This is a genomic window from Blautia sp. MSJ-36 (assembly GCF_018917985.1).
GTDB lineage: Bacteria > Bacillota > Clostridia > Lachnospirales > Lachnospiraceae > Blautia_A.
The window spans coordinates 1-115343 of the sequence record NZ_JAHLPQ010000002.1; the positions used below are offsets into that span (position 1 = coordinate 1).

Here is a 115343-nt window from a genome sequence, read left to right on the forward strand (position 1 = left end):
AACGAATCAATATCTTTCAAAAGAACGATATTTTCACCAAGGGGGACGTCTACCCTTTTTTAGCCAGAAAATAAGAGCAATTTTTTTCATTTAACTATTGACATTTATTAGCTGGACTTTGTTGCCTGGGAAAATTTTTCACCTGATCCGGTTAAAGTTCTACCCTTCCCTCCAGGGCGCGTAGAAGTGTCACTTCATCAATATACTCCAGGTCACCGCCAACCGGAACTCCGCTGGCAATACGGCTTACTTTGATTCCGGTGGGCTTGATCAGTTTGCTGATGTACATGGCTGTAGTTTCACCCTCAAGGCTGGAATTGGTCGCCACAATAACTTCTTTTACATCTCCCTGAAGGCGCTTCATCAGTTCCTTCAGCTTGATATCATCCGGTCCGATTCCAAGCATTGGAGAGATCGCGCCGTGAAGTACATGGTAAACCCCGTCAAACTTGCCTGTTTTCTCATATGCTGCCAGATCCCTGGTATTCTCAACGACCATGATGGTGCTGTGATCTCGTTTTGGATTGGCACAGATCGGGCAGAGTTCCTGGTCTGTCAGTGTATAACAGCATTTGCAGTACTGAACGTTCTGCCTTGCATCGGTAATGGAAGCTGTCAGCTGCTCAACCTGGTCTTTTGGCATATTCATGATATGAAACGCAAGACGCTGGGCAGATTTTGCTCCAATTCCCGGAAGATGGGAAAGCTGCTCAATGAGTTTATTGATATGGCTGCTGTAATATTCCATCAGAAAGGAAGGCCTCCGCCAAGACCGCCAAGACCTCCTGTCAGTTTGGACATCACTGCTGCTGACTCAGACTCAACCTGACGGAGTGCCTCATTTGTTGCTGCCGCGATCATATCCTCAAGCATCTCAATATCATCCGGATCTACTGCTTCCTCGGAAAGTGTGACTTTTGTTATTTCACGTTTGCCGGAAACGGTAACGGAAACAGCTCCGCCGCCTACGGTTGCTGTGAACTCTTTTTCCTCAAGAGCCTTCTGATTCTCTTCCATCTGACGCTGCATTTTCTGCGCCTGTTTCATAAGATTGTTCATGTTTCCCGGCATACCCATGCCTGGGAATCCACCTCTTTTTGCCATAATAATGATCCTCCTGTTTTTATTTTACAGATTTATGACTCATCGTCCGGGTCTTCTTCCACTACGATATCCATGTGGATATTCTCCCGGAGTGCATCGTCTACTGTGATCTGCGCGAGATTGGTGTGCTGATGCTTGTTGGCTACCAGCATATGTATCTCCACGCTTTTTCCTGTCCGGGCCGCGATAATGTCCTGAAGTTCTTTCTGCGCCTCCGGATTGTCTACATAATTCATTCCCAGGAAATCCTGAAATTCCACGTAAAGGATAGGATCCCCTGTTTCCCCGTTATACTTGGGGACTGCCCGCTGCAGGGACTGTTTAAAAAGTCCTGTCGTCTGCCCCACAATGGCTCGCCATCCTGCTACGATCTTCTGAAGATCTTCTGGAGCTGCTTTCTGTGGTTTGGGCTGCTGTGACTGCACCGCACCTGGCACTGCATTCCCCGGTTCCCCGGATGTGCCGACATCGCCTTCCCGGACGATCACCTGCTGCACCGGCCGTTCTTCCATCTGTTTTTCCAGAACACGGAGCCGGTCAAGAACTGAGTCCAGATTGGTCTCCATAGCCGGTCTGCACAACTTGATCAGCGCAATTTCCACCAACACACGTTTCTGGCTTGCAAAACGGATCTGATTGGACAGATCGGAAAAAATACGAATATACCGCATCAGGGTTTCCACATCTGTCATCTCGCTCTCTTCCTTCAGAAGCTTCAGATTTTCGGAAGAAACATCAATTGCCTCCTCCGGATTCTCGGAAGTCTTCACAAGGAGAAGATTTCGCATATACCAGGTAAAATCGGATACAAACTGCCCCAGTTCCCGACCTCCTGTAATCAGGTCTTCCAGCACATGGATGGAACCGGTCACATCACCGGAAAGCACTTTCCGAAGGAGCTTACTGAATACCTCTGTATCCACAGCTCCCAGAACATCCAGGACTTTATCATAGGTAAGCACCTGTCCCAGATAAAAAGAAATGCACTGATCCAGAAGACTTAAGGCATCTCGCATGGATCCGTCACCTTTTTTTGCCACATAGCGCACGGCTTTTTCCTCCGCTTCCACGCCTTCTGCTGCCAGAAGCTCGGAAAGCCTGGCTGCTATGGTATCAATGGAAATCCGGTGGAAGTCATAACGCTGGCATCTGGACAGGATGGTGATCGGTATCTTATGGGCTTCTGTGGTCGCCAGGATAAAAATAACGTAGGAAGGCGGCTCTTCCAGTGTTTTCAGAAGAGCATTGAATGCTCCTGTTGAGAGCATATGCACCTCATCGATGATGTAAACCTTGTATTTACCCTCTGTCGGGCGGTAGGCAACTTCCTCACGGATCTCACGGATGTTGTCAACACCGTTGTTGGATGCCGCATCGATCTCGATCACATTCATGGCGGTTCCTGCCTGAATAGCCTTACACATGGCACATTCGTTGCAGGGACTGCCGTTTACAGGATGTTCGCAGTTTACTGCCTTCGCCAGGATCTTTGCAACCGTAGTCTTTCCGGTACCTCTCGTTCCGCAGAACAGGTATGCGTGTCCGATACGGTTCGCCTTGATCTGGTTGGTCAGTGTTGTCACAATATGATCCTGTCCTTTTACGTCGTCAAAATTATCGGGACGAAATTTACGGTAAAGAGCAGTATAACTCATAAAACTCTCCTTCTCTTCGCCACAGTCGCCGCGGAAAGACTTCCGCGGCGGCCAGATGACTTATGATTCATTAATCGCCAAAACTGATTCCAATCTGTTTGGCTGCTTTTACAAGCTGATCTTTCGGGGATACCATCTTCAGCTTGCCTGCACATTCAGCAAGAGGAACACGTTTGATCTTGCCATTGATAACGCCGATCATAACACCATATTCCTCATCCATGATCGCCTGTGCTGCGCCTGCACCGATCCTTGTGGAAAGAACGCGGTCATATGCACATGGCTCTCCGCCTCGCTGCATATGTCCCGGAACTGTGATACGTACTTCACTTCCGGTTACCTGCTGGATCTGGTCTGCGATCTCATAGGATACAGACGGATATTTCTTTGCTCTTTCCGCAAGTTTCTCTTTGTATTTTTTCTTCGGAAGCTCTGCGTCTTCTTTTGAGATGGCTCCCTCAGCTACTGCAAGAATGGTAAAACGCTTGCCTGCCTTGTTTCGTTTCTGGATGGCTTCCGCTACCTTGTTGATGTCATACGGGATCTCCGGGATCAGGATTACATCCGCTCCGCCCGCAACACCAGCATTCAGCGTCAGGCTTCCAACCTTATGTCCCATGATCTCAACAATAAATACACGTCCGTGGGATGCAGCTGTTGTATGGATACAGTCAATAGCATTGGTTGCGATCTCCAGAGCACTCTGGAAACCAAAGGTCATATCTGTGCCCCAGATATCATTATCAATGGTCTTCGGAAGATGGATGATATTCAGGCCTTCCTCACGGAGAAGATTGGCTGTTTTCTGTGTTCCGTTTCCGCCGAGGATCACAAGACAGTCAAGACAGAGTTTATAGTAAGTCTGCTTCATTGCCTCAACCTTGTCCAGTCCCTTCTCATCCGGAACCCGCATCAGTTTAAACGGCTGTCTGGATGTTCCGAGAATGGTTCCGCCCTGAGTCAGGATTCCGGAAAAATCCTTGGCTGTGAGCATACGGTATTTCCCGTAGATCAGTCCCTTATATCCATCATCAAAGCCATAAACCTCAAGGTTCTCAACGCTGTTGCTCAGTCCCTTTACAACGCCTCTCATGGTCGCGTTCAATGCCTGACAGTCACCACCGCTTGTCAGCAGGCCGATTCTTTTAATCATAGCGTCCTCCATTCTGTGCCCTCTTATGTGCACATTTTATTTGTTGCTGTCCATTACAGAAATCCGGCATTCTGGCGGATCTTTTCCTGCAAAACAGCTCCATTGTTTTCTCTTTTCACAGAGTTTTACACATTATAATATTATAAAGCATTTTCAGGCTGTATACAACATGAAATGCTCCTTTTTCATCCGGCAGAAATTTTTTTGTGCTTCTTGACAAATCCGCCATAAGAGTCTATAATTAAATTCCGCGCAGCCGGGGAGATAGCGGTGCCCTGTACCTGCAATCCGCTACAGCAGGGGTGATGCCAATCTGAGGCTTGTATCTTGTGGAGCAGCCCTTTATAAGTGGCGTTGACGTCTGGGTCTTACGCAACAGGAATCTGTGAACCGTGTCAGGGCAGGAATGCAGCAGCACTAAGCAGAAGCTCTTGTGTGCCGTGAGGGTGCCTGGGCTGAGTTAACTGTAAAGGTAACGTCTGTGAGACCATTCCGAGGTGCGGCGCGCGTAAAAAAGGTTATAATATATGATCTCTATATAAACAGCATTTCCGCCGGGTTCGTCATTTATGACTGATCCGGCGGGATTTTTTATTCAAAAAAAACACCGGAAGTCCTTAACCGGCTTCCGGTGTTTTCCTGTATTTCTGTATTATTTACAATATCCGGCAACTACCTGATTGATCAGCTTGCCGTCAGCTTTTCCTTTCAGGTCTCCCATGACTGCTTTCATGATCTGGCCCTTGTTTCCGGTTGCAAGAACATCTGCAAATTTCTCCTCGATATAAGCCTTGATCTCTGCTTCATCCATCTGCTTTGGAGCATATTTTGCAATAATGTCATATCTTGCCTGATACTCTTCTTTCAGGTCTGTACGGTCTGCCGGGCAGGTATCAATCTGCTCTTTTGCTGTTTTCAGCTCTTTCAGAATAACCCTGTCTACCAGATCTCCTTTAATATCATCACGGCATCCTTCATCAATGGCAACTTTCTTTACTGCTGCGATCAGTGAGGAAACTGCTTCCTTGGTTACCTTATCCTTGGCTTTCATTGCTGCTACCATATCTTTTCTTAAAACTTCAAGTTCCATTATGTGGTCCTCCATTTTCTGTCGTCCTCTGCCGGAACGGCTTTCATTTTTATCTGGTTTTATTTTGATATTTCTCTGTAATTCTGTCAAGAGAAAATCTCAGAGAACTTTTTGTTCCATATTTATCCCGTTCTGTTTTATTCTGTGCCATCCGTCTGTGTCTGCTGCCCGGCAAGGCGTTCTGCTTCCTGTTTCTTCAGAATTTTTGCCTGCTTCTTTTTTTCGCGGAGCTCACGAAAAAATGCAGAAAGCATTTCCGAACATTCTTCTTCCAGTACTCCTTCGGTAATCTTTACCTGGTGGTTAAACCCTTCGATCTGAAGAAGATTCATGACAGAACCTGCACAACCTGCTTTCGGATTCATACAGCCGATGACCACCTCATCAATTCTGGACTGTACAAGAGCTCCTGAACACATCTGGCAGGGTTCCAGCGTCACATACATGGTACATCCTTCCAGTCGCCAATCGCCCAGTTTTTTGCTGGCTTTCCGGATTGCATTCAGCTCTGCGTGGGATAACGTATTTTTATCTGTATTGCGGCGGTTGTAGCCTCTGGCTATAATTTTCCCTTCGTGTACAATTACACAGCCAATCGGAACTTCCTCCAGCGCACGGGCCTTTTTTGCCTGGCGGATCGCCTCTTTCATAAAACGTTCCTGGTCTGTCACGTTTTTTTCCTCCTGTGGTTTTAATCAAACATCTGCTTTCTGTTAGAATTATATCTGCCGTCCCTTCCCCTGTCAATCCGGGCCGGAACTTCAGTCTGAGCCGCTGCTTTTCTTCGCAGCACACAAAAAAAGCGCTGCAGGAACAAAAAAAAGTTCCTGCGGCGCTTTCTCATATTTTGAGTAATTATTTATGAAGTGCTTCTCCGTTGGTAGCAATCACATCTTTATACCAGTAGAAAGATTTTTTCTTATAACGGTTCAGAGTTCCTGTTCCGTCATCGTTGCGGTCTACGTAGATGTAACCATAGCGTTTTTTCAGCTCTGCTGTGGACGCGCTGACAAGGTCGATGCAGCCCCAGGATGTGTAACCCATAACGTCTACACCATCTTCGAGCGCCTCCTCTACCTGGAGAAGATGTTTCTGGAGGTAATCGATACGGTAATCGTCCTCAACGGTCATAACGCCATCTTTCTCAACCAGTTTATCTACTGCTCCCAGTCCGTTCTCAACAATGAACAGCGGCTTCTGATAGCGATCCCAGTAGTAGTTCAGCACATAACGGAGACCTTTCGGATCGATCTGCCATCCCCAGTCAGAAGCTTCCAGATACGGGTTCGGAACACCGCCCATAAGATTGCCTTTTCCTTTGATCTGCTTTGCAGGATCTGCTGTCTCACAGATGCTCATGTAATAGCTGAAGGAAACAAAATCTACGGTATTTTTGAGGATTTCCTCATCGCCTGGCTCAAATTTGATCTCAATATTGTTCTCACGGAAATAGCGTTTCATGTATCCTGGATAGTATCCACGAACATGTACATCGCCAAAGAAATCGTTCTTGTGAACGCTCTCCATAGTCTTGATCACATCATCCGGGCACGGTGTCAGCGGATACATCGGCATGCTTAAGATCATGCAGCCGATCTTGGCATCCGGCATCATCTCATGGCCGATCTTTGTAGCAAGGGCACTTGCAACCAGTTCATGATGAACAGCCTGATAAAGATCCTGCTGGGAAAGCTTGTCCTTTTCTGTGTAAATACCGCCGCTTAAGAATGGCTCATGAAGAACGGAGTTGATTTCGTTGAATGTCAGCCAGTATTTAACTTTTTTTCCGTATCTTGCAAAAATAGTTCTTACATATCTCTCATAGAAGCCGATCATCTTTCTGTTTACCCAGCCATCGTAGGTCTTTGCAAGATGAAGGGGTGTCTCATAATGGGAAATTGTTACCAACGGCTCAATTCCGTATTTATGGCACTCGTCAAAAAGATCATCATAGAACTGAAGGCCTTTTTCGTTTGGTGTCTCCTCATCTCCGTTGGGAAAAATACGGCTCCACGCAATAGAGGTACGGAATACTTTAAATCCCATCTCTGCAAATAATTTCACGTCTTCTTTGTAACGGTGATAAAAATCAATTCCGATAAGTTTCATGTTGTCTTCTGTAGGCTCTTCTGTTCTTGGTCCTACGATTCCGTGTGGTGTTACGTCCTGTGTACATAAACCTTTTCCATCCTCGTTGTATGCACCTTCACACTGATTGGCAGCAACTGCGCCGCCCCATAAAAAATTCTTTGGAAATGACATTTTTTCTCCTCCCGCTTATTTATTCATGAAGTGATATAAAGCACCAATCAAATTTGCATCATTGTAAAATCTGCAGTTTGTAATCTTCGGCTCCGGCACATAGGGAGAAATTTTTCTCAGCGGAATATTTTCCAGTACCTCATCCAGGCTCCTCTGCAGATATTTATGCAGAATCGGCTGCTGGCTGATGCCGCCGCCGATGGCGATAATATCCAGATCCAGATAAATATTCAGATTGTAGATCTGTACAGCCAGACTGTCCGTATATTCTTTAAGTCCTGCGAGAACTTTTTCATCACCGTCATTTGCCAGGCTGAATATCTTCAGTCCGTCGTAAGTCTGCCAGTCCTCACCCGTATGCTTTGCAACAATCTTTGCAAGACCTTCCGCACCGCTGCTCATTCCCCAGTAGCTGTCCATCTCTTCCGGCTTCTTCGCATCTGTGCACACATAGCTGTACTCGCCCGCTGTGAAATGATTTCCGCGGAAAAGTTTTCCGTTGAGGATAATTCCGCCAGCAACGCCGGAACCAAGAACAACAACTGCTCCGTTTGTACAGCCCTTAAGGCTTCCTCTCCAAAACTCGGCAAGCGCCGCACATTTTCCATCGTTTTCTACAGAAACCGGGATTCCGTAACGTTTGGAAAGTTCTGTTCCAACTGTGCTTCCTGCAAGATATGCAAGATATCCCGCTGTTACACAGTAACCGTCTTTGTTATCCAGCATACCAGGCATGCTGATGGCAATCCCTTCGATGCGGTTTCTGTATTTCTCCACAACACCATCCAGAACTTTATAATAGTCCTCTTTTGTCTTTGTACGATAGTCCGGTGTAGGAACTTTATCTTTTTCAAGAATTTCTGCATTTTCGTCCATTAACGCATATTTCGTAAATGTTCCGCCTGCATCAAAAACCAGATAATTTTTCATTTTCATTTTACCTCAGAATTTATTTCTCGTCACCGAAATTCAGTGCAAGTTTTGCAAAGAAATCTTCCAGTGTCAGTCTTGCGTCCAGATATTTGTAAACACGGATCTCACGGTTGTTCTGTCCGTGAATGTAAGTCATATCCTCAGCGATTCTCGGAGCAGGTACCATATCATAGCTTACTTTTTCCAGCTCTTCCATCAGAACTGCGATGGTTCCCTGATCGCCAAGTCCCCAGATCTCACCCTGCGGCCAGTCCATTTCGTACTTGGCTGCTACATGGTTGAAATCTACCAGCTGCTCGAAAAGATATTTTCCGATCTTTCCGCATGGGCGGACCTTCAGCTGAAGTTCAGCAAGAGAAACGGCCATCACTTTGTAAAGGCTCATCGGCACCTGCCATACCGGCACTTTGGAGGAAAATACTACGTTTGCAGCGTTGATATCCATCATCAGATTGAACTCGAATCCTCCCTTTGGATAATCCGCTCCGCCGATCCAGATTACTGTCATGCGCTCTGCGATTTCCGGTTTCATCAGAAGTGCGGATGCAACATCTGTGATAGCACCCTGGCATGCGATGTATAACGGTCTCTTATCCTCTTTCATCGCTTCCTCAATGATGAATCTTGCACCCTCGGAATCGATTGGTGTGTGTTCATCCTCCAGGGCACGCGGTGCACCAAGTTTTACCGGGTACTGGTCCTTAAGGCCCATAAGATCCATAACTTTGATGATCTCATCGTAGCTTGCCTGTGCAGTACCAAGTTCGCCGTACTGCTGCGGATTTTTCCAGAAATGACCTGCAACAAGACCTTTTACATCGAATCTTGGTGTCATGAGATGATGTGCTACTGCGTACTGGTCATCTGCCTCGTTTTTGCAGTCTGTATGCACAATCACTCTTACTTTTTTGTTTTCCGGTACTGTATAGGCATAATTCCACATATTATTTTTCCTCCTGAAAATTTCTTTTTCTGTAATTGAAAGGAGCACCTTTCGATGCTCCTTATTTTGATTTCTGTATTGTTTTATGCGTTCTCTTTATGACGTTTGTCAAGATCTGCACGGATCTGCGGATATTTCTTATCCAGATCGTACGGAAGAAGTACAACAACTGCCATTACTGTAGATACCAGTGCAAGACCACCGAATGCGAAGTTGATCGCTGTGTGTGTCTGCGGATATTTTGTTGCGATATCTACGCCATCTGCGATTGCCTTGTCAAGTTTGGACGCATCGTAGTTGCCCCATACAAGAAGAGCAGATACGATCGCAGATGCTGCTGCTGATGAAACTTTGTTTACAAATCCCTGAATTGCGTTCTGTGTTCCACCAAGGTTTCTTCCTACCTGCCACTCTGTGTAGTCGAAGATGTCAGGCATCATGGAGAAGAACATACTGGAACGGAAACCGAATCCAAGTCCGATCAGTCCAAGTGCTGCTGTTGCAATTGTTCCGTCAGATGTGAAGAACAGGATCGCATATCCAACGATATCCACAATCGCACCAAACTGGATCAGTTTGATCTTCGCGATTCCCTTACCATTGAGGTAAGCTGCAAGGATCATAGTCGGGATAGCAAGTAAGGTAAGTAAAGTAAGTGCAAGTGACATTCCGCTTACATCGCCAACAATGTAAGTGTAATAATACTGCATTGCTCCGTACATGGAAAGGTATCCAAGGAAGAGGAAAAATACCTCGCCAAGGAACATGATGTAGTATTTGTTTTTTACAAGACTGCCGATATCTTTGATCAGAGAGCTTTTTCCTGCGGACTTTGTCGGTGGGTTAATCTCCACGATAGAGAATACGCAGACTGCCATGATAATGATAACGATGATTCCAAGTACAATGTTTGTGTTACGGTATCCGGTAGCCAGTGCTGTACCAGTTGCATCTTTGGAACCGGAGAAAAAGTATACCATCGGAAGCACGAACAGGGAAGATGTCAGTGATCCAAGGTTTGAAAATACGGTACGTGTTGTTGAAATTTTTGTACGCTCTGTTGCGGACGGTGACAGAGAAGATACGATCGGTGCCATCGGAATGTTTACCAGAGTGTAGCCAAATGAGAAGATGACGTAAGTAACGTATGCCCATGCAAGTTTAGCACCTGCGCTCCATCCTGTTGGAACGGAAAACAGAAGAACCATACCAACTGCAAGGACCGGTGCTCCATAGAGCATCCACGGACGGTAACGTCCCATTTTTGTATCTGTACGGTCGATCATTGCACCTACCATGTAGTCTGTGAAAGCATCGATGAATTTTGTTACAACGAACATAAATCCAACTGCTCCAGCTGCAAGTCCCGCGCAGTTTGTGTAATAGAAGAGAAGGTATGTATTGGCAAGAAGGTATGCAAGATTACAAGCATAATCACTGATACCAAAACCGATACGCTGTCTCCATTTGAACTTTGTCGTTTCATAATATGCCGGTTCGTGTTTTAACTTTTGCATTTCTTTCCTCCACCTTTTTTATGTTGATTTAACGATCCGTTTTGGAACATGTAAATTTTTCTGCGCGCCCTGTTCCTGGCGAATCAATTAGGTATGTCTCAACGACAAGCATATTATAAGCAAAGATTTTCGATTTTCGTTATCATATTTTTGATGTTTTTGTCATTTTTCCAACATAATTCTAATATTTTTATAAACTTATTCAGGAATAAAATTCCTTACGCTTATATTTTTCCCGATATTGCCTGGGAGTCATCTTCATATATTCTTTAAATACACTGCCAAAATGACTCTGGGAATTAAAGCAGACATAATCGCTGATCTCCGACAGAGTTGCATCCGAATATTTCAGGAGATTGGCAGCTCTTTTCACACGGAATTTCAGGATATAATCCCGAATCTTTTCCCCTGTATCCTGACGGAAAATCCTGGAAAGATGCCCCTGGCTGATTCCAATGGCTTCTGCAATATCCTCCAGATAGATTTTATGGTGATAATTCTGGGAGATATAATCCTTGCACTGCTCTGTGTAGCTGGAAAAATTTCTCGTTTTTCTGGTGTCTGCCACCAATTTTGTAAATTTATAAAGACATCTTCGGTTCAGCTCGATCATCTCTTCCATTGTCTGACACTGATCAATCTGGTTAATCAGATAGTCACTGAGGCGGTAGGCATCTGCCGGCGCTACGCCTCCCGCTATGGCCTCTCGCGTTGCCATGGTTGTTGTTACAATGGCCAGATTTCGCTGATTATTAAAATGTTTCTTGGAAAGAATTCCCGCTTTTTCAAAAAGTCCGGATGCACGCTCATTAATTTCCTCCACGTTTCCTTCTCGGATACAGTCCATTACATAGCGTTCTTCCATGTATGTATGGTGATAGGCTGCCCCGTCTGGTTTATCCAGCTCGATACGGACCGTATCGTTCTCCTCCCGGATCTCTTTTTCCTCAATGAGATTGTTTTTCTCCATAAGATCGTCCGGCTGAATATCCTTTCCTTCCAGAAGCTCATACAGAAAACTTACGAAATTCAGTATCCGGTTCAGGGTCATTCTGTCCGGATGACGTTCCTCTTTCACAGACATATGATATTTTTTGTAAAACTGATGAATTTCCACGTAGCTTAGCTGTTCCACGCAAACAGGACCTGACAGGTAATATTCTTCTCCACTCTGTACGCAGAAAAAATAGATTTTCCCGGATATTTTACAAATAGCCGGTACATTCTGTTCTTTTGCCTGGCAGATCAGGGATCGGCGCAATTCTTCAGATACAGTCAGCGGATTCTGTTTTTCTGAAAAAACTCCAAGTCTTTGGATATTTTTCCCTGTTTCATCTGCATAAAAAATGGGAACTCCCCACAGGCTTTCCAGTTTTCTCAACAATGTGTGTTCTACCATATCAATATCCTTTCCTTTACAATATAAGGCTATTATTGGAGTAAATTATACGTTTTTTTCCTTTCCTGTGCAATCACGCTCTTGCGGCTTTCTCGGAGGGAGAGTATGCTTGTAGTATCATAAATACGATAAATAAGGGGATTTTCCTATGAAAATATGTGGATTTAATAAAACAACTTTACTGGATTACCCGGGCCGCGTTGCCTGCACCATTTTTCTTGGTGGCTGCAACTTCCGCTGCCCGTTCTGCCAGAACGGCGCGCTTGTTGTGGAACCGGATACACAACCGGAATATTCCCGGGAAGAAATTCTCTCTTTTCTGAAAAAAAGGAAGGGGATCCTGGACGGGGTGTGCGTGTCCGGTGGAGAACCGACACTCTCCGCTGAGCTTCCGGATTTTCTTCATGAAATCAAAAATCTTGGCTATGATATAAAACTTGATACCAACGGTTCCCGTCCTTCTGTGGTAAAAAATCTTGCAGCCGATGGCCTCATTGACAAAGTCGCCATGGATATCAAGGCCTGTCCTTCCAATTATCATGTGCTTACCGGTGTGGCTGCCGACCTGGATGCCATCCGTGAAACTGCCATGTGGCTGTTGAAGGGTGATCTGGACTATGAATTTCGTACTACGGTTGTACGGGAACTTCATACAGAAAAAGATTTCCTGGAAATCAGTCAGTGGCTGCATGGTGCGAAGGCTTATTATCTTCAGGCTTACCGGGATTCCGATGGAGTTCTGATGCCTGGATTTTCTTCCTGCTCAGAGGATGAAATGAAAAACTACCGGGATATCCTTTCTCGGACAATCCCGGTAGTTGAAATTCGTGGTATGGATCTGTAATTCAGGAGAATTATTCTGTTCAGACATTGATAAAACAATACCAGTATCCGCCTTTTCCTCCCGGAATGTGAATTTCAGGGCTTTCTCTGAAATAGGGAAAACCGAACATATTTGCCATAAAGCGTTCCTGCTGACTGTAACTGCCGGGAACTCCCAGTATGTACTGTCCCCGGTGGTTCCGGCACAACAGAAGATGCCCGAAATTCTGATATCCGTACATGACAAAACGGTTGTTGCAGAAACAGCCGTTTTTTCTGCACAGGGTACTGCAGTCGGATGGTTTGATCTTGCGGCAGTCTGTAAACTGACCATCGTTAAATGGATCGTAGGGGATACCTAGCGCCGGGTGTGGTGGTCTGGGCGGCCTCGGGCCTGGATGTGGATGGCCTGGGCGCGGTGGTTCCGGCGGTCTTGGGCCTGGGTGCAGCTGACCAGGGCATGGTGGTTCCGGCGGTCTTGGGACCGGGCCTGGATGTGGATGGCCCAAATGCGGGTGTCCTGCTTCTGACACTTCCAACTCATTCTCTTCCGGAACAACTCTGTCCTCTTGCGGCACTTTCTTTGCCTCCTGATTTATCATTCTCGCAGAAATCCCTTCCTCTTCTTCCGGAACTTCCTCCACCGTCATGATCTTGTCTGCTTCCTTCTGATTTTTCTGATCTTCCGCTCCTGCCTTTTCTATGCCTGTTTTCTCTGATTTTTTCTGCAGCTCCGTTTTCTCCTTCTTCCACTCCCGGAAATTCTCCGGCCGGATGGACTGGTCATCCCACTCCGTCCCCCAGAATCCTCCTGCGTCTGAAATCAGCAACATTCCCCCAAGATCCCGGAGATTTTTTCCCATATTCCCGATATTCTCCGTCTCCGTTTCCAGCACACACTCAATCTGTTCCCGCCCGGTCACACAGCTTCCGATCAGGATTCCATCCATCAGGCCTTCCCGCCGCACAAATCCGTACACCCGGCACCGGCTCCCCGGCTCCAGCCCAACACAGCGAAGATGAACTTCAATCAGACACCGCCGATCTCTTGCTTCCACTCTCACATAGCCGCTGCTGCTGTCTTTTTTTCCTTTGCGATACTCATATACATATGCAACAAAACGCTGATATCCAGCCAACGCACGTCCCTCCGATATTTCGGTTTCGTTAATATATATGAAAATTGCAGAGAATCATTCCAGGAAACATACATTCCCATTCCCGCTTTCCTGTCGTGGTAACACAAGGTAACACAAACTTACGTTCTTTCATTTTTTACAAACAAAAAAAAGAATCCCTCAACCAAGGGATTCTTAAGCTTTAGTCGAAGCGACAGGATTTGAACCTGCGACCTCTGCGTCCCGAACGCAGCGCTCTACCAAACTGAGCCACGCTTCGTTATTTTGTTTTCAGTTGTTTGTGTGTTGCTCAACTGCAAGAGCTATTATATTAGAGTTTCTGTCCTTTGTCAATAGAAAAAATCAAAAAATTTCAAAAAATCGAATTTTTTATTTTTTACCACTTCAGGACTGTATTTTCGCAGACCTGAAGTGGTTTCTGGAAAGGTTTTTTATATTTCGGTTATAATATTTCAGATGGAATATCAGCGGATATTACTTTACTGTAACTGTCACTTTCTTTGTAACTCCGTTACTACTTACATAGATAACAGCTTTTCCTTTTTTCACACCTTTGACAACACCCTTGCTGCTTACCGTTGCAATTTTTGTATTGCTGCTTCTGTAAGTAATCTTTGCTTTTGAAGTAGCTGTCGCCTTGATAGTTGTTGTTTTCTTTGTCTTTACAGTTACCGCAGTTTTAGACGTGATCTTCAGGCTGCCTTTTTTAACAGTGATCTTGCAGGTTGCTTTGTAACTTCTACATTTTACTGTGATCGTAGCTGTTCCGGCTTTTTTCGCTGTTATCTTTCCGCTTGTACTTACTGTGGCAACGGATTTACTGCTACTTCCATAAGTTACTTTTCCGGTAAGCCCTGTTCTGTCCACCTTAACCTGACTTGTCCCGCCTACAAACAAAGTGCTTACGGATACCGTAGCTTTTACAGTTGGTTTTTTAACGGTAATTTTGCAGGTTGCTTTATAATTACCACATTTTGCCGTAATCACGGCTGTTCCCGCTGCCTTTGCAGTTACTTTTCCTTTTGCGTCCACAGATGCAACTTTTTCATTGTTGGAAGAATATGTTACATCTTTACAGTTCTCACCTGTAGCTTCAAGCTGTCTGGAACTTCCAATGTAAAGAGTTCCCGACTTTTCTTTAAAGGCAATTGTTCCATACACCAGCTGAACAGAAACATCCGCATAATCATCACTGGAAACTTTTACCGTATAAGTTTCATTCTCCGGTCTCGCTACAGTGGAATCCAATGTAACCACTCCATTTGCGGCAGCCACATCCTGTGCAAGATATGTTGTCTTTGAAGCATGTCCCACACCTGTTGTATAGAAAACAGATACTTTCGGATTGTTATATTTATCAAGATTTGCAAGTTTTATGTGAATACTGTCTGCAAATTCCGGAGAAACAACCATTGTTTCTGTCGCCTGCGGTTTGATATAAATACCATTTGCAAACTCATATACATACGCACCATCTGCCATGATATATGTGATCTTGTTTACGATTTTTCCTGCAAGACCTGCATCTTTTGCAAACGCAACCTCATATACCTGCAGCCACATCTCGCTCATATGGCGCATACCATATTTTCCGCCATCTGTTGTTTCCAGGATCATGCCCTGGATTTCGGAATTAACTGCAAAATCAGCATCATTTCTTGTGTTACGAAGATATTTTGTACTGTTTTCTTTCACATCGATCTCATAGTCTCCCCAATGTGAAGAAGTATTAAGTGTCGCCTCTGCATCTGTCACAGTTGCCTGTACATTAAATTTTGTTGCGCTGTATGTTCCATCTACCTTCAGCGTTTTGTACTGTCCTGGTTCTGTTGTTGGAATACGCCCAAGTGTAATACCTGCTGCTTCCGCATATACTTCTTTTTCCGGAAGTTCTGACGCAGCAGAAAGAATCTGTGCCTCTACAAATATTTTCGCATCTGTGGCAACATTAACTTTCTTCACTCCGGCAATTTCATAACCATTTTCTGTCTGGTTCTGAACATCTGCATTTCCAAAAGCTGTACCTTTTCTGGTTGTGGCAGATGTAACGGTATCATATTTACGGTTCTCTGCATCTCTTGCATAAAATTCCTCATATGTCAGAGTCGCTGTACCATAAAGATTTCCTGTCAGCGCTTCATGACCGTTTGCCACTTTATAATAAATATCACTTCCCGGAATCTGTATATATCCTTCTGTTGCACCTTTTGTCCAGTAATAAGAAACATTGGCAACTGTGATCGGCTCTCCTGTCAGTGTGATATTTTTTGACATATCCACGTAATTGTCGCTGGAGATCATAACTGTGTAGATCTCATCTTCTGCTCTGGCAACACTGCTGTCAAAAGTTACGACTCCGTTTTCTGCCGCTGCATGGTCTACGACATAGGTTGTTTTCTTTCCATGTCCGCTTCCTGTTGTATAGTAGACAGCATGCAATATGTGTTACTTTCTGCAGAAGTGCTCTATCAAGCACGTGTCAGTTCGTTTAAACTAACATGTCGTTATTTTACCAAGAGTGAATTTATTTGTCCATACCAGTTTAACAAAAATCCCCTCCCATAATTATTGTTTTTTTCTCATTAAGAAATTATTTTCGCAATATTTTATATCATTATTTGATATTTCAAAAAAAGTATATAATCTAAGGAAGCAAATTTCAGTGAAATGAGCGTTCCCATTCCAGCCATTCTCCTCAGATCATATACTTTCTATATCTGCGTTTCTTTATTCCCACCGGCTCTTCTGTTCCTCACAAATACTGTTCCACTGGCAATTTCTACAGATTTCTTTACGCTTATCTGCCTCAAGGATCTTTTCCTGGACTGTTTTTGTAAACGTAGTAAACTCCAACTCCTGTCCGGCCTCCAGTCCACATCTCTCCAGTACCTCATTGTCATACTCTGCCACTTTGTCCCTGGCTTCGCAAATTCCATCCTGATTGTTGGGACAGGCAGAACAGATCTCATCGGTATCCACATGAAGCCTTATTCTCTTTCCTGAGAGAAAAATCTTCAGCATTTCTGCCATATGCACCGTAAAACCGTTGCTGTATCCCTCTCCCTTAAAATATGCCAGGCACATACCATGATGAGGGCGCAGAGGAATAATCTTTCCCTCTGTGCCCTCATCAGAAGCATATGCCACAGCAATGCTTTTATCTTGCATATTTACGTACCTTTCCTGATAAAACATAAGCCAGCGCAATTTTAATGAGATCCGGAATGATAAACGGGAATACGCACCAGCCAAGAACTGCCATCAGGCCTACCGGGCCTGTGCTTCTTGTATAGGCAAACATAAACCATGCTGTTCCGAATGCATAGCATACAATCAGCCCAACAATCATGGAGATAATCTGAACAACCGGCTTTCTGCCAAAAACGCTCTCAATGGCCCACATAACAAGTGCAGAAAAGATAAATCCGATAATATATCCGCCAGCATTTCCAAGAAGAGATCCGATTCCTCCGGAAAATCCCGCAAATACCGGAACGCCTACAGCTCCAAGAAGAACGTAAACCAGAACTGCCAGAGTTCCCCTTTTTCCTCCAAGTACACCTACTGCCATAAATACACCAAATGTCTGCAAAGTAAATGGTACCTGTGCCGGAATGGAAATCCATGAGCAAACTGCCATCACTACTGCAAAAACCGCGATATAAACAAGATCGTAAGTCTTGCTTCTGGTTGCTGCCACTGTTGTCATAATAACCTAAGTCCTCTCTTTCCTTTTCTGCTTTCCCTGACGGAAAATCGTCTCATATCTTTTTCACAATGATTTCCGCCTTTTGCTGTTAACAATTTAACACAGCGCCTTTAGATTGTCAACCGATTTTCTCTCTTGCAGTTTACGTTTTTTTGCTTTCAAAATTTCTTCTCCAATGTTATACTGAAAGCAATGATTTTTCAGCCTAAAAAGGGGGATTTTTCCACATGGATATACATGATATACACAACATCAGCACAACCTGCACCCGGACGGAATTCGTGGGAACTGCAGTCCTTGACACCATCGGACTTGTGATTTCCGGAGTTGACGATTCCCTTCTTCAACAGATGAATGTCGGCACCAAATACCACTGTCTCGGACTTTTCAGTTCCCGTACAGGTGCTGCCGGCCAGATCACAGCCATTGATGATGCGGTAAAAGCAACCAACACGGAAGTTCTTTCTATTGAACTTCCACGAGACACAAAAGGCTGGGGCGGGCACGGAAACTATATCGTACTTGGCGGAAATGACGTATCCGATGTACGCCACGCCATTTCACTGGCTCTGGAACTGACCAACAAAAATGCCGGTGAAGTTTACATCAGTGAATCCGGACATCTGGAATTTGCTTTTTCTGCCAACGCAGGCCCTGCAATCCATAAAGCTTTCGGCACACCACTTGGTGAAGCATTCGGATTCATGGCAGGTTCCCCCGCCGCGATCGGACTTGTTATGGCTGACAATGCCGTAAAAGCCGCCGCTGTATCCATCACGAAATACATGACCCCGGATATCGGCACCAGCCACTCCAATGAAGTCATCATTGCCATCTCCGGTGACGCCAGTGCAGTAAAAGCCGCCGTACTGGAAGGCCGTCAGACAGGACTTGAACTTCTTATCGGTATGGGAACCTATCCGGAAATTCCAGGTACCCCATATTTATAGAATTTTTTTGTAACCTTGTTACCGCAAAAACAGCGCCACAGAAAATCGTAACACGATTCTGTGGCGCTGTTTTCATCTTATATATTTTCTCCCTTGTCAGAATCAGCCTACCTGATATACATCTGCAGACTGAAGTCCGAAGCTTAATGCCTCCTCATGGCTTCCACAGTAAATATCTACATGTCCATAAGGAGTTCCAAGATCCTCTACTGTATACACATTACCATTAATCAGAAGCTTGGTTCCAAAAGGTACCCCTGCCATTGCAACTGTACGTCCCGCTGTCGGAACTGTACCGCTGGCTGTAAGATTACCTGCTGTACCACAACACTGTGCACAGTTACAGTATGCAGTCAGTGTAAAGTTTCCAAGGTAAGTTCCCTGACTGGAAGAACCGGAATCTGAAGATGTATCGGCTGTATCTGAAGATGTATCTTCGGATGATGTGTCCTCAGAACTCTCATCTGAATAATCCGAAGAGTTTCCGGACTGTACATCGTCTTCCTCATCTTCTTCCTCTACAACAACCTCAGAACTTGTAGAACTGCTGGAAGATTCTGTAGTATCCTCATCCGGGTCATATCCGTAATCGTAATCATCCGCTGCTGTATCCTCAGAACTGGAGCTGCTGTCTGCATCGCTCTCTTCTGTATCCTGTGCGGCCTCCGACTCAGCTGCTGCTTCTGCCTCTGCCTGTCTCTTCTCCTCTGCTGCAGCTTCTGCCTGTCTTTTCTCTTCGGCTGCTTTCTCAGCTTCTGCCTGCTGTACCAGAGCAGTAATACTGCTGTCCGCATTGCTGATATCCGCCATCAGCTGCTGGGCTTCTTCCTGACTGGCACTGATCTGACTCACATAAGAGTTGATATCGCTGCTTGTACTTGCGGCCATGGACTGCACTTCCTGCTGTTTGGACGCACGCTCTGTCATCAGATTATCGATCTCTGCGGATTCTGTCTCTACCTTCTGTTCATTTTCCTGAATATTTTTCTGAAGGCTTATGTATTTATCCAGCATGTTTCTGTCGTATGTGGAAATCTGGATCGCATTCTCTGCGCGGTTCAGAAATTCTGCCAGACTCTGGGAAGAAAGCAGTGTTTCCAGTGCGGAAGTTCCGGCATTCTCATACATATATGCAATTCGAAGCTTCATGGATTCGTACTGATTTGCAGAAGCTTTTTTTGCTTTTGTAAGTTCGGTTTTTACTTTATTTAATTCTTCTTCCTTCTCGGCAGCCTGAATGCTCAGTTCTGCAATACTGTTGGTAAGATCCTCATACTGTGCGTTTAAATCGGCCAGATAGCTCTCCAGCTCCTGCTTCTTGCTCTCCAGGCTTCCGATGCTGCTCTGTACCTGCGCCAGACCCTCTTGGGCGGCCTGTTTCTGCGCCTGTGCATCTGCAATAGCAGCTTCTGTGCTGGATGCGTATACAGTGCTTCCCATGGAAAGGGTGAGCATACCTGTCAGCAGTAATGTGAAAACTTTTCTATTCTTCATATAAACACCTTTCGTCCTTTCATGGGTTATAGTATAACACATTTTTCATAAAAAGCAATAATTTTATTTTATTTCTGTAACAAATACGTAATAATTGCAATTTCTACGCAACAAAAGCCCACCAAAAAAGCTGCTGCTTTACAGATTTTCCATGTAAAACAACAGCTTTTTATTTACCTTATCCTATGCAGTCTCAATTCCCAAGTCGTCAGCTATGCGGATCTTTCTCCGCTGTCATTGCCATACACCCTTTGGCTGTATTTACTCTGCAGCCTCCATAAGAACCTCATTTTCAGCTTCCTCAGCCATTACTTCCTGATACTTGTCCAGAATAATGGTCTGAATTCGCTCTCTTGTTGCAGAATTAATGGGATGTGCGATATCACGATATTCTCCATCACTTGCCTTGCGGCTCGGCATTGCGATAAACAGACCTTTCTCTCCTTCGATTACCTTAATGTCATGTACCACAAACTCGTCATCTATAGTGACAGACACAACGGCCTTCATTTTCCCTTCTTTTGCTACCTTTCTCACACGTACATCTGTAATATTCATTGTTACTTGCCCCTTTCATTTCGCTAAACGTATCTGCGGGAATTTCTGCATTTACAATACGTAGCGCTCGTTTTTCTCCACGACGATTTTCACTTCTCCTTCTTCGCCGCAGTAATATGAATTCGCCCGGATGGTATCCCGGCTCTCAACAATGCAATTCTCAATATGTGTATTATCTCCAAGGTATACATCATTGAGAATTACAGAGTTTTTGATTACACAGTTATTGCCTACAAATACATCACGGAACAAAACAGAATTCTCTACGGTTCCGTTGATAATACATCCACTGGATATCAGGCTGTTCTTTACAGCTGCACCAGGATTATATTTTGCCGGTGGCACGTCTGCAATTTTGGTCTTGATTGCAGGTTCCTGTTTAAAGAAATAATTACGGATCTCTGGTTTCAGGAAATCCATATTTGTCTGATAATAAGCCTCTGCAGTAGAGATGTTATTCCAGTAGGTATCGATCTTATATCCATAAATTCTCTTCAGATTCTTATATCGGATGAGAATATCATTTACAAAATCATGTCTTCCCTCCTGGGCCGCACGCTCGATCAGCTCAATCAGCTGTCTTCTGCGGATGACATAGATACCTGTAGACACAGTGTTATAAGAAGAAACAATCGGTTTCTCCTCAAATTCCTCAATCCGGCAGTCTTCATTCATACGAAGAACACCAAATCTCTCAACCTGGCTCTGATCCTGGCATGTGGTACATACAACGGTAACGTCTGCACGTTTCGCAATATGATACTCCAGAACTTTATTGTAATCCAGCTTGTAGATTCCATCGCCGGAAGCAATTACAACATACGGTTCATGGCTGTTCTTAAGGAAAGTCAGATTCTGATAAATCGCATCAGCAGTTCCCTGATACCATAAACTGTTGTCTCTGGTAATGGTTGGCGTAAAAACATAAAGCCCTCCCTGCTTTCTTCCGAAATCCCACCATTTGGATGAGCTTAAATGCTCATTGAGGGAACGGGCATTATACTGTGTCAGCACAGCAACCTTCTGGATATGTGAATTCGCCATGTTACTGAGGGCAAAATCGATTGCACGGTAGCTTCCTGCAATAGGCATCGCCGCAATCGCTCTTTTGTTTGATAATTCTCTCATACGGTTATTGTTACCGCCTGCCAAAATAATACCTATCGCTCTCATTCTTTCCCACCGTCCTTTGCTGCAATTACCTGGCCAGCTGCCAGCTCTCCGTCAGGGTAGTCTTCTTTCGTTGTAACGCCTGAGATGGCGGTATTCTTACCGATCTTAACATTGTCCGGAATCACGCTGTTTTCTCCGATTGCCGCAAGGCCGAAGGAATATACGGCAGGTTTCAGAACATTCGGTGCTTCCTCACCACATCCGATTACAACGTTATTTCCCACAACAACATCCTCTGCCACAATGGCTTTATCCATAACAACATTCTCACCAACAGATGTGTTCTTCATGATGATAGAATCACGGATCACACTGCCCTTGCCAATAACAACATTCGGACCGATTACTGAATTATGTACTTCACCGTAGATTTCGGTTCCCTCACCAATGATACATTTGTCCACAACCGCATCTTCGGAAATATACTGCGGAGGAATCACATCACCCTTGGTGTAAATTCTCCAGAATTCTTCATAGAGATTAAACTCCGGAATGATATCGATCAGCTCCATATTTGCTTCCCAGTAAGAACCCAGTGTTCCGACATCTTTCCAGTAACCATTGTACTCATAGGCAAAAAGGCGCTGTCCCTTCTCCTTGCAGTACGGAAGAATATGTTTACCGAAATCACATCCGTTCTGATCTTTCAGCGCAATCAACGCTTCCTTCAGAACCGGCCATGAGAAAATATAAATACCCATAGAAGCAAGATTGCTGCTTGGATGTTCCGGTTTCTCCTCAAATTCAGTGATACGGTTACTCTCATCAGTGACCATAATACCAAAACGGCTGGCTTCCTCGATCGGAACAGGCATACATGCAATGGTAATATCTGCCTTGTTCGCCTTGTGGAAATCCAGCATCACTTCGTAATCCATCTTATAAATATGGTCACCGGAAAGAATCAGTACATAATCCGGGTTATACTGTTCCATATAAGCCAGGTTCTGATAAATCGCATTTGCAGTTCCTGTGTACCATTCGCTGCTTGTGCTCTTCTCATATGGCGGAAGAACTGTAACACCGCCTTCATTACGGTCCAGATCCCACGGAATACCAATCCCAATATGTGTATTCAGGCGAAGCGGCTGATACTGTGTCAGCACACCCACCGTATCAATTCCCGAGTTAATACAATTGCTCAGTGGAAAATCGATGATACGATATTTACCACCAAAAGCGACTGCCGGCTTTGCAACCTTTTCTGTCAAAACTCCTAACCTGCTGCCTTGCCCACCGGCCAAGAGCATGGCAATCATCTCTTTCTTAATCATGCGATCACCTCTTGTATGTTATGATTATTTAATTATAACATACTTTACTGTATTAGTGAACATTTTTTACAATTATTTTGATTGCGTTTTACTTTTTTTATCGCTATTGTATACTATAAATTGGTAAGACTTGTCATTCTTTTCATTCTTCTGGTAAATTTCAACATTTTTTGCTAATATTTTCTAGTTACTTTTACACTCCGTAGAAAACCATTTTTTATCCAAAAGTACCACTTTTCAATTGTTTCTGTTGGCGTTATAATAAAACAGACTAAAGAACCCCGAAAATAACATATATAAGGAGATTATTATGTATCAGATAGACTTTCATAAACCACTCCATATTCATTTTATCGGCATCGGCGGCATCAGTATGAGCGGCCTCGCAGAGATCCTTCTGGAAGAGGATTTTAAGATTTCCGGTTCCGATGCCAAGGCCAGTCCGCTGACCCGTACCCTGGAAGAGCGCGGTGCCGTAATTTACTACGGACAGCGTGCAGCCAACATCAAAGATGATGTGGACGTGGTTGTTTATACAGCAGCAATCCATCCGGACAACCCGGAATTCGCCTGTGCAAAAGAAAAAGGGCTTCCAATGCTCACACGTGCGGAACTTCTCGGTCAGATCATGCGTAACTACGATACACCGATCGCAATTTCCGGTACCCACGGAAAAACCACCACAACTTCCATGGTTTCCCACATCCTTCTTGAAGGCGAATGTGATCCTACCATCAGTGTAGGAGGAATCCTTCCTGCTATCCACGGAAATATCCGCGTCGGAAATTCTGAAACTTTTGTTACAGAGGCATGCGAGTATACCAACAGCTTCTTAAGCTTCTTCCCGAAAATCAGTGTCATCCTGAACATGGATGCGGACCATCTGGATTTCTTCAAGGATATTGACGATATCCGCCATTCCTTCCGGAAGTTTGCAGAACTTCTTCCTGCTGACGGCACCCTGATCATCAATGCTGACACACCGGAATATGAAACTATTACCCGTGATCTTTCATGTCATGTTCTTACTTACGGTCTTGAGCATGACGCAGATTATACAGCTGCAGATATCACCTGGGATAAATACGGACATCCTTCCTTCTCTGTTCTTTTCCAGGGCAAAAAAATCGGCAGCTATTACCTTCGTGTACCGGGCATCCACAATGTCTCCAACGCATTGGCCGCCATTGCCGTAGGACGCCTTCTGGATCTTCCGGATGATGTGATTGTCAAAGGCCTCGGAAGCTTTACAGGCACAGACCGCCGTTTCCAGTACAAGGGAGAAATCGGCGGCGTTACCATCATTGATGATTACGCACATCATCCAACAGAAATCGAAGCTACCCTTCACGCGGCGAAGAATTATCCGCATCAGAAAGTATGGTGTGTATTCCAGCCTCATACCTACACACGTACCAAGGCTCTTCTTCCTGAATTTGCAAAAGCCCTGACTCTGGCTGACCATGTTGTGCTGGCTGATATTTATGCCGCACGTGAAACAGACGATCTTGGTATTTCTTCCCAGGATCTCCAGAAACAGATCCAGGAACTTGGAACCCCCTGCGAATATTTCCCGACTTTTGATGAAATCGAGAGCTTCCTCTTAAAAAGTTGTGCACATGGTGATCTGTTGATAACTATGGGCGCCGGAGACGTTGTAAACATTGGAGAACACCTCCTCGGAAAATAGTTATCCACATTATCCACATGCTTATGCACATTCCAGACGTGCCTGGCATGTGGATTTTTTTGTGTATAACCCACTTGACATAATTCAACAGCCAATTTCAACAAATACCGCATTTTTCTTATAAAATCGAGGTTTTTGCAAGTTGCTGATAATGTTACCCTCAAAGTTTTCCACATTATCCACATTTTCCACATGTGGATTGATGCACACCCCCTGTGAAAATAAACTATTCTCAACTAAAAGTGGTTGTGCTATAATCCTGTTTAGCAAAAGCGGGCTTTTGCACCACTTAAAGAAAAAGATAAAGAAAGGGAGCTGCTGATCATGAGTCTGGTTTCGCTTCAGAATTCCTCCGAACAAGAGGTGACGATTCTTTCCAATCGTTTTATTGACAATTTTATGCCGCGTGCCAACGGAGAGTTCGTGAAGGTATATATCTATCTTCTGCGGATGGTATCTGCCGCTCCTTCTTCTTTCAGTCTGGAGCGTATGGCTGACTGCCTCTTCTGCACTGAAAGAGATATCTCCCGTGCACTGAAATACTGGGAATCTGAGAAACTGGTTTCACTGACCTATACAGCCAACCAGCAGCTTTCCGGAATTACTCTTCTGGAACCATTTGCGGACGCCGGTCATATGGAGAGCAGCGCTTCCATGGAAGCAGGTACAACTGCTGCTCAGACAACACCTGCTGCCGTTTCCGGTAATACAGATACCACCATTCCGGAATCTTCTGATTATATCCGCAGCCTTACTCCGGACCGGATTAAGGAGCTGAAACAGAAAGAAGAGATCAGCCAGCTTCTCTACATCGCCGAGCAGTACCTTGCCAAGACACTGACTCCTACGGAAATGCAGAAGATTCTTTTCTTCTATGATGAACTGCACATGTCCGCGGATCTGATTGAATATCTTGTGGAATACTGTGTTTCCAGAGGCCGCAAGAGTATGCGTTATATTGAAACTGTTGCCCTCGCCTGGGCGAAAGACGGCGTCACCACCGTTGAAATGGCCCGCGATGCCAGCTCCCGTTTTTCAAAAGATTATTATACCATTCTGAAAGCAATGGGAATCAGCGGCCGTAATCCGGTTGATAACGAAATCACTTATATTGATACCTGGCGCAAGACTTACGGTTTTGACCTGGACCTGATCCAGGAAGCCTGCAGCCGGACAGTTCTCGCTACCGGACAGCCAAGTTTCCAGTATGCAGATAAAATACTCTCGGGCTGGAAAAAGAAAAATGTACATACGTTGGAGGATATCCGTATTCTGGACGCCGAACACAAGAAGCGTCAGCTTGAGAAATCTGTTGCCCCCAAAAAGCAGCAGGCCACACAGCCCCAGAATAATAACCGTTTCAACAATTTCCACCAGCGTGATTATGATTTTGCAGAATACGAAAAACGTCTTTTAAACAACCAGTAACAGAAACTGGAAGGAGCTTTTTATGCCTTTACAGAATTTTCAGTATGATACTATAATGAGAGAATACAGCCGCCGTCAGGCACAGAACCACCGGATTCTGGAAGAACATACTGCCGAGGCTTACGGAAAAATCCCCCGTCTGAAAGAAATTGACGATGAGGTGGCAACCTTAAGCGCAGCCAAAGTACGGCGTCTCCTAAACAAGGAAGAGAAGGGCACTGCTGATCTGAGAGCTGCCATTCAGGAACTTTCCGATGAGCGTATCACTCTTCTTGTTGCCAACGGCTTCCCCGGAGATTATCTGGAAATGCCTTATACCTGTCCTGCCTGTCAGGACACCGGCTACATTGGCAGCAAAAAATGCACCTGTTTTAAAAAAGCTGAGATCGAACTGCTCTATGCACAGTCCAATCTGAACGAAATTCTGGAAAAAGAAAATTTTGACAGCTTTTCATTTGACTATTATTCTGCTACAATAAAAAACGAAGCCACGGGACTGTCTGCACTGGAAACAGCCAGACGGGCCTACGATACTGCACAGCGCTTTGTGCATGACTTCGACCATAAATTTGAAAACCTGTTTTTGTATGGCGATACCGGTGTGGGAAAAACATTTCTTTCACACTGCATCGCACGGGAGCTTCTCAGATCCACCCACTGTGTCCTGTACTTTTCAGCCTACGATCTTTTTGATATGATGGCTGCGAATTCTTTTTCCAGAAAAGATACCGGCACTGATGAGGAACTGATCTATGACTGTGATCTTCTGATCATTGATGACCTGGGAACGGAACTTACCAACAGTTTCGTATCCTCACAGCTTTTTCTCTGTCTCAATGAACGGATCATGCGTAGAAAATCTACGATCATTTCCACGAATCTGACGCTCAAGAATTTCTCGGATACCTATTCCGAGAGAACCTTTTCCCGAATTGCCAGCAACTATCAGATGATATCGCTGATCGGGAAAGACATCCGTATACAGAAAATATTTTTAGGAGGAAATTAAAATGGCACAGGTAACTACAAAAGATTTTTCCACACTCCCGGTAGGAAGACTTGGACTGATTCCCCTTCAGAGCTGCAGCTCATTAGGTGCGAAGGTGAACGATTGGCTGGTTAAATGGCGTGCCGAAAGACAGTATCCTGGAATGGATTCCTTCGCATTCGAAGGATACAAACGTGATTCTTACATCATCGATGCCAAGACTCCACGTTTCGGCTCCGGCGAGGGTAAATGTACCATCAATGAATCTGTCCGTGGCGATGATATTTACGTCATGGTAGACGTAACTAACTACAGCTTATCCTATCCGATCGGACCTTACACAAATCTTATGTCCCCGGATGATCACTTCCAGGATATGAAGCGTGTTATCGCTGCTGTAGGCGGAAAGGCCCGCAGAGTCAACGTAATCATGCCATATCTCTATGAGAGCCGCCAGGACAAACGTGTCGGAAGAGAGTCTCTTGACTGTGCCAATGCACTTCATGAGCTGATCGACATGGGTGTTGAGAATATCATCACCTTTGACGCACATGATTCCCGTGTACAGAACGCAACTCCTCTTCACGGCTTTGAGACTGTACAGCCATCTTACCAGTTTATCAAGGCTCTTCTTAAAAATGAAGAAGGACTCCACATTGACAAAGATCATTTCATGACCATCAGCCCGGACGAGGGAAGCATGAGCCGTGCAATCTATCTCGCCAACGTTCTTGGTGTTGATATGGGTATGTACTACAAACGTCTGGATTACTCAAGATATGTAAATGGCCGTCATCCGATTGCTGCATATGAGTTCCTCGGACCGAAGATTGAAGGCAAGGATATGATCCTGATCGATGATATGATTTCTTCCGGTGATACAATCCTGAAAATCGCTTCTCTCCTGAAAGAGAAAGGAGCAGGCAAGGTTTATATCTGCTCTACATTCGGTTTCTTCACAGACGGGCTTGAGAAATTTGACGATGCTTACAAGAAAGGCTACTTCGACAAACTCCTTACTACCAACCTGGTTTATCAGGCACCGGAGCTTCTTGAGAAGCCATACTACATCAGCTGTGATATGAGCAAGTACATCGCACTGATTATTGATACTCTGAATCATGATACTTCTGTCAGCCACCTTCTGAATCCGGTAGACAGAATCAAACGCTGTGTAACAAACTACATGAGCCAGTATGAGAAATAAATAATCCCAAAAAAGAAACAGCGGTTACGCTTTCTGTAATCAGTATCCTGATTGTCAGAAAGTGTAACCGCTGTTTTTTATTCATCCTCACAGAAAAAGTTTCTGATACGGAATTCCTTCTTTATCCAGAATTTCCATTTCTCTCTTGTGGCAGGTGCTTATAATCACCTGTCTGTTTTCTTTATGAAGCCACCGGAGAGCTGCCGCAAGCCGGTCTTCGTCATACATTCCAAATACATCATCCAGGATTACAGGAAACGGCTCTTCCTTGCAAAAAAGCTCTCCTGCCGCCATACGGAGTGCAAAATAAATCTGCTCCAGAGTCCCCCGGCTCAGCCGTTCAATGGAAACGGTTCTGTCACCGGTATTCACAGACATGTGAAGTTCCTCATCCATCAGAACTTCCCGGTATTTTCCACCTGTAATCTCACTTAAAATTTCTGAGGTACGGCATTTCAGGCGGCTTCCTACCTGATCGGTGATATTTCCTGAAAGTGCTTCAATCGTATCCATAGCCATATTCAGTGCCTGGATTTCCATTTCTTCCGGAGTTAATACCTCTGTATTTTCCTCACATTCCTGAAGTTCTGACTGAAGATTGGAAAGTGCCGTATATTTTTCTTCATAGTCACTGTCCAGGCTGTTGCGGTTCCAGGTCAGTTCATCATGTCTGGAAAGCCAGCGTTCTCTCTGACGTTCTCTTTTATTCAGTTCCCGGCTCAGCCGTACATGGAAAAACAAAGCTGCCACTGTAACTCCCGCTGTTGCCACACCGGCAAGGAGACTTAAAATAATCTGTCCGGAAAAAGCTGCCAGGCAGCCGGTTCCGGCAATACCGCACAGAAGAACAACCGCCAGGAATGCCCCGTTAAGCTCCCGTCTTCTTTTCACACGGTCAATTCGAAGTTCCAGAAGATCTTCCGTGCTTTTATCCCGGGTTCCCATATTCATGCCATTCTGCTGCTGTGTAATTCTGTCCCGCTTTTCATCCAGTTCTCTGATTTCCCGACGGATATATTCCATATTTGCGGAAATTTTTTCCTTTTCTTTTTCCAGGTCTTTTTTTCTGCGTGCAGATTCTGTCAGATATCCTTTTCTGGACATTTTCAGCATCTGCATGGCACGTCCCATATCCACGGAACTGTCGCCGGTTCCCTGATAGCTTGCCATGTAGTTCTGCAGTTCGCGGACGAGATCTTTTCCGGTAACGCTTTTCAGCTGCGCCACGGAAACCGTGTTATCATAAACTGCCTCACTCACATTTCCGAGAATCGTACCTAGAGCTCCCTGTTCCGCATCCACAAGACTTCCATCATCCTCGCAGAGAAGCTCCCCCAGTTTTTTTTCTTTGTAAAAATTTCTGGTAAGACGATAATTCTTTCCCTTACTTGTAAACCAAAGAATTCCGCCATATTCCGCCGGATTTTCCCAGGGTTCATATTTCGTATATGTATCATTCTGAGAGGCTTTTCCACGAAGTCTGCGAACCCCGTAAAACATGGAACGGATAAAGGTATGTGTTGTTGTTTTCCCGCTCTCATTCTCTCCGTAAAGTACATTGATCCCCGGAGAAAGTTCCATATCCTTATCCCGTATTTTACCGAAATTTTTTATTTTCAAACGTCTGATAACCATCTTCCACTATCCTCCTGCGCTTTCTGGTTATCGCCTGCTGCTTGTCTCAAGCAGTGCCTGAAGTCCATAATACAGTGCCTTTTTTTCCACAGTATCCATCCTTCCCTTGGCAAGAAAATAACCGATATAATCGCCAATCAGCGTACCGCTGTACCGTTTATAAAGATCTTCCAGATCATAGGCAGGCCAGGATTCATCTACCACCTCTGTGATATTTCCCAGACTTTTCAGTTTTTCCGGAATCAGAAGAATATCCGGCGACCGCATTCCCTGAAGGATAATCCGGTAGATATTCCTGCCGCCTCTGCGGAAAATCTGAGATTTCACAGCTTCTTCCAAGGAAATCTGCGTTGTTTCTTCATGAAGAGGCATCACCAGTTGCTGATAGGAACGGCAGGCAAACGGAACAAATTCCGTGCGGATTCTTCCGTCCACCAGACGTCCTTCCATATAGCCATGTTCTCCGGTATCATTCCTGTCTATGGGTTCCAGCGCACCTGAAAAAGCGGCCTGGTCACGAATCAGAATCTGTGGTTTATGGATATGTCCCAATGCCACATAATCGAATCCTGCCGCAGCCAGGGAAGCCGCACTTAACGGAATGTGTTTCTCATCTCCACCATGGGCAAGAAGAATATGAATTCCCTCTTCCTGAATCGGCACAGCTTTATCGTAAAGTCCCTCTTTGATTTCTCTGTCATAATAACTGAGTCCGTACACATAAACATCCAGCCTTGGATCTTTGACACAGGTCAGTTCTCTGCTTTTGAAAAAAGTCACATTGGGATTCCACTCAAATGTATTGTAAAAAGAATCCCTGCTGATAAAATCATGGTTTCCCGCCATCAGATACACTCTGGTGTCCGGAATGGTGGAAAACAGATAATTCACTTCCTTAAGCTCTCTCATAAGCGGCTGGCGGTGGAACAGATCTCCGGATATAAATAGCAAATCCACCGGATCTTCGCGGATGCCCGCAATAACCCGGCGGAAAGTGCTCCAGATTTCTTCCTCCCGCTCTTTGCTCCATGGGCAGCCCCTGTCAGGGACAGCGCCCAGATGCACGTCTGCAAGATGAATAAATCTCATAATAGTGTCTCCCTTGTGTATTCCTTACACGCAATCATTAAAGATCGCAGTTCTTTACAGTTCTCGGGAACGGAATCACATCACGGATGTTACCCATACCTGTGAGATACATAACGCATCTCTCAAATCCAAGGCCAAATCCGGAATGACGGGTAGAACCGTATTTACGAAGATCCAGATAGAAGTCATAATCTTCCGGTTTCAGTCCAAGCTCGTCCATACGTGCTTTCAGTTTACCGTAATCATCCTCTCTCTGGCTTCCTCCGATGATTTCTCCGATTCCCGGTACAAGGCAGTCCATAGCTGCAACTGTCTTGCCATCCTCATTCAGCTTCATATAGAATGCTTTGATTTCCTTTGGATAATCAGTAACAAATACCGGTCTCTTGTAAATCTGTTCTGTCAGATAGCGCTCATGCTCTGTCTGAAGATCGCATCCCCAGAATACCTTATAGTCAAATTTGTCATTGTTTTTCTCAAGAATCTCAACAGCCTCTGTGTAAGTTACATGTGCAAACTCAGAATTAAGCACATGGTTCAGTCTGTCAAGAAGTCCCTTATCTATGAAAGAATTGAAGAAATTCATCTCTTCCGGTGCGTTCTCAAGGACATAACGGATCACATATTTCAGCATAGCTTCCGCAAGCTCCATATCATCCTGAAGATCTGCAAATGCACACTCCGGCTCGATCATCCAGAACTCAGCTGCATGACGGGTTGTGTTGGAATTCTCTGCACGGAAAGTCGGTCCGAATGTGTAGATGTTACGGAATGCCTGTGCATAAGTCTCACCATTCAGCTGACCGCTTACAGTAAGGTTGGTCTCTTTTCCAAAGAAATCCTGTGAATAATCTACCTTTCCATCTTCTGTCATCGGCATGTTCGCAGGATCAAGTGTTGTTACCTGGAACATCTCTCCGGCACCTTCACAGTCACTTCCTGTGATCAGCGGTGTATGCACATAAACAAAGCCTCTCTCCTGGAAAAATTTATGGATGGCATATGCACAGAGAGAACGTACACGGAATACAGCCTGGAAAGTATTGGTTCTCGGTCTTAAATGGGTCATAGTTCTTAAATATTCAAGGCTGTGACGCTTCTTCTGCAGCGGATAATCCGGTGCGGAAGTTCCCTCTACGGATACCTCTGTTGCCTGGATCTCGAATGGCTGCTTCGCCTGCGGGGTAGCTACCAGTGTACCTTTTACAATGATGGCTGCTCCAACATTCAGTTTGGAAACTTCTGCAAAATTCTCCATATTGTCATGGTATACAATCTGAAGAGTCTCAAAAAAACTTCCATCATGAAGTACGATAAAGCCAAAAGCCTTGGAATCACGAACGCTTCGTACCCAGCCGCCTACGGTGATCTCTTTATCGAGATACTGTTCACGGTTTCTGTAAATTTCTTTCACTGTTGTCAGTTTCATAATCTATACCTCATTCCTCATATTCAGGATTACACGTCCCTGCGGACTTCCAAATGTCCGTATCGAATTAAGTATAGACTATTCTTATGGTTCGTGCAAGGAGTAATTCTCACAGGGATAAAAAATCCCGCATACCGGACAGATTCCGGTATGCGGGATCAGCTTTGCTGTCAAACCGTTAATAATAGAATGAATCAATGCTTCCTGTATTCAGATAAATCACGCAGTAATAATAGATTCTCTTGAATGTTTTGGTTGTATAATGAAGTCCGTCGTCACTGACACTGTCTTCCCCATTATAAGAAGCGTTGGTTCCGTATCCGGTTTTCATCAGTACACTGTAGGTATCAATATACTTGTAATTTGCAGAAAGTCCCGAGCGGATCTTGCTGTTAAACTCTCTGACCTGTGCCTCTGTTCGGCTTCCTTTTCCTGCTTTCGTAATCATGGTACTGTTAAGCGGATTTACAGACATGTAAAACAGTTTACAGTTTTTACTTTTCAGTGTAGATGCAATATTGGTCATATAGCTTACATAATTGCCTGCATTCGCCATATCATTTACACCAAAATTAAAGACTACCGCCACCGGAAGAGATCCTTCGGCTTTCTCAACCTCTTTAAGCAGTTTTGCATAGCCTTCACTCTGGAACCAGCTCAGGCCCTGGCCTGCACTTGCCACAAAGGAAACTCCACTGGACGATGAACTGCCGATCTGCTTATTCAGTGTTGCATACATTCCAACTGTACGGGAATCTCCTACAAAAATCACTTTGCTGTATTTCATTCCGACAGCCGGGCGTGCCATCTCATCTGCTGTAATATTTCTCTCTTTAGAGCGGTTAAATACTGTAGCATACAGGCTGGTGTTTTTGCTGACTTTCAAAAGTTCGCCTGCTTCATAATACGGAGCTGCCGCTGAGCCGGAGCGTTTAGTCTTCGACCATCCCATAAACGTATATCCTGATGCATTGGATGCGGAAGGAAGCTTCAGGTATCCGCCTTTTCCAAGCGTTACCGTCTTCCATACGGTTCCGTTTGCCTTGCAGAGATTTACACTGACTGACTGCATCTGCACTGCATAGTATTTGATGTTGCCTGCTATCTTGATCTTTGTTCCTGCTTTTTTTGCGGTGGAAGACTTGCCATTCTTGGTTGTGGCCCATCCCAGGTTTACATAACCGGTTCTGGATGGTACGGAAGGCAATGTATAATAAGTGCCCTCTTCCACACTCTTGGTAAGTTTCTTGTAGGCAGCATTGGTGCTTCCGTTTCCGAGATAAAAACTTACTGTATAGTATTTGCTCTTTCTGCGAACCGCATACAGTGTCATATCTTTTTTGACTTTTACACTTGCGCCGGCCTTATATACAACTTTGGTGCTTCCTTTCTGTGTGGTCCAGCCAAGGTTCTGATAACCGACTGCTTTCGGAACAGACGGAAGCTTAATCGTTGTGTTCAGTGTGACATTCCGTGTCAATGATGTATAGGTTTTGCTTTTACTGGTACCGGAATTGTTATTAAACTTCACAGTATAAACAAGTTTACTTGCTGATACCTTCTGCGAAGCAGCTGGCATAAGAATCAGTGCCATCGCAGCAAGTGCCAGTACAAGCCATTTTATTCGAAAGGCTTTTCCGGTTCTCTGTGTTTTTTTCATATAAATAAACTCCTCCTGAAATACATACCCAGCACCGGTGCGCCTCCGTATATTACAGAGTGTTGATAAATCTCATAAATGCATCTCTGCCCTCTGGTGTGCATTTATAAACACCGGCATCCTCCAGCACGTGAACAAATACATTGCCCACTTCTTTGCGGAGAACTTCCTGAATATTATCTTTGTCAAGTTTCTCATATTTCGGCAGAAATTCTGCAACCCATGCGGCATGTTTCTCAATCTTCTCGTTGGAAGCAATATCTTTGCCGCTTAAAATATACTCTTCCAGAAGTTCCAGTTCCTCTTTCAGACGGGCCGGAAGAACTGCCAGTCCCATAACCTCAATGAGACCGATATTTTCTTTCTTGATGTGATGATACTGTGCATGAGGATGATAAACACCAAGGGGATTCTCGTCTGTTGTAATGTTGTTTCGAAGTGTCAGATCCAGTTCAAAAGTATCTCCCACTTTACGTGCAATTGGCGTAATCGTATTGTGAGGCTCCCCATCTGTCTCTGCAAAAACAAATGCCGCTTCATCTGTATAACCTCTCCAGTTCGCCAGCACATGTGTTGCCAGATCAATCAGTCGTTTCTCATCTTTACTGCGAATACGTAAAACAGAAAGCGGCCACTTAACAATACCGGCTTCCACATCTTCATATCCCGGAATCGTCACATGTTTCTCAATCTCAGCCTTCGCCATAGCAAACGTATAATGTCCGCCCTGGAAGTGATCATGGCTCAGGATAGAACCACCAACAATCGGAAGATCTGCATTGGAACCAAGGAAATAATGCGGGAACAGCTTCACAAAATCAAACAGCTTGATAAATGTATTTCTCTCAATCTTCATCGGAGTATGTTTGCTGTTAAATACGATGCAATGTTCATTGTAGTAAACATATGGGGAATACTGGAAGCCCCATGGACTGTCATTAATCGTAATTGGAATAATTCTGTGATTCTCTCTCGCCGGATGGTTCACCCTTCCTGCATATCCTTCATTCTCCGGACAAAGCAGGCATTTCGGATAACTGCTGGACTTCACCAGTTTGGCAGCTGCGATTGCCTTTGGATCTTTTTCCGGTTTGGACAGATTGATGGTGATATCGATCTTACCATATTTGCTGTCTACTGTCCACTTCTGATCTTTTTTCACACGGTAACGTCTGATGTAGTTGCTGTCCTGGCTCAGTTTATAAAAGAAATCCGTAGCTTTTTCCGGATCTTCTTTATAAGCATCCCAGAACTCTTTCTGCACCTGCGCCGGACGTGGCATCAGACAGTTCATAAGTTTTGTATCAAAGAGATCTCTGTATACGACACTGTCCTCAATAATGCCCCTCTTTACAGCTTCATCAAGAAGCTCATTCAGAGTTTCCTCAAGGTCAATTTTAGCATATTCTGTCTCCGGTTCTGTATATTCGCTTTCACCGAAGGCATCCAGAAGAAGATTTGTTGCATAGATTCTTTCACATTCCGGTGTAATACCACTCTCCACTCCATATTGCACCAGTTTTTTGATACTTTCACTTAACATTGCATTTTCCCCTTTCCTGTCGCGCTTTTTCCGGAAAACGGGTGTATGTTTCACCACGTTTTCCGATTTATGCCAAACGGGATTTCCCGTATGCCATTCTGCTGTAACCCCAGGGCCTCTGTCCGGCCATTTTTTATATTACTCGGTAATATTTTCTATATAAGTAAGAAATACATTTCCCGCACTTTCAAACAGTGCTGTACTGTCATTCAGTCCATATGGCGCTGTCTGTCCTGTAGACGGATCATAAAGATACGTATTGTATTCATCATACCCTACAATCACCACACTGGAATTTTCTCCTGTTTTGGCAATTACAGGCCTCTGGGCACTTACCTCATAAAGAACACTGTCAAGACTGCAGCCAGTCAGGTCAATCACGGTTCCGGCATCTCCCAGGCCATCCTGAAGCTCTTTCTTTTTCCAGTTGGCTGTACGTATGATTTCCGGTACATCCTCTATATTCAGCTGCATCTTTGTCTTCTTATTTCCACGTTCCCATACGTACTGCTGGGCACGGTTAAGAACAACTCCGGTCCGGTCATCTGCACGTTTTACAGCAGCCGCAGGATCTGTATAGATCCGGTCAAGCGCACCATATGCATAGACATAGTAGAGTTCTCCCTGTGGAACTGTAGTGTCCAGTGTTACCGGTGAATCCTCTGTACTTTCAATTTTTGAATAAACAAGCAGCGGATTATCGGTTTCCGGTTTCTGATTCATGGTCAGACGAATCATGGTTCCGGCACGGTTTGTAGTAATCAGAGCTACATCCACCTGACTTCCGGATGCTTTTTTGTTATTCATGATATTATCTTTTTTCTGAACAGCATAGGCATTTCCGGATTTGGCAGAAAGCTCAAACTCCATCATGGTACTGCCGACAGTTACATTTGTGATATAAAGTCCGTCCTGATGGTATTCTTTCTTTACCTTGCCTTTAAAACTTTCAATGCGGAAAGTACTGAGGCCTTCTGTCTCATGTCCGTTGGCATCGGTAAGGATGTCCGCATCCGAAAGAATTCCATATACAAGATCTTCATTCATAAATCCCAGAACCCGCAGTTTCTGCCCATTCTCCGGGCAAAGATCTCTTGTTTTCAGTGAATCAAATTCAATCTCCCTGATTTTCCCCTGGTCATCTCCGGAGGTAATCAGCCATGCGGCATGTGCCTTGGTATCGGAAACCACAAAATGATTCTGTTTGATACCTTCTTCCAGAACCTCTGAAGTTCCCGTCTCAATATCTACCTGATAAAGTTTCTGGGCAAAAAGCAGAAACAGCTGATTATTTTTGTTTACATAAGTAAGCGTACCAAGATCTTCTTTCAGAAACTCGTAAGATTCCGTGCTTGGTATGAAAACTTTTTCTTCTACCACATTCCGGTCGCTGTTGTAATGATAGACACAGACACCGCTGTATCCTTCATGAACACCGCGGTTCATATAACCATATAATACAAAATCCACATCTCCATTATCAGCCACACGAATGATCTTGATATCGTGCTCGTTTCGCACATATCGCGAATCATTCTCTTCATCCTTGCGGAAACTGAAGATTCTTGTAATCTTACCACTTGACGGTGCATAAGACCAGAGATCTCCATCCTGTTCAAAAACAGCAATTTTTCCATCGCCGTTTACTGCATAGGTGACATTTTTGTCCCGGATTCCAAGAAGAAGGCCTGCATCCGAAACAACTGTCTGAGATGGATCAAAAACTTTTGTTGCAGACCGTTTGAAATCAAGAAGCATGATTCTTGTTTCTGTGTAACGCATACGGTAAAATTCCGTAACATCATAAATTTCGGTTTTATCCTCATCATTCTGTGCGGAAATCTGATAATTCAGTGTAATACTTGCGGTCGTCTCATTGATATCATCAATCAGCGGAACGCCTTCCATATAGAGTTTCGGAGAAAGTGAACCCCAGCTGATGTTGGACAGTCCTGAGTTAATCGTAATATTATTAAAATTCGTTCCACTGGATGTATCTTCCGCTTCCAGGTAACCGGCCAGGGTATCTGCCTGTTCCTTATCAAGACATTTAACAGAAAAATCTTTTACAAACTGAAGATACTCCTCTGTGTTCAACTGCGTTCTAGAAACCACCCTGGTATAGTAATAAACTTCTCCCTCATTGGTATCCAGTGTAATCTGCATGGAATATTCCTGGTTCATGCGAAGATCGCTTCCTATTTCGATCTCCGTACTCAGATATCCATTTTCTTCTTTTGTAAGATTCTTGATCTTACGGTTCTCCATAACCTTGCTTCCATCTGAAGTCCGTACTTCATAAGCAAGTCCTGTTACTGTATCTGAATATGGATTGATTTCAAAAGTCACCTTTTTGGTTGTATCCAACGGTGTAATACTGCCACGCATAAAATCTGTCTGCATCTGCTGCTTATAGCCATACATTTTATTCGCCTGCGTGCTTCCAATTTTTACCATTACTTCCGGAAGCGTGGCATCATTCATATCAGAACGGTTATCCGTAGACTGACTGTTCATCAGAAGTGACGTACCTGCCACAACTGCCACAAAAATCACCAGCAGTATTGCTCCCTTGCGTAGGATTTTTTTCATGTCACTCTCCCTTCTGTGAGGCTGACTCATCCGGATAGAGGAGCCTGTCCAGTGTAGGATTCACGTGAAGAGCTTTCATGGAGTCCGCAAAACTGTCCCTGCTCTTTTTCTTTCCGGTTTTTACTGCACGGATCAGAATGTTCTTCGGTGTGTGTTCCATATCAATAAATTCAAGCAGCTGCGTATCATATCCCTTACTTTCCAGCAATTCGGCACGCAGACCGTCTGTAATCAGTGCCGCCATACGCTCTTTCAGAATCCCATATCGCATAATCGGCTGTAAAGTTTCATTTCTGATCTGACGGTTCAGTTCATGCTGGCAGCACGGAACCGAGAGAATTACCTGTGCCCCCCATTCCACCGCCTTCGCAAGGGCAAAATCTGTAGCTGTGTCGCAGGCATGAAGCGTCACCACCATATCTACAGAAGAAACGCCCTCATATCCGGCGATATCTCCCTGATAAAAATGCAGCTTGTCGTAACCGTAAGATCTGGCAAGTTCACTGCAGTGACGGATCACATCTTCTTTCAGATCCAGACCTATGATATTTACATCGAATCCCTCCAGCTCCCGCAGATAGTAGTACATCGCAAATGTCAGATAGGACTTTCCGCATCCAAAATCCAGAATCGTAATCTCTCTGTCTTTTGGAAGTTTCGGAAGAATATCCCGGATAAACTCCAGAAAACGGTTAATCTGTCTAAACTTATCATATCGGGAAGCAACAATTTTCCCGTCTTTTGTCATAACACCCAGATCTACCAGAAACGGAGCTGCCGTTCCTTCCTTGAGAATATACTGTTTTACCCGGTTGTGGGGCGCAATCTTTACCTTCTCATTCTGTGTGGTTTCATGATGTTTGGTTTTGATGGTTGCCTTTCCTTTTTTGCTGATAAGAACGCTTCCATCCTGACTGCGTCCGGTTACCTGAAGCTGTCGGAATTCCTCCATGGCATGTTCCAGATAAGTAATCATCTCTTCTCTTGAATAATTCTTATGATAAACCTTCGGCCCCTCAGTCATGGACGCCTGGTAAAAAATCTTTCCTTTCAGCTCCACAGGACGAAGCTTCACCTTGGAAGGTCCCTCGCCGGTCCTGCGGCCGCTGACAACAGCCTGAATCAGCTGTTCATTAATCTGTTCTTCTAAAAATTCCCTTATTGTTTTCATCATACTTCCATTATATTCATTTTTTGTTTTATTGTATATGGACAGATGTTGGACGAACCTGTCATTGATTCTGTCCTCATCCAGGGGTAAGCGTATTTTCAACGTGGAAAATACGACCTGCATCTCCGTCTTCTGCATCTTCTTCTGGAAATCTCCTGATATACCAGTACTTCAATCAGATCATCCAGAAAACCTCCCGGCATTTCCTGTGCACTGGTATCTGCTGCCATTTCCTCTTTTATCTGGCTGCATATATGATAAAGCATGAAACGATCCGGATATTCATCATAAAGACGGCTGCCTTCATAATCCAGAAGCTGACACTGTGCTTCCGCCTTCTCCTGAATCTTTCTGGCTGTATCCGGATAGTAGGATCTCATCAGATCAAATTCTCTCTCCTGCTCCCGCTCTTCATTATAAAAAACAGGATTCCCCTGTGCAGCATAAAACGGATAAAAATCTCGATAAAGCATAACAGTCCTTATGTCCTCTCTCTGCTATCTCTTCCAGTATATGCAGCAGAAATACGACGGTTCCCGTTCTGCCTGTAAAGCGGATATCCCTATTATGCCATCTGTTTCAGCATTCCCTGTGTCAGGCGGACACTATGCTCAATGGCAAGTTTCTCAAATGCAGGATAATCCATATTTGCACTGTTGTCTGCCTTATCGGAAATTGCACGGATAATCAGAAACGGTACCCCGTTAAGGGCTGCTGCCTGTCCAATTGCCGCACCCTCCATCTCAACTGCATATGCACCAAATTCTTTTACAATGGCATCCTTCACGCCCTGATCACATACAAACTGGTCTCCGGAAGCAATTCTTCCCTCAAAAACCTGAATTTCCGGATTTACTTCCTCACATACATTGTGAGCAATTTTACGCAGGCACTCATCTGCCTGGAAGGAAAATTCCTTCATCTGCGGAATCTGTCCCTTCGGATATCCAAATCCTGTTGCATCCATATCATGATGAAGAACATCTGTGGAAAGTACGATATCTCCGATATTGATATCATTATTCAGGCTGCCTGCAATACCGGTATTGATTACAGCCTCCACCTGAAAAAGATCCACCAGAATCTGGGTACACATTCCCGCGTTTACCTTACCGATTCCGGACTGTACTACTACTACTTTCTTTCCTTCCAGAATTCCTTCATAGAAATCCATGCCAGCTCTTGTTGTAATGGAAACATTCTTCATAACTTCTTTCAGTCTTGCAACTTCCTGCTCCATTGCACCTATAATTCCAACACATTTCATAATCTGTAAATCCTCTCTTTCAATATAGTATCCCTCTGAGTTTCTGTTTTTTCTGCCCAGAAGTGCTTTTTCTTTTTCTACAACGTTCATTATAACAAATTTTATTTTTTATGGAAACTTTTTTTGAGAGATGATATAATCGGAAGATACAGAAAGTCACTGCTCACTTTGTGAACAGCAAATAATTATAAGGAGGTACCATTCATGGTTTATAAGACAAAAGGTGTCTGTGCTCAGGGAATTGAGTTCGAGATCGACGATAATAAGAAAGTTCACAACATCAAATTCACAGGTGGATGTTCCGGAAATACTCAGGGCGTTGCCCATCTTGCAGAAGGAATGGACGCAGATGAAGTAATCAGCCGTCTGGAAGGAATCCGCTGTGGATTCAAACCTACTTCATGTCCGGATCAGCTGGCAAAAGCTATCCGTCAGGCACTGAACGAAGGCTGATCTGCCAATCAGAGATTCTGTTAAATCATCACCCTGCGAAGATTTTCCGCAGGGTGATTTTTTTCTGTCAGATATCCGTTCTGTCCCATTTATCACACAGTGACTGAATATCTCTTGCAAAACGATCCAGATCTTTGTTCGGGCAGCCTTCATTCTTCCGGATTATGGTCATCAGGCGGCGTCCCATGGCCAGAAGTTTCTCGTATGCACGTGCAGCTTTGGTTGTCTTCGGTGAAGCGGTTGCTTTTACAACCCGGACTCCCACTGCTTCATGGATACATTTATTCTCCAGAAGGTCATATTCCGTTCCGCTGAACGGTGCTGTGGCATCATATCCCAGTTCTTCTCTCAGTCTCTGTGCAAAAACCTCTGTTACCGTATCGTCTCCATGTGTGACAAACACGTGCTTCGGTTTCGTCTCAAATGCCTTCGCCCAGTCCAGAAGCCCGTTTACATCCGCATGGCCGCTGATTCCGGGCATCCTGCAGATTTCCGCTGCTACCTGCACAGTCTCACCAAACAGTTTCATCTCTGTGGCACCTTCCAGCAAAGCCCGGCCAGGTGTTCCAATTGCCTGGTATCCTACAAAAAGTACTGTATTTCTCGGATCCCACAGATTGTGTTTCAGATGATGCTTGATACGTCCTGCATCGCACATACCGCTGGCGGAAATAATCACCTTGCAGTCTTCATCAAAATTGATGGCTCTGGAATCATCCGTAGTAACCGATGTCTTCAGGCCCTGGAAAGACAGCGGATTAATCCCCTTCTTTAAAAGATCCATCGCTTCCTCATCGTAGCAGGTGTAGGCATTCTCACTGAAAATCGTAGTTGCCTCATTGGCAAGAGGACTGTCTACATATACGGTAAATCCGTCGTGTCCGTGGACCAGCCCCATCTCCTTGATCTGACGAATAAAATACAACATCTCCTGGGTACGGCCTACTGCAAAGGACGGAATTACCAGATTACCTCCTCTGTCAAAGGTTCTCTGGATAATCTCAGCCAGCATAGCCGGATAGTCCGGCCTCTCTCCGTGACTTCTGTCTCCATAGGTAGATTCCATAACAACATAATCTGCCTCTTTAATATATACCGGATCCTTAATCAGCGGCTGATTAAGATTACCGATATCACCGGAAAATACGATTTTTTCCTTTTTATCATCCTCGGTGAGCCAGATCTCAATGCTGCTGGAACCAAGAAGATGTCCTGCATCTACAAAACGTACCTCTATTCCTTCTGCAGGTTTAATAATCTTATCGTACGGACATCTGACAAAATTCCGAAGCACTCCCATGGCATCTTCCATAGTATAAGCAGGTACAAATTCCGGCTTGCCTTCTCTGCGGCCCTTACGGTTTCTCCATTCTGCCTCAAACATCTGGATGTGTGCACTGTCACGAAGCATAATATCACAGAGATTGCAGGTTGCCTCTGTTGCGTAGATCGGTCCCTGATAACCCTTGGCATACAAAGCGGGAAGATTTCCTGAATGATCCATATGTGCATGCGTCAGAAGCACAAAATCCAGATCACCTGGAGCTACTGGCAATTCCTTATTTTCGTAGTAGTCCGGTCCCTGTTCCATTCCATAATCTACCAGGAACTTCCGGCCCGCTGCTTCCAGATAATAACAGCTTCCGGTCACCTCATGCGTTGCGCCGATAAATGTTATCTTCATGCATAAGCCCCCTTTTCCGTCCGATGTTTCAAAAGTTTTAACAGAATTAACAGACATTCTGTTTAGAAACAGTTTGTTATTGTATTTATTATACACGAAATATTTTGGTTTTGACAGTCTTTTTGTGGAATATATTGAATTTTAAGAATTGATTTTTGAGATGATCTTTTGACTTTTCAGAATATTTTAGAATTTTTGAATTCTCCCCGGCGAAGGTAATGTAAGTTTACTGGATTTTTGTTTTTTTAAGGGGATGAACATCGCCGGGGAGAGAATTTTGGATTTTTCTTATTTGATGATTGTTATTTTACCAGAATACCTTTGGTTAAGGTTGATACAGATTCTTTGCTTCCGTCTTTTGCTGCGTGATAGCCACGTACACGATAGTAATAGCCACTTGGTACGATTACTGTTAAGTTTTTAGCAAGATTGGTGGCCTTGGATGCTGTAAATTCCCACTTTTTATAAGTAGAATAGGTTCCATCTACTTTTCGCTCCAGTGTTAATGTCAGATAAACTGTACTGCAAACATGATGGCACTGTGTAATTCCTGAAATAGCCACTTTATTGCTGGCTAATTTATTAATAGCTGTAGTTCCAAAATTCAGATTATTTCCACGTAACATGCTATACGTTGTATCTTCAGCAAAATCTTCATCTGTTTCCAGATCACTATCTGCTATTTCTGCCGCTGAAGCAGTAACTACACTTATACTCCCAAGACATAATGCTAAAAATAAGATTCCGAGCACTCTTTTCATTTTTCTTATCATACTTGCTCCCTCCACTCCCGTAACTTCCATTACATAAACTTATACGATATTAAAATAAAATGCTCTCTTAAAAACGTATATTTTCTATTAATTTAATAAATTCTTTCTCTTCCATATTTCCGCTGATTTGATAAAATGCCGTATCAGTTTTCCAGTATGCAATATAATTTTCTTTCTTATCATGTTTATCTTTTATTTTTCGTATTTCGATTTCAAATTTTTCATCTTTTATTTTTAATGAATTTATTATTCTCCCATCAAGAACGTAATCTGTTGTCTTACTGTTATTTCTATAATCGCTAATATAAACTGTTATAATAGATTTTCCATAACAATACTCCATTAACGCAACACCTGTGTTTGAATATATTAAATAATCCTTATACTTAAAGTTCTCAGGACGATACAAAAATCTAGGAATCTTATCAAATCCCATTTGATTCTCTATATCACTAATAGCACTCTGCTCATCTCTATCAGCTTCATCACTGGTTGTATCATTATCAATACTAATGCTCGTATCATTTCCCGTCCACATTTTCACAGAATCAATAAAATAACTCCGATTCGCCTGGCTGGTCATTCCTGCGGCGAATACGCCTGCTGCACATACAAGCACCACAGCTGCCACACGTGCCAGTTTATGATGCTTTTTTTCAGGAAGATAGACAATTTTTTTGTTCGTATCTGCTTTATGGTCATCTGCCTCTTTGCTGTCATTTTCTTCTTCATCTTCTTCATAAACCCCATCTGCTTTCAGCCTCGCTACAAGCCTCTGGTAAGCCTCTTTTGCCTCTTCTTCTGTTTCCCCGTCATCTGGAAGGATTCCATCCGGAAACAGCACTTTTTCCATTTCGTCGATTTCTCGTTCGTATTCTTCTGCCAACCATTTTTTCAGTTCATCATCCCTGAAATCTACCATTATTTTTCTCCTGCAATCGTATCTTTCCTTGACAATTCCTCCGTTAGAGTTCATATTTAATGATAGTATATATGACTATTCAGGAGGAATCCAAATGAAACACATCGTACTTACCGGCGGTGGTACTGCCGGCCATGTAACTCCAAATATTGCCCTGATTCCAAGGCTCAAGGAGCTTGGTTATCAAATTTCCTATATCGGTTCCTACAACGGAATCGAAAAAAAACTGATCGAAGAACTTGGAATTCCCTACTATGGAATCTCATCCGGAAAGCTGAGACGTTACTTCGATCTCAAAAACTTTTCTGACCCGTTCCGTGTCCTGAAGGGCTTCAGCCAGGCCAGAAAAATTCTCAAAGAGCTGAAACCGGACGTTGTTTTCTCCAAAGGTGGATTCGTTACCGTTCCGGTTGTAATTGCTGCAAAACGCTTAAAAATTCCGGCTCTTATCCATGAATCCGATATGACACCGGGCCTTGCCAATAAACTCTGTCTCTCCTCAGCATCTAAAATCTGTTGTAACTTTCCTGAGACAGTTGCAAATCTTCCTGCCGAAAAAGCAGTTCTCACAGGAACTCCCATCCGCCAGGAACTTCTTTCCGGAGATGCCAAGGCCGGACGTAAATTCTGTGGTTTCACAGCTGACAAACCGGTACTTATGGTCATCGGTGGCAGCCTCGGTGCAGCCTCTGTCAATGATAATGTACGCAAAATTCTCCCTGAACTTCTGAAAGAATTCCAGGTTGTCCATCTTTGCGGAAAAGGTAAAACAGATGAAAGCCTTAACGGTACTGCCGGATATGTTCAGTATGAATATATTCAGGATGAGCTTCCAGATCTGTTCGCCATGGCTGATATCGTAATTTCACGTGCAGGTGCCAACGCAATCTGCGAAATCCGCGAGCTTCATAAACCTAATCTTCTGATTCCACTCTCAGCGAAAGCCAGCCGTGGTGATCAGATTCTCAATGCCCGTTCTTTCGAACGCCAGGGCTTCAGCATGGTGCTGGAGGAAGAAGAAATCACAGAAGCCAAACTTCTGGATACAATCCGCCAGCTTTATACTGACCGCCAGAAATATACAGATGCCATGGCAGGAAACGGCCGTGTGGATTCTATCAGCAAGATTACCGATCTTATTGAAGAGTGTGCCCGTTCCTGACACACCGCTCTCATACAGAAAACTCTGCCATTTCTTTTTCAGATACGGCAGGGTTTTCTTTTTTTATTCGTATACTTTCCGAAATTCTTCTTTCAGCCAGCGCTTTGCCTTATATATCCTGTTATTAACGCCACTTTTGGTCAGTCCGTACTCTTCTGCAACTACTTCAACGGGAACATCCAGATATTTAACCTGAATCAGAATGTCATAATTAACAGGCTGCTCCTCACGAAATCTTTCCAGTACCATATACATAAATTTATTCTTCTCTTTACGCAGAAGTTCTTCTTCTGCATCAACCGTCTTATATACATTCAGAACTTCTGTAACGTCGGCTGTGCAGATAACTTCATGCCGGAAACTGGATTTCTTTTTGTAATCCATAGCCTTATTCACCGATGCCCTCCGTATCAGAGAATACATCATTTTTTCATTATCAATATTCAGATGTTTCCGCTTGGTATACATTTTGTAGATTACATCCTGACTGACATCATCGGATATGTTCCAGTCATGCAAAACTCCGTATGCATATGCTCTGGATATTTTTCGATACTTAAGGTAAAACTCTTCATATGTCTGATTTTTCATTTTTCCTCTTTAGTAGGTATTGATTAGTCTCTGACCTTTTTTAGAATTTCGTCTCTCACCTCATCATTGAGTTCTCCCGGAGTCCAGGTCAGTCCAACTCCGTCTCCTTTATATCTCGGAATCAGATGCATATGAAAATGAAATACAGTCTGTCCCGCAATTTCTCCATTGTTCTGCACAATATTAAAGCCATCGCAATTCAGTGCATCGCTAAGCTTTCCGGCCATTTTTTTTGCAAGAATCATAGCCTTTCCTGCAGTTTCATCCGGAAGCTCATAAATATTGGCTGCATGTTTCTTTGGAAGAATCAGTGAATGCCCCTTGCTGGCAGGACCCAGATCAAGAATTACCCGAAAATCTTCGTCCTCATAAAGTGTTGCTGCCGGAATTTCTCCATTTGCAATTTTACAAAATATACAATCTCCCATTTTATTGCCCTCCTGTTTCAGAAAATATTTTCACTTATTCTTATTGTGTCGTATTTTGTCGATTTTTTCAATACTGTTCTTGTTGATATTTGAAATTTCTGATGTTAATATTTCTCCGAGGTGATAATATGTGCAACGATGACACAGTCAGTAAATTAAAAAACGATTTTCATTACACACTTTCCAAATTTTCTCATGAGATCCGAAATCCCCTGACACTGATCAGCAGTGAACTCCAGATGATTGCTTCCGCTCATCCAGAAGTTGAAGATTACGACCACTGGAACGACGTCATGGATAATCTCGCTTATGTGACAGATCTTCTTGATGATCTATCTGTTTTTAATAATGCAGGACGTATCCGGCTGGAAGCCACAGATACCTGCGATTATCTGAAAACAGTAATTTCTTCCATCAAACCTACTCTTGATTATCTGGGTATTACTTTTGAATCCCATATCCCAGAATCTCTTCCAGTTTTAATGCTTGACAAAATTCGAATCCGGGAAATGCTGCTGAACCTTCTGAAAAATGCATGGGAAGCCGTTCCTGTTCCCGGCGGAAAAATTTCCGTATCTGCTTTTTCCAAAAAATCCGGTATCTGTATCAATATTGAAGATAATGGATGCGGGGTTTCAAAAGAACAGCTGAACAGTATTTTTCAGCCGTTTTTCACAACAAAAGAATCTGGCACCGGCCTCGGACTTGCCATTTCCAGACAGATTATTGAAGCTCATCACGGCAGTATCTCCATAGAGAGTACTCCTGGTCAGGGAACCGTTTTCCATATTTTTCTTGGATGATAAACGATTACAGCAGCAATAAAGCCACACAACAGACCGCCTGCATGGGCTGCATTATCTACTCCACCACTTGCAAAGCCGAAATAAAGAGAAAATGCAGCCATAAGCAGCATCTGCTTCATATTCAAATCTGCGACTCTTCCTCTGTGACGTATGATCACATAAATCATTCCACCCATCACTGCAAAAACAGCTCCGGAAGCTCCTGCTGACAGTGAATAGTCTCCTGTCCGCATATCCCAGATCAGAGAAATCAGATTCCCGCCCAGTCCTCCAAGAATATAAATCAGCAGAAATTTCATTTTTCCGGTAACTGGTTCCAGACGCTGTCCCAGAACAAACAGTACCAGCATGTTATTAATCAGATGTGGCGCACCGAAATGCAGAAACATACTGGTAATCATGCGATACCATTGTCCCTGCTCTATGATAAGTGGTGCATAAACAGCACCACATTCCAGCATATGCTGTCCATTCTCTGAACCACCGGTGAATTCCACAATAAGAAAAATAAGAGTATTCAACAAAATCAGTAGTGCAGTCACAGGTTCTCTCTTTATTTCTTCCACTTTAGTCCTCTTTTCTGCAGTTTTTCATGATAGTCTCAAAAACTGCGCCGTTATAATCTGAAAATTCAAATCTATTGGACTATTTTAACAGATTTCCATTATACAGACAACCTGTGGTCTATTATATAATACGACATAAACCTGATATTTTCGCTCTGTTATTTCAAAAAAATATAACGAGCCTGTGCAAAATCCACTTCATCTTCGTCTTCCAGAAGGCGGTCTTCTCCGTTTTTCAGGATCTGGCCATTAACAGATGTTCCATTTCTGGAATTCAGATCTGTCAGATAATACTCCCCATCTCTTTTTCGAATCTTTGCATGGATACGGCTTACGGTAGGCATATTGATCACTGCATCCGCTGCAGTCTCCAGCTTTCCGATTACTGTAATATCCCGGTCCAGATATATGGTTGCCAGCTCTCCTGGCTCATGGCTGACCAGAGTAGCCGGTCCCTTTGTTATTCCTACCGAAAGAACTACGGTCTCTCCAAAACACTCCGTATTTTCTTCTGATACTTCGTGCTCTTTTATTTCCGGCTGTTTTTCTTTTTCCTGCGGAATCTCATAAATATTCTTTTCCTGAAAATCTCTGATCCTGTCTGTTTCCTCATAAGGATTCTGTTTCTTCTCAGGAATCTTTTTCATCAGAATATAACTCAGCATTCCAAGGACCATCAACCCCAGAATCACAGACAGAAATACGCCGGTGCTTACTCTTGGAAGATATCCTGCCGCCATTCCCGCAGTAATTCCCAGAAGAATCAGAAGTGCCAAAAGAAACCCTGCCGTTTTCCACAGTCTGTCCCTGTTCTCTTTTTTCACCTCTCTGTTATTTGGCTTACTGTCCTTTTTCTTTTTTTCCACCCCGTCCAGGTCTTCTCTGTTCCAGTTTTCCATCTGCCAGAGTTCTTCCTGTTCTTTATGCTCTTCCTGGCTTTTCTCTGCCTGCTTAAATGGCTTCTTTTTTTCGTATGCGGCAAAATCTGATGCCTTTCCATTTTTCACTTTATAAAGTTCTTCTTTGATATACTCCAGGTGGAAACTGTCTTCCAGTGCACGTCTGTATACGCCATATCCCAGCATAACCGCTTTTCCGTCTTCATGATTCAGCTTTGGAAGAATATATTCAGCCAGATTCTGAAACTGTTTCTGTATCTCGCCGTGAAATCCTGGAAGATAACAGAACCGGACATTCTGTTTTTCCGCATCCAGATAAATATATTCCGGTTCCAGAATCAACTGGCAGGGATTCAGAAGATACTCGGACATTGCTTCCATAACCTGGACAAATCCTCCCAGAATTACCTGAAGTTCTTCCATCCCAATCTTTTTTTCTTCAAAAAGAGCAGTCATTGAATGCCTGGAAGTCACATCGTAATACACCATGAATTTTCCATCTATCCCCTGAATCCGGCACTGAAGAAGATCCGGTACCGCATTTGCCACAATCATTCGAACCTGATAGGAATTGGTATCAATTGCATCTTCCCCTGTCAGAATCAGATAATTGTGGTTCATGTCTCTCTTATATTCCGATTTCATTTTATTTTTTCACCTCTTCCAGAACATCCACCGTTCCCTTCACTTTACGTATCCAACCTGTCGGACGCAAAACAGATGCTTTTCCGCAAACTTCAATTTTCCATTTCTGTGACAGAAAACCAGCTGGTACATCCATCTGATAGGTTACCTGTACGGTTTTCCCTGCACTGGTCTGCATACTTAGGTTCTCACCACCCGGAAGTCCAGTACTCCCGAGCATTCTGCCCTGAATATCTGCTTTTTCATATATGTCTCCGTCTTTTTTATAACCTTCCATACTTCCACTGACTGCCGCCTCATATGCTGCTGACGTCAGCCATGCCCGGTTATGTACAAAAAAATCCAGATACAGAAGCCCCATCAACACCATGAGAATCAACGGCATCAATAATGCCGCTTCTATTGTAAAACTTCCTTTTTTCAGTTTTTTCATAAAAGTATTCCTCCCAGATATCCAACCAGCAGAAACGGTGCAAAAGGTATTTCCGTATCCCGTTTCTTTTTAAACACCAGAAGCTGCAGGCCCGAATAGATTCCACACAGCAAAAGTGCAGCGCAGAGAACCCCCAGTAATTCTCCACTTTTCAGTACAGATCCCATTGCCAGAATCAGAAGTCCGTCTCCAAATCCGATTTCTCCCCTGGTCAGCACCGATATCACCGCCGCAATTGTACCTGCTCCCATAGAAATCAGTCCATCTGCCCAAAACGTTCCTTCCCATATTCTCCACAGAATTCCCCCTGCAAGAAAAACACTTAATACCGGAACACAAATCTCTTTTTTCCGAATGTCTGTCCATGTATTAATTCCCAGGAATACAGTCATACAGATTTCCAGCCTGTCCATAGTCTTCCTCCTTTTAACCACAGCGCCCGCAGGCACTCATTTCACCGGATACTTCTGCTTCTTTTACCATTCTCACAGACCGTTTCAGTGCACTGCAGCTTTCCCTGTTATGAAAACGATTACTCTTTTTTGTAATATACACAGTTCCCGCCGGTTCCTGCCCGCGACTACAAAGTTCACATGCCTGATATTTTTCCCCATATGTATTTTTGAGATTTTTTACCGAAGATCCGGATACCTGCTGCACAGACAGATTCAGATAACTGCATCCAAGTGTTCTGTGATACACGGTTCCGGACTCAGTTACATAGACCATTGGCTGGCTTTCCACTGCATCATTTCCTTCTTCATAGAGCACACCTGTCCATGCATGAACCTTTACCGTGTTGTGGAACCATATTTTGGGAAGCGGAATCAGACCACCGATAGGCTGATAGGAATATACATCCGGCAATGTAACAGTTTCTGCTCCGGAACTGCCAGTTCCATAAGCATACATTCCTGCCTCTTTTGTTTTCTGGCATAAACCGGTCAGATGCTCTGTCTGGACTCTGTAAATATCCATAAATGAAATCAGTGCAATCACTCCAAAAAAGAACAGTGGCAAAACCAGTGCAGTCTCCAGTGTAAGACTTGCTCTCTTTAAAAAGGTGCACGGGGATACTTTTTCAGAAAGCGGTTTTCTGCTTATCGGGGAAAACAGAAATAACCTTCCTTGAGAGCGCCTTTCTCTTTTTTGATCCAGTCTGTTTATCTGATTTTTATCTTCTTTTTCTTTCTGAAAAAGCATCCCTGTGCACCTCCTTTTCTATTCATAGGCATACTGCCTTGTAACCGTAAATATTTTCTTTTTGTTTGCTTTTACATCTGCGGATGCTTCCAGTGCAACAACACAATGATCCATCTGAAATCCCGGTCTTTTTCCTTTTTCACGGATCGCACATTCAATCATATCCATTCCTCTCGTAACTTTTTCCTGTTTTCCTTTTGCCATAAGAAGAACCCGGAGATAATCCTCATAAGACATCCCTCCACTGGAATCTTTTCTGGAAGAATCCAGCCTGTCCAGAATATGCGCCAGATTTTCCAGAGATAGCTGCCAGTCTGCTGCTGTTTTTACAAGCGGAACATGCCCGCCTGCAAACAGTTCCCTCACATCCAGAATACTCTCCGCAAACGCCCAGCAGAATATCAGTGCAGCTTCAATTACTACTGCTGCCGGCGGAATCAAAAAACCCGATGCAATTGCCAGAGCCAGTGTTTCTACCTGGATACGTTTTCCTCCGTCAGAAATTAAATATGCCATATTCACGCCCTGACGGATCAGAAGCAGTTTTGTTGCTACAGATTTCAGATTCTCACGGTCACTGTTTTTTCCTCCCAGGATATACTCCACCTGGTAGTTCAGTCCCGAAGACGCAGGTTTTCGATAATTTCCCAGTTTTTTCAGCAGATACTGGCCAAACAGAATTCCTGAAGTATAGGAAGTATCTGACTGAATATCCGAATTCATTACCATTCCCGTCTGAAGTTTTCTTCCTGACGCCAACGTTCTCCTGTCTGTGGAAGCATCTGAAATTCCACGGTCTGCCGGAACTACCAGATCGAGAAGCCCCATTTTTCGGATTCTTCTGATAACCGGAATCGGATTTTCTACGGTTGTATCTGCTCCACCGGTAAAATCTTCTCCACTTCCTCCATCTCCGAAATCTCCCTGATCCTTCTGATTCTCCTGGTTATTCTTTGCTTCTTCACTTTTCTGCGCCGCATTTGAAATCTCAGAATCATAGGAATCCAGACTTCCACCGTTTTCAGACTGTTCTCCTTTTCTTTGCGCTTCGTCTGTTTTTTCTTCCTGGTCTTTCAGTTTTTCGAGAAGGATCTGTACCCCCTGGCTTCCAAGTGTTTCCCGCATATAACCGACAGCCTGCTGATAAAAAACTTCTCCGTCTCCGTCAGTCAGCAGACGGTATCCATTAAATCCTCCCTGCAAAAGTTCCAGTTTCTGACTGTTCTGTTTTAATACAGGTTTCATATAGGACTCAAAATTATCATACACAGAGGCCATATCTACCTCCTCTTTTCCACCTGCATAGAATGCGAACAGATCATAATTCTCAAGCAGTGTCCTGTCGTACTGCCCGAACAGGGAATAAAGTCCGATATCCATACTGTTCAGTATCTGCGTTCTGGCAGCTGACATACGTACAGATTCGATACTGGCACACACAAGTGACAGAACAACACTCAGAATCAGCGCCAGAAAAATCGTAATACTGCCTTTTTTCACTGTCTTTGCCAAAGGGTACCTCTCCTTTCCAAAACGGTAAATCATCGCTTACCGTTTTTTATCCTTCTCAGATTGAATTGCTTTGTTTGGTGATTTTTGAAAGGATATTTTTAACAAGCGAAGTGAGCTGTTGCTTAAAGATGACAACCAGACTGATCAGAACCACCAGAATCAGAATAATCTCCACAACTCCCACTGCATCTTCTTCCGCCACAAATTCTTTCATATATTTCCAGATATTTTTCATTTGTCACCTCTCATTTCTGTGTTTTCACACGGTTCTTCTATCCGCCGTAAAAGGAAAGACAGGCCGGCAGCATAATTACTGCCATCACAACCAGAAGCATCAGTACCATCGGAAGAAGCAGTTTCGTTGCTGCCGCCTCGCCCAGTACTCTTGCCTTTCTTTTTCTTTCCTCCCAGGCTTCCACAGATTCTTTTTCCAGTAAATCAGACAGATACCGGCTTCCTTTCTGAAGATTCTGAATCAGAAGTGTTGACAGCGTTTTATATTTTACCTGTCCACATCGCTCTCCAAATCTACGATAAGCCTCTGCTTCCGAAACGCCGCTGTCCATCTCATAACATGCTGTACGGATTTCCTCATATGCTGCGCGTTTATTTCCCTCTTCTCTTTTTCCATAATCCATGGCAATTTTCTGAAATGCCTTTCTCGCAGTTAAACCTGCCTGTACCAGAAGAGTGAATTTCATAACCAGCCCCGGATAATCCATCAGCATCTGTTCTCTTCTCTTTATCTGAACAGATTCTTCTTCTCTTCTTTTTGCGATTACCACTGCTGCCGCCGCAACCAGTCCCAATGCGGAAATCAGATTTCCGGTTGTATCCTTCGGCTGCTCCCATTCCAGGTGTTTTCCATTCCATTCTTCCGGAAGATAATAGTACCTGGGATCATTCTTTTTCTGGTTATACTGTACGATCATATCCTGCAGTTCTTTCTCGCGCTGCTGTTCTTCGCTCAGTTCTTTCTCAGTTTCCGGCTCTTCCCCGGACTTTTCCGTTTCCTTTTCCGGCACCTGCACATACAGGGAGCCGGCTTTTTTTCCGTCTACAGATACTATGAATTTCTCTTCGTAAGCACCTGTCTCCTCTTTTTCCATACGGTATCCGGATGAATACACCGTACCTCCGCCACTTTGAACGGTCAGAAGCATTCCGATGATATTTCCGGCAAGCGCTACCAGGATAAAAAGTTTCTGTCCTTCTGCATTCCCTGCCCACGGCGGCAGACGCCCCAGCTTTCCGGCAAGAAAAGCTCCAAGAATCACCATAAATATCACAATATGTATCCACATCACACACACCTACACTTCTATATCTACAATTTTCACTCCCAGCCAGTAAGACAATCCATAAATTACCATACAAACTGTCATGGCACAGATTCCAAAGGGATTTCCGTAAAGTACATCCAGAAATCCCGGAGAAGTCAGCTTCAGATAACAGATAATGCCGGCCGGCATAACGCTCATAACCATCTGTTCAGATTTTTTTGCAGCCAGCGTTGCCTCTATTTCTTTTTTTACTTCAATCTTATCTCCCAGCATCCTGGCAACCTTCTGAATCATCTGCGTCATATCTCCGCCAGTCCGTTTCGCTGTATAAAATACCGCCGCAAAATTCTCAATATCTTCCACGCCGCTTCGTTTTCCAAAATCCAGAAACAGTTCTTCCACAGGAACACTTAAACGCAGCTGACTCTCGATATAACGAAATTCTTCCAGAATATCACTTCCCTTTTCGTAGAGTCTTCCCAGATCCTTCACACTGGCCCGCACAGCATTTTCCGCAGAATACCCGGCCTGTACGGCTACATTCATGGATGTCAGCGCATCCCGGAACTGATAATTCAGATTCCGCTGTTGTCTTGCAATGCATTTTTTCTTCTGGATTTTCAAAAATATCACCGGTACCGGCAACATAAACAGCAGTACCGGAAGGCTCTGATAAAACAGATAATCGGCTGCAGCGCATACGGCAACTCCCTCCAGAAGATACTTTGCTGTCTCCTTCGCCGTAAAATGATATGTCCTGTAATCTTTCCTCGTAAATTCCCATTTCTTTCCTTTCCGTTCTTTCATAATTTAATTCCCGCCCGTTCCATTTTTTCACAGTGTAAAAGTGTATTTACTTTTACAAGTCCTTTTCCTTCTTCCCTGCGATACAGCGGCCGTGTCCGAATCTCTCCGTTCTCAAAACCACACACCTCCGTAATCTCAAGCAGTTTTCTGCTTTTGTCCCGCATTCGGCCAAGGTGTACCAGAACATCTACGCCAGAGGCAATCTGCCTGCGTATCGCTTCCAGGGGAAGGTCAATTCCCATAAGTGTCATAGTTTCTATTCTGGACAGCATATCTCTGCTGCTGTTTGCATGAAGAGTAGACAGACTCCCATCATGTCCTGTATTCAGGCTTTGCAACATATCTACCGCTTCTCCTCCTCGAACTTCACCTACAATTATTCTGTCCGGCCTCATTCTGAGTGCAGACCGTATCAGATCACGGATTGTCACAGAAGCCGCACCTGCCATATTCGCCATCTTTGCCTCAAGACATACCAGATTTTCAATGCCACGGATCTTCAGCTCGGCATTATCTTCAATCGTAATCAGACGTTCATCCTTCGGAATATACTCCGCAACAGCACCAAGAAATGTTGTTTTTCCGCTGCCCGTACCACCGCCAATTACCATCGAATACCTTGCCTGCACAAGTTTCTTCAGAAATTCAGCACATTCTTCCGTAATACTGTCCAGAGAAATCAGTTTCTCCATGGTAATCGGATCATCCGGAAATCGACGAATTGTCAAAATTGGCCCATTGAGGGCTACCGGATAAACTACTGCATTAACCCTCGCTCCGTTTTCCAGTCTCGCATCCACAATCGGCATAGATTCATTTACTACACGGTTGCATCGCCCTACAATCTGCTGAATCACATCTTCCAGTTTTTCTTTTGATGTAAAAGTTTTATTCCATCTGGTCAGTTTTCCCGCCCGCTCCACAAAAATAGCATCCGGTCCATTGACCATAATTTCTGTTACACTTTCATCTTCAATCAGTTCCTGTAGTACATCCAGCTTTCTCACCGAACAGAACAGCTCCTGACGAAGTTCCACTTTTTCTTTCAATGAAAAAACTGTCTTGCCCGACTGATTCAGTATCAGATCATCGATCACCTCCAGGATTTCTTCATCAGACAGCTCACGGGAAACATCCAGCTGTTCCATGAGAAGATCATGAATTTCCCGGAAACGTTCTCTGTTCATGTCCGCTCCTTTCTTAACAGTTTGCGTATATAGTCTCCCAGCTGGCTCCAGACCAGCTGTTCCACGTAAGATTCCGGAGATATGTTATCTGCATGAAAGGGTAAATGCAGTTTTTCTGTTTTTTCCAGAATTTTTTCTTTATTCCAGATACGCAGAAGATTTTCAAACTGTGTAATCTTACAGGCAGACATGGTATCATTCAAAACCGGCATATAAATTCTGTTACACAACTCCAAAAGCTGAAAATTTTCATCTGCACCTCCTCCGATATCCAGAATCAGAACTTCATAGGAACTTTGCAGAGTTATCGCCTGCAAAAGCCGTTCCCAGTCTTCCCAGCACACGGTCTGAATATCCGAAGGTGTCCGTACCGGCGGTACAAAATCCAGATTATTCACGGACTGAATCATTCCATTCATTCTGTGAACCAGATTCTCATTTCCCTGCCGTACATAATAAAAAAGATCACTTAAGTTTGCAGAAAACTTTTTTCCAAAAAGCTCCTCAAATCCGGAATATTCTTCAAGATTCAGATAAAGAACCGCCCGTTCTTTTGCCAGAATCTGCCCCAACGCAAGCGCAAAGGATGTTTTCAGGCATCTGCCAAGTGGTGAAAAAACACCGATAATGTCCATATTCTTTTTCATTGCCGGAAAATCCACAGGGTTTAATGACTTTTCCTCTCCATAGCAGGCCATTACTTCGCGTATTACATCGGATGAGGACTGGTATTTATACACACTTGAATACTGATCCAGTTCCGGCGGATGTACTCCTTCCGAAAGAATGATAATCTTTCCGATTCCAAGCTCACGTACCTCTCTCTGCATTGCCTTATCCGAAATCAGCAGCAACTCAATATGATTTTCTTTTCCATAGGCAACGAGACTTTCCGCCGTGGTAAATACCTGGATTTCAAAGGGAAGATTTCTTTTCTGGTTCAGATAGTCCATGAAATTAAAAGCATATTCCACTTCCAGATCACAGACTGCAAATATGTTTTTCTTCAATACACACCTCCTGCATAAAGCAACACACTTAAAAATACTGGCACTGTAAAATGAAAATTCTCCGGAAATTCCATTCCTTTTCGGTAATAAGGCCGTATCTCGCCTGTACAGTAAAATTCATTCATATACTGACATAAATAGAGGATTCGCTGGCGGATACCGCCTGTAGAAAGAAGAATTGCCAGAGAGATGAGCGCACCTGCAAGCAGAGAATAAACAATACATTCCACAATTGTCCGGGGTCCCATAATTCCACCCAGAGCACACAGAAGTTTAATGTCTCCGGCACCAAGCATCCGAAGTACAAAAAGAATTCCCAGAAGAATGACCGGAACTGCAGCCCCTGTCAGAAATATAATTCCTCCCTTCGGCCCTTTTTCCATAACCTGGATCACAAGTCCCATAATAAATGAAAACAAAATCCAGCCATTATCTACAGATGCATATTTCAGATCCATCCATACGGCCACTGCTGAAATCACTACAGATAAAAATATACCAAAAGACATACACACCCCTTTCGTATTACAAATATATGTTTATTCAATTAGATAAATGTGGAATTTCCCGCCTGACCTGGCGGTGATCGATACCAGAAGATCTCTGGTGAAACTTATTATAGGATCCTATAAAGCTTTTGTCCAGCATTTTCGTTCGACAAATTCTGACATTCAAGAAGCTATTCGCAATCTCATTGCTGCATTATCTGAATGTAACGAAAAAAACAGTTAGAATAAGATTTCTAACTGCTTCATCTGATAGCCAGTACGGGAATCGAACCCGTGTTTCCGCCGTGAGAGGGCGGCGTCTTAGCCCCTTGACCAACTGGCCATATTCATTTGTTTCTGTCGTTTAAGTTGTTTCCCTCAACCGACTTCGTTAGTATATAACACTTTTTCTCAAAATGCAAGTACTTTTTTTAATTTTTTTTAAAAAATTTCATGTTTTTCATGTTTATTCGTTTTTTACCCATTTTCCGGTATTTCATGCGCTTGACCACCGTGGGTGTAAGTGCTACTATCAAAGCACTAAATGTTACAGAAAGAAGGATTTTTTATGCCCCGTCTCCTGTGTCTTGGCGACAGCATCACAGACTGTGGCCGACTTTTTTCCGCAGATCCGTCTGGAAACGGATATGTGAAGATTCTCTCCGGCCTCCTTCATAATGCCGGCTATGATTTTTCCATGGAAAACAGAGGAATTGATGGTTTTACCCTGGAACGGCTTCTTCAGAACATGGATTCCTGGCTGGAAGCCTCTGATCCGGATATTGTTACTGTGCTGATCGGAATCAACGATATTGGAATCATGATGAACACCCGCCGTTCGTCCGCACAACAGCAGGATTTAATGGAAATATTCGCAGCCCGGTATGAACAGCTTGCCCGAAAGCTCTCCGGCACAGGCTCCCGGAAACGGAAGCTTTTTTTCCTGGAGCCATTTGTTTTCCCATGGCCACGCTGCTACGCTTCCTGGTTCCCCCTTCTTTCTCAGATGTCCGTCCATATCCGAACAATCAGTCAAAAATACGGCGCCGTTTTTGTCCCGCTGCAAGACGATCTGAATCAGAAAGCTTCTCTGCATGGAATGTCAGCCATAACGGAAGACGGCATTCATCTTACCCGGCAGGGACACCGGATTCTGGCTGAAAAACTTTATACATTGATCACATCAGAAAGGTAATATTATGGAAAAAGCAATCAAAAAAATTGAAGATATGTCACTGAACGCATGGCCATCCCATAAAATGGAACTTTATGACGGATGGATTCTCCGTTTTTCCTACTTTTACACTCACAGAACCAACAGTGTGGAACAGTTTGGAACTTCCACCCTCCCATGGCGGGAAAAAATCCCCTACTGCGAGCAGGTCTATAAGCGTCTGGGAACTCCTGCAATCTTCAAGATCAGTCCACTTGTATCCCAGGATTTTGACTACATGCTGGAAAACCGTGGCTATTCCATTCAGCATGTAACCAATGTCATGACTGTAGATCTGGATCAGGCTGTTCTGGATGCCCCTGTCACAGATGTTCTTTTTACCAATGAGATTCCTGATTTCTGGATCCACAGTCTTTTTGACCTGAAAAAAACGACCAATCCAATCCACAGAAGTGTGGTTCCTTCCATGTACCGGGCCATTCTTAAAGAGACGGTCTGCGCTTCCATCACAAAAAACGGTCAGATCATTGCCACTGGGCTTGGAATTCTGGACCGTGACTATATCGGTATCTATGCAATCCATGTACGTGAAGATTACCGCCGCAGAGGATATGCCCGTCAGATCTGCACCGGTCTTCTCAATGAAGGTAAAAAAAGAGGGGCAAGCCACGCCTATCTCCAGGTGGTAAAAAATAATGATTCCGCAGAAAAGCTTTACAGCTCTCTCGGTTTCCAGTATTTTTATACTTACTGGTTCCGCGTACAACCTGTTGGAACACGCTTTCAGTAAATACAGGGATTTTCACAAAATCCCTGTAGAAATCAAAAAATCTTTTTGCTATAATACTTTTAACATGTATAAAATCTTTCCTGCTTTCATATACTGATCCTTATCAATCAATAAGGAGACTGATCCCATGAACGATCCGCAGGAAAAAAACAAAAAAAATCCCTATCACATTAATTACAAAAATTATCTGGATACCAATGCCTGTACTGAATGCACGGGTCTGATCAACCATGGAATAGACAGCCGTGAGCAATGGGAATCCTTCCGCCAGATCTTTGATTTTATGCCGGTACCGGAATCCCAGGACCTTACAGATAAACAGGACTGACCGTTATCCCAGGTCGGAGGACACAAATGAAAAAACTGTCTGCTGCATGTATGATTCTGGGCCTTTCCCTGTTTATGGGCGGCTGCAGCAATGATCAGATCGATGATCACATTATTTCCCTTCAGGATAAAATTTCAAATGCCACATCTTCAGATTCTGCCTCCCAGGAAACATCGGATTCTTCCCAGGAAGAACGTGTTTATATGGATGAAATTACCGGCACACTGCAGAATTTTGACGGCAAAAATCTGACGATTTCCAGCGACGGAGAAACCTATGTCTTTGACGTTTCCAACACAAGGTTGGAATGTAAATACGGCGTTGTGTTCAGTGACCAGGTCAGCATCATTTATCAGGGACAGCTTTCCGGAACCGATATCAGCACTATTTCTCCGATCAAGGTAACTGACAAATATCATAACGAAACCCCACTGGAAAACCGCACCCTGAAGGGAAAAGTAAAAAAACTCACTTCCAACGCACTCGTTATTGTCACAGAAAAAGGAAATACCGTAACTTTTCCCGTCACCGGTGTCAGACAATACTATAAAAAAGGGATCAAAGCCGGCAGGTGGGTTTATGTCCATTTTCGTGGCAAATTCATCAACGAAACCATCGTTGGAGACAAACAGTACGATGGCAGTTTCACAAAAGTAATCAGTGTTTCTGACACCGATCCTCTGAAAGTACCTGCTGCAACCCCCACCCCATCCCCGGAACCGAAGAAAAAAGAACAGCATCTCCGGGCAAAAATTGTAAGTGTCAGCACCAGTACCATGACCATTATCCCTCAGGCCACAGGTTCGGAACTAACTGTTCCACTCACTTCTGTTCCTGTATACTTTAAAGGCGGCATGGCACCTGGTTCTTATGTAAATATTATCTATACCGGTAAATTCAATGGGGAATCCACCAGCGGCATGAAAATCCGCGGAATTACAGGCGAAGATCCGGATACACTTTCTGTCCGCAATATCTCATCCACTGTAACCGGTACAATCCTGGGCACAACCGCCAATACTGTACTGATCCAGACTTATGATGGTGTAAAAATTCTCTGCAGCCGTGAAAATGTACAGGATCTTTCCACCAGTGGAATGGAAAAAGGTGCGGATCTCCGGGTTACCTTTAACCCTGCGAAATCGCGCACCTCCAATATTTATACCTGTATTAAATTCGAAGACCCGTGACGGAAGAGCGTTCGGATTCTTTTTTCCCCCTCTTCCATCCAGGCACACACCTCCGGTGTCTCACCTAAGATGTCAAAAAAAGCTCTGCATTCATCTTCCACACCTTTTCCGTGAAGAACCTTAAATGCACCAGCATCACTGCCAACTGCCACATGCACTTTTTTTCGGAAAGCTTTTTTCAGATTTTCTTCTCCTGTCCGGATAATGGAGGACAGGATCTCATTTTCGAATCTCCCACAGTCCATCAGATTCCGAACTGTCACAAGAGTAGGTACCCACACACTTTTGCTGTCTGCCAGCATGGAGAGGGTTTCTTCATCCATGTAATTGGCATGCTCGATGCTGTCAACACCGGCCTCAACTGCCGCCTGCACCCCATAATTTCCATTGGTATGGCTCATCACTGCAAAACCTTCTTCATGTGCAATATGTACCATTTCTTTCACTTCGGCCGCAGAAAGCGGAGTTCCCGTGATCTTTCCGTGATCCTCAAAATCCAGAAGGCCGGTAGTCATGATCTTGATAAAATCAGCCCCTTCCTCAGCGGCTTCCAGAACTCTGCGGTGATATTCCTTCATATCCGAAAAACTTTTTCCGACAATTTTTCCATAATGCCCTTCTTTATAAATGGCAAAAACCGGCGTGCGGTAATCAATTCCATATTCTGTGGCAAGCTGCGCGGTTCTTCTGGAAACACCATAATGATCTCCTCCATCTCTTACAAAACGGATTCCTCTTTTCTGGTATTCCTCAAGATGGCTTCGGATCAGCACATCCTGTGGCCCGTTTTTCTGTGTCTCAACGGCTTTCCGGTAATCATAGCCATTGAGAAATATATGTGCATGACATTCTCCAAACATTTTCATCACTGCTCAAAAAATCTTCTGATCTCTTCCTCAGTTGCCTGTACAGATCCCTGCACAAAGAATGGCTTTCCGCCTCCCCGTCCGTTTAATTTTGCATTCATCTCTTTTGTAAACTGGCGGAGATCGCCATCTTTTTCACCCATTGCATATTTGTAACTTCCATCTGCATTTCTGGAAAATACCGCACAGCAGCCCTGGCAGGTCTGTGTCACGGCATCTGCAAGTTTTCGCACACTGTCTGCATCCATTTCATCCATAAAGATGAGAACGCTTCCACTTCCTGCATAGCGCTCTGCCTCTTTCTGACACATATCATCCACCATCTGGCCAACCTGACCTTTCAGGCGGAAATTCTCCTCCTGAAGGCGTTCTACTGCCTGCGCGGTCTTGTCCATCTTTGCGGAAAGTTTTACGGAAATCTGATGGTTCTGGTTATTGACCATATTCAGGTAATCCAGCACACGTTTTCCACAGATCATCTCAATACGGACACCCTCACGGAATTTTTCTACGGAAAGAAGCTTCACCATGCCGATTTCTCCGGTATGTGTCACATGAGTTCCACAACATGCACAGATATCCACCCCTGGAAATTCCACGATACGCACCTGGCCGGTAATTTCTTTTTTACTTCGGTAATCAATTTTTTCCAATTCTTCTGCTGTAGGATATAAAATCTTAACCTCCGTATCTTCCCAGATCTTTTCGTTTGTTTTCCGCTCGATCTCGGCAAGCTGTGCCTCATCCAGTGAACCATTCAGATCTACCGTAATAGTATCGCTTCCCATATGGAACCCTACATTATCGTATCCGTAAGCCTCATGGATCAGTCCGCTCACCATATGCTCACCGGAATGCTGCTGCATCAGATCAAATCTTCTTGCCCAGTTGATACGCCCCTGTACTTCGGTTCCGGCTTCCAGCGGTTTATCTGTATAATGAAGAAGTTCTCCGTCTTTTTCGTGAACTTCCTTTACTTTCACATCGCCCAGATATCCGGCATCACTTGGCTGGCCGCCGCCTTCCGGGTAAAAAGCACTCTCATCCAGAATAATATGAAAGCCTTTTTTCTCTTCTCTGCACTCCAGGACTTTGGCTGTGAATTCTTTTTTATATACATCTTCATAATATAAACGTTTGGTCTCTGTCATCTGTCTCATCCTTTCTGCATCTCTGCTTTAACGTTTTATAGTATAGACCAATTTGGGACTCCCTGCTATAAGAATTCCAATTTTTTCAAAAATTGCTTTTAAAAAATGAAGTTTTATCCCTGTCTTACGCGTTATAATAAGTGAACGGGATGAGAAAGGAGCTGATCACATTACACGGGAAGAATATCTGGAATATCTGATACATACATACCAAAATTTAATATTTTCCATTTGTCTGAAATCGGTGGGCAATCCGTTTGACGCCGAAGATCTGACACAGGATGTTTTTCTTTCCGCCTACAAAAATCTCTCCCGTTTTGACGGTACCTACGAAAAAGCCTGGCTCAGCAAGATTGCAATCCGAAAATGCCTGGATCACCTGAAGGCTGCCGGCAGACGTACCATTCCCACAGAGGATACTTATTTTGAGCAGCTCCATGATAAAGAATCCTCCCCTGAAGAGGCCTGCCTGGACAAAGATTTCCAGGATCGGATACGACAGCTTTGTTCTGATCTGAAAAGTCCCTACAGAGAAGTGGCCACCGCTCATTTCTGTGAAGAAAAAACTGCTGCCGAGATTGCAGCTTCACAGAATAAAAATACAAAAACAGTCCAGACGCAGATCTACCGTGCCAGATCCATGCTGAAGGCACTGCTGGAAAGGAGTGATTAGATGCATATACCATCGGATGAATTACAGAAATTCCGGGATGGAGCTATGAATACTGATGAAATGATCCATTTTCTGGAACATATGGAGCAATGCGATTTCTGTCTGGAACAGCTGATTCAGGATGAGGAAACATCTTCTGAACATGCTCCTGCCTATCTTCGGGATGAAATTCTGAAAAAAGCAGCTTCTCCTGAAATTCAAGCTTCCAGAAAAATACATGAAACTGCTTACTGGATGAAGCTTCTCTGCACAGGATTACGTACTGCAGTGGGTATGGGGGTTGCGCTGATCATGCTTTTTTCTGTATCACAGACAGATTTTACATCTCTTCATACTTCATCTGAAACAAAAGCCAGGATATCTTCATCCTTTGACATTGGTTTCAATCTGAGCCAGCTTTCCAGAAAGATAGGTTCCCAGCTCAGTGAAAATTCTCAGAATATCAGTGATAATCTGAGTGATCTTACGAATAAAATTATAAACGGAGGCAAGTAAATATATGAAAAAACAAAAACATGGTTTCTGGGTATTTATCTTTTCCCTGATCCCCGGTGCCGGAGAAATGTACATGGGATTCAAAAAACAGGGAATCAGTATTATGCTGCTGTTCTGGGGAGCAATTGCGCTGGCCTCCATTACCGGCCTTGGATGGCTGGCCATGTTTCTCCCTGTGATATGGTTCTACAGTTTTTTCAATGTCCATAATCTGAAGTCACTGTCAGAAGAAGAATTTTACTCTGTAGATGATAATTACATTCTTCACATGGATCAATTTTCCGGTGATATCGGAAAATTCTTACAAAAACATCGGAATACAACTGCCTGGATCCTGATCCTGTTTGGTATCTGTATCCTGTGGAGTCGTTTCACAAGTCTTCTGTACCTCATTGTACCGTATAATCTGGAAGACTATGTATACAATATCTGCAACAGTCTTCCTCAGATTGCCATTGCTATCGGTATCATTGCTGCAGGTATTTATCTGCTCACTCAACAAAAAAAGAAACTGGAGGAAGAAAAAAATAAAGATGAGCATTACTGGGAACCGTACCGTCCATATCAGCAAATAACTTCCCCGGATGATAATTCAGCAGCTGCAAAAAAAAATCCTGAGGCATTTTCTTCTCAGGACAATATTTCTTCTGAAAATAGTATTCCTTCTGAAAATACTGTCCTTTCCGAAAATAAGAAAGATACCTCTTCCTCTGAATAATCAGTAACTTCAAAAAAAGATCCGAAGTCTTCCGACAACGGATCTTTTTATTTTCATCAGCCTGTATACATAACCCTGGAAAACTGCGGTGACCCTGCATATCCCTGTGATTCCTTAAATGTTACGGCTTTGATCCAGCCTGTTTTGGAACCATTTTTTACACGGATATACATCTTATTCCCAGCGGTCCAGAAATTCAGAATTTTCACGCCAGTATTCTTGCGGATCACAAATGCTTTACTTCCGGAAGTGGGAGTTGTGTACGCCTGTATGTTCTTTGCTGCTACAAAAAGTCCTGTTCTCTTGTTAGCAGCATTAAGTTTTGTATATTTTCCGTAATTGGATGTACGAAGTAATGTTCCTTTCTGATATTTGTACGTAAATTCTGTTGTACAATATCCAAGAGAATATGACATAGCCTCCGTTCTTACACGAATTGTATTACCACTCAGGTAAATTTTCGCTTCATTTACCGGTCGTCCATATGTTTCATTAATGAAATTTACAACCTGAACGATTTTTCCGTTACGGTACTGATAAAGTCCGTGGAATACACTGATATCATTATCCGTACCACCTCTCAGACACAGGAAAGGGTTTCCATTAGATAATGTAATAATACGAATGGACATATCCATAAAAGTTTTATTTATTGCACAGACTTTTGTATTATTCACATAAATATCTGCACCGTTCCAGCACCCATCGTACTGACTTTTTTTCCGGACAACCTTAATCCTGTCTTTCTTTCCATCGCCGGTGATATCATATCTCGTCCAGGTTTTTCCCGGCTGAATTGTATACATCCTGGGTACTGCCGCCTGCACTGGCAGTACGGAAAAGATCATGAGACCCATAAGAAAAATACAGATGCCCAGTAACTTTTTCGCTCTTCCTTTCTTCATTTTTCTCCTCCTTTTTCTTTGCATACTCCGGCTTTTTTATATCAGTATAATAAAAAAGCACCTTTTGAATATTATCTGTACAAAGCAATTGTTCTCATTCCGCTCTGTCACATGATCATAAACGTAACCAACTTATGATCTACGTTCATTTTACTATTCAACAGGTGCTTTCTGTAATATATTTTTTACTGCTTATGTGTTACTTTAAGACGTGTCATCGCTCTCGCAAGAGCCATCTGGTTCATATGATACTCCTGGATGCTCTGCTTCTGACGAAGCTGCTCTTCTGCACGCTCCTTGGCTTCCTGGGCACGGCGGATATCAATCTCCTCCGGGCTCTCTACGCTGAGGCAGAACAGCTTGGCACGGTTATTGATCATCTCAACAAAACCGCTGCTCACTGCAAAAATATGCTCATTGCCCTCTGCATCCGCAAAACGCATTTCACCAGGAATGATAGCTTCTACGACATTTGCATGATGAGCAAGAAATCCACGCTCACCATCCACTGCCGGAATAATGAGCTTCTGAGCACGTCCTGCATAAGCCAGTTTATTGCTGGCATAAATCTCCAGGCCAAATGTCTCACTCATAGCCGCTCCTTACTGCCGGTTCTCCTCGGCTTTTGCTTTTGCAATTACGTCATCAATAGTTCCAACATTAAAGAATGCATTCTCAGGATAGTCATCCATCTCACCGTCGATGATTGCCTTAAATCCACGGATTGTCTCTTTCAGCGGTACATATTTACCTTTGATACCGGTGAAGTTCTCAGCTACATGGAATGGCTGGGAAAGGAATTTCTGGATCTTTCTTGCACGGAATACAGTCTGCTTATCTTCCTCTGAGAGCTCTTCCATACCAAGAATAGCAATGATGTCCTGCAGCTCTTTATATTTCTGAAGAATCTCCTGTACTCTACGTGCTACTTCGTAATGTTCCTCACCGACAATATCTGCCTCCAAGATACGGGAAGTAGACTCAAGTGGATCTACAGCCGGATAAATACCCTGCTCAACGATCTTACGGGAAAGAACGGTTGTTGCATCCAGATGGGCGAATGTTGTTGCCGGAGCCGGGTCAGTTAAGTCATCGGCCGGTACATATACAGCCTGTACAGATGTAACAGATCCTTCCTTGGTGGATGCGATTCGTTCCTGAAGCTCACCCATCTCAGTTGCCAGTGTAGGCTGATATCCTACTGCGGACGGCATACGTCCAAGCAGAGCGGAAACCTCAGATCCTGCCTGTACAAAACGGAAGATATTATCAATGAAAAGAAGTACGTCTCTGTGCTCCTGATCACGGAAATACTCTGCCATGGTAAGTCCTGTCTCAGCAACACGCATACGTGCTCCTGGCGGCTCGTTCATCTGTCCGAACACTAAGGCTGTCTTCTCGAGAACGCCTGATTCTTTCATTTCGCTCCAAAGGTCATTACCTTCACGGGAACGCTCTCCAACACCGGTGAAAATGGAATATCCACCATGCTCGGTAGCAATATTCTGGATCAGCTCCTGAATAAGGACTGTCTTACCAACACCAGCACCACCGAACAGACCGATCTTACCACCTTTGGCATATGGGGCAAGAAGGTCGATGACCTTGATACCTGTCTCCAGGATCTCTACAGCCGGTTTCTGCTCTTCAAATGAAGGCGGATCACGATGGATGACCCAATGCTCTTCACCGTCCAGGGAATCACCGCCATCTACGGTATCTCCAAGAACGTTGAACAGACGACCAAGTGTTTTATCTCCAACCGGAACCTTGATACCGCTTCCGGTAGCTGTTACTTCTCTGTCTCGCTGCAGGCCCTCGCTGGCTCCCAGCATAATGCAGCGTACGATATTATTTCCAAGGTGCTGGGACACCTCCATAACGCATCTTTTACCGTTGTTCTCGACTTCAAGGGCATCCTTGATATCCGGAAGCTGTCCGTCTTCAAAAACAACGTCTACAACAGGTCCCATAACCTGTACGATCTTACCTTTATTCATAGTCATCACTTCCTTTTTTGTGCTTTAGCACCGCTGATAACCTCTGTGATCTCCTGGGTGATCGCAGCCTGACGTGCACGATTATACTGAATGGAAAGATCCTTCAGCATCGCCTTCGCACTATCTGTAGAGGACTGCATTGCTGTCATTCTCGCACTGTTCTCACTGGCATATGCCTCTACAAGACATCCATAGATCACACCTGTAAGGTAGTTTGGGATCATAGTATCCAGAAGCACATCTGCAGACGGAGATAACACGATCTCCTCCTGATAAATATCTGCCGGGATCTGACCCACCTTAAAATCAGCCTTTTTCAGCGGTAAAAGCTGCATATTCACATTTTCCATTGCCATCGCATTCAGCATCTGTGTATAGACAATGTGAATTTCATCCAGCTCTCTTTCAAGAAATGCCCGTACGATTTCTTCCGTGATAAGGCGTGCTCTGTGCATAGTCGGCTTCTGCACGGTATAATGAAAACTGCCGTCCATATCCACATCTCTCTTGCCGAAATACTGACGCCCTACCATACCAAGGACATACAGCTTGTGATGTCCCGGTACCTCTTCCATGAAATCTTCTGTCATTTTCTGTACATTGTGATTGTATGCACCGGCCATACCTTTATCGCCTGTAATAACGATGGTTCCCACTTTTCTCTCATTCTTCGGAACAAGATGACGTTCACTGAAGAACGGATGCTGGATGTCCGGCATATGGCGGAGGATTCTGGCGATAGCAGCCTGCATATTATAGAAATATGGCTCTGTATCCTGCAGGATTTTTTTCGCCTTCTGCATCTTGGAAGAAGAAATCATGTACATCGCATTGGTGATCTTCATGGTGTCCTGAATGCTTTTCATACGAGTCTGTATTTCTTTTGCATTTGCCATATTAACACCTACCTGCTCTTATCTCTGAATTCTTCTGCCGCCTTTATGATTTTCTCTACAAGCTCATCGGAGAGCTGTTTTGTAGTTTCGATCTCTTTGCCGATCTCAGGATATACATTATCAAAGTACTCCAGAAGATCTTTCTGATATTTCTTGATTTCTTTCTTTTCTACGTCAACCATCAGCTTGTGAGTCGCAACACAAAGAGTAATTACCTGCTGATGAAGACTTAACGGACTGCAAAGTGGCTGTTTCAGAAGCTCCATCAGACAACTTCCGTATTTCAGCTGTGCGGTTGTAGCCTCATCCAGATCAGAACTGAACTGGGTGAACACTTCCATCTCTCTGTACTGTGCCAGGTCGATACGTACACTACCGGAAGCTTTCTTCATAGCCTTGGTCTGTGCCGCTCCACCAACACGGGATACGGAAAGACCAACGTTAACTGCCGGACGCATACCTGAGAAGAACAGATCACTCTCCAGGAAAATCTGACCATCTGTGATAGAAATTACGTTGGTAGGAATATATGCAGATACATCACCGGCCTGAGTCTCAATGATCGGAAGTGCTGTGATAGATCCGCCACCTGCTGCTTCACTCAGACGGCTGGAACGCTCCAGAAGTCTGGAATGAAGATAGAATACGTCACCAGGATAAGCCTCACGTCCCGGAGAACGCTCAAGCAGAAGTGACAGTGCACGGTATGCCACCGCATGTTTGGAAAGGTCATCATATACGATCAGTACATCTTTACCCTGATACATGAAGTACTCTGCAAGAGCTGTACCAGCGTAAGGAGCAATATACTGAAGTGGTGCACAGTCACTGGCTGTTGCGGAAAATACCGTTGTATATTCCATTGCACCATATTTTTCAAGATTGGAAACTACCTTTGCAACGGTAGAAGCTTTCTGTCCGATAGCAACGTAGATACAGATTACATCTTTACCTTTCTGGTTGATAATTGTATCTGTTGCGATGGAAGTTTTACCTGTCTGTCTGTCGCCGATGATCAACTCTCGCTGTCCACGGCCGATTGGGAACATGGAATCAATGGAAAGAATTCCTGTTTCCAGAGGTACAGTTACAGATTTACGGTCAATGATTCCAGGAGCCGGGTTCTCGATCGGGCGGTATTCCTCTGCCTTGATCTCTCCCTTTCCATCAATAGGCTCACCAAGTGCGTTCACGATTCTTCCGATAAATTTATCACCTACCGGAATACCTGCCTGTTTGCCAGTTCTGGCAACCTTGGTTCCTTCCTTGATACCTGTATCCTTTCCGAAAAGAATACATCCCATGCTGTTGGCACGGACATCCTGTACCATACCTTTCAGACCATTTTCGAAAGTTACAACCTCACCGTACATGGCATGATCAATGCCATAAACAGTTGCGATACCATCTCCCACGGAGATGACGGTGCCTACTTCCTGGTCCTTGCTGATTTCGTCATAGTTCTTTATTTCTTCCTTGAGAATCGAAATGATTTCATCTGGATTTATTGCACTCAATTCAATTTCACCTCCGGGTTAATTTCTGTTTCAATTTCTTATAACGTCCGATGAGGCTCCAGTCGTACTCACGATCTCCTGCCCGGAGAACAAATCCTCCTACAAGGCTCTTATCCTCTGTAAGGGTAAGTTCTACTTCTCTGGCAGAAAACTGGTTACGGAGAAACTCCTTCATCTTATCTTCCTGCACTTCGGTAGGACGTGTTACATAAAGAAGCTCTGCCTTCAGAATTCCTTTCTGTTCCCGGCTGTAAGCATCATAAGCTTCGATGATCTCTTGGATCCTGTCAACTTTCTGATACCTGCACGTTACTTTAAGAAAATTCTTCATTTCCTGCGGAAAAACCCGCTCTATTACCTGTTCTTTTTCTTTGAGGGAAACCAGGGGATTTTCAAGCATTTTTCCTATTTCAGGAGTATTCTTAAAAATCTTTCCTGTTTCGCAGATTGCCTCCTCCGGGACAGAAAGACCGTATAATGCTTTTGCATAATTAATGGACGTCTCTGTCATGAGGATCACCTGCTCCTTCTAAAAACTGGTCATATAGGGACATATCCTGTGCTTCGTCGTTCTTTTTTCCCATGATTCTGGATGCTGCATCCATAGCCAGCTCGGCAACCTTGCCTTCCATCGCTTTCATAGCAGCCTCCTGCTCAGTGCTGATATCTCTTCTTGCTTTCTCAAGAATCTGACCAGCCTGATCATTGGCTCTCTTCACGATGCTGTCTGCCTGTACTTTTGCCTCGTCCTTAGCCTGCTCTACAATACTGAAGGATTCTTCCTTCGCAGATTTCAGTGCATCCTCATACTGTCCTTTCAGCTGGTTTGCTTCAGCGGTTGTCTTCTCAGCTGAAGCAAACTGTTCGTCGATCATGGCTTTTCTCTTTTCCATGACAGCAATGATCGGTCCGAAAAGGAACTTCTTCATTAAAAGATAAAGAACGATCAGGTTTATAATAGTAAAGACAAGGTTGATATCAATTTTAATCACCTGGTCCACCTGCCTCTCTTAATCCTGAATTTATTGTCTCGTCTTTACCTATTAGCCAAGCATGATGATGATCAGAAGACCGATTACGAAACCGTAAATAGCTGTTGCCTCTGCAAGAGCACATCCAAGAAGAAGTGCTTTACTGATCTTGCTCTCTGCCTCCGGCTGTCTTGCGATAGCTTCTACTGCTTTGGATGTTGCGAGACCGATACCAATACCTGCTCCGATACCTGTAAGAACTGCGATAGCTGCACCAATTGCGATTAACATAGTTTTTTCCTCCTGTAAAATACAATTTTTTTCATTTTTGAATCAAGCGGATGTTCCGCTTCACTACTCAACTGCTTCCTTGATAAACAAGGATGTTAAGAATACAAATACATATGCCTGTATGAATCCGTCGAAGAAATCAAAATACAGACTGAATGGTATGGGAAGAATAGCCGGACAAACAAACTCCAGCAGTTTCATAACTACGAAACTTCCCAGAACATTACCAAACAACCGCATGCAGAGAGATGTAGGTCTGATCGCGATTTCCAGAATATTGATCGGAAGCATGATCGGAACCGGCTCCGCAAAGCTTTTCAGGAAACCTTTCAGTCCCTTTTTGTGAAAGCCTGCATATTCGATCAGAATAATGCTCATCAGCGCCAGCGCAATGGTCACGTTCATGTCCTTCGTTGGTGGTGTAAAACCAAATACGCCTGCGATATTGGCTATTCCGATGTAAATTACGGTTGACATCAAATAAGGCACATACTGTTTGCCTTCTTCTCCAAGGATACCCATGAAGAAATCCTGAAGAAAACTTACCCCGGTCTCCAGAAGCAGCTGCTTCTTACCCGGATTTTCCACACTGAGATTCCGAACTAAGATCAGAGACAGAATCACAAGAACCGCCATGATGACCCATGTGACTACCACACATTCTGCAATTGGTATTCCACCAAACACCGGAATGGTAAAGGCTGTCTTGCTGTTTAGCTCTTCTGCCAGTGTACTTGATAAATCTCCCGTTTTTCTCCCTCCTTTTCTCTTGGCGCTGATCGCATCTTTTTATAATTGGTATGACCACGCCTTGTAGTTGACTTTATTTTACTCCGCATTTCCAGAATGTCAATATTATTTTTGCCCGTTTTGCATAAAAATGTATCTGTTTTTTGTGCAAAATAGACAATTTATTTTGACTGATCCTCATCCGGCTTCCTGCGTACGGAAACTTCTCCATAGGAAAGCAGGGTTTCTGAACCATCCTGTTCTCTTACAACAAGCCTTCCATCCGGTGCTATAGCCTCGGCATAAGCCTCCCTTGTGCGCGCTCCGTCTGCGATCACGATCATATTTCCAGGAATGATATTATTTTCTGTATATTCTCTGGAAAGTCCCGGAGTTTCTACTTCCATAAGAAGCTGATTGGCAATCTCCGCCACAAGAATACTGCAGTTTACGTGTTCTGCAGCCTCCCTGCTTCCAAACAGTGCACCTGCCGTTTCCTGTATCTCTTCCGGAAATCCGTCTTCCGGTACATACAGATTCAATCCGATTCCAACAACCGCAAACTCGATGTTTCCACTTTCAAAGTCTGTAACAGCCTCAGTCAGTATTCCACACACTTTCCTGTCGTGAAGATACAGGTCATTGACCCACTTGATCCCAAGGTCAATCCTGCAGATTTTCTTCACAGCACGGCACACTGCAGTTGCTGCCGCTGTCGTGATCAGAAGGCCTTCCTTCAGAGTCCGGTCTGGTCTTAGAACGATACTCATATAAAGTCCTGCATTTTCAGGGGAATAAAAACTTCTGCCTCTGCGGCCTCTTCCGCTTTTCTGCCTGCGCGCCAGTATCAGTGCGCCATGGCCTGCTTCTCCTGAAAATGCAGCCTCCTTGGCTGCACGGTTTGTAGAATCCAGTTCTCTGTATATTTTTACAGGGACATCCGGATGATCGAGGTAAAGCCGTATTCCTTCTTCTGATAAACGGCTGCCGCCTCGAAGTACATAACCTTTGTTTGGTCCCGCTTCTATGGTATATCCCTCTTCCCGAAGGGATTTCACAGCTTTCCAGATGGCTGCTCTTGTGCAGTTCAGTTCTGCCGCTGCCGCTTCTCCGGATATCAGTTCATTCTCGTGCTGCTCCAGAAGCTTCAGCATTCTTGCTTTTACAGTCATATCTTCACCGTCCATAATCTGCCTGAAATGGCAAAATTTGTTCCCTTCCAAGAGACGAAAGCATTATAGCACTTAAACATCGCGATGTCTATTATCTTTTTTACATATGCTGTCTATATTATTTTTATATTTCAGATATGTTTATTATATAATTTTTCTCATTTTTGTCTGTTTTCATTAATTTTTTTGGGAATTATTTCTGCAGAAAACGTACAGATTCAGGAATAAATCTTCCTGAATCTGTAGTATACGCAGATTTTCTTTGGTATAGATTTATCATTTGTAATTAGAAAGACTTTTCTCAAGAAATTCCCGGTACCTGCCGCGTACATCATCTGGTGACGCGATTACCGCATCCGGGCCAAGACTGGCTATCCAGCCAAAAAACTGATCACTGACGTTTACACGGACCAGCGTTTTGAAATGTTCATGATCCTTCCTCTGGATCATAATGTCCCTGCCAAACCGGTCCAGTACAACTCCGACCAGACGGTTATGCGCTTCCAGACATATGGTTTCTTCTTTACCGCCAAACATCCCAAAGGTTCTGGATGTCAGCTCTCCCGCATCATAATTCTCAAAAAGCTCCCTGCCGCTGCGGGCTGCCTCCTCAAGGCGGATCTGCATGATCTTGTCTACCCGGTAGTGCTTCACTCTGCCACACTTCTCATCACAGGCGACCAGATAATAATTCTCATTCTGCCACACAAGTCCCCAGGGACTGACACGGTACCGTTCTCCATTCTTCTTCAGCCGCAGCTCCTTCTCCACTGTCCATTCGCAGTACTGAAACGAAATCTGCCGATCCTCGGTAAGTGCTCTCTGAATCTCATCAATACTGTAATACACACTCTCATTCATAGTCCGCACACGGTTCTGCACAAAAACCTGGCGACGCAGCTGTCTGGCCTCATGGACACTCGCAAGGCTCTCCAGCTTCCCGATCAGCTGGCGGGACTTCCCACTGGTAATAAATCTGGACGACTGTACCGCATCTACCAGAAGTTTCAGTTCCGGAAGCTCAAATTTCCGGCTGGCCAGATAAAAACCTGCCGGCTGTTCTCTGCGGTTGAGAATGTCCATTCCAAAATTCCGTAATGTTTCAATGTCATCGTATACGGTTTTGCGCTCTGCGCTGATTCCCAGGCTGTTCAGATAAATGATCAGTTCCTTCACAGACATCGGATGTTCTTCATCTGTCCGTTCCAGAAAAACACGCATCAGATATAAAATTTTTATTTTCTGGTTAAAAACCCTGGGCATTCCGACTCCTCCGTTCTATTTATCTGTCAGTGAGGCAACCACTGCAAAGTATAATACCATGAATGCGAGCACAACAGCAATGATATCCGCTCCCTTAAAATCAAAATTAAGGATCATCGCGCCACCGATCATGATCTCTATTGTCAGAAGTGCTCCCAGAATCATAGCCATTCCGGAAGAAAGCTTCTGCTTCCCGGTGTGTCTGTGCTCTGTCTCCACGTATCTTCCCTCTGCCAGTGCAACCTTCCTGCTGTTCTCTGTATTCCACATAAGATCCATCCTCCCTGTTATATGTTCATTCACGATTTATCGAACATATTTTCCAAACATATTTTCTGTATGTTGGTATTATAGCGCATTATAAGTCCGATAAAACGGTATAAACATGATTTTTCCGAACATTTGTTTATTTTGCACAAAAATATGTTCGATTTTACAGCAAGAAAAAAGTCTGCCAATAACAGCAGACCTTTCATACACATTTCTTTTCTATGGAAGCAGGATTACATCATTCCGGCAAATACCGATGCGCCTACAACAGTAAGCAAACCGGCCACTGCAATAGCAAGACTGCTCATAGCACCTTCCACAGGACCAAGCTCCATGGCTTTGGCTGTTCCGATGGCATGGGCGGAAGTCCCAAGTCCAAGTCCTCTTGCGATCGGCTCCTCGATCTTTGCAATCTTATACACAACCTCTGCGATCATATTTCCAAGAACTCCTGTGATAATGATCACGGCAACTGTGATCGTCACAATGCCGCCAAGTTCCTCGGAAACACCCATTCCGATAGCTGTTGTGATGGACTTCGGGAGCATAGTGACATATTCCTGATGGTTGAAACCAAACAGTTTGGACATAAGCAGAATACTGCAAAGTCCTGCCAGGGTTCCGGAAATAATTCCGGCTGCTACTGCCTTGAGATTCTTTTTCAGCAGATGGATCTGCTCATAAAGAGGTACTGCCAGGCATACGGTTGCCGGTGTCAGAAGATAACTGATGTATTTTCCACCTTCGTTATAATCATTGTAATCAATGTGGAATATCAGAAGAACACCAATGACACAGATGATTGAAATCAAAAGGGGATTGAAAATCGCCATTTTAAATTTCTTTTTCAGGATAAGACCAATCTCATAGGCAATCAGACTTATCATCGCTCCGAAAAATGCGGAGTTTTTTATGAATTCCATCATTTTTCAGTTCCTCTCTTTCCTTTTCGGATTACTCCCTGTGTCACTTTTCCTGTTACGACCATTACAACCACCGTGCTGATAAACGTCATGATGAGAACCGGTACACAGATCGGTTTCAGAGAACTCCAGGCTGTAATCAGCCCCGCACCTGCCGGCACAAACATCACCGGCATAATCTCAACCAGAAAATCTGCCGCACCTTTTACCTGATCCAGTTTCAGAATACCTGTGAGCAGTGCCACCAGCATAATCACCAGACCATAAACACTGGCCGGTACCGGAAGCGGGAGAAAAGTTTTCAGTAATTCTCCAATGACGGAAATCAGCAGGATGATGCTGAACTGCTGCACGTACTTCATGTTACATCCCTCCTGATTCATTTCAAACGGACATTGCAAAAGTGGTCTTACCACTTTTTGTTTTAAACGTTTTCTTATTATACGCTCCAAATCTTAAATTACAAGGATTGTTTCCCATAAAGTACAAAAAAGCTACAGTATAATCTTTTCTATCTGATACTGTCCGTCCTCCACGGTCATTACCGCCATAGTGACCTCTCCTCCAAAACGACTTCTTCCACAGCTTCCCGGATTCAGCCACAGACGGCCATCTACGTACTTTTCAAAGTACTTATGGGTGTGCCCGAAAATTACAACCTGCGTGTCTCCCAGATCCCATGCCACATCTTTTTTGTTATGAACCATAAAAAATTTCACTCCGGCGATGGTAAAGCTTAAACTGGTACGCAGGTTTTCTGCCCAGTCTTTGTCATTATTTCCACGAACCACATAAAGGTTTCCCATAGAACGCAGCACGTCCAGAATCTCATCCTTATTCACATCTCCCGCATGAAGAATGTATTTACAGTCTTTCAAAATTTCCAGCACCTCCGGGCGCAGAAGGCCATGGGTATCTGAGATAATCCCAATTTTTTCTTTCATATCTTCCTCCGTCAGAATAATTCTATCTTTCCATACTCTCCGTCAAATCCTGGTTTCCGTATAACTTCTCCGGCACGAAGGCGACGAATTCCCTCCGCCAGGGAAGCCCCGCCCACAGTCCGGATATCTTCACAGGGTACCTTACGCAGAATTTCAAATTCGGCACCCAGTTTTCCAAGAAGCATTTCATACTGTCCATGAACTTTTTTGCTTGCTGTGGAAAATCCCACACAGGCGGAAATCACCTCCGGTAAAGGCACAAGGCTTTCATAGGGTCGTCCACTTTCCGGCATGGCAGCCGCACCTTCATCTCTGTCCGAAAGCTGCAGAATTCTGTGATCCACTCCCATGGTCAGTTTCTTTCCACAGACCGGACAGATTCCATTATATTTTTCGGCTTCCCGTGGACTTAAACAGACACCACATTTTCTGTGTCCGTCGTAATGATACTTTCCTTCCTCCGGAAAAAACTCAATAGTTCCCTCAAGCCCTTCCCCCTTCTGGACAGCATTCCACAGACCTTCGTAAGAAAGTTCCATATCCAGAAGATCTGCCTCTCTTCCCAGTTTGGATGGTGAATGGGCATCTGAATGAGATACCAGCTGATAACCGTCCAGTGCCGAAATCTGCCAGTTCATCACCGGATCTGAAGATAATCCCGTCTCCAGCGCATGAATATACGGTGTCAGATCCCCGAAGCACTCTTCTATGGTATCAAAACCGGATTTTGCCCCGAACAGAGAAAAATGTGGCGTCCAGATATGCGCCGGAATATACATGCCTTCCTCACTGACTTCCAGCATGATTTCCAGAAGATCGTGGCAGGGCAGCCCCAGAATAGGCCGGCCATCGGAATGGATATTTCCGATTTTTTCAAGCCTTGCGGCAAAAGCATCTGCTTCATGGAATCCGGGAAGCAGGATCAGGCTGTGTACCTTTCTGGTTTTTCCGTCTTTTTTATAGATAGAACTGATTTCTCCTGACAACACAAATCTGGGGACGTTTCCCGGATACTGCAAGGCTTCGGGGAGAACATACTCCTCTTTCAGCCGAAAGAGGCCCTGCTCCGCCGGAATCAGCTTTTCTTTTAATTCCTGCCTCCAGAGCGGATGTGTCATATCTCCTGTTCCAATCAGTGTAATTCCCTTTTTTCTGGCCCAGAGATCCAACATCTCCATCGTCCCGTCTTTACTTGTTGCCATGGAAAATCTGGAATGAATGTGTAAATCTGCAATCTGCTTCAAAATTTTTCCTCCTGTAGTAAAGCATTCCTACCTGTATTATAATTTCCCACCGGCGGCATGTACATCCTGTTTTCCATTTTCCTGTTATGAAATAATTCCCATAAAAAAAGAATCCCCTCAAAAGGGATTCTCTTTTTCTTCAAAAACTGCCTTGATTTCCTCTGCCACTTCCTGAAGTTTCTGAGCACGGTGTCCCAGAATACGGACAGCCAGATCTCCGTGGACCAGCTGCGTCACGCCACCGTCACATTCTTTCTCAGCTTCCAGAATTTCCCAGATTTTCTCCTGCATATTGCCTGCCGGCCCACTTAAGAATATGTTTGCCATGTGCGTGCAGCCCTCATACATTCCCAGTCCTTTCATATCCATTTCATCCGGCACATAACGTGTGTTATCCCTGTAAATCAGCCGGTTTCCCCGTCGGATATTCACTCTGGACGAAAATTTCCGATATCGGAACTGCTCATCAGATGCTTTTCTTCCGCAGGAAATAATTTCCAGCAGAAACAACCTGGCACTTTCGTCTGCCAGATCAATTTCCATAGTACTGTCAAAAGCGGACTGGGCATAAGGAATCACAGGCTGTGGATAATAATAAAAAACCGCATTTTTCTCCACCTGAGCCTTTACGTGACGGACAGCCTCTCCTTCTTTCATCTTATGAACCTTATCAAAAGACTGGGACAAAAATTCCAGTTCTGTACCTTCCGCCACAGAAAAGTCAAACTCCTGTCTGTCTCCTTCCATAATCCCCGCAGAAGCACACAATGGCATTACCGAGATTCCTCCGTTTTTCTTTGGAAAGGGATTCATAATCTTATAAGGTGCAGTAAAAGCAACATCTTCTATTATCGTCTTTCCATTTCTTAATCCGGTACGCAGAGAAAGCCTGGAAAGTTTTCCAAATTTATTCTCAGACAAAAATTATCCCGCCTTTCTTACAGACCTTCCAGCAGTACATTCTTTTTGATCCATTCCACAGCCGTATCCACGTTCTCATCTCCGCGGATATTGGTAAACACAAAAGGTCTTTCCCCTCTCATTTTTCTGGAATCCCGTTCCATAACTTCAAGACTTGCACCAACATAAGGTGCAAGATCAATCTTGTTAATCACCAGAAGATCTGATCTGGTAATACCCGGTCCTCCTTTTCTCGGAATCTTATCTCCTTCTGCCACATCAATAACAAAAATCGTCGCATCGACAAGCTCCGGGCTGAACGTTGCAGAAAGATTGTCTCCACCACTCTCAATAAAGAGCAGCTGAATGTCAGGAAAGCGTTCCATCATTTCATCCACAGCCTCAAGATTCATGGATGCATCCTCACGGATGGCAGTATGAGGGCATCCTCCGGTTTCAACACCGATGATACGTTCTACCGGAAGTACACTGTTTTTTGCAAGAAACTGGGCATCCTCCTTGGTGTAGATATCGTTTGTAATAACACCAATGCTGTAGTCCTTTGCCATTTTTCTGGATAAGGCTTCAATCAACGCTGTTTTTCCGGAACCAACCGGTCCGGCAACACCGATTTTTACATATGACATAAAAAAATCTCCTCTCTGTTTACGACATATAAAGTCTGGAGTAAAGCTTCTCATGCTGAATTCCACGAATATCAAATCCAGGTGCGGACAGGCAGAGATCGTCCTCCGTACAGTCCATAATATAGGACAGTATTTCTTCGAATTCCTCATAGCACCCGCAGAGAAGTGTCTGTCCCGCACTCTGACTCAACGGGATAGTCTTTACACAGTTGGTCACCATTGCAGATGTCTGGGCATAAAGATAGTGATAAAGAGTCTCTTCCTCTTCAATACCAAGAGCGGCACAAAATACCCCATATGCACAGCAGTGGCTTACCGGTTTTCCCTTTCGGGTTTCCAGATATTTTTCAAAAACTTCTCTCTTTTCCATAGGAATTTTTTCCTGTGGAAGTTTGCAGACCGTCTTCGTAAAGCGGGAACCCATTTTTCTGGATGCTTCTCTCTGTTCCATGGGAATTCTGGATGCACCCAGAATTTCTTCCAGTGTATCCAGCGCATCCACATCTTCTTTCAGTGCATACTCATAGGCCAGTCTTACCCCCAGAAGATCTGTGCAGGCCAGATTCAGTTTCAGTTTTTTGCTGATATATTCTGCCGCCGTTTTTTCATCATGAACCCTTCCCTGCTGAATATACGTCTCCAGTCCCTGGGAATGGGAATAACCTCCGATTGGAAAAAGAGCATCATTTACCTGCAGAAGAAAAAAACGGCGGATTTCTTTCTTTTTATCCATACAGATTCCTCAATGATGATGATTGTGGACAGCTGCTGAGATTCTCCGGTCAAAGTCCAGTTTCACAGTCTTTTTCTCTGCTTTTACACCATGAATCTTTTCCAGCATAACCATCATCGGTTCATTATAGATTGTAATAAATGTGTTTTCCTGGTCTCCCCAGAAAAGCGGTGCATGGCGGTTTCCGATCTCATAGCAGACTTTTGCCACATATTTTTCATGTCCCGGTTCCAGAGATACTTCGATTACCTCACAGGGCGGTGTATTCACAGCAATTATCGCTCCATCCTCTTCACCGATCACATCATCCTGAAAAAGTCCTCTTGTAAGCACGGAATCATCCAGGCGAATCCCTATTTCACGGTCTTTGTCCGTAATCTTTCTGTGAATTTTCTTGAACGCTTCATGCCACTCAATATCCACATATTCCACCGTTTTTCCGGTCAGATCAAAATCCTTTAATTTTCCCAGAATTTTTTCACAAAGCATATATTTTCTCCTCTGTTTTTACCATACTCCAAGAAGCATCATTACGCCCGGTATCCAGGCTGTAACCACTCCTTCAAACACCTGAAGCCCCGGAACAAATTTTCCAAGTTTTTTGCCCATGATGTCCTCCACAAAGGCTGTTCCCCAGAGAATTGCCCAGAGATACCAGATTCCTGCCCACCGGAGATCCGGTGTAATTCCAAGAACCTCGCTGCCCAAAAATCCCTCAATGGTTCCAAATACAACTGCATTGACAGCTACAAATGTGGAAAACCAGGCAAAAGGAACCGGATTCAGTTTCAGAATTTTTGAAAAAGCGACAAACAGGTAGGTAAAGCAGAACAGAAGTCCTGTTCCCGCCGCATAGTAATTTCCCTGTACAAGGTTTACAAAGTTAATAAACAGAGACAGTCCGCCTGTAAAAATATTCATAACTGCGGCGGATTTTCCATCTACATTATATAAGGTACACATTCCATTATTGATCAGAACAATTCCTACAAATAAAAGGCATACTCCTAACATCTGTTTTCCTCCCTATGGTAAAGTCTGTCCGTCCGGAAACAGTCCCCGGAGCCCCTTAAGCGTCCCGGGAGACTGCGGTCCGAACGAATATTATCTGCTGTGTCTTTTAGAACAGATTGTAGAGCTGTGTAAGCGGAAGTTTCTCAGCAGGTTTGGATGTAATGGCCTCGCCGTCTACCGTTACTTCATAAGTTTCAGGATCTACGGTAATTTCCGGTGTACGGTTGTTGAATACCATATCCTTCTTGGCAATGTTTCTGCATCCTTTTACAGGCACAACCGTTTTTTCCAGGCCATAAGACTCCTTAATACCCGCCTCATATGCAGCCTGAGAAACAAAAGTAAGGCATGCCTCATTTTTTGCTTTTCCATGAGCAGCAAACATTGGCTGGTACATAACCGGCTGTGTAGTTGGAATGGACGCATTGGCATCGCCCATCTTGGAAGCGATGATCATTCCGCCTTTGATGATGATATCCGGTTTTACACCGAAAAATGCAGGATTCCACAGAACAAGATCTGCAAGTTTTCCTTCCTCAACAGATCCTACATAACTGGAAATTCCATGCGTAATGGCTGGATTGATGGTATATTTGGCAATATAGCGTTTTACACGGAAATTGTCATTTCCTTTTCCTTCGTCTTCCGGAAGGGCACCACGCTCATCTTTCATTTTGCTGGCTGTCTGCCAGGTACGTGTGATAACTTCTCCTACACGTCCCATAGCCTGGGAATCGGAACTCATCATACTGAAAATTCCCATGTCATGAAGAACATCCTCGGCAGCAATGGTTTCAGGACGGATACGGGAGTCTGCAAAAGCCACGTCCTCCGGAATTTTTTTGTCCAGATGATGGCATACCATCAACATATCCAGATGCTCGTCCAGTGTATTTACTGTATACGGCATAGTCGGGTTTGTAGAAGATGGCAAAACATTTCCTGCTGCTGCAGCACGGATGATATCCGGCGCATGTCCGCCACCGGCACCCTCTGTATGGTAAGTATGGATGGTTCTTCCACCGATGGCAGCAAGGGTATCCTCCACACATCCCCCCTCATTTAAGGTATCTGTATGAATGGCAACCTGCACGTCATACTCATCCGCAACATTCAGGCAGTGATCAATCACTGCCGGCGTTGCACCCCAGTCCTCATGGATCTTCATTCCCATGGCACCGGCTTTTACCTGTTCGATCAGCGGAGCCTCATCGGAGCAGTTTCCTTTTCCGAGGAAGCCAAGATTCATCGGATATTCCTCGGCAGCTTTCAGCATCATCTTAAGATTCCACGGTCCCGGAGTACAGGTTGTTGCGTTTGTTCCATCTGCAGGACCGGTTCCGCCTCCGATCATGGTAGTGACACCGCTGTACAGGGCACAGTCAATCTGCTGCGGGCTGATGAAATGAATGTGGGTGTCAATACCACCAGCTGTAACGATCATACCTTCTCCTGCCAGTGCCTCTGTAGAAGCCCCTACCGTCATTCCGGGAGTCACACCATCCATGACATCCGGGTTTCCCGCTTTTCCGACTCCGACAATTTTTCCGTCTTTGATTCCGATATCGGCCTTGACAATTCCTGTGGCATCCACAATCAGGGCATTGGTAATTACAAGATCCAGATCTCCGTCACGGCTGCATGTTTTTACTGACTGGCCCATTCCGTCACGAATGGTTTTTCCACCGCCGAATTTCACCTCGTCTCCATATGTGGTGTAATCTTTTTCGACCTCTATCACAAGACTGGTATCTGCAAGTCTTACCTTGTCACCAACTGTAGGGCCGTACATCATTGCATATTTTTCACCGGAAATTTTTACGCTCATTTGTGTTCCTCCTTATAAGAATCCCTTTAATGCTGCCTTTTCCATGGAGGCTTTCTTAGTGTCCTCTGCTGCCCTTGCTCTTGTCAGGTCATTCAGCCCAAATACGCGTTTTCTGCCGCCCATCTCTGTCAGCTGTACCTCTTTTTCTTCACCCGGTTCAAAACGTACCGATGTACCGGACGGAATATCCAGATGATATCCATAAGCGGCCTCACGGTCAAAAGAGAGGCATTTGTTTACTTCAAAAAAATGGAAATGAGAACCTACCTGTACAGGACGGTCACCTTTGTTGGCAACCAGAATTTTTGTGGTCTTTTTCCCTTCGTTTAGTGTAATTTCTCTGTCTGCGGGAATGATTTCACCAATTTTCATGTCAATTCCTCCTTACTGAATCGGATTGTGTACAGTCACAAGCTTTGTTCCGTCAGGAAATGTTGCTTCCACCTGCACTTCGCCAAGCATATCTGCCACGCCTTCCATCACCTCGTCCTTTGTGAGGATCTTAGTTCCAAGCTGCATCAGTTCCACGACTGTTTTGCCGTCACGTGCAAGCTCCAGAAGCTCTGAGCTTATATAAGCCAGCGCTTCCACATAATTCAGTTTCAGTCCGCGTTCCTTCCTCTCCTTTGCCAGATTTCCGGCCATATGGAGCATGAGTTTTTCCTGTTCCTTCGGGGTAAGTCTCATCGTTTCTTCCTCCTTTTTGCCTGTCATTGGTTAGTTCCGACTAATTTAGTCCAAATAAAAAACGCAGGCAAAGGAATTTATAGACTCCTTTGTCTGCGTTAATGAGTGGATTATATATGATTTTTTTGTGGAAGTCAAGCCGCCTGTGGCAAAATCATTCCCTTCATCTCTTCTGCTTCATCAGTTCACGCAAAGCTGCCAGAAAAATATCCAGCTCTTCATCTGTGCATTTGTTCATCAGCAGGTTGATTTCATTTACACGTTTTGCATGGCCGGTAGACTGCGTTTCCATAAGCATGGCATCCATGGAAAAATTCAGTACATCCGCAAGGGAAAACAGTACATCTACGGAAGGTTTCCTATGTTCACTTTCGATGTGTTTCATATGTGTGGGACTGATATTGATCGCTTCTGCCAGCTGCTCCTGCGTCATCTTATTGTCCATTCTCGCCTGTCGGATCGTGTCTCCTAATAATCCGTCCTTCATTTGTATTCCAACTCCTTTTTTGAAAAGGATACGTGGATAATTGAAGGTTGGAAATCGCCTTTAAGAGATTTATTATTCTCTCATAGAGATCTGTTTGCTATCTGTCATCTGCGATTTTCCGCTGTACGGATCTGTACCAGAATAATAATTTCAAGTATTGGCATTGCAACTGCTGCAATGAGAATAAGCGGATTTGTGGATAATCCAAGCGTTTTCTGAATCCAGTCTGCCAGCGGCCGGATCATTGACTGCGTCAGTGATGAGGAAGCCCGGTAACCATAGCTGTACCCCAGGCCAGCCTCGTCAAACAGCTGTCCTATGTAAGACGAAAAATCATTTCCATATCCATACATACCATTGGTAATTCCACGGGCTGTTGCCGCAAGCGCCAGCGACCAGATAAGGGTCAGCAGTTTCCGGAACGCAAGGAATCCCAGTCCAACCATGGAATAGATATAAGTTGAAACACCGTTTCTTCCTCCTTTGGCTGCTTTTGCCAGATCTTCTACCGTTTTTCCCAGTGTTCCATAATAAGCCAGTGTAATCAGAACTACCACTAGCCAGCCAATGGCCCAGCCGATTGCAATTCCCGTATCATAAGCCGACCACGCAATTGCACCTCCCACTGTAACCGCCAGGCCAAGAAGTGTAGTTCCTACAATTTTTATTATCATAATAACGAACACCATTGTAAATCCGGCAGAACTGGGGCTGTTGGTTTTTACGGAGTTGTACGCCATCCAGATTCCGGCGCAGGTCAGAATACTGAAGATGCTGAAAAATATCTTAAATATGGAAAATCCGGAAAAAATATCATATGCCAGAAGCAGCGAATACAAAATCGCAAATGCCAGAAACAGATTTCCGCCAATCACGGCCAAACCGTTTCCATTGCCCTGTACAACAACTGAACCACTGTTTCTGTACGTCCTTATCTGGCGCTGTCGCATCCAGCCCGGCTGTTCTGTCTTTCCCCAGAAAATACTGTAAAACGTATCACTTTCCTCAAGAAACATCAGAACAACGCCCAATATTATTAATATATCGAGGGAAGGGGAAAAGCTTGTAATTCCTATGGAATATCTGTAAAAAAACAGCATTCTGAATATGGAAATCCACTGTGTCAGCAGTGAAAGAACTATGGAAGATCCTGTCATAATAAAAATTTTGGAAGAATTTTCCTGAAGATACTCTTCCTCCAGAAACAGGGCACCGGCAACCGCAGCTCCCGCAACCAGATCTATAATATTCCATCCAGAAAAGTAATATCCCATGCTCAGCTGCACCAGACAGAGCAGAATTCTTCCAACTGTGCTGGAAACGCCGTAAATAATTACATACATCCACTCTCTGTGATATGCGTAAACAATAACCATTCCTGTTGCAAATGCCTCCAGAAGCTGCAAAAGCCAGGAAAGCGGAAAATAAATTCCTGCTGCATAAGTAATCCAGGTAAGCTGAAATGGAAGAATTGCAATAAGAAGTGCAATAATATTCAGGCTGGTCAGATTCTTTGCTCTTTGTTTTTCATTTGTTGTATCCATACAATCTCTTCTTTCTTTTTCATACATTCTGTCTTCATCAGGAAGATAAAAAAATTTTCTCTCTGGCCCTTAATCAGATATCCTTATAATAGGATGGCGAAATTACATCATACTCTCTGCAGGAACAGCCATTTTCGTAGCTGTCACAACAGTCACAGTTAGAACAATACATGTGAGCATCACTGATATAGAATAATCCGCCATACTGCATGGAAGTCCGCTGATTTTTGGATTTCTTTTTGCTGTTGTCGTAGTACGCTCCGTTGGGGATCATCATGTTCTCCGGGGAAAAGCCGCTGAAATCAAAGAAATGGGATTCTGTTCCATGATGAGGTACCTTGATGCACCAGTAATGCTCATGAAGCGGGATCTTTCCATCGTAGTTCTCTGCAATCATCTTCATGTACTGTGGCTGTACGTCACCGGTGAACAGAAGGTTCAGTTCACCATCGCTGGTATTCTGGAATGCCAGACTGATCTTATGGCGGAACTGCCGCAGGGAATGCCCCTGTTTTTCCGCACTTTCCAGAAGTGCCTGAAATTCTTCTGTCGCCTGTAATTCGCGGAATTTCTTTTCCAGTTTTTCCGGCCTGAAGCGGCGTATTTTTTCTTTTTCAGAGTCTTCCAGGGCTTCTTTTTCTTCGCTGTCAAATTCCAGTTTTATCTGTGTGTGCTCCGCAGAAGATTCTCCGTTCTCCTGCTGTTCTGTAACTTCCTCCGCATCCTCGTCTGCCGATGAAAGTCCGGCTTCTTTTTTATCTTCTGTCATGGACAGGAACAGCTCTCTCACTTCCTCCGCAATGTTCACAAGCTCTGTCATGGCGTTTTCGTGATTCTCGATCAGGGAGTTAAATACCTCCTCTGTCTCCCGGCTGACTTCGCTGACATCCGGCCAGAGCGCTGTATATTTTCCCTCAAACTCTGAACCTCTGGATAAAAGATCGATCTTTACTTTTCTGGCACAAAGGGCTTCTGCCAGGGCAAAAAGGCTGACACGTCTTCCCGGAAGGCTGGCTTTTTTTGTCACATCCGCAAGGAGCAGAAGTGCCAGTGTGTACTTCATTTCCGGACCGGAAAACACATCCGGAAGATAAATTTTTTCAAATTCGTAGGCATCTCTTCGATAACGCATCATATAAAGAAGTCCGGAAACGTGGTCCGGATGAAAATGTGTCAGAAGAAGATTTTTTTTGCGGATGGTGGTAAGGTCTGAAATGATCACGTCAAAAACTTCTCTACGCGGCCGTCCCTCGATCTTGCTGTTGGCTGCCCCGAAATCCACAAGCAGGCTGCTTTTTCTGTCACGAATGCAGAAACAGTCCCCGAATCCTACATTGTACATTCGTATTCTCATTTGTTTTTCCTCTCTCAGAACCAGATCTGCATATCATACCAGGTTGCTCCGCCGTGGCAGGAATCCGCAACACCCAGTTTCTTCAGTCCGTGGCTCTCATAGAATGGAATCATATGCTCTTTGCAGGTAAGGATCAGGGCCTTTTTTCCACGTTCTTTCGCAAGATCTTTGAAGTATTCCACAAGTTCCCCTGCGATTCCCTGATGACGGTATTCCGGGATCACGTTCAGCCCGAATACGGTCTGGATCTCTCCATCTTTTTTGTGAAGAGTGATATCATGATAAAATTCGTCCGGAAGTACCGGTTTATCTGTGGTTCCTCCGTTGATAAATCCTACGATCTGATCGTCCTTCACTGCTACTACAAAGTTCTCCGGGAATGCTCCCATACGGTTCACAACGTCCTCATGGCTTGCTGCCTCCGCAGGCGGGAAACAGATTGCCTCGATTTCTGCCAGACGGTCTGCCTCCTTTGGATCTGCCAGTCTGATCTGTAAATTTTCTGCCATTTTTTTGTGGTCTCCTCTATATTATTTATTCCGTTTTCATCCGGTTTTGATTCTTTTTTAATTATATCGGGTGAGGGAAAATGCGTCAACGTGTAACCGACAAAAAAGCCCTCAGTATTCGCACTACTGAGGGCTTCATTCTTTCGTCTTTGTCAGACGGCTCTACAGCACCGACTCGATCAGCCGCTTCGTATACTCCGTCTTCGGATTCTCGATGATCTCTTCCGGTGTTCCTTCTTCTTCCACATGTCCGTCATTCATCACGATCACCCGGTCGCAGAACAGCTGGACAAGGGCCAGGTCGTGGCAGATAAAAAGAAAGGACAGCTGTTTTTCTTTTTTAAGCTTCATAAGCAGCTCCATGATCTGTTTCTGTACTGTCACGTCCAGAGCGCTGGTTGCCTCATCGCAGATCAGAACTTTTGGTTCCACAGCCAGAGCTCTGGCAATGGCCGCTCTCTGGCACTCCCCTCCGCTGACCTGATGAGGATAACGGTCTGCATACTCCGGAGTCAATCCACAGGTAAGCAGAAGTTTTTCCACACGGTTCCTGGTTTCCTTCTTACTTATCCCCATATTCCGGAGACTTTCCCCGATTCCATCCCCGAGGGTACATCTGGGATCAAAAGATCCTGCCGGTGTCTGGAAGACCATCTGAAGTTCCCGGTAAGTTTCCCGGAGCGCTTTTCCCTTCGCATGTGTGATATCTTTTCCCTGCAGAAAAATCTGTCCTTCTGTAACTTCTGTAAGATGAGTCAGCATCATAGCCACCGTACTTTTTCCGGAGCCGGATTCTCCCACGATTCCCAGACATTCTCCCTGTTCCAGGAAAAAATTAATATCCTCCACTGCCGTAAAGCTTTCTTTCCCGGAATGGAATATTTTTTTCAGATGTTTTACTTCCAGTAAAGATTCCTCCATGTTGTCCCCTTTCACACGTACGTCTGTCAAAACTTCCCGCTCCGGCAGTCTGTCCGGCACCGTTTCTTCCTTTTCGCACAAGCACCGGAACTGCAGACATTAACTGATCTGTGTAAGAATTCTGCGGATGTTCCAGGATCTGGCTGACGGTTCCGTATTCCATATTTTTTCCATCTTTCAGAACCAGGACGCTATCTGCCATTTTCCGAACAACACCGATATTGTGAGTTACCACGATCATTCCCGTTCCGTACTCCTTCCGCATCAGAAGCAGTTCTTCCACTACCTGTTTCTGCACGGTTACATCCAGGGCACTGGTTGGTTCATCTGCAAGAAGCAGAGACGGATACTGCATCATGGCTGTACAGATCCCCACACGCTGGTTCATGCCGCCGGACAGCTGAAAAGGATAACTTTTCAGTACGCGTCCCGGATCTTTCAGGCCAATTTTTGACATGATCTCAGAAGCTCTCTCATCGCTGTCTTTTCGGCTGATCTTTCTGTGGGCAGACATGCTCTCGTAAATCTGGTCTCCCACACGTCGGATCGGACAGAGTGCTGCCCCGCAGTCCTGAAAAACAAAGCCGATCTCAGGCCCCAGTATGTCACGTAATTTCTTTTCCGGCGTGTCCGAAATATTTTTCCCCCGGTACCAGATATCGCCCTCTGTAACCATGCCTTCGTTTCCCAGAAGTCCTGCCACAGCCTTTACAAGACTGCTCTTTCCGCTTCCGGATTCTCCTACGATACCCAGGATTTCTCCGGGATACAGCTGAAAACTGATATCATGTACAACGGGTTTTCCGTTATAAGAAATTGTCACATGTTCAAGCTTCAACAATGGTTCCATCTCTATTCTCCCTGTCTTTTCTGCCTGTTGTGCAGGCTGTGAGCATTTATTTTACTTCCAGATCTGCCGTGATCTCATAATAATCACATGGATGCGCGGTCAGTCCGGATACATTTGCTTTGGACACAAGGCCCATGTTGAGGTTTGATACAAAGAAATAGGCATCATCGTCCAGAATGGTCTGCTGTGCCTCAATAGCAAGCTTGCCTCTCTCCTCTGTATCAAAGGTTCCATGGAGCTTTTTCACCAGGTCATCCAGTTTTTCACTGCTGTATTTTCCCAGATTTTTCGGCGCATCGGTCTGCACCACGCTGGTAAAGAAATACTCCGGATCTCCGGTGGGTGCCGTGGTGATCGAGCTGACATACACATCAAATTCACCGTTCTTCGCAAAGGTGGAAGCATCTGCTGTGTTGTTTACATTTACTTCAATCCCAATGTCCTTTAAAGTGGACTGTGCATATTCCGCAAGTTTGGGCTGCTCCAGACGGCCAGGATAAGTCAGCCATGTAATGGAAAGTTTTTTTCCATCCTTATCCACATATCCGTCACCATCTGTATCCTCCCATCCGGATTTTTTCAGAAGTTCCCTGGCACCGTCCGGATCATAGGACTTTGCTTTTACTGCTTTATTTCCGTAAGAAAAACTGTCCGGAAAGGCACCTGCTGCCGGAACTCCCCGTTCCTGCATGATCACGCTGCAGAATCCTTCTTTATCAATTCCCATGGCAATAGCTTCCCGGACATTCTGATCCTTCATGGTTTCCGACTCCATGTTAAACTGTCCGAAAAAACAGCGGCTTGTTGCAACGGAACTGATCTGATACTCAGGATTTCCGTCAAACAATGCATAGTTATCATACTGAAGTCCATAGGTTCCCTGGATATCTCCGGTCTGCAGCGCGGCAGTCAGCGCGCTTCCGTCCGTAAAAGATTTCACGATGATGTTGTCGGTTTTGACTTCTCCGCCCCAGTAATTCTCATTTTTTACAAGTGTGATCTCTGTGGGTGATACCTCTGTTGCAACAAAAGGTCCAGTACCTGCCACATTTGCAGAACCGCCTTCCCCCTGGATCCCGTAATCCATATCAATAATGGCTCCGTAAGGATCCCCAAGATAGTTGATCAGCGCTGGACAGGGCTCTGAGGTATGGATCGTCACTGTCATTCCATCGGCTTCAATCCTGTCAATCTTCATATCTGACGGAGCACGGTCATGATTTTTGATCAGGTCTTCCAGACATTCTTTTACAGCTTCCCCGTCCAGATCCCGTCCGCTGGAAAATTTCACACCATCGCGAAGTGTGATCTTCACCGTATTATCATCCACAAACTCATAATCCGTTGCAAGCCATGGTTCCACTTCCATGTTGTCATTATACCTGAACAGTGTCTCTCCCACACCATAGCGGATGCAGCTCCAGCCGGAATACCCGTCATGAGGATTCAGTCCGGCATCTCCCATTTCCTCACTGTAGCCTGTTGTACCATAGACAAAGGTTGTGCCTTCCTCTTTATCCTTTGCTGACACGATCCCTCCCGTCATGCTCATGACCATCACTGCTGTGAGTGCTGCTGCCAGTACTTTTTTCTTCATCTCTCTTCCTCTCTTTCTCTGCGGAAAATTTTTCCACAGACTGTATTTCCAGCATCCGTAACTGGTGCATGGTTTCACTGTTTTGTGTTTCTTATTCTCGGGTCCATATAATCCCGGATGGTATCTCCCAGAAGGTTAAAGATCATTACCGTGATAAAGATTGCCACTCCTGGTGCCAGCGACATCCACGGTGCGATCTGCAGCATGCTTCTTCCGTCACTGATCATACTTCCCCACTCTGCCATAGGAGGCTTCACACCAAGTCCCAGAAAAGAAAGTCCCGCAAGCTCCATCATCATGGTTCCAATATCAAGGACCGCCGTTACCAGGATGGAACCTGCAATATTGGGCAGGATATGTTTCAAAAGAAGTTTGCAGGTGCTGCTGCCGGAAAGTCTGGCCGCCATCATATATGGCGCATCTTTCTGTGCCATGGTCAGCCCTCTGGCAAGTCTTGCAAATTTCGGCCAGCCGATCACTGCCAGCGCAAGAACCGCATTCTGGATTCCGCCTCCCAGAACTCCCGCTACCGCCAGCGCAAAAACAAGTCCCGGAAAAGCCAGGAACAGATCAGAAATACGCATAAGAATGGTATCCGCCTTTCCGCCTTTCCATCCACAGAAAATCCCTACTGTTGTTCCCAGCACCGTAACCATCGCAACCAGAAACAGCGAGCCATAGATACTCACTGTACTTCCCACAAGGACTCTGGAAAGCATATCTCTTCCATACCGGTCCGTTCCCAGAAGATGCTCTGCACATGGTGCTTTCTGTGCTGCCATCAGATCCTGTTCATAAGGATCATATGGACAGAGATACCTGGCAAAAGTCGCCGCCAGAAGAATCAGGACTGTAAGACTCAGAAACAGGATCAGCCTTGCTTTCGTATGGTCTTTTTTTATCTTCTGTTTTCGGAGAGTGATCTGTTTTTCACTCATGCTCCTTCACCTCCAAAACGAACTCTCGGGTCCAGATAATGATAGATCACATCCGTTATAAGATTGATCAGCACATAGATCACTGCCATCCATGCCACATATGCCTGGATCATGGGATAATCTCTCATGGTGATGGCATCCACCGCAAGCTTTCCTACTCCATCCCACATAAAAATATTTTCCACAATAGCAGTTCCGCCCAGAAGGCTTCCTATGGACAGTGCCAGCAAAGTGACTATGGTCAGCATGGAGACTTTCATCACACTTTCCCAGACAATAACACTTCCCCGGACGCCTCGTGCTTTTGCCCCCAGCACATAGGGCTTGTTCATTTCTTCCAGAACTGCCGCCCGAACCTGCCTGGTGTATTTGGAAGCCATGGAAATGGCCAGAGTCAGTGTTGGCAGAACAATACTCTGTCCCAGATTGCTGCCGGTTACTGCGGGAAAAAACTTCAGCTTTACAGACAGAAAATATACCAGCACCATAGCTGCAAAAAAGTTAGGCATGGAATTTCCCACAAAGCTGAAAAAACGGATCACGTAATCCAGCCAACGGTTATGTTTTACTGCTGAAAGAATTCCCAGAGGAACTGCGATCAGAACTGTCACCAGAACTGAAGTAAGAGTCAGAAGAAGGGTTGCCGGAAGTTTGGAGATAAATGTTTCGTATACATCTTTATGAGACACATAGCTTTCTCCCATATCTCCAGTGATCATGCCCCCAAGCCACGATCCGTACTGCACCAGAAACGGTCTGTCCAGTCCATATTCTGCCTTTGTCTCATCAATGATATCCTGTGATACCACGGCACCGGCATTTTCATACATATAAGTTACTGCATCGCCGCCTGCCAGACGCATCATGGCAAAAGACAAAAAAGTGATCCCGATCAGGACCGGGATCAGCTGCAATAATCTTTTCAGAATATATTTCCGCATTTTAATTCCTTTCCATTATGTATGTGTTTCATACACTACAGAAAGCATAACAGTCCGGCCGTCCTTTCACAACCCCTCTACGGGGATATCAGCCAGTCGGATCTGGCATGGATGTACATTCCATTTGGATGCATACCATTTTATCGTCAAAAAAGACCGGACATTCTGCCTGTTCGGTCCATATTTCATGCCTGTTTTATCCTGCTTTTTATAAACGCAAGAAACTCTTCTCCGTATTCCGGAATTTCCTCGCCTTTTCTCCGGATATAGCCGAAAACCAGTTTCTGGCCTTCTCCCGGAAACGTGTAAACAGAACTGGAATATTGAGGATTTCGCCCGCCCAGGTCACCGCCACTGATGTTATACAGCTCGCCGGAACCCAGGAGACGTTCCATAATATAATCACTGTTTGTCACGACAACGGTTTCCGCATCAACCACGGTATGACCGTCCTCCTCCACGAGATTCCGGTAGTTATCCGGGGAAAACTCATCGGGAAAACGCTGAATGAGACGCAGATCCTTAAGACACGCCTCCATGTTTTCCTCATGGCTGTTTTTCCCACAGAAAACCTGTACTCTGGTGCTGCAGAGCTCCTGAAATTCCAGATAATTCCGGGAAAGAAAAAACTGGAATGCTCCCAGCTGGTTCTGCATCACATAGACGAATCCCATATCATCCTGACGTGCTTTCACACGCTTTACGATCTCCTGGGTATCCGTGGCATACATCTCATAATGCAGCTCCTGATCTTTGTGTGTTTCAAAATATTTCACAAACACGTCCGCAAACCAGGAACTTGGGTGGAAGCAGACCCGGAGACTGTCTTTTTCCAGAGGCTGCTCCTGCATTTCCAGTTCGGAGAAACTGTCCAGGATCTTTCTGGCATGCCCATAGGCCCGTTCTCCCTCCGGTGTCAGCTCGATCCCTTTTGCATGGCGGACAAACAGCTGGGTACGCATGTCGTCTTCCATGGAGCGGATCACCTTGCTTACATTGGACTGGGTGGTAAAAAGCAGCTCTGCGGCCTGGCTGAAAGAACCTGTTTTGGCACAGGCCGCAAAATACTGGATCTGTTTGATATTCAGCATAATCCTACCCCTGTTTCTTTGCAAAGATCAAAAACATCGGGGTCGGATTGTAAAACTCGTCTTTTTCGATATAAATACGCTTACTGATGCCAAGGTCAAAGGAAAATTCTTCCACGCCCATACGTCCCAGTGTTTCCAGATCCCAGGCCGGGCGCAGGAAAGAGCTGATCGGAAGCTGGCGTTTGATATCCTCGCACTCCTGCATCAGTTCATCCTGGATCTGATGATGGGCGTGATTTTCCGGAAGGTCTGCAGTGTCGGCAAAGTCCGCTGCTCCATAGTTTGCATCCAGATTGATCATCACTCCGCCTGGTTTCAGTACACGGAACCATTCCTGATAAGCGTGTTCTGCATCCGGCAGTGTCCAGGTAAGGTTTCGGGATACGATCACGTCAAATTCCTCATCCGGGAAATCCGGATTTTCCGCATCCATCACTGCAAACTGACAGTCGGCTTTTTCTTCCTCTGCCAGCTCTTTTGCATGGGTGATCATATCCGGTGTCAGGTCGATGCCGGTTACCTGATGGCCTTCTTTTGCAAGAAGAATGGTAAAAAATCCGGTTCCACATCCCACATCCAGGATCCTGAGATTCTTTTTCTCCGGCAGGTGCTTCTTAAGCTCGGTCATCCATCTGCCTGCAAGTGCGCTGTGAAGTTCCGCTCTTCTCTGTTCCAGAAAGCTGTCGCTACGCTTGGTCCAGTACTGGGCGATCCTTGTTTTCCGCTCGTCTTTTTCTCTTACGATATTTCCGTAGGTGATCACAGGGCCGCCTTCCACAACCTGAAGGCTGGATACCTGATAAAGGATCACACCGTCCATGTCCGCACGGCAGATCTCCTGAACATTTCCCTCATAATCACGGATCTCGCCAAGATACTCGTCCCTGTGAATGATATCTCCTGGTTTTTTCACCGGGTACCAGAGACCGTTGACGCTGGCGCACTGATAGCGGACCTCATCCATTTTCAGTGGATAGTAGGTGCTGTGAGAACGGATTCCGTTGTAAGCTCCGATGCTGCAGAGAATATTCCGTACATCGCGGCGCATGGAGTCCACCTCTTCACGCTCCCAGATTCCCATGCTGCCACGTTCCAGAAGGACTGCCGGAATGTCACAGGTACTTGCCGCGTAATTGTAGGCGCCGCCTGTGCTTACATTTGACTGTACCATATATGGGACATCTACCTGCTCTGCCATTTTTCGGGATGCTTCCACGATCTCCGGTTTTGCAACGCCTGCAAAATATACATACGGAGTCAGTTCTTCATAATCGTCACCGCCGTGAAGGTCGATATAATAATCTGCTTTTTTGATCAAGGATTCTGTGATGGCAGCTGCCAGACGCTCCATTCTTGTACCGTCTTTTTTGCCTGGGAAAACTCGGTTCAGATTTTTTCCGTCTTCCCAGCTGATGCTGCCTGCACGCTTCTCAAAGTCTTCCCTGTTCAACACTTTTACCAGAACCAGCTGTCCGTTTACTTTTTCCGGATTCAGTTTTTTGGACAATTCGATCAGGGTCTGGATTCCCACATATTCTCCTGCATGAAGTCCTGCTGTAACAAGGACGGTTTTTCCCGGATTTTTTCCACGGATGATGGTTGCCGGAAGAGTGAATTCCCCGTCTCCGATTTCCAAAAATCCTTCTGTTTTTTCTCCTTCCACAACCGGAAGATTCAGGAAATGATCCGGTTTTACGCCGGTTACCATAAACATTGGGGTGGACTGATAATTCAGTCTCTCCTCCTCACTCCAGACTGTTTTCCAGATTTCCGTATCGGTATGGATCCCAAGAAGTCCTGCTTCCCGGAGAGTTTTTACATCCCACTGGGGACGGCGGATCTTTGACAGCGGTACCTGGAGGGCGATCCGCTCCATACGCTCAATATCGGTACAGAGATAATGGTCGTCCAGACTGTTGCTCTCCACATTTTTCCGGTCATTTTCGTAGGCTTTCCGCTGCTCTTCTTCATAGAGGTAGCCGTACCAGTTGGCGTCAAAATTCAGAAGTTTTCCGCCTGCTTTCAGCACACGAACCCATTCCCTGTAAGCAACATCCGGATGCTCCAGATTCCAGGTGAGATTTCGGGAAATAACCACGTCAAAGGTATTGTCCGCAAATTCCAGTTTCTGTGCATCCATCCGCTGGAAATGAATATTCCGGCAAAGTTCTCCCGCATTTTCTTTTGCCTTTTCCAGCATTCCTTCGGTGTAATCCACTGCATCCACGTGATATCCGGCCTCTGCCAGGATCACAGGGAAAAATCCGGGGCCTGTTCCGATATCCAGGATACGGATTTCTTCCTTTGATTTGTCCGGGAACTGACTGGTCAGCACCTTAAGCCATGCGTTTTTCTGCGTTCCCGCAAGCTCTTTATGATTCACTTCGGAGTACCCTTCTGTACGGGTGCTCCAGTAAGATTCAATTTCGTCGAGAAGTTTTTCCACGTTGATTCCTCCGCGCTTTTTTATTTATGTGGGGGCCTGATCTGGTAAGGTTTTCCTAACTTTTTCCATACCCCCATAGGTTATGTTTAATGTACCAAATTGTCAGGGTTTTAACAAGCCCCTGGGGGGGATTGCCGTTGTAATTCTCCAGATGCTGTGGTATCATCCTACCTGTAGTAATTCAGTAATGATCCCTGAAAATCAAGCGGATATTGGCGATCTACATTCGCTGCATCAGGGCAACAATAAAAATCTCAATACATCGAAATCGAAAGGATGGTTTATATACAAATGACAACACAGGAACTGGCTTATGAAGTCATCAGCCGTTTAAAAAAAGAATATCCGGCCGCAGACTGTACCCTGGATTATGATGATGCCTGGAAACTTCTTGTAAGTGTCCGCCTGGCAGCTCAGTGCACCGATGCCAGAGTCAATGTGGTGGTTCAGGATCTCTACGCAAAATATCCGGACGTGGCAGCCCTGGCAGCTGCAAAACCGGAAGATATCGAGGCCATTGTACGTCCCTGCGGTCTTGGAAAAAGCAAGGCGCGGGATATCAGTGCCTGCATGCGGATCCTCCACGAACAGTATCAGGACAAAGTTCCTGAAGACTTCAACGCACTTCTGAAACTTCCCGGTGTGGGTCGCAAAAGTGCAAACCTGATCATGGGTGACGTATTTGGCAAGCCTGCCATTGTGACCGATACCCACTGCATCCGGCTTTCCAACCGCATCGGTCTTGTCCATGACATGAAAGACCCGAAAAAGGTGGAAATGGCTCTCTGGAAGATCATTCCTCCGGAAGAAGGCAACGATCTCTGCCACCGCCTTGTAAACCACGGAAGAGAAGTCTGTACAGCACGGACAAAGCCTTACTGCGACCGCTGCTGTCTCAATGATATCTGTGAAAAAAATGGGATCTGAATGTATGTAGGCCAATAAACATTCAGGCCCCGGAAAGGACAACATTATGAATTTTAAAAAACTGGAAAATAATCTCCTGGATATGATCCAGGAACAGCAGGTAAAGATCGGATATATGAGCGGAGTTACCCGTTTTTATTATCCGCTGCAGTCTCTGAACCGTCTCCTCGGCACAGAGCTTACAGAAGAAGAAATGCAGCATGCGCTGGAAGAATTTTCCGATCATGCCTGTGAACGCCTTGGAAAAGTAAAGGCTTCTTCCAAAAACGAACGTTTCTGCATCACTCTGCCGCCACAGGCATCCGACTATGTTCACGAAAACCGGAAACCAAGTGAATTTCTGGTACGCTTTATAAGTACCGTTGCCCGCCACGGCTGTACTCTGGATGAAGTGATGGACGTTTTCCATGCTTATTCCGACCATGTGCATATGGAAAAAACAACCGGCACAGGATTTGATTATCTCGTATATTTCGAAGACGGTATTCCGGACGATTACCGGTACTGCCTGTCCCTGGAAGGTGAGCATATGATCTATCATAAGTTCACGCCGGAAGATTATGAGGACTTTGGATTCTGATATCCGAACGCCATTATAAAAAACCGCCGGTCTGCAGACAGATTTTCAAAAAAATCTTCTGTAAATCGACGGTTCTTTTTATTCTCTACACCCGGAACTTCTTCTGCATCTCCCGTACCATATCTTTTCTCTTAAACAGAAACAGCCAGACCAGCATCAGAAAACTGACGCAGATACAGATCAAAGACGGATACAGAACATTCACCACACCGATGGCCAGAAGGATCAACGGGATCACCCCGCCGAAAGCTCCTGCTTCCAGAAGATAGATCATATATTCCGCAACTTCCAGCCTCTGTGCCGCTGTGATCACCCACATGGAGCAGATCACAGCAAGGGCCGCAAGAGGAAGAAGATAATCCACAGACCAGCCCCGCCAGCCGGTAAACATATCCCAGAGCACACCTGCTACCGTTACGATCACCAGCTGCCACATTTCATTCTTCAATAGATTCCGCCGCTTCACATACGCCACCGAAACCATCAGCCAGGTGCAGAACGCTCCTGCAGTCACAAACCAGGCCCATCCCATATGGCCGTCCACCAGATAATCGATCAGATTACATACCACAGCCAGCACGATGCACAGAAACGTAAAACTCTCAAAAAGCTTCGCCGGAGCTTTCCGTTCCTCTTTCTGTCCCGGAAAATCATTCTCCCGGATCTCACAGGACACCTGCTCTTTTTTCAGCTTCTCCACAAAATTCCGCTCTATATTTCCATTGGGAATTTTCGACGTAAAACTTAAAACCATCTCGTCCCCGAAAGAACAGGAGCACAGCTGCAGGCTGTCCGTACTTGCAAAAAGTCCGAATCTCTGAATGTATTTCCGGTATTCCTCCGGCATCCGGATAATTCCCACATTGGAATAGATTGCTGTAATAGACCTTCCGCCAAGCGTTGTCCCTGCAAGAAGGAACGGCGTTTTGATTTCCAGAGGAACCAAACGCAGGATGGGATTTTTTTCCAGGCTTACCAGATCATTCAGTTTCGCCTCGATCACATCTTTACTCAGTTCTTTTGCAAACTGCTCCTTTACGGATTCCAGAATATCCTCAAAAGTTGTCTCCGCAGAAAAATAACAGCTGATCTCGATCCACCCGAAAAAATTCGCCATGGACTGGGACGGAAAATAGTTCCTTAAATTTACCGGGATCATAAGGCCAATGGGCTTTTTCGCCTGATTCTGGGGTACCTCTTCATGAATCGCCCAGATAAGAGCCGCCGTAAGAAAAACCGTGATCGACACACCTGCTGCTTTTGCCCGGGCGTGGATCTCACGCACCGGAATACAGACTTCCGTGATGCTCATATCTTCCTGTCTGAGTTTCTCACCCTTCAGCTGAAAAGCAGGCTTCTTGGACTCTCTCTTTCTTGGAGCATCTGAGGAATAATACTGGGAAAAACTGTCCTCTTCCATATCTCTTCCGGTAATATTTTCGTCCGGAAAAAGCTCCGGAAGTTCTTCCTCCGGATGTGACTCCTGAAGATAATCTTTTACAAGTTCCATCAGGAAATGCATGGCTCCTGTTCCATCTGTCAGCGCATGAAATACCTCGAAATTGATCCGGTTCTTATGGTAACTCACTCGAAAAAGGAGCGTCTTTTTGTCCGGAATATAAAGTCCGCTGCAGGGTGCACCTGTTTCTTTTTTTACCATTGCCGGAATATCACGCCTCTCCAGATAGAACCAGAACAGACCTTTTCTTAAAACCGCACGAAAAAGAGGATATTTTTCCAGGGTACGATCCAGTGCTTTCTGCAGTGTTTCTTCTTTTATCTCTTCTTTCAGTTCACAGTAAAAACGAAATACCCTGGTGTCATTCTTTCCTGTCACCGCCGGGAACGCCAGCGCCGCATTATCAAGTTTTCTCCACTGTGCATATTCGTTCTTCATGATACTTTCCTTCTTCCTGTTCCTCTGTTTCCAGAAAACGATTTACATATGCAAAGCTCTCCTGCACATGCAGAAATTTGATTCCCAGTGCAAAATACCCGTGAAAGGCACCTGCGATTCTGTGTACTTCCACACGATTCCCTGCTGCTTTTAAGCGTTCACCAAATGCCTCTCCTTCATCCCGAAGAGGATCGAACTCAGCGGTAAGTATCAGTGTATCCGGCATATTCCGGAGATCCTTCTCCAGGATCGGTGCAAAATAGGGATTCCTCCTGTCTTCCGGACAACTCTCATAGAGCTTCAGATAATCTTCCATCTTCTCTGCTGTGAGAAGATAACCGGTCCCGTTTGTTTTTACAGATTCAAAAGGCGACTTTTCTGTATAACAGTTGTTCAGCGCCGGATAAATCAGAATCTGTTTTTTCGGATAAAATTCTCCCCGGTCTCTGGCCATCATACACACAGCCGCAGCCAGATTTCCACCGGCACTGTCTCCCATAATGGTGATACGATCCGGATCGGTATTCAGAAGAAAACGGTTGGTATAAAAAACCTTCGCCGCCGCATAACAGTCCATCAGTCCCACCGGGAAACGATATTCCGGTGCCAGCCTGTACTCCACAGACGCCACGATCTGGCCGGTGGACTGCGCCATTCTGGCACATACCCGCTGGTAATTTTCCACGCTTTCTGTCACCCAACCACCACCGTGGAAAAACAGGATTACCGGAGGTTTTTTGCCGGAAGCGGCACCATTTTCCATGGCTTCTTCTGTTGGGAAAAACAGACGGATCGGCACTTTATAGTCTCCATTATAAACCTCCGCATCCAGCGTTTTGTAAAAAATCCTCATAGGATCCATCTTTTTGATATCTGCCAGTTTTCTGGAAGCATCTACTTCTATTCCACCATAAGAAAGGGCATGGAGAACTGTCCGCACAGCACGTGGCATGACAGTATCCCTTCTGGCAGGAACACCGGGAACTATGATCTGGCGGCTTCTTCTGTTTTCTTTTCTGGTATAGATATATTTTGTTTCTGTTTCATACTTTCCGGAAATGCAGACATGTTTCACACAGGTGCGCCTGTAGGCAATCCTTTTCAGAATTTCATGATCCGTACGGATAATTACTTCCGTCCCCTTATATCCCCGGATGTAATAACTGTTTTCTTTCTTTTTTATACGTGGTCGTCTCAGTCGCAGTAAATACTTTCTGATTGCTTTCTCACCTCCGCGAATTTTTCCTTTGTTTTCACCTATGATAGCATCCGCAGCTTATGAGTACAAGTCGTAGTAAAAAATATACTGCTGCATGATCCCACGCATTCCTCTGTACCTGCGGTTGGGAAATCCTCTTTTGTAATGCACATCCATAACCTGCCGGATGTGGGTATCTATGGGAAAAGCATCCATATGATGCAGTGCAAACAGGCAGATACACTCTGCTACCTTTTCTCCCACACCGCAAAGCTTCATCAGTTCCTTCTTTGCCTGATGGTAACGCATATCATAGATTTTTTCCAGAGAGATCTGGCCGGATGCAATGGTCCTGGCAGTTACTGCGATATATTTTGCCCGGTATCCCAGGCCGCATCCTCTTAACTCCTCTTCCGTTGCCTGACTCAGCGCCTCTACAGTCGGAAAAGCACAGTATTCCACACCTGCAGATGAAATTTTTCGCTCTCCGTATTTCCGGCAGATGGTCTCGATACATTTGCGGATACGCTTGATATTGTTCTGCTGGGATATCAGAAACGTAACGATCATTTCCCAGAGATCCTGTCTTAAGATCCGTATCCCATCTCCTGCCTTTATTGCGGCACCCAGATATTTATCCCGCGGATTAGCCGCATCCATGTAAGCTTCATAATCCGTATCCAGGTCAAAATAAAGCACCCAGTAACAGATAAACTCCTCCTGAGAGCAGCAGAAATCCACCACTCCGTCTTTCTGATACATTTCCAGATACTGGTCTTTCGCCACCATGGAAAAGTGTCCGTCTCCAAGCTTTTTCATCCGGAAGCACTGTCCGGAATCGCATATTTTATCAAGGCTGAAATGTTCCAGCTCTACTGTGATCATGTCTGTTCCTCTCGTAAATATTTTTCCTTATATAATGTTCTGTATTCTCTTGGTGTCATCCGGTACCGTTCCCGGAATGCACGGTTAAAAGTTCTCTGGCTCTCAAATCCTGCATCCATACAGATATCGGTGATGCTTTCGTCTGTACATTCCAGATGAACCGTCACATAATTCAGCCGCTGTTCGTTGAGAAACTGGTTGAAATTCCGGTGAAAAGTCCCGGAAAAAACTCTGGATAATGTAAATTTACTGACTCCAAGATCCCGCGCCATCCGATCCAGAGAAACTTCCTCCCGGAAGTGTCTGGCTATGTAGGACACGGTCTGGTAAATGATATCGTTGCTCTCCACACTGCTCTTTTCCATCATGTGAAAACAGGGAATGCTTCTTGCCAGAAGGATCTGCACATAAGCCTGCTCCACCACCAGGATGTCATCCTTTTCTTTCCGGTTGGCCCGAAGACACTGCACTGCATTGATAATATCCCGGTGAACCTGTTCTTTCTTTATGACCGGATCTTCCGGACAGCTGTTCTGAATGATATCCGCAAACTGACCAGTCAGCGCAGGTTTCGCCCAGAGATACACTGCCCTGTTTTCTCCGGGAGAAAATACCTGATAATGATGGATCACATCGGGAAAAATCACCGCAAAATCTCCCTCTTCCATATGAAAAAGCTCCTGTCCCATACCAAGCTCCAGAGTTCCCTCTGTGACATAGATAAACTCTATGGAATTATGAAGATGAGGTGAAGCATGGGTCGAGGTACGCAGATGAATATGGAGATTCTTCTTTTTTTCTTCGTATACTGGAAACATGGATTTTTCTCTCCGCAATATTTGACTACTTTTTCTGTGTTTTTGGCACGTAATATTTCCGAGAGTTTATTATAATGCATTTGTAAGTTAAAGAAAAGAGGAGGAAAACAAAATGAGAAAAATCATAGAATTTATGAAATATGCGATCAAATGCTACATGGAGATCAATGCAAGAAATCCATACTTCCGCTAAGAAGATCCACAATAATATCTGAGGTCACGGATATTTTGTGTGGACCATGCGCATGAAAAAACTGAATAAAGGTCAATAAATGACTTGTGCGAAAATAATATCACCTGGCATCATGAAGTATCTCCAAAGCCCGTTTATATCTTCCATGCAGCCGTGATATCTGTTCAGCAGATATATTTTCGCAGTCAGAAAGACGTGTTACATCAGAATTGTGGAGCAAATCAGCCTGCTTCACTTTTTTTGCAATTGGATTCTTCCGGAGATTCCGGATATAGTCGAAATAATTCATACTCTTATCTCTTGTAAGATAGCGTAAGGCCTCCACAACTTCTTCCGGAAATTCTCCGGTAAGATCTTCAAATGTGATTGCCGTATCTTCTACCACATCGTGAAGAAGTGCCGTACATACACTGAGTTCATCATCCATCTGCTCCGCTACATGAAATGGATGAAAAATATAAGGTGTCCCGCTTCGATCTGTCTGTCCATGATGTGCCTCGTATGCCACCTTCATAGCTTTTTTCGTCAAAGCTGTATAAATCATAACCGCGCCTCCCGTTGGGTCTTTCGAACCGCCGTTCCGTACTCTGTACAACACAGTATAGCATCTATATGTCTTTCACACAAGGACAAAAAGTTTTATATATCTATCATTTTTACTTATATGCGACAATTTTCTGATTATAGTATTCCCTTGCCCTCATTCTGAAATTGGTATATACTTACTTTTAAATAAGCAAACCACCACTGTTCCGGTGGTAATACAGAAAGGAATCTTACCAATGAAATTTATATATCCCGCAGTTTTCCGTCCTACAGAGGACAAAAAATACAACGCTTTTTTCCCGGATCTTGCCTGTTGTGAGGCCCAGGGTGGCACACTGGACGATGCCATCGAAAATGCCAATGCTGCCGCATACGACTGGATCTACACAGAGCTTATGGAATTTGAGGGAAAACTTCCTCCGGTTTCCGATGAGAGCGATCTGGAACTTCAGGAAGGCGATGTTGTCCGAAATATTTCTGTAAATATTCGTTTCCAGGATGGCTGGGACGAATAAAGCTCTCTCTTCGGGCAAAAAATATCATTTGTATGCAAAAGCATCAGAATCGGTAACTGCTTTTTGTTACTGATCCTGATGCTTTTTATTATCTGCTTCTTTATTGTTCATGATACTGTCTGAAAAACTTACGCAGTCCGTCCAGCGCTTTTACCAGTACTTCTGTCTCATCCTCATTGAGCTCCTCAAGCACTGCTTCTGTCATCTGCCTGTGGAACTCCGCATGATGGTGATATGCCATACGTCCTTTGTTGGTAAGCTGGATAAATACCACTCTCCGGTCCTTCTCACTTCGCTCTCTCTTCACATAGCCTTTTTTTACAAGGCTGTTCATGGATGTTGTGAGGGAGCCTACGGTGATCTTCAGCTTGGCCGCGATGGAAGACATATTCCCTCCGCCAAGGCCTACTGCCTCGATAATGTGCATATCATTGTTGGAAATATCTTTATATTTATCTGTGATGATGGCTTCTTCCTCCAGCCGAAGGATCTCGTTGAACAGATTCACCAGCACGTCATTTATAACTTCCCGATTGTCCACTCTAACCCGCTCCTGTTTCTCCGGAGCAAAAAAGCTTCTCCGGTTCTCTGTTTATGAAGCCATCGTAACATAAATATAGGATTTTTTCCACTGGATTTTTGCTTTGGCGGATACAAAATCACTGCGCTCATAATTTCTACATTTTACGGAAACGTTCATAGCGATGTTCCAAAAGCTTTTCCGTTTTTTTCTGTCCATATTTCTCAAGAAAATCTGCAATTCCATTTTCCAGATAAGCCGTTGCATCGTTTATATTCTCACGATTTACAGGCTCTGTTTCCGGGATCACATGCTCGATCATTCCCATCTGGTAAAGATCCGCGGCAGTAAGTTTCATCACTGCGGCGGCTTCTTTCGCCTTTTTGCTGTCTTTCCAGAGAATGGAAGCGAAGCCCTCCGGGGACAGTATGGAATATACGGAATGCTCCAGCATCCATACTTCATCTGCCACTGCAAGGGCGAGGGCACCGCCACTTCCGCCTTCTCCGATCACAATGGAAAGTACCGGAACTGTAAGACCTGCCAGTGTGTAGAGATTTTTTGCAATGGCTTCTCCCTGTCCGCGTTCTTCTGCTTCCAGACCGCAGAATGCACCCGGCGTATCCACAAGGCAGATCACCGGTCTGTGAAACTTCTCCGCCTGCTGCATCAGACGCAGGGATTTCCAGTAACCTTCCGGGGAAACCATTCCGAAATTCCGGGCAATGTTTTCCTTTGTGCCCTCGCCTTTTTCCTGAGCGAGAACTGTCACCGGCTGTCCATGGAAAAACGCCACACCGCCGATCACTGCCGGGTCATCGCCGCAGTGACGGTCTCCGTGAAATTCCATAAAATCATCAAAGATTGCTTCGATGTAGTCTTTTCCTGTGGGTCGTGTTTTGGCCCTGGCAAGCTGGACATGTTCCCAGGGGGTGTAATTTCCTGATGGGACAAATTCCGGCCAGATTGTATTCCCGATATCTCTGTCCGTTTTATCGGACTGTCCATTATCCCGTACTTTATTTTCATGTAACTTCAGGATATCCGCCAGCACGATCCTCTGTTCCTCACGCTCCACGATCTTATCCACAAAGCCATGCTCCAGAAGAAACTCCGCTCTCTGGAATCCCTTTGGAAGTTTCTGGCCGATGGTCTGCTCGATGACTCTGGGGCCGGCGAATCCGATCAGTGCTTTTGGCTCTGCCAGGATAATATCTCCCAGCATGGCAAAGCTTGCCGTCACGCCACCTGTTGTCGGGTCTGTAAGAACCGGCACATAGAGAAGACCTGCATCGCTGTGTTTCCGGATCGCCATGCTGGTTTTTGCCATCTGCATCAAAGATACCAGACCTTCCTGCATTCTGGCACCGCCGGAACAGATGTAAAGGATCACCGGAAGCTGTTCCTCCGTGGCACGTTCAAAAACCCGGGTGATCTTTTCCCCTACGATCTCTCCCATACTGGACATCATGAAACGGCAGTCACAGACACCAAGAGCCACTGGTGTCCCTTTTATGGTACACTTGCCGGTGACCACAGCTTCATCAAGCCCTGTCTTTTCGCGGAGAGCACGAAGTTTTTCTTCATACCCTTTGTACTGAAGGGGATTTCGTTCTTCCATATGGGCGTCCCACTCCACGAAGCTTTTTCTGTCTGCGATCATTTTGATCCGCCGGTAGGCAGGTACATGAAAATAATTTCCGCAGTGTGGACAGATATAATGATTCTGTTTTACCTCATCTACAAAAACCGCTGCTTTGCAGGCATTGCATTTACGCATCAGGTTATCCGGCACCTCCGGAGTGTTTTCATGCTCCTCACCGCGGATATCCCGGACTGTTTTTTTGAACATATGCTTAATTCTCATTGATCTTCACTCCCGCAATGGTATGGCTTGCCAGAAAGCCAGTGTCAAAGTTTCCGGACTGATAATCCTCATTTTTCAAAATCTCATACTGGTAATCAATGTTTGTATCAATTCCGTCAATGATCACCTCACCAAGGGCACTCTGCATTTTTGCAATGGCCGCCTTACGGCTGTCTGCATGGACGATCAGCTTGGCAAGCATGGAATCATAATATGGCGGGATCTTGCATCCGTTGTACACGCAAGTATCCACACGGATCCCGTTCCCTCCCGGAAAATGCGCTCCCTGGATGGTTCCCGGTGAAGGCCGGAAATTTTTCTGAGGGTTCTCGGCGTTGATCCTGCACTCGATGGCGTGTCCCATAATCCGGACATCACTCTGTGATATCTCAAGAGGCATTCCGGAAGCGATTTTCAGCTGTTCTTTTACAAGATCAATCCCCGTCACCCACTCTGTCACCGGATGTTCTACCTGGATCCTTGTGTTCATCTCCATAAACCAGAATTTCCCATCCGGTTCCAGAAGAAATTCGATGGTTCCCGCATTCACATAACCGGCTGCTTTTGCCGCTGTCACTGCCGCATGGCCCATTTTTTCCCTCAATTCCGGTGAAACTGCGGCGCTTGGGGATTCCTCGATCATCTTCTGATGATTTCTCTGGATGGAGCAGTCACGCTCTCCCAGATGGATTACATTTCCGAAGCTGTCTGCAAGGATCTGAAACTCAATATGTCTCGGATTTACCACGAAATGTTCAATATACATGGTACCGTCGCCAAAAGCGATCTCGGACTCTTTTCTGGCTGTTGCGTAGGCCTCCGGAAATTCCTCCGGTGTATTTGCCACGCGCATGCCTTTTCCACCGCCACCAAGAGCTGCCTTGATAATCACCGGATAGCCGATGCGCTCTGCCTCTTTAAGACCGGTTTCAATATCTTCCACATCCCCTTCACTGCCTGGAACTACCGGGACACCTGCCGCGATCATGGTGCTTCTTGCGATCTTTTTGTTGCCAAGCATGCGGATAACCTTTGATGGTGGTCCCACAAATGTAATCCCGCATTTTTCACAGAGTTCCGCAAATCTGGCGTTTTCGGAAAGGAAACCAAATCCCGGATGGATCGCATCCGCACCGGAAACCATGGTTGCGCTGATGATCTGCTCCATATTCAGATAACTCTGTGCGGAAGGTCCCGGCCCGATACAGATGGCTTCGTCTGCCAGCTGTGTGTGGAGGCTTTCCTCATCTGCCTCGGAATAAACCGCTACCGTTGCAATTCCCATTTCCCTGCAGGCACGGATAATACGCACCGCGATCTCGCCTCTGTTGGCGATCAGTAACTTTCGAATCATACAATCACCTTACCCGATCATAAATGTAAGTTCTGCCTCTACGGCAACTTCTCCGTCTACAGATGCCACTGCGGAACCGATTCCCACAGGACCCTTTCTGCGGATGATCTTTGTCTCAAGACGGAGTTTGTCTCCCGGAACTACTTTTCTGCGGAATTTACACTTGTTGATGCCACCGAAATAAGCAGTTTTTCCCTTCATATCCTCCAGGGAAAGGATGGCTACCGCTCCAACCTGGGCCAGTGCCTCCACCATAAGGACACCCGGCATTACCGGCTCCTTGGGAAAATGTCCCCGGAAAAAGTCCTCGCGGAAAGTCACACATTTATATCCAACAGCAAACTCTCCCGGTTCATAATCTTCGATATAGTCCACAAGCAGAAACGGATGTCTGTGCGGGATGATCTCTTCGATCTGTTTTACATCAAGATGTTTCATTTATTTATCCTCCTGAAAGGCTTCGAAAAATTTTATTTGATGCGGAAAAGTTTCTGGCCGTATTCTACAGGCTGTCCATTTTCCACATAGATCTCTGCGATCTCGCCGTCAAAATCACTTTCGATCTCATTCATCAGTTTCATGGCTTCCACAATTGCAAGAACCTGGCCTTTTTTTACCTTATCTCCTACCTGAACGTAAGGCGGAAGATCCTGGGACGGTGCTGCGTAGAAGGTTCCTACCAGAGGAGAAGTTACCAGGCTGCCGGTCTGGTCGTCTGATTTCTGCGGTGTGGGTTCCGGCTGCTCAGTGCTTTGTACGGATGCGGTATCCACTGCCTGTGTTTCTGCTGCATCTTTTCCACCGGCCATTCCTGCTGCCGGAATGTTTTCCACAGTTTTCCCCATAACACCCTGGATAATCTGTGGTTTTCCGTGTTCCATGCTCAAAGTCAGATCTGCTGTCTCGTAAGTAAAAGCGGTAAGTTCTGATGCAGATACGTGATCGATCAGTTCAAGGATCTGGTTAAATTCCATGATTTCACTCCTCCTCATACTTCTTTACAAGCAATGTTCCGTTGTGTCCTCCAAAGCCAAGGGAATTGCTCATTGCATAGCGCACTTCCTGTTCTGCCGGAGCGCCGATCATATAGTTGAGATCCAGCTCTTCCTCTGTCTCTTTTGTTCCCACTGTCTGGTGGATAAAGCCGTCCAGAATGGATTTCACGCATACGATAAATTCAACAGCTCCTGCTGCTCCCAGAAGATGTCCTACCATGGATTTTGTGGAGTTGATCTTCACTTTTTTTGCCGCATCCTGAAATGCAAGTTTGATGGCTCTTGTCTCAAACAAGTCATTGTGATGGGTTCCGGTTCCATGGGCGTTGATGTAGTCCACTTCTTCTGGGGAAACACCAGCTTCTTTCATGGCATTTTCCATGGCACGGGCAGCGCCGCTTCCGTCCTCAGCCGGAGATGTGATATGAAAAGCATCTGCAGTTGCGCCGTATCCCACAACTTCTGCCAGGATATGGGCGTTTCTCTTTTTCGCATGTTCCAACTCTTCCAGAACAACCACACCTGCGCCCTCACCCATAACAAAACCGCCTCTGTCTTTGTCAAAAGGAATAGAAGCGCGCAGCGGGTCCTCACTTGTGCTCAGTGCAGTAAGGCTTGCAAATCCTGCGATTCCGATGGGGCAGATGGCTCCTTCTGTACCGCCTGCAAGCATCACGTCCGCATCGCCGTACTGGATGGCGCGGAACGCATCTCCGATACAGTGTGTTCCTGTTGCACATGCAGTTACCACGTTGGTACATTTTCCTTTTGCACCAGTGGCAATGGAAACATTTCCGGCTGCCATGTTTGTGATCATCTTCGGAACAAGAAGGGGATCAACCCTTGAAGGACCTTTTTCCACAAGCTTCTTCTCATTGGCTTCAGTAGCCTGAAGGCTTCCCACACCGGAACCGATGATCACGCCTACCATATACGGATCTTCCTCTTCCATCTTAAGCCCTGCATGTTCCACAGCTTCCAGGGCAGCCGCTACGGCATACTGGGAAAAAGGCTCCATTCTTCTTGCGGTTCTTGGGTCCATGCGGTCTTTTGCCACAAAATCTTTAAGTTCTGCTGCCAGTGTTGCCTTGTATCCGGTTGTATCAAAACGGGTGATCGGCCCGATTCCCACTTTTCCTTCTTTTACTCCGCTCCAGAAACTTTCCACATCATTTCCGATTGGTGTTACTGCTCCAAGTCCTGTTACTACTACTCGTCTTTTCATCCATCTGTCCTCCTGGAAACTTTCCCTACATTGCCATTCCGCCGTCTACGCGAAGTACCTGTCCTGTGATGTAACGTGCACCGTCCGATGCCAGAAATGCAGCTGCTTTTGCCACATCTTCTGTGGTTCCCATACTTCCCATCGGGATAGATGCCGCAATATTTTCTTTTACTTTGTCAGAAAGTACATCCGTCATGTCCGTTTTGATAAATCCCGGTGCAATGGCGTTGACTGTGATTCCTCTGGATGCCAGCTCTTTTGCGGCGGATTTTGTAAGGCCGATGATTCCTGCTTTGGATGCCGCATAGTTGGCCTGTCCTGCATTTCCCCGAAGGCCTACCACCGATGAAAGGCTGATGATCCGGCCGCTTCTCTGTCTCAGCATCATTCTGGACACATGACGGATGCAGTTGAACGTTCCTTTCAGATTGGTGTCAACAACTCTGGAAAAATCTTCTTCGCTCATCTTCATGAGAAGTCCGTCTTTTGTAACCCCGGCATTGTTTACCAAAATATCAACACGTCCGTATTTTTCTGCAATGGCTTTGAAAAAAACTTCGCATGCATCAAAATCTGCCACATTGCACTGCATGATATCTGCTTCACCACCGGCTGCCTCGATCTCTGCCTTTGTTTCTCTGGCCTTTTCTTCTGAGCCGTTATAATTGATCACTACAAGGTTTCCTGCTTTTGCAAGTTCCAGGGCGATGGCTTTTCCGATTCCACGTGCACCGCCTGTTACCACTGCGATTTTTTTCTCTGACATATGAATTCCTTTCTATCTATACCAGTTCCTGGCAGACTTTTTCTGCATCTTCTACGGTCTGAATGTTATATACTTTTACATTTCTGTCGATCTTTCTCATAAATCCGGCCAGTGTTCTTCCTGGTCCGATCTCCACGAATGTATCCACGCCCTGGCGGATCATGTTTTCCACGCTCTGCTGCCAGCGCACAGAGGAAGAGATCTGTTTTTCCAGAAGTGCTTTTGTTTCAGATGAGTGTTCCACATATTCGGCAGTCACATTGGTGACATAGGGGATCTGAAGTTCATGGAGTGTGACATCATCCAGAACTTTTCCCAGTTCTTTTCCTGCTGTGGCAAGCATTGCTGAGTGGAACGGACCGCTGACATTTAACGGGATCACCCTTCTTCCACCGGCTGCTTTCAGTTTTTCAGAAGCTTCGGAGACCGCCTCACTAAGCCCTGTGATCACGATCTGGCCGGGACAGTTATAATTAGCAATGCTTACGTCTGCAATGTCTGCAAGCACTTCTTCGATCTTCTCTGTTTCCATTCCCATAACTGCCGCCATGCTTCCCTGTCCTGCCGGAACTGCCTGTTCCATAAGGATTCCTCTTTTTCTGACGGTTGTAATGGCGTCCTTAAGATCCATGCCCCCGGCAGCCTCAATGGCACAGTACTCACCAAGGCTTAACCCTGCGGTTACATCTGGATGAAGTCCCATTTCCTCCACCACTTTTTCCATGGCAAGGCAGGTGGTGACCAGCGCTGCCTGTGTGTACTCGGTGAGATCAAGCTGGTCGTTTTCTTCAAAGCAAAGTGCTTTCATATCCAGATTCAGCCACTCGCTGGCCGAATCAAAAACTTCTTTTGCAGTATCGTATTTCTCATAAAAATCTTTTCCCATTCCGGCTTTCTGTGCGCCCTGGCCCGGGAAGATGAATGCTGTTTTTCCCATTTTTTATTCCTCCACAAGAAAACTGTTCTTCTTTACAGCTTCTTTTGTCTCTGCCATCAGTCTTGCCATCAGGTCCTTGCAGGCCGGAATGTCTTTTACCATGCCTGCGATCTGTCCGGACATGACGCTTCCGGTTTTTACATCACCGTCAACAACAGCTTTTCGAAGGCCTCCCAGTGTGAGAAGCTCCAGTTCTTCAAAAGATGCTCCTGCTGCTTCTTTTTCCAGATATTCCTTTGTCATGGGATTTCTTAAGGTACGGACCGGATGACCTGTGGTACGTCCGGTTACTCTTGTGTCGATATCTTTTGCTTTCAGAACAAACTGCTTATAGTTTTCATGTACATTACATTCCTGTGTGGCAACAAAACGGGTTCCCATCTGTACGGCCTCTGCACCCAGCATAAAAGCTGCCGCAATCCCACGTCCATCTGCAATTCCGCCTGCCGCGATCACCGGGATCTTTACTGCATCCACAACCTGTGGTACCAGCGCCATAGTAGTTGTCTCACCGATATGTCCGCCGGACTCAGTTCCCTCAGCAACCACCGCATCTGCACCGCAGCGCTCCATTCTTCTTGCAAGAGCTACAGATGCAACGACCGGGATCACTTTTACTCCGGCAGCTTTCCATTCTTCCATATATTTCTCCGGGCTTCCGGCGCCGGTTGTTACCACTTTGATGCCTTCTTCCACGACGATCTTCGCAACCTCATCGGCGCTTGGGCTCATCAGCATGATGTTTACACCGAAAGGCTTATCTGTCAGTTTTTTTGCTTCGCGGATCTGCTCACGTACCCATTCCGCCGGTGCGTTTGCTGCTGCGATCAGTCCCAGGCCGCCTGCCTCGGATACTGCTGCCGCAATGTGATGGTCTGCCACCCAGGCCATACCGCCCTGGATAATTGGATATTCGATACCAAGTAATTCTGTCACTCTTGTTTTCATTTTTTACCTCCGGGAAATTGAGTCAGGCGGATATTTGCAATCCGCTTTTCTACTTGCTCATAGTTTCAACAGTCCATTAATCGGGACTTTACTTTGTTTGCATCTAATACTCGATCAGGCTCGCGCCATACGTCAGTCCGCCGCCGAATCCTGCAAGGACCAGTTTGTCGCCCTTTTGCAGTTTTCCGCTTTTTTTTACCTCATCCAGAAGAATGAGAAGGCTTGCGGAAGACGTATTGCCGTATCTGTCCATGTTCATGGGAAACTTGGAAATGTCTTCGCCCAGCCGTCTTGCCGCGGAGCGGATGATCCGCTCATTTGCCTGGTGGAGAAGATAATACCGGATGTCCCCATAAGAAATCTTTTCTCTGTAAAGAAGGGTTTTTACAGCTTCCGGTACTTTGGATACTGCAAAAGTAAACACTTCTTTTCCATTCATCTGTATGTAGGTTTCTTTTGCTTTCGGGTCATTTTCGTAACAGATCTGATTTCTGCTCTGCAGGGTAAGTGCGCCGCCTTTTTTTCCAATGGAATGGGTTACCTGTGCATATCTGCCGCCCTCTTCTGCTCTCAGTACAACTGCTCCTGCGCCATCTCCAAAGAGGATACAGGTGCCACGGTCTGTCCAGTCCGTTAAACCGGACAGTTTTTCCGCACCGATCACAAGAGCATTCCGGTAAATCCCCTGAGCCAGGTATGCCTGTGCGGTGTTTAAGGCCAGAAGAGATCCTGTACAGGCTCCGTTCAGATCAAAGCAGGTGGCATTTTCCGCGCCGATCCGCTCCTGTACACCACATGCCACACAGGGCATGATCTCTGTGGGAGAAATGGTGGCCACAAGAATCAGGTCGATCTCTTTCACATCCATTCCTGCATCTTCCACTGCCCGCAATGCCGCCTGCGCTGCCATTGTCACAGTGTCTTCCTCTTCTTTTGCAATATGTCTCTGTACCACACCGGTTCTTTCCCTGATCCATTCATCACTGGTTTCCACCATTTTTGCCAGATCGTTGTTATCCCACACTCTGTCCGGTGCCCAGGAACCAGTTCCACATATTTTACCTGTCATATTTTTCTCCATGATATCTGTCTTACATCAGCCTGTATAAATCTTTACTGCTGTTCTCTGATTTAGCTTTTATCTTAAAATATTTTGATTATCAAATTATATCATTATAAAAGCATTTGTCAAGAAGGAAATTTCCAACAGAATTCCGGTCTGGTATTAATAAAATTTTGTGCTATGATAAAAATGTTGTATAGAAAGAGAGTGTGATAAGAAATGAAAAAGAATATGTTCCTCCGGATTGTCTTCTACGCTGCCGGTCTTCTGATCCTGGCACTGGGGATCATCCCCAATCCGGGAGACGGGATTGTACAGGCTATTTCCGACTGTGTTGGAAAATCTGTTGGCTTCACCAAGAACTGCTTTGACCTCTTTAATATCTGCCTTACTACTTTCATTGGTCTGATCTTCGCTCATAAGCTGATCGGTATCGGACTTGGAACTGTCATCGCCGTACTTGGCGTAGGACGCGTGATCGCAGTATTTAATCATCTTTTTATGAAAAAAATGACAGCTGCCGCAGGCGTGGAGTATTGATCTCCACTACCCTGCTACAGCTGTCTTATTTTTCAGACAGGTATTCCATTCATATTTCTACTTCATCGCCCACTGCGCCAGACACACCGCACCGATCTGCACCAGCAGTATCACCGGCACGCCAACCGCAAATTTGGCTTTACGTGTTTTGTGGTGAAAAAATCTCATACCTAAGATAGCTCCGACGCTGCCACCGATGACAGCACTTAAGATCAGAGTCTTCTCCGGAATTCTCCACATATTGCGGCGGGCCTTCTGCTTGTCGATACCGAAAAGCACAAAGGCCAGGATATTGACCGCAAGCAGATAATAATATATGTAATTGTTCATGTTTTTTCTCCTGATTCAGTGTCCTGTATTTTGGACTTTATAATTTTATGATCAGTACCGGTATCGGCGGATCATTAGGCCGGTTTGCATATTCCGACTGGATCACCAAATATTTATGCGGGTCCAGCTGACGGATAAATGCAAGCATCTCATCCTTCTCCTGAAATCCCGTATCCCCTCCACTGTAAATGCAAAGTGTCATAAGGCCGCCTTTTTTCAAAAGTGCGAGGCCGCTTTCCACTGCTCGTTTGCTACTGTCCGCTCTGGTTGCCACCGAATGGTCTCCTCCTGGAAGATATCCCAGATTAAAGGTGATACAGGATACGGTTTCCATTTCTGCATAGGCAGCCATATTCTCATGGGAATCCAGGATCAGCCGATAATTCTCCGGGCAGTTGTCTTTTTTCAGGCGCTCTTCCGTGTGTTCCAGTGCCTGTTTCTGAATATCAAACGCAAGAACATGTCCCTTTTCTCCCGCAAGTCTGCTTAACAGTGCAGTATCATTTCCGTTCCCCA

Annotated in this window: 118 protein-coding genes, 2 tRNA genes, 1 other RNA gene and 1 pseudogene (1 of these 122 running past the window's edge); 21 read left to right on the forward strand and 101 right to left on the reverse strand. The window is 44.9% G+C overall.

The window, feature by feature from the left end:
- Positions 1–151: 151 nt before the first annotated feature.
- The 4 genes from recR to KQI39_RS02115 form a co-directional block, all read right to left on the reverse strand.
- The gene (recR, locus tag KQI39_RS02100; RefSeq protein ID WP_015525667.1) at positions 152–748 is read right to left on the reverse strand and encodes a recombination mediator RecR; all 597 of its coding nucleotides are present in this window, start codon (positions 746–748) and stop codon (positions 152–154) included.
- A complete protein-coding gene (locus KQI39_RS02105) occupies positions 748–1104 on the reverse strand; it encodes a YbaB/EbfC family nucleoid-associated protein (RefSeq protein WP_015525666.1) in 357 nt (118 codons plus the stop codon). The genes recR and KQI39_RS02105 overlap by 1 nt, the downstream gene beginning before the upstream one ends.
- 32 nt (positions 1105–1136) lie before the next feature.
- Positions 1137–2759: a DNA polymerase III subunit gamma/tau gene (gene dnaX, locus KQI39_RS02110; RefSeq protein ID WP_119248102.1), complete on the reverse strand. Its 1623-nt coding sequence runs from the start codon at positions 2757–2759 to the stop codon at positions 1137–1139.
- A gap of 70 nt (positions 2760–2829) precedes the next feature.
- A complete protein-coding gene (locus tag KQI39_RS02115; RefSeq protein ID WP_118062409.1) occupies positions 2830–3912 on the reverse strand; it encodes a 6-phosphofructokinase in 1083 nt (360 codons plus the stop codon).
- Between the two features lie 248 nt (positions 3913–4160).
- On the opposite strand from KQI39_RS02115, the gene ffs reads away from it, so the two are divergent.
- An RNA gene (ffs, locus tag KQI39_RS02120) (signal recognition particle sRNA large type) lies at positions 4161–4422 on the forward strand.
- Positions 4423–4564: 142 nt separating this feature from the next.
- Here ffs and KQI39_RS02125 read toward each other — a convergent pair.
- The 7 genes from KQI39_RS02125 to KQI39_RS02155 form a co-directional block, all read right to left on the reverse strand.
- Positions 4565–5002 (reverse strand): GatB/YqeY domain-containing protein, encoded by a 438-nt coding sequence (locus tag KQI39_RS02125; protein WP_021977973.1) that lies wholly within the window; start codon positions 5000–5002, stop codon positions 4565–4567.
- Positions 5003–5139: 137 nt separating this feature from the next.
- The gene (gene tadA / locus KQI39_RS02130; protein WP_173762333.1) at positions 5140–5673 is read right to left on the reverse strand and encodes a tRNA adenosine(34) deaminase TadA; all 534 of its coding nucleotides are present in this window, start codon (positions 5671–5673) and stop codon (positions 5140–5142) included.
- Positions 5674–5857: 184 nt separating this feature from the next.
- The gene (locus tag KQI39_RS02135) at positions 5858–7264 is read right to left on the reverse strand and encodes a glycoside hydrolase family 1 protein (protein WP_216416115.1); all 1407 of its coding nucleotides are present in this window, start codon (positions 7262–7264) and stop codon (positions 5858–5860) included.
- A 15-nt stretch (positions 7265–7279) separates the two neighbouring features.
- Positions 7280–8194: an ROK family protein gene (locus KQI39_RS02140; RefSeq protein WP_216416117.1), complete on the reverse strand. Its 915-nt coding sequence runs from the start codon at positions 8192–8194 to the stop codon at positions 7280–7282.
- Between the two features lie 19 nt (positions 8195–8213).
- A complete protein-coding gene (locus KQI39_RS02145) occupies positions 8214–9140 on the reverse strand; it encodes a nucleoside hydrolase (protein WP_173762335.1) in 927 nt (308 codons plus the stop codon).
- A gap of 83 nt (positions 9141–9223) precedes the next feature.
- Positions 9224–10657 carry an MFS transporter gene (locus KQI39_RS02150; RefSeq protein ID WP_216416119.1) on the reverse strand — a complete coding sequence of 478 codons (1434 nt, stop codon included), beginning with the start codon at positions 10655–10657 and terminating at the stop codon, positions 9224–9226.
- Positions 10658–10859: 202 nt separating this feature from the next.
- Complete coding sequence (locus KQI39_RS02155) at positions 10860–12056, reverse strand: helix-turn-helix transcriptional regulator (protein ID WP_216416122.1); 1197 nt, start codon at positions 12054–12056, stop codon at positions 10860–10862.
- Between the two features lie 148 nt (positions 12057–12204).
- On the opposite strand from KQI39_RS02155, the gene KQI39_RS02160 reads away from it, so the two are divergent.
- Positions 12205–12900 carry an anaerobic ribonucleoside-triphosphate reductase activating protein gene (locus KQI39_RS02160; protein WP_148445876.1) on the forward strand — a complete coding sequence of 232 codons (696 nt, stop codon included), beginning with the start codon at positions 12205–12207 and terminating at the stop codon, positions 12898–12900.
- A gap of 19 nt (positions 12901–12919) precedes the next feature.
- On the opposite strand, the gene KQI39_RS02165 is transcribed toward KQI39_RS02160, so the two are convergent.
- From KQI39_RS02165 to KQI39_RS02185, 5 genes are all read right to left on the reverse strand, one after another.
- Positions 12920–14017: a DUF6128 domain-containing protein gene (locus KQI39_RS02165; RefSeq protein WP_216416124.1), complete on the reverse strand. Its 1098-nt coding sequence runs from the start codon at positions 14015–14017 to the stop codon at positions 12920–12922.
- A 185-nt stretch (positions 14018–14202) separates the two neighbouring features.
- Positions 14203–14276 (reverse strand) — tRNA-Pro (locus KQI39_RS02170).
- Between the two features lie 215 nt (positions 14277–14491).
- Positions 14492–16456, reverse strand: coding sequence for an Ig-like domain-containing protein (locus KQI39_RS17215; protein WP_253293032.1), 1965 nt, complete (start codon positions 16454–16456; stop codon positions 14492–14494).
- Between the two features lie 288 nt (positions 16457–16744).
- Complete coding sequence (locus tag KQI39_RS02180; RefSeq protein WP_216416126.1) at positions 16745–17185, reverse strand: DUF1284 domain-containing protein; 441 nt, start codon at positions 17183–17185, stop codon at positions 16745–16747.
- A complete protein-coding gene (locus KQI39_RS02185; protein WP_216416127.1) occupies positions 17175–17726 on the reverse strand; it encodes a biotin transporter BioY in 552 nt (183 codons plus the stop codon). Before KQI39_RS02185 ends, KQI39_RS02180 begins: the two co-directional genes overlap by 11 nt.
- Before the next feature lie 227 nt (positions 17727–17953).
- Here KQI39_RS02185 and pduB point away from each other — a divergent pair, with 227 nt between their 5' ends.
- On the forward strand, positions 17954–18676 hold the full coding sequence (pduB, locus tag KQI39_RS02190) for a microcompartment protein PduB (RefSeq protein WP_195566632.1): 723 nt from the start codon (positions 17954–17956) through the stop codon (positions 18674–18676).
- Positions 18677–18778: 102 nt separating this feature from the next.
- Here pduB and KQI39_RS02195 read toward each other — a convergent pair whose 3' ends face one another.
- The 4 genes from KQI39_RS02195 to KQI39_RS02210 all read right to left on the reverse strand — a co-directional run bounded on the left by KQI39_RS02195 (position 18779) and on the right by KQI39_RS02210 (position 23175).
- The gene (locus tag KQI39_RS02195) at positions 18779–20170 is read right to left on the reverse strand and encodes a PcsB-like coiled-coil domain-containing protein (RefSeq protein WP_216416129.1); all 1392 of its coding nucleotides are present in this window, start codon (positions 20168–20170) and stop codon (positions 18779–18781) included.
- Positions 20171–20431: 261 nt separating this feature from the next.
- On the reverse strand, positions 20432–20728 hold the full coding sequence (gene spoVG / locus KQI39_RS02200) for a septation regulator SpoVG (protein WP_148445888.1): 297 nt from the start codon (positions 20726–20728) through the stop codon (positions 20432–20434).
- Positions 20729–20779: 51 nt separating this feature from the next.
- Positions 20780–21901 (reverse strand): glucose-1-phosphate adenylyltransferase subunit GlgD, encoded by a 1122-nt coding sequence (glgD, locus tag KQI39_RS02205; protein ID WP_148445890.1) that lies wholly within the window; start codon positions 21899–21901, stop codon positions 20780–20782.
- Positions 21898–23175, reverse strand: coding sequence for a glucose-1-phosphate adenylyltransferase (locus KQI39_RS02210; RefSeq protein ID WP_148445892.1), 1278 nt, complete (start codon positions 23173–23175; stop codon positions 21898–21900). The genes glgD and KQI39_RS02210 overlap by 4 nt, the downstream gene beginning before the upstream one ends.
- A 310-nt stretch (positions 23176–23485) precedes the next feature.
- Here KQI39_RS02210 and murC point away from each other — a divergent pair, with 310 nt between their 5' ends.
- The 4 genes from murC to KQI39_RS02230 all read left to right on the forward strand — a co-directional run bounded on the left by murC (position 23486) and on the right by KQI39_RS02230 (position 28488).
- Positions 23486–24865, forward strand: a complete 1380-nt coding sequence (murC, locus tag KQI39_RS02215) for a UDP-N-acetylmuramate--L-alanine ligase (RefSeq protein WP_216416131.1) — start codon at positions 23486–23488, stop codon at positions 24863–24865.
- A 324-nt stretch (positions 24866–25189) separates the two neighbouring features.
- The gene (locus KQI39_RS02220; protein ID WP_173762345.1) at positions 25190–26293 is read left to right on the forward strand and encodes a DnaD domain protein; all 1104 of its coding nucleotides are present in this window, start codon (positions 25190–25192) and stop codon (positions 26291–26293) included.
- A gap of 22 nt (positions 26294–26315) precedes the next feature.
- The gene (locus KQI39_RS02225) at positions 26316–27302 is read left to right on the forward strand and encodes an ATP-binding protein (protein ID WP_216416133.1); all 987 of its coding nucleotides are present in this window, start codon (positions 26316–26318) and stop codon (positions 27300–27302) included.
- A 1-nt stretch (position 27303) separates the two neighbouring features.
- A complete protein-coding gene (locus KQI39_RS02230) occupies positions 27304–28488 on the forward strand; it encodes a ribose-phosphate pyrophosphokinase (RefSeq protein ID WP_148445899.1) in 1185 nt (394 codons plus the stop codon).
- 87 nt (positions 28489–28575) lie between these two features.
- On the opposite strand, the gene KQI39_RS02235 is transcribed toward KQI39_RS02230, so the two are convergent.
- The 9 genes from KQI39_RS02235 to KQI39_RS02275 form a co-directional block, all read right to left on the reverse strand.
- Complete coding sequence (locus KQI39_RS02235; protein WP_216416135.1) at positions 28576–30123, reverse strand: ATP-binding protein; 1548 nt, start codon at positions 30121–30123, stop codon at positions 28576–28578.
- A 27-nt stretch (positions 30124–30150) separates the two neighbouring features.
- A complete protein-coding gene (locus KQI39_RS02240; protein ID WP_148445902.1) occupies positions 30151–31212 on the reverse strand; it encodes a metallophosphoesterase family protein in 1062 nt (353 codons plus the stop codon).
- Between the two features lie 37 nt (positions 31213–31249).
- Complete coding sequence (gene asnS / locus KQI39_RS02245) at positions 31250–32641, reverse strand: asparagine--tRNA ligase (RefSeq protein ID WP_173762349.1); 1392 nt, start codon at positions 32639–32641, stop codon at positions 31250–31252.
- A gap of 178 nt (positions 32642–32819) precedes the next feature.
- Complete coding sequence (locus KQI39_RS02250; protein WP_216416137.1) at positions 32820–34301, reverse strand: InlB B-repeat-containing protein; 1482 nt, start codon at positions 34299–34301, stop codon at positions 32820–32822.
- Positions 34302–34353: 52 nt separating this feature from the next.
- Positions 34354–35844, reverse strand: a complete 1491-nt coding sequence (gene galT / locus KQI39_RS02255; RefSeq protein ID WP_216416139.1) for a UDP-glucose--hexose-1-phosphate uridylyltransferase — start codon at positions 35842–35844, stop codon at positions 34354–34356.
- 138 nt (positions 35845–35982) lie between these two features.
- Positions 35983–38436: a C39 family peptidase gene (locus tag KQI39_RS02260; protein WP_216416141.1), complete on the reverse strand. Its 2454-nt coding sequence runs from the start codon at positions 38434–38436 to the stop codon at positions 35983–35985.
- A 1-nt stretch (position 38437) separates the two neighbouring features.
- Entirely contained in the window at positions 38438–39607 is a 1170-nt protein-coding gene (locus tag KQI39_RS02265; protein ID WP_216416463.1) for a class I SAM-dependent methyltransferase, read from the reverse strand.
- Positions 39608–39705: 98 nt separating this feature from the next.
- On the reverse strand, positions 39706–40080 hold the full coding sequence (locus tag KQI39_RS02270; protein ID WP_148445912.1) for a hypothetical protein: 375 nt from the start codon (positions 40078–40080) through the stop codon (positions 39706–39708).
- A 92-nt stretch (positions 40081–40172) separates the two neighbouring features.
- Positions 40173–40874: a 5'-methylthioadenosine/adenosylhomocysteine nucleosidase gene (locus tag KQI39_RS02275; RefSeq protein WP_216416144.1), complete on the reverse strand. Its 702-nt coding sequence runs from the start codon at positions 40872–40874 to the stop codon at positions 40173–40175.
- Between the two features lie 204 nt (positions 40875–41078).
- On the opposite strand from KQI39_RS02275, the gene KQI39_RS02280 reads away from it, so the two are divergent.
- The gene (locus KQI39_RS02280; protein WP_173762352.1) at positions 41079–41327 is read left to right on the forward strand and encodes a TIGR03905 family TSCPD domain-containing protein; all 249 of its coding nucleotides are present in this window, start codon (positions 41079–41081) and stop codon (positions 41325–41327) included.
- Between the two features lie 67 nt (positions 41328–41394).
- Here the strand turns inward: KQI39_RS02280 and KQI39_RS02285 are convergent, their stop codons facing one another.
- From KQI39_RS02285 to KQI39_RS02295, 3 genes are all read right to left on the reverse strand, one after another.
- A complete protein-coding gene (locus KQI39_RS02285) occupies positions 41395–43011 on the reverse strand; it encodes an MBL fold metallo-hydrolase RNA specificity domain-containing protein (protein ID WP_216416147.1) in 1617 nt (538 codons plus the stop codon).
- 302 nt (positions 43012–43313) lie between these two features.
- The gene (locus KQI39_RS02290; protein WP_253293033.1) at positions 43314–43784 is read right to left on the reverse strand and encodes a DUF6147 family protein; all 471 of its coding nucleotides are present in this window, start codon (positions 43782–43784) and stop codon (positions 43314–43316) included.
- A 67-nt stretch (positions 43785–43851) separates the two neighbouring features.
- On the reverse strand, positions 43852–44706 hold the full coding sequence (locus KQI39_RS02295) for a DUF4367 domain-containing protein (protein WP_216416149.1): 855 nt from the start codon (positions 44704–44706) through the stop codon (positions 43852–43854).
- A gap of 94 nt (positions 44707–44800) precedes the next feature.
- Between KQI39_RS02295 and KQI39_RS02300 the strand changes: the two genes are divergently transcribed.
- Positions 44801–45868, forward strand: coding sequence for an undecaprenyldiphospho-muramoylpentapeptide beta-N-acetylglucosaminyltransferase (locus KQI39_RS02300; protein WP_216416151.1), 1068 nt, complete (start codon positions 44801–44803; stop codon positions 45866–45868).
- Positions 45869–45931: 63 nt separating this feature from the next.
- On the opposite strand, the gene KQI39_RS02305 is transcribed toward KQI39_RS02300, so the two are convergent.
- Both KQI39_RS02305 and KQI39_RS02310 read right to left on the reverse strand, forming a co-directional pair.
- The gene (locus KQI39_RS02305; protein WP_216416153.1) at positions 45932–46459 is read right to left on the reverse strand and encodes an RNA polymerase sigma factor; all 528 of its coding nucleotides are present in this window, start codon (positions 46457–46459) and stop codon (positions 45932–45934) included.
- A 23-nt stretch (positions 46460–46482) separates the two neighbouring features.
- The gene (locus tag KQI39_RS02310) at positions 46483–46887 is read right to left on the reverse strand and encodes an HIT family protein (RefSeq protein WP_148445926.1); all 405 of its coding nucleotides are present in this window, start codon (positions 46885–46887) and stop codon (positions 46483–46485) included.
- Between the two features lie 128 nt (positions 46888–47015).
- Between KQI39_RS02310 and KQI39_RS02315 the strand changes: the two genes are divergently transcribed.
- Positions 47016–47690 (forward strand): two-component system sensor histidine kinase NtrB, encoded by a 675-nt coding sequence (locus tag KQI39_RS02315; protein WP_216416155.1) that lies wholly within the window; start codon positions 47016–47018, stop codon positions 47688–47690.
- Here KQI39_RS02315 and KQI39_RS02320 read toward each other — a convergent pair.
- The 13 genes from KQI39_RS02320 to KQI39_RS02380 form a co-directional block, all read right to left on the reverse strand.
- Complete coding sequence (locus KQI39_RS02320) at positions 47657–48259, reverse strand: rhomboid family intramembrane serine protease (protein WP_330653915.1); 603 nt, start codon at positions 48257–48259, stop codon at positions 47657–47659. The two genes, KQI39_RS02315 and KQI39_RS02320, sit on opposite strands and share 34 nt — an antisense overlap.
- A gap of 158 nt (positions 48260–48417) precedes the next feature.
- Positions 48418–49803, reverse strand: coding sequence for a DUF6382 domain-containing protein (locus KQI39_RS02325; RefSeq protein ID WP_216416157.1), 1386 nt, complete (start codon positions 49801–49803; stop codon positions 48418–48420).
- Position 49804: 1 nt separating this feature from the next.
- The gene (locus KQI39_RS02330; protein ID WP_216416159.1) at positions 49805–50236 is read right to left on the reverse strand and encodes a TadE family protein; all 432 of its coding nucleotides are present in this window, start codon (positions 50234–50236) and stop codon (positions 49805–49807) included.
- Positions 50233–50649 carry a prepilin peptidase gene (locus KQI39_RS02335; protein WP_148445935.1) on the reverse strand — a complete coding sequence of 139 codons (417 nt, stop codon included), beginning with the start codon at positions 50647–50649 and terminating at the stop codon, positions 50233–50235. The genes KQI39_RS02330 and KQI39_RS02335 overlap by 4 nt, the downstream gene beginning before the upstream one ends.
- A 13-nt stretch (positions 50650–50662) precedes the next feature.
- On the reverse strand, positions 50663–51256 hold the full coding sequence (locus KQI39_RS02340; RefSeq protein WP_253293034.1) for a hypothetical protein: 594 nt from the start codon (positions 51254–51256) through the stop codon (positions 50663–50665).
- A gap of 201 nt (positions 51257–51457) precedes the next feature.
- Positions 51458–52951: a DUF5702 domain-containing protein gene (locus tag KQI39_RS02345; RefSeq protein WP_253293035.1), complete on the reverse strand. Its 1494-nt coding sequence runs from the start codon at positions 52949–52951 to the stop codon at positions 51458–51460.
- A 55-nt stretch (positions 52952–53006) separates the two neighbouring features.
- Positions 53007–53186, reverse strand: coding sequence for a Flp1 family type IVb pilin (locus tag KQI39_RS02350; protein WP_173762360.1), 180 nt, complete (start codon positions 53184–53186; stop codon positions 53007–53009).
- 37 nt (positions 53187–53223) lie between these two features.
- Positions 53224–54255: a type II secretion system F family protein gene (locus KQI39_RS02355; RefSeq protein ID WP_148445941.1), complete on the reverse strand. Its 1032-nt coding sequence runs from the start codon at positions 54253–54255 to the stop codon at positions 53224–53226.
- Between the two features lie 9 nt (positions 54256–54264).
- Positions 54265–55041 carry a type II secretion system F family protein gene (locus tag KQI39_RS02360; protein ID WP_173762361.1) on the reverse strand — a complete coding sequence of 259 codons (777 nt, stop codon included), beginning with the start codon at positions 55039–55041 and terminating at the stop codon, positions 54265–54267.
- Positions 55038–56228, reverse strand: coding sequence for a CpaF family protein (locus tag KQI39_RS02365; RefSeq protein WP_216416165.1), 1191 nt, complete (start codon positions 56226–56228; stop codon positions 55038–55040). Before KQI39_RS02365 ends, KQI39_RS02360 begins: the two co-directional genes overlap by 4 nt.
- Complete coding sequence (locus KQI39_RS02370) at positions 56225–57238, reverse strand: hypothetical protein (protein ID WP_216416167.1); 1014 nt, start codon at positions 57236–57238, stop codon at positions 56225–56227. The genes KQI39_RS02365 and KQI39_RS02370 overlap by 4 nt, the downstream gene beginning before the upstream one ends.
- The gene (locus tag KQI39_RS02375; protein WP_148445974.1) at positions 57235–57747 is read right to left on the reverse strand and encodes a prepilin peptidase; all 513 of its coding nucleotides are present in this window, start codon (positions 57745–57747) and stop codon (positions 57235–57237) included. The genes KQI39_RS02370 and KQI39_RS02375 overlap by 4 nt, the downstream gene beginning before the upstream one ends.
- A 250-nt stretch (positions 57748–57997) precedes the next feature.
- Positions 57998–58069 (reverse strand) — tRNA-Glu (locus KQI39_RS02380).
- Positions 58070–58294: 225 nt separating this feature from the next.
- On the opposite strand from KQI39_RS02380, the gene KQI39_RS02385 reads away from it, so the two are divergent.
- The 4 genes from KQI39_RS02385 to KQI39_RS02400 all read left to right on the forward strand — a co-directional run bounded on the left by KQI39_RS02385 (position 58295) and on the right by KQI39_RS02400 (position 61208).
- Complete coding sequence (locus KQI39_RS02385) at positions 58295–58921, forward strand: SGNH/GDSL hydrolase family protein (RefSeq protein ID WP_216416171.1); 627 nt, start codon at positions 58295–58297, stop codon at positions 58919–58921.
- 4 nt (positions 58922–58925) lie between these two features.
- Complete coding sequence (locus tag KQI39_RS02390; RefSeq protein ID WP_216416173.1) at positions 58926–59690, forward strand: GNAT family N-acetyltransferase; 765 nt, start codon at positions 58926–58928, stop codon at positions 59688–59690.
- A gap of 127 nt (positions 59691–59817) precedes the next feature.
- Positions 59818–60018, forward strand: coding sequence for a hypothetical protein (locus tag KQI39_RS02395; RefSeq protein WP_216416175.1), 201 nt, complete (start codon positions 59818–59820; stop codon positions 60016–60018).
- A gap of 26 nt (positions 60019–60044) precedes the next feature.
- Positions 60045–61208, forward strand: coding sequence for a hypothetical protein (locus KQI39_RS02400; protein ID WP_216416177.1), 1164 nt, complete (start codon positions 60045–60047; stop codon positions 61206–61208).
- Here the strand turns inward: KQI39_RS02400 and KQI39_RS02405 are convergent.
- A complete protein-coding gene (locus KQI39_RS02405) occupies positions 61178–62068 on the reverse strand; it encodes an amidohydrolase family protein (protein WP_216416179.1) in 891 nt (296 codons plus the stop codon). The genes KQI39_RS02400 and KQI39_RS02405 overlap by 31 nt on opposite strands.
- A 5-nt stretch (positions 62069–62073) precedes the next feature.
- Positions 62074–63225 (reverse strand): alanyl-tRNA editing protein, encoded by a 1152-nt coding sequence (locus tag KQI39_RS02410; protein ID WP_216416181.1) that lies wholly within the window; start codon positions 63223–63225, stop codon positions 62074–62076.
- Between the two features lie 199 nt (positions 63226–63424).
- Between KQI39_RS02410 and KQI39_RS02415 the strand changes: the two genes are divergently transcribed.
- The 3 genes from KQI39_RS02415 to KQI39_RS02425 are packed head-to-tail and all read left to right on the forward strand — an operon-like array spanning position 63425 to position 65111.
- On the forward strand, positions 63425–63898 hold the full coding sequence (locus tag KQI39_RS02415; RefSeq protein WP_330653928.1) for an RNA polymerase sigma factor: 474 nt from the start codon (positions 63425–63427) through the stop codon (positions 63896–63898).
- Positions 63899–64393, forward strand: a complete 495-nt coding sequence (locus KQI39_RS02420; protein WP_216416183.1) for a hypothetical protein — start codon at positions 63899–63901, stop codon at positions 64391–64393. It begins immediately after the preceding gene.
- A 4-nt stretch (positions 64394–64397) separates the two neighbouring features.
- A complete protein-coding gene (locus KQI39_RS02425; protein ID WP_216416184.1) occupies positions 64398–65111 on the forward strand; it encodes a hypothetical protein in 714 nt (237 codons plus the stop codon).
- A gap of 56 nt (positions 65112–65167) precedes the next feature.
- Here KQI39_RS02425 and KQI39_RS02430 read toward each other — a convergent pair whose 3' ends face one another.
- From KQI39_RS02430 to KQI39_RS02595, 35 genes and pseudogenes are all read right to left on the reverse strand, one after another.
- On the reverse strand, positions 65168–66016 hold the full coding sequence (locus KQI39_RS02430) for a hypothetical protein (protein WP_216416186.1): 849 nt from the start codon (positions 66014–66016) through the stop codon (positions 65168–65170).
- 185 nt (positions 66017–66201) lie between these two features.
- Positions 66202–66609 carry an ATP synthase F1 subunit epsilon gene (gene atpC / locus KQI39_RS02435; protein WP_021977343.1) on the reverse strand — a complete coding sequence of 136 codons (408 nt, stop codon included), beginning with the start codon at positions 66607–66609 and terminating at the stop codon, positions 66202–66204.
- Between the two features lie 9 nt (positions 66610–66618).
- Positions 66619–68016: a F0F1 ATP synthase subunit beta gene (gene atpD / locus KQI39_RS02440; RefSeq protein ID WP_119239287.1), complete on the reverse strand. Its 1398-nt coding sequence runs from the start codon at positions 68014–68016 to the stop codon at positions 66619–66621.
- 5 nt (positions 68017–68021) lie between these two features.
- On the reverse strand, positions 68022–68912 hold the full coding sequence (atpG, locus tag KQI39_RS02445; protein WP_216416188.1) for an ATP synthase F1 subunit gamma: 891 nt from the start codon (positions 68910–68912) through the stop codon (positions 68022–68024).
- Between the two features lie 8 nt (positions 68913–68920).
- Positions 68921–70429 carry a F0F1 ATP synthase subunit alpha gene (gene atpA, locus KQI39_RS02450; RefSeq protein WP_148445996.1) on the reverse strand — a complete coding sequence of 503 codons (1509 nt, stop codon included), beginning with the start codon at positions 70427–70429 and terminating at the stop codon, positions 68921–68923.
- Positions 70430–70436: 7 nt separating this feature from the next.
- On the reverse strand, positions 70437–70940 hold the full coding sequence (gene atpH / locus KQI39_RS02455) for an ATP synthase F1 subunit delta (protein WP_216416191.1): 504 nt from the start codon (positions 70938–70940) through the stop codon (positions 70437–70439).
- The gene (gene atpF, locus KQI39_RS02460) at positions 70921–71421 is read right to left on the reverse strand and encodes a F0F1 ATP synthase subunit B (protein ID WP_295272265.1); all 501 of its coding nucleotides are present in this window, start codon (positions 71419–71421) and stop codon (positions 70921–70923) included. The genes atpH and atpF overlap by 20 nt, the downstream gene beginning before the upstream one ends.
- A 51-nt stretch (positions 71422–71472) precedes the next feature.
- Positions 71473–71691 (reverse strand): ATP synthase F0 subunit C, encoded by a 219-nt coding sequence (atpE, locus tag KQI39_RS02465; RefSeq protein WP_021652814.1) that lies wholly within the window; start codon positions 71689–71691, stop codon positions 71473–71475.
- A gap of 63 nt (positions 71692–71754) precedes the next feature.
- Positions 71755–72420 (reverse strand): F0F1 ATP synthase subunit A, encoded by a 666-nt coding sequence (locus KQI39_RS02470; RefSeq protein WP_253293048.1) that lies wholly within the window; start codon positions 72418–72420, stop codon positions 71755–71757.
- A 182-nt stretch (positions 72421–72602) separates the two neighbouring features.
- Entirely contained in the window at positions 72603–73607 is a 1005-nt protein-coding gene (locus KQI39_RS02475; RefSeq protein ID WP_330653916.1) for a biotin--[acetyl-CoA-carboxylase] ligase, read from the reverse strand.
- Between the two features lie 261 nt (positions 73608–73868).
- Positions 73869–74855, reverse strand: coding sequence for a helix-turn-helix transcriptional regulator (locus KQI39_RS02480; protein WP_216416192.1), 987 nt, complete (start codon positions 74853–74855; stop codon positions 73869–73871).
- Between the two features lie 15 nt (positions 74856–74870).
- The gene (locus tag KQI39_RS02485; protein WP_148446006.1) at positions 74871–75125 is read right to left on the reverse strand and encodes a hypothetical protein; all 255 of its coding nucleotides are present in this window, start codon (positions 75123–75125) and stop codon (positions 74871–74873) included.
- Positions 75126–75358: 233 nt separating this feature from the next.
- Positions 75359–76051, reverse strand: a complete 693-nt coding sequence (locus tag KQI39_RS02490) for an LrgB family protein (RefSeq protein WP_021977334.1) — start codon at positions 76049–76051, stop codon at positions 75359–75361.
- Complete coding sequence (locus KQI39_RS02495; protein ID WP_148446008.1) at positions 76048–76410, reverse strand: CidA/LrgA family protein; 363 nt, start codon at positions 76408–76410, stop codon at positions 76048–76050. The genes KQI39_RS02490 and KQI39_RS02495 overlap by 4 nt, the downstream gene beginning before the upstream one ends.
- A gap of 132 nt (positions 76411–76542) precedes the next feature.
- On the reverse strand, positions 76543–76992 hold the full coding sequence (locus tag KQI39_RS02500) for a metallophosphoesterase family protein (protein ID WP_148446010.1): 450 nt from the start codon (positions 76990–76992) through the stop codon (positions 76543–76545).
- A gap of 14 nt (positions 76993–77006) precedes the next feature.
- Positions 77007–78194 (reverse strand): annotated as a pseudogene (locus tag KQI39_RS02505) (endonuclease Q family protein); the annotation flags it as partial.
- 159 nt (positions 78195–78353) lie between these two features.
- On the reverse strand, positions 78354–79157 hold the full coding sequence (locus KQI39_RS02510; protein ID WP_216416194.1) for an urease accessory protein UreD: 804 nt from the start codon (positions 79155–79157) through the stop codon (positions 78354–78356).
- Positions 79158–79174: 17 nt separating this feature from the next.
- Positions 79175–79783 carry an urease accessory protein UreG gene (gene ureG, locus KQI39_RS02515; protein WP_216416196.1) on the reverse strand — a complete coding sequence of 203 codons (609 nt, stop codon included), beginning with the start codon at positions 79781–79783 and terminating at the stop codon, positions 79175–79177.
- Positions 79784–79802: 19 nt separating this feature from the next.
- Positions 79803–80516, reverse strand: a complete 714-nt coding sequence (locus tag KQI39_RS02520; protein ID WP_148446016.1) for an urease accessory protein UreF — start codon at positions 80514–80516, stop codon at positions 79803–79805.
- Positions 80517–80525: 9 nt separating this feature from the next.
- A complete protein-coding gene (locus KQI39_RS02525; protein WP_173762377.1) occupies positions 80526–81005 on the reverse strand; it encodes an urease accessory protein UreE in 480 nt (159 codons plus the stop codon).
- Positions 81006–81023: 18 nt separating this feature from the next.
- Positions 81024–81530: an AmiS/UreI family transporter gene (locus KQI39_RS02530; protein ID WP_148446020.1), complete on the reverse strand. Its 507-nt coding sequence runs from the start codon at positions 81528–81530 to the stop codon at positions 81024–81026.
- A 106-nt stretch (positions 81531–81636) separates the two neighbouring features.
- The gene (ureB, locus tag KQI39_RS02535; RefSeq protein ID WP_216416198.1) at positions 81637–83358 is read right to left on the reverse strand and encodes an urease subunit beta; all 1722 of its coding nucleotides are present in this window, start codon (positions 83356–83358) and stop codon (positions 81637–81639) included.
- A gap of 12 nt (positions 83359–83370) precedes the next feature.
- The gene (ureB, locus tag KQI39_RS17220) at positions 83371–83730 is read right to left on the reverse strand and encodes an urease subunit beta (protein WP_148446024.1); all 360 of its coding nucleotides are present in this window, start codon (positions 83728–83730) and stop codon (positions 83371–83373) included.
- 12 nt (positions 83731–83742) lie between these two features.
- Positions 83743–84045, reverse strand: coding sequence for an urease subunit gamma (gene ureA / locus KQI39_RS17225; protein WP_148446026.1), 303 nt, complete (start codon positions 84043–84045; stop codon positions 83743–83745).
- A gap of 163 nt (positions 84046–84208) precedes the next feature.
- Positions 84209–84532 carry a helix-turn-helix domain-containing protein gene (locus KQI39_RS02545; RefSeq protein ID WP_216416200.1) on the reverse strand — a complete coding sequence of 108 codons (324 nt, stop codon included), beginning with the start codon at positions 84530–84532 and terminating at the stop codon, positions 84209–84211.
- Positions 84533–84636: 104 nt separating this feature from the next.
- Entirely contained in the window at positions 84637–86076 is a 1440-nt protein-coding gene (locus tag KQI39_RS02550; protein WP_216416202.1) for a hypothetical protein, read from the reverse strand.
- A gap of 73 nt (positions 86077–86149) precedes the next feature.
- A complete protein-coding gene (locus KQI39_RS02555) occupies positions 86150–87430 on the reverse strand; it encodes an MBL fold metallo-hydrolase (RefSeq protein ID WP_253293036.1) in 1281 nt (426 codons plus the stop codon).
- Positions 87431–87444: 14 nt separating this feature from the next.
- Positions 87445–87939 (reverse strand): GNAT family N-acetyltransferase, encoded by a 495-nt coding sequence (locus KQI39_RS02560; protein WP_216416203.1) that lies wholly within the window; start codon positions 87937–87939, stop codon positions 87445–87447.
- Between the two features lie 162 nt (positions 87940–88101).
- Positions 88102–88860 carry an ABC transporter ATP-binding protein gene (locus tag KQI39_RS02565; RefSeq protein WP_216416205.1) on the reverse strand — a complete coding sequence of 253 codons (759 nt, stop codon included), beginning with the start codon at positions 88858–88860 and terminating at the stop codon, positions 88102–88104.
- Positions 88775–89710, reverse strand: a complete 936-nt coding sequence (locus KQI39_RS02570) for an ABC transporter ATP-binding protein (RefSeq protein WP_216416207.1) — start codon at positions 89708–89710, stop codon at positions 88775–88777. Before KQI39_RS02570 ends, KQI39_RS02565 begins: the two co-directional genes overlap by 86 nt.
- A 46-nt stretch (positions 89711–89756) precedes the next feature.
- Positions 89757–91307, reverse strand: a complete 1551-nt coding sequence (locus KQI39_RS02575; protein WP_216416209.1) for an ABC transporter substrate-binding protein — start codon at positions 91305–91307, stop codon at positions 89757–89759.
- A gap of 74 nt (positions 91308–91381) precedes the next feature.
- The gene (gene nikC / locus KQI39_RS02580) at positions 91382–92245 is read right to left on the reverse strand and encodes a nickel transporter permease (protein ID WP_216416211.1); all 864 of its coding nucleotides are present in this window, start codon (positions 92243–92245) and stop codon (positions 91382–91384) included.
- On the reverse strand, positions 92242–93186 hold the full coding sequence (gene nikB / locus KQI39_RS02585; RefSeq protein WP_216416213.1) for a nickel ABC transporter permease: 945 nt from the start codon (positions 93184–93186) through the stop codon (positions 92242–92244). The genes nikC and nikB overlap by 4 nt, the downstream gene beginning before the upstream one ends.
- A gap of 185 nt (positions 93187–93371) precedes the next feature.
- Positions 93372–94277: a LysR family transcriptional regulator gene (locus tag KQI39_RS02590; protein ID WP_216416215.1), complete on the reverse strand. Its 906-nt coding sequence runs from the start codon at positions 94275–94277 to the stop codon at positions 93372–93374.
- A gap of 4 nt (positions 94278–94281) precedes the next feature.
- Positions 94282–96723 (reverse strand): methyltransferase domain-containing protein, encoded by a 2442-nt coding sequence (locus tag KQI39_RS02595; RefSeq protein WP_216416218.1) that lies wholly within the window; start codon positions 96721–96723, stop codon positions 94282–94284.
- A 291-nt stretch (positions 96724–97014) separates the two neighbouring features.
- Between KQI39_RS02595 and KQI39_RS02600 the strand changes: the two genes are divergently transcribed.
- Together KQI39_RS02600 and KQI39_RS02605 are read left to right on the forward strand one after the other, a co-directional pair.
- Positions 97015–97650 carry an endonuclease III domain-containing protein gene (locus KQI39_RS02600; protein ID WP_216416220.1) on the forward strand — a complete coding sequence of 212 codons (636 nt, stop codon included), beginning with the start codon at positions 97015–97017 and terminating at the stop codon, positions 97648–97650.
- A 46-nt stretch (positions 97651–97696) separates the two neighbouring features.
- The gene (locus KQI39_RS02605) at positions 97697–98230 is read left to right on the forward strand and encodes a DUF3877 family protein (RefSeq protein ID WP_216416223.1); all 534 of its coding nucleotides are present in this window, start codon (positions 97697–97699) and stop codon (positions 98228–98230) included.
- Between the two features lie 85 nt (positions 98231–98315).
- Here the strand turns inward: KQI39_RS02605 and KQI39_RS02610 are convergent, their stop codons facing one another.
- From KQI39_RS02610 to KQI39_RS02630, 5 genes are all read right to left on the reverse strand, one after another.
- Positions 98316–100127 carry a DUF6320 domain-containing protein gene (locus KQI39_RS02610; RefSeq protein ID WP_216416225.1) on the reverse strand — a complete coding sequence of 604 codons (1812 nt, stop codon included), beginning with the start codon at positions 100125–100127 and terminating at the stop codon, positions 98316–98318.
- Entirely contained in the window at positions 100093–101079 is a 987-nt protein-coding gene (locus KQI39_RS02615; protein WP_216416227.1) for an alpha/beta hydrolase, read from the reverse strand. Before KQI39_RS02615 ends, KQI39_RS02610 begins: the two co-directional genes overlap by 35 nt.
- A 324-nt stretch (positions 101080–101403) precedes the next feature.
- Positions 101404–102210 (reverse strand): DNA-3-methyladenine glycosylase family protein, encoded by an 807-nt coding sequence (locus tag KQI39_RS02620; RefSeq protein ID WP_216416228.1) that lies wholly within the window; start codon positions 102208–102210, stop codon positions 101404–101406.
- Positions 102207–103028: a helix-turn-helix domain-containing protein gene (locus KQI39_RS02625; protein WP_216416230.1), complete on the reverse strand. Its 822-nt coding sequence runs from the start codon at positions 103026–103028 to the stop codon at positions 102207–102209. The genes KQI39_RS02620 and KQI39_RS02625 overlap by 4 nt, the downstream gene beginning before the upstream one ends.
- Before the next feature lie 293 nt (positions 103029–103321).
- Complete coding sequence (locus KQI39_RS02630; protein WP_148446064.1) at positions 103322–103765, reverse strand: HD domain-containing protein; 444 nt, start codon at positions 103763–103765, stop codon at positions 103322–103324.
- 238 nt (positions 103766–104003) lie between these two features.
- On the opposite strand from KQI39_RS02630, the gene KQI39_RS02635 reads away from it, so the two are divergent.
- On the forward strand, positions 104004–104282 hold the full coding sequence (locus KQI39_RS02635) for a type II toxin-antitoxin system HicB family antitoxin (RefSeq protein ID WP_216416232.1): 279 nt from the start codon (positions 104004–104006) through the stop codon (positions 104280–104282).
- A gap of 100 nt (positions 104283–104382) precedes the next feature.
- Here the strand turns inward: KQI39_RS02635 and KQI39_RS02640 are convergent, their stop codons facing one another.
- From KQI39_RS02640 to KQI39_RS02685, 10 genes are all read right to left on the reverse strand, one after another.
- On the reverse strand, positions 104383–104823 hold the full coding sequence (locus tag KQI39_RS02640; RefSeq protein ID WP_148446068.1) for a MarR family winged helix-turn-helix transcriptional regulator: 441 nt from the start codon (positions 104821–104823) through the stop codon (positions 104383–104385).
- Between the two features lie 136 nt (positions 104824–104959).
- Positions 104960–106669 carry an acetyl-CoA carboxylase carboxyltransferase subunit alpha gene (locus KQI39_RS02645; RefSeq protein WP_216416234.1) on the reverse strand — a complete coding sequence of 570 codons (1710 nt, stop codon included), beginning with the start codon at positions 106667–106669 and terminating at the stop codon, positions 104960–104962.
- Complete coding sequence (accC, locus tag KQI39_RS02650; protein WP_216416236.1) at positions 106659–108023, reverse strand: acetyl-CoA carboxylase biotin carboxylase subunit; 1365 nt, start codon at positions 108021–108023, stop codon at positions 106659–106661. The genes KQI39_RS02645 and accC overlap by 11 nt, the downstream gene beginning before the upstream one ends.
- 9 nt (positions 108024–108032) lie before the next feature.
- The gene (gene fabZ / locus KQI39_RS02655; protein WP_021977160.1) at positions 108033–108461 is read right to left on the reverse strand and encodes a 3-hydroxyacyl-ACP dehydratase FabZ; all 429 of its coding nucleotides are present in this window, start codon (positions 108459–108461) and stop codon (positions 108033–108035) included.
- Between the two features lie 32 nt (positions 108462–108493).
- The gene (accB, locus tag KQI39_RS02660; RefSeq protein ID WP_216416238.1) at positions 108494–108997 is read right to left on the reverse strand and encodes an acetyl-CoA carboxylase biotin carboxyl carrier protein; all 504 of its coding nucleotides are present in this window, start codon (positions 108995–108997) and stop codon (positions 108494–108496) included.
- 4 nt (positions 108998–109001) lie between these two features.
- Positions 109002–110243 (reverse strand): beta-ketoacyl-ACP synthase II, encoded by a 1242-nt coding sequence (gene fabF / locus KQI39_RS02665; RefSeq protein ID WP_216416240.1) that lies wholly within the window; start codon positions 110241–110243, stop codon positions 109002–109004.
- A gap of 25 nt (positions 110244–110268) precedes the next feature.
- A complete protein-coding gene (gene fabG, locus KQI39_RS02670; protein WP_216416242.1) occupies positions 110269–111009 on the reverse strand; it encodes a 3-oxoacyl-[acyl-carrier-protein] reductase in 741 nt (246 codons plus the stop codon).
- 16 nt (positions 111010–111025) lie between these two features.
- Positions 111026–111946, reverse strand: coding sequence for an ACP S-malonyltransferase (fabD, locus tag KQI39_RS02675; protein WP_216416244.1), 921 nt, complete (start codon positions 111944–111946; stop codon positions 111026–111028).
- Between the two features lie 3 nt (positions 111947–111949).
- Positions 111950–112894: an enoyl-[acyl-carrier-protein] reductase FabK gene (fabK, locus tag KQI39_RS02680; RefSeq protein WP_216416246.1), complete on the reverse strand. Its 945-nt coding sequence runs from the start codon at positions 112892–112894 to the stop codon at positions 111950–111952.
- Positions 112895–112997: 103 nt separating this feature from the next.
- A complete protein-coding gene (locus tag KQI39_RS02685; RefSeq protein WP_216416248.1) occupies positions 112998–113963 on the reverse strand; it encodes a beta-ketoacyl-ACP synthase III in 966 nt (321 codons plus the stop codon).
- A gap of 213 nt (positions 113964–114176) precedes the next feature.
- On the opposite strand from KQI39_RS02685, the gene KQI39_RS02690 reads away from it, so the two are divergent.
- Entirely contained in the window at positions 114177–114497 is a 321-nt protein-coding gene (locus tag KQI39_RS02690) for a hypothetical protein (RefSeq protein WP_253293037.1), read from the forward strand.
- Between the two features lie 57 nt (positions 114498–114554).
- Here KQI39_RS02690 and KQI39_RS02695 read toward each other — a convergent pair whose 3' ends face one another.
- Complete coding sequence (locus KQI39_RS02695; protein WP_216416250.1) at positions 114555–114827, reverse strand: DUF1294 domain-containing protein; 273 nt, start codon at positions 114825–114827, stop codon at positions 114555–114557.
- 37 nt (positions 114828–114864) lie between these two features.
- Positions 114865–115343, reverse strand: the 3' portion of a protein-coding gene (locus KQI39_RS02700; RefSeq protein WP_216416252.1) for a class I SAM-dependent methyltransferase. The gene runs 85 nt beyond the window's last position; only the last 479 of its 564 coding nucleotides appear in the window; its start codon lies off the right edge, out of view; the stop codon is at positions 114865–114867.

Excerpts from the sequence above, each read along its gene's own strand:
- KQI39_RS02685 (WP_216416248.1), bottom strand. The coding sequence starts at position 113,963 with ATGACAGGTAAAATATGTGGAACTGGTTCCTGGGCACCGGACAGAGTG.
- KQI39_RS02690 (WP_253293037.1), top strand. The coding sequence starts at position 114,177 with ATGAAAAAGAATATGTTCCTCCGGATTGTCTTCTACGCTGCCGGTCTT.
- atpE (WP_021652814.1), bottom strand. The coding sequence starts at position 71,691 with ATGTTAATCGCAATTGGTGCAGCTATCGCAGTTCTTACAGGTATCGGA.
- KQI39_RS02275 (WP_216416144.1), bottom strand. The coding sequence starts at position 40,874 with ATGAAATGTGTTGGAATTATAGGTGCAATGGAGCAGGAAGTTGCAAGA.
- KQI39_RS02475 (WP_330653916.1), bottom strand. The coding sequence starts at position 73,607 with ATGGACGGTGAAGATATGACTGTAAAAGCAAGAATGCTGAAGCTTCTG.
- atpD (WP_119239287.1), bottom strand. The coding sequence starts at position 68,016 with ATGAATAAAGGTAAGATCGTACAGGTTATGGGACCTGTTGTAGACGTT.
- ureB (WP_148446024.1), bottom strand. The coding sequence starts at position 83,730 with ATGAAAATTGGTGAAATCATTCCCGCAGACAGAGAAATTACACTAAAC.
- ureG (WP_216416196.1), bottom strand. The coding sequence starts at position 79,783 with ATGTCATATGTAAAAATCGGTGTTGCCGGACCGGTTGGTTCCGGAAAA.
- KQI39_RS02645 (WP_216416234.1), bottom strand. The coding sequence starts at position 106,669 with ATGAGAATTAAGCATATGTTCAAAAAAACAGTCCGGGATATCCGCGGT.
- KQI39_RS02105 (WP_015525666.1), bottom strand. The coding sequence starts at position 1,104 with ATGGCAAAAAGAGGTGGATTCCCAGGCATGGGTATGCCGGGAAACATG.
- KQI39_RS02405 (WP_216416179.1), bottom strand. The coding sequence starts at position 62,068 with ATGTTTGGAGAATGTCATGCACATATATTTCTCAATGGCTATGATTAC.
- KQI39_RS02550 (WP_216416202.1), bottom strand. The coding sequence starts at position 86,076 with ATGGATACAACAAATGAAAAACAAAGAGCAAAGAATCTGACCAGCCTG.
- ureB (WP_216416198.1), bottom strand. The coding sequence starts at position 83,358 with ATGAGCGTAAAAATTTCCGGTGAAAAATATGCAATGATGTACGGCCCT.
- KQI39_RS02295 (WP_216416149.1), bottom strand. The coding sequence starts at position 44,706 with ATGGTAGATTTCAGGGATGATGAACTGAAAAAATGGTTGGCAGAAGAA.
- atpH (WP_216416191.1), bottom strand. The coding sequence starts at position 70,940 with ATGACAGAGACGTCCATTAATTATGCAAAAGCATTATACGGTCTTTCT.
- KQI39_RS02590 (WP_216416215.1), bottom strand. The coding sequence starts at position 94,277 with ATGCTGAATATCAAACAGATCCAGTATTTTGCGGCCTGTGCCAAAACA.
- KQI39_RS02335 (WP_148445935.1), bottom strand. The coding sequence starts at position 50,649 with ATGGACAGGCTGGAAATCTGTATGACTGTATTCCTGGGAATTAATACA.
- recR (WP_015525667.1), bottom strand. The coding sequence starts at position 748 with ATGGAATATTACAGCAGCCATATCAATAAACTCATTGAGCAGCTTTCC.
- KQI39_RS02290 (WP_253293033.1), bottom strand. The coding sequence starts at position 43,784 with ATGATAAGAAAAATGAAAAGAGTGCTCGGAATCTTATTTTTAGCATTA.
- KQI39_RS02240 (WP_148445902.1), bottom strand. The coding sequence starts at position 31,212 with ATGAGATTTATTCATCTTGCAGACGTGCATCTGGGCGCTGTCCCTGAC.
- KQI39_RS02375 (WP_148445974.1), bottom strand. The coding sequence starts at position 57,747 with ATGTCTTTTGGTATATTTTTATCTGTAGTGATTTCAGCAGTGGCCGTA.
- KQI39_RS02485 (WP_148446006.1), bottom strand. The coding sequence starts at position 75,125 with ATGTGGAATACAGAGAACAGCAGGAAGGTTGCACTGGCAGAGGGAAGA.
- KQI39_RS02145 (WP_173762335.1), bottom strand. The coding sequence starts at position 9,140 with ATGTGGAATTATGCCTATACAGTACCGGAAAACAAAAAAGTAAGAGTG.
- KQI39_RS02195 (WP_216416129.1), bottom strand. The coding sequence starts at position 20,170 with ATGAAGAATAGAAAAGTTTTCACATTACTGCTGACAGGTATGCTCACC.
- KQI39_RS02615 (WP_216416227.1), bottom strand. The coding sequence starts at position 101,079 with ATGCCACGTGCTGTGCGGACAGTTCTCCATGCCCTTTCTTATGGTGGA.
- KQI39_RS02125 (WP_021977973.1), bottom strand. The coding sequence starts at position 5,002 with ATGGAACTTGAAGTTTTAAGAAAAGATATGGTAGCAGCAATGAAAGCC.
- KQI39_RS02395 (WP_216416175.1), top strand. The coding sequence starts at position 59,818 with ATGAACGATCCGCAGGAAAAAAACAAAAAAAATCCCTATCACATTAAT.
- KQI39_RS02360 (WP_173762361.1), bottom strand. The coding sequence starts at position 55,041 with ATGAAAGAACGGAAAGGAAAGAAATGGGAATTTACGAGGAAAGATTAC.
- KQI39_RS02315 (WP_216416155.1), top strand. The coding sequence starts at position 47,016 with ATGTGCAACGATGACACAGTCAGTAAATTAAAAAACGATTTTCATTAC.
- KQI39_RS02150 (WP_216416119.1), bottom strand. The coding sequence starts at position 10,657 with ATGCAAAAGTTAAAACACGAACCGGCATATTATGAAACGACAAAGTTC.
- KQI39_RS02635 (WP_216416232.1), top strand. The coding sequence starts at position 104,004 with ATGAAATTTATATATCCCGCAGTTTTCCGTCCTACAGAGGACAAAAAA.
- fabG (WP_216416242.1), bottom strand. The coding sequence starts at position 111,009 with ATGTCAGAGAAAAAAATCGCAGTGGTAACAGGCGGTGCACGTGGAATC.
- KQI39_RS02270 (WP_148445912.1), bottom strand. The coding sequence starts at position 40,080 with ATGCTTTATCGAGATTTTTATCCGTTTTATGCTGCACAGGGGAATCCT.
- KQI39_RS02220 (WP_173762345.1), top strand. The coding sequence starts at position 25,190 with ATGAGTCTGGTTTCGCTTCAGAATTCCTCCGAACAAGAGGTGACGATT.
- KQI39_RS02140 (WP_216416117.1), bottom strand. The coding sequence starts at position 8,194 with ATGAAAAATTATCTGGTTTTTGATGCAGGCGGAACATTTACGAAATAT.
- KQI39_RS02225 (WP_216416133.1), top strand. The coding sequence starts at position 26,316 with ATGCCTTTACAGAATTTTCAGTATGATACTATAATGAGAGAATACAGC.
- atpG (WP_216416188.1), bottom strand. The coding sequence starts at position 68,912 with ATGGCAAATGCAAAAGAAATACAGACTCGTATGAAAAGCATTCAGGAC.
- KQI39_RS02235 (WP_216416135.1), bottom strand. The coding sequence starts at position 30,123 with ATGGTTATCAGACGTTTGAAAATAAAAAATTTCGGTAAAATACGGGAT.
- KQI39_RS02490 (WP_021977334.1), bottom strand. The coding sequence starts at position 76,051 with ATGATGGAATTCATAAAAAACTCCGCATTTTTCGGAGCGATGATAAGT.
- KQI39_RS02210 (WP_148445892.1), bottom strand. The coding sequence starts at position 23,175 with ATGATTAAGAAAGAGATGATTGCCATGCTCTTGGCCGGTGGGCAAGGC.
- KQI39_RS02560 (WP_216416203.1), bottom strand. The coding sequence starts at position 87,939 with ATGGCAGAAAATTTACAGATCAGACTGGCAGATCCAAAGGAGGCAGAC.
- KQI39_RS02325 (WP_216416157.1), bottom strand. The coding sequence starts at position 49,803 with ATGAAATCGGAATATAAGAGAGACATGAACCACAATTATCTGATTCTG.
- KQI39_RS02695 (WP_216416250.1), bottom strand. The coding sequence starts at position 114,827 with ATGAACAATTACATATATTATTATCTGCTTGCGGTCAATATCCTGGCC.
- dnaX (WP_119248102.1), bottom strand. The coding sequence starts at position 2,759 with ATGAGTTATACTGCTCTTTACCGTAAATTTCGTCCCGATAATTTTGAC.
- KQI39_RS02305 (WP_216416153.1), bottom strand. The coding sequence starts at position 46,459 with ATGAAAAATCAGACATATGAAGAGTTTTACCTTAAGTATCGAAAAATA.
- fabK (WP_216416246.1), bottom strand. The coding sequence starts at position 112,894 with ATGAAAACAAGAGTGACAGAATTACTTGGTATCGAATATCCAATTATC.
- KQI39_RS02600 (WP_216416220.1), top strand. The coding sequence starts at position 97,015 with ATGACAACACAGGAACTGGCTTATGAAGTCATCAGCCGTTTAAAAAAA.
- KQI39_RS02565 (WP_216416205.1), bottom strand. The coding sequence starts at position 88,860 with ATGGAGGAATCTTTACTGGAAGTAAAACATCTGAAAAAAATATTCCAT.
- KQI39_RS02495 (WP_148446008.1), bottom strand. The coding sequence starts at position 76,410 with ATGAAGTACGTGCAGCAGTTCAGCATCATCCTGCTGATTTCCGTCATT.
- KQI39_RS02115 (WP_118062409.1), bottom strand. The coding sequence starts at position 3,912 with ATGATTAAAAGAATCGGCCTGCTGACAAGCGGTGGTGACTGTCAGGCA.
- KQI39_RS02575 (WP_216416209.1), bottom strand. The coding sequence starts at position 91,307 with ATGAAGAAAAAAGTACTGGCAGCAGCACTCACAGCAGTGATGGTCATG.
- KQI39_RS02250 (WP_216416137.1), bottom strand. The coding sequence starts at position 34,301 with ATGAAAAAAACACAGAGAACCGGAAAAGCCTTTCGAATAAAATGGCTT.
- KQI39_RS02400 (WP_216416177.1), top strand. The coding sequence starts at position 60,045 with ATGAAAAAACTGTCTGCTGCATGTATGATTCTGGGCCTTTCCCTGTTT.
- KQI39_RS02180 (WP_216416126.1), bottom strand. The coding sequence starts at position 17,185 with ATGCAAGATAAAAGCATTGCTGTGGCATATGCTTCTGATGAGGGCACA.
- KQI39_RS02570 (WP_216416207.1), bottom strand. The coding sequence starts at position 89,710 with ATGGAACCATTGTTGAAGCTTGAACATGTGACAATTTCTTATAACGGA.
- KQI39_RS02135 (WP_216416115.1), bottom strand. The coding sequence starts at position 7,264 with ATGTCATTTCCAAAGAATTTTTTATGGGGCGGCGCAGTTGCTGCCAAT.
- KQI39_RS02300 (WP_216416151.1), top strand. The coding sequence starts at position 44,801 with ATGAAACACATCGTACTTACCGGCGGTGGTACTGCCGGCCATGTAACT.
- KQI39_RS02365 (WP_216416165.1), bottom strand. The coding sequence starts at position 56,228 with ATGAACAGAGAACGTTTCCGGGAAATTCATGATCTTCTCATGGAACAG.
- KQI39_RS02480 (WP_216416192.1), bottom strand. The coding sequence starts at position 74,855 with ATGCCCAGGGTTTTTAACCAGAAAATAAAAATTTTATATCTGATGCGT.
- fabZ (WP_021977160.1), bottom strand. The coding sequence starts at position 108,461 with ATGAAACATCTTGATGTAAAACAGATCGAAGAGATCATCCCGCACAGA.
- galT (WP_216416139.1), bottom strand. The coding sequence starts at position 35,844 with ATGTTAAGTGAAAGTATCAAAAAACTGGTGCAATATGGAGTGGAGAGT.
- KQI39_RS02160 (WP_148445876.1), top strand. The coding sequence starts at position 12,205 with ATGAAAATATGTGGATTTAATAAAACAACTTTACTGGATTACCCGGGC.
- KQI39_RS02410 (WP_216416181.1), bottom strand. The coding sequence starts at position 63,225 with ATGACAGAGACCAAACGTTTATATTATGAAGATGTATATAAAAAAGAA.
- KQI39_RS02390 (WP_216416173.1), top strand. The coding sequence starts at position 58,926 with ATGGAAAAAGCAATCAAAAAAATTGAAGATATGTCACTGAACGCATGG.
- fabD (WP_216416244.1), bottom strand. The coding sequence starts at position 111,946 with ATGGGAAAAACAGCATTCATCTTCCCGGGCCAGGGCGCACAGAAAGCC.
- KQI39_RS02500 (WP_148446010.1), bottom strand. The coding sequence starts at position 76,992 with ATGAAAGAAAAAATTGGGATTATCTCAGATACCCATGGCCTTCTGCGC.
- KQI39_RS02265 (WP_216416463.1), bottom strand. The coding sequence starts at position 39,607 with ATGAAAACAATAAGGGAATTTTTAGAAGAACAGATTAATGAACAGCTG.
- spoVG (WP_148445888.1), bottom strand. The coding sequence starts at position 20,728 with ATGAATATTACAGATGTACGTGTGAGAAAGGTAGCAAAAGAAGGGAAA.
- KQI39_RS02230 (WP_148445899.1), top strand. The coding sequence starts at position 27,304 with ATGGCACAGGTAACTACAAAAGATTTTTCCACACTCCCGGTAGGAAGA.
- fabF (WP_216416240.1), bottom strand. The coding sequence starts at position 110,243 with ATGAAAAGACGAGTAGTAGTAACAGGACTTGGAGCAGTAACACCAATC.
- nikB (WP_216416213.1), bottom strand. The coding sequence starts at position 93,186 with ATGCGGAAATATATTCTGAAAAGATTATTGCAGCTGATCCCGGTCCTG.
- accC (WP_216416236.1), bottom strand. The coding sequence starts at position 108,023 with ATGATTCGAAAGTTACTGATCGCCAACAGAGGCGAGATCGCGGTGCGT.
- nikC (WP_216416211.1), bottom strand. The coding sequence starts at position 92,245 with ATGAGTGAAAAACAGATCACTCTCCGAAAACAGAAGATAAAAAAAGAC.
- pduB (WP_195566632.1), top strand. The coding sequence starts at position 17,954 with ATGGATATACATGATATACACAACATCAGCACAACCTGCACCCGGACG.
- KQI39_RS02520 (WP_148446016.1), bottom strand. The coding sequence starts at position 80,516 with ATGGATAAAAAGAAAGAAATCCGCCGTTTTTTTCTTCTGCAGGTAAAT.
- KQI39_RS02620 (WP_216416228.1), bottom strand. The coding sequence starts at position 102,210 with ATGATCACAGTAGAGCTGGAACATTTCAGCCTTGATAAAATATGCGAT.
- KQI39_RS02525 (WP_173762377.1), bottom strand. The coding sequence starts at position 81,005 with ATGCTTTGTGAAAAAATTCTGGGAAAATTAAAGGATTTTGATCTGACC.
- ureA (WP_148446026.1), bottom strand. The coding sequence starts at position 84,045 with ATGAGACTTACCCCGAAGGAACAGGAAAAACTCATGCTCCATATGGCC.
- KQI39_RS02610 (WP_216416225.1), bottom strand. The coding sequence starts at position 100,127 with ATGAAGAACGAATATGCACAGTGGAGAAAACTTGATAATGCGGCGCTG.
- KQI39_RS02420 (WP_216416183.1), top strand. The coding sequence starts at position 63,899 with ATGCATATACCATCGGATGAATTACAGAAATTCCGGGATGGAGCTATG.
- KQI39_RS02625 (WP_216416230.1), bottom strand. The coding sequence starts at position 103,028 with ATGTTTCCAGTATACGAAGAAAAAAAGAAGAATCTCCATATTCATCTG.
- KQI39_RS02530 (WP_148446020.1), bottom strand. The coding sequence starts at position 81,530 with ATGTTAGGAGTATGCCTTTTATTTGTAGGAATTGTTCTGATCAATAAT.
- KQI39_RS02605 (WP_216416223.1), top strand. The coding sequence starts at position 97,697 with ATGAATTTTAAAAAACTGGAAAATAATCTCCTGGATATGATCCAGGAA.
- KQI39_RS02350 (WP_173762360.1), bottom strand. The coding sequence starts at position 53,186 with ATGAAAAATATCTGGAAATATATGAAAGAATTTGTGGCGGAAGAAGAT.
- KQI39_RS02385 (WP_216416171.1), top strand. The coding sequence starts at position 58,295 with ATGCCCCGTCTCCTGTGTCTTGGCGACAGCATCACAGACTGTGGCCGA.
- KQI39_RS02185 (WP_216416127.1), bottom strand. The coding sequence starts at position 17,726 with ATGACAACAGTGGCAGCAACCAGAAGCAAGACTTACGATCTTGTTTAT.
- KQI39_RS02155 (WP_216416122.1), bottom strand. The coding sequence starts at position 12,056 with ATGGTAGAACACACATTGTTGAGAAAACTGGAAAGCCTGTGGGGAGTT.
- KQI39_RS02545 (WP_216416200.1), bottom strand. The coding sequence starts at position 84,532 with ATGAAGGACGGATTATTAGGAGACACGATCCGACAGGCGAGAATGGAC.
- murC (WP_216416131.1), top strand. The coding sequence starts at position 23,486 with ATGTATCAGATAGACTTTCATAAACCACTCCATATTCATTTTATCGGC.
- KQI39_RS02310 (WP_148445926.1), bottom strand. The coding sequence starts at position 46,887 with ATGGGAGATTGTATATTTTGTAAAATTGCAAATGGAGAAATTCCGGCA.
- KQI39_RS02630 (WP_148446064.1), bottom strand. The coding sequence starts at position 103,765 with ATGATTTATACAGCTTTGACGAAAAAAGCTATGAAGGTGGCATACGAG.
- accB (WP_216416238.1), bottom strand. The coding sequence starts at position 108,997 with ATGGAATTTAACCAGATCCTTGAACTGATCGATCACGTATCTGCATCA.
- glgD (WP_148445890.1), bottom strand. The coding sequence starts at position 21,901 with ATGAGAGCGATAGGTATTATTTTGGCAGGCGGTAACAATAACCGTATG.
- KQI39_RS02330 (WP_216416159.1), bottom strand. The coding sequence starts at position 50,236 with ATGAAAAAACTGAAAAAAGGAAGTTTTACAATAGAAGCGGCATTATTG.
- KQI39_RS02355 (WP_148445941.1), bottom strand. The coding sequence starts at position 54,255 with ATGTGGATACATATTGTGATATTTATGGTGATTCTTGGAGCTTTTCTT.
- KQI39_RS02425 (WP_216416184.1), top strand. The coding sequence starts at position 64,398 with ATGAAAAAACAAAAACATGGTTTCTGGGTATTTATCTTTTCCCTGATC.
- atpC (WP_021977343.1), bottom strand. The coding sequence starts at position 66,609 with ATGAGTGAGACATTTGGCCTGGAGATTTATGCCAGCAATAAACTGGCT.
- KQI39_RS02285 (WP_216416147.1), bottom strand. The coding sequence starts at position 43,011 with ATGAAGATAACATTTATCGGCGCAACGCATGAGGTGACCGGAAGCTGT.
- KQI39_RS02280 (WP_173762352.1), top strand. The coding sequence starts at position 41,079 with ATGGTTTATAAGACAAAAGGTGTCTGTGCTCAGGGAATTGAGTTCGAG.
- KQI39_RS02260 (WP_216416141.1), bottom strand. The coding sequence starts at position 38,436 with ATGAAAAAAATCCTACGCAAGGGAGCAATACTGCTGGTGATTTTTGTG.
- asnS (WP_173762349.1), bottom strand. The coding sequence starts at position 32,641 with ATGAAACTGACAACAGTGAAAGAAATTTACAGAAACCGTGAACAGTAT.
- KQI39_RS02555 (WP_253293036.1), bottom strand. The coding sequence starts at position 87,430 with ATGAGAATACGAATGTACAATGTAGGATTCGGGGACTGTTTCTGCATT.
- KQI39_RS02430 (WP_216416186.1), bottom strand. The coding sequence starts at position 66,016 with ATGAAGAAAGGAAGAGCGAAAAAGTTACTGGGCATCTGTATTTTTCTT.